This window comes from Streptomyces sp. ISL-12 (assembly GCF_018614415.1).
Taxonomy (GTDB): Bacteria; Actinomycetota; Actinomycetes; order Streptomycetales; family Streptomycetaceae; genus Streptomyces.
Genome location: NZ_JAGGOO010000108.1, coordinates 1 through 84,196, shown reverse-complemented (window position 1 = coordinate 84,196; position 84,196 = coordinate 1). Strand labels below are relative to the sequence as shown.

57 protein-coding genes and 3 pseudogenes are annotated in these 84,196 nt (G+C 74.2%); 39 read left to right on the top strand and 21 right to left on the bottom strand.

Annotation, left to right across the window (positions count from 1 at the left end):
* Positions 1-65: 65 nt before the first annotated feature.
* Positions 66-1,034: an alpha/beta hydrolase gene (locus tag J7I94_RS27210; RefSeq protein ID WP_215171047.1), complete on the bottom strand. Its 969-nt coding sequence runs from the start codon at positions 1,032-1,034 to the stop codon at positions 66-68.
* Between the two features lie 174 nt (positions 1,035-1,208).
* Here J7I94_RS27210 and J7I94_RS27205 point away from each other — a divergent pair, with 174 nt between their 5' ends.
* Positions 1,209-1,688, top strand: coding sequence for a MarR family transcriptional regulator (locus tag J7I94_RS27205; RefSeq protein WP_215171045.1), 480 nt, complete (start codon positions 1,209-1,211; stop codon positions 1,686-1,688).
* 428 nt (positions 1,689-2,116) lie between these two features.
* A complete protein-coding gene (locus J7I94_RS27200) occupies positions 2,117-3,790 on the top strand; it encodes a PHP domain-containing protein (RefSeq protein ID WP_215171043.1) in 1,674 nt (557 codons plus the stop codon).
* 282 nt (positions 3,791-4,072) lie between these two features.
* On the opposite strand, the pseudogene J7I94_RS39580 reads toward J7I94_RS27200, so the two are convergent.
* The 3 genes and pseudogenes from J7I94_RS39580 to J7I94_RS27190 form a co-directional block, all read right to left on the bottom strand.
* Positions 4,073-4,407 (bottom strand): annotated as a pseudogene (locus tag J7I94_RS39580) (hypothetical protein); the annotation flags it as partial.
* Positions 4,355-5,404 (bottom strand): SPFH domain-containing protein, encoded by a 1,050-nt coding sequence (locus tag J7I94_RS27195; RefSeq protein WP_215171041.1) that lies wholly within the window; start codon positions 5,402-5,404, stop codon positions 4,355-4,357. The pseudogene J7I94_RS39580 and the gene J7I94_RS27195, both read right to left, overlap by 53 nt.
* A gap of 4 nt (positions 5,405-5,408) precedes the next feature.
* The gene (locus J7I94_RS27190) at positions 5,409-5,840 is read right to left on the bottom strand and encodes an NfeD family protein (protein ID WP_215171039.1); all 432 of its coding nucleotides are present in this window, start codon (positions 5,838-5,840) and stop codon (positions 5,409-5,411) included.
* Between the two features lie 516 nt (positions 5,841-6,356).
* Here J7I94_RS27190 and J7I94_RS27185 point away from each other — a divergent pair.
* Positions 6,357-8,420 (top strand): SpoIIE family protein phosphatase, encoded by a 2,064-nt coding sequence (locus J7I94_RS27185; RefSeq protein WP_215171038.1) that lies wholly within the window; start codon positions 6,357-6,359, stop codon positions 8,418-8,420.
* 115 nt (positions 8,421-8,535) lie between these two features.
* Here J7I94_RS27185 and J7I94_RS27180 read toward each other — a convergent pair whose 3' ends face one another.
* Positions 8,536-10,005 (bottom strand): MFS transporter, encoded by a 1,470-nt coding sequence (locus J7I94_RS27180; protein ID WP_215171036.1) that lies wholly within the window; start codon positions 10,003-10,005, stop codon positions 8,536-8,538.
* Between the two features lie 247 nt (positions 10,006-10,252).
* On the opposite strand from J7I94_RS27180, the gene J7I94_RS27175 reads away from it, so the two are divergent.
* The 3 genes from J7I94_RS27175 to J7I94_RS27165 all read left to right on the top strand — a co-directional run bounded on the left by J7I94_RS27175 (position 10,253) and on the right by J7I94_RS27165 (position 14,738).
* Positions 10,253-10,876 (top strand): TetR/AcrR family transcriptional regulator, encoded by a 624-nt coding sequence (locus J7I94_RS27175; protein ID WP_215171034.1) that lies wholly within the window; start codon positions 10,253-10,255, stop codon positions 10,874-10,876.
* Between the two features lie 248 nt (positions 10,877-11,124).
* Complete coding sequence (locus tag J7I94_RS27170) at positions 11,125-13,422, top strand: glycoside hydrolase family 78 protein (RefSeq protein WP_215171032.1); 2,298 nt, start codon at positions 11,125-11,127, stop codon at positions 13,420-13,422.
* A gap of 59 nt (positions 13,423-13,481) precedes the next feature.
* Positions 13,482-14,738 (top strand): family 1 glycosylhydrolase, encoded by a 1,257-nt coding sequence (locus tag J7I94_RS27165; protein WP_215171030.1) that lies wholly within the window; start codon positions 13,482-13,484, stop codon positions 14,736-14,738.
* A 106-nt stretch (positions 14,739-14,844) separates the two neighbouring features.
* Here J7I94_RS27165 and J7I94_RS27160 read toward each other — a convergent pair whose 3' ends face one another.
* Positions 14,845-15,177 (bottom strand): putative quinol monooxygenase, encoded by a 333-nt coding sequence (locus J7I94_RS27160; RefSeq protein ID WP_215171028.1) that lies wholly within the window; start codon positions 15,175-15,177, stop codon positions 14,845-14,847.
* Positions 15,178-15,374: 197 nt separating this feature from the next.
* Between J7I94_RS27160 and J7I94_RS27155 the strand changes: the two genes are divergently transcribed.
* Positions 15,375-16,007: a glyoxalase gene (locus tag J7I94_RS27155; protein WP_215171027.1), complete on the top strand. Its 633-nt coding sequence runs from the start codon at positions 15,375-15,377 to the stop codon at positions 16,005-16,007.
* An 11-nt stretch (positions 16,008-16,018) separates the two neighbouring features.
* On the opposite strand, the gene J7I94_RS27150 is transcribed toward J7I94_RS27155, so the two are convergent.
* Positions 16,019-16,462 (bottom strand): glutaredoxin domain-containing protein, encoded by a 444-nt coding sequence (locus J7I94_RS27150; protein WP_215171025.1) that lies wholly within the window; start codon positions 16,460-16,462, stop codon positions 16,019-16,021.
* A gap of 68 nt (positions 16,463-16,530) precedes the next feature.
* On the opposite strand from J7I94_RS27150, the gene argG reads away from it, so the two are divergent.
* Entirely contained in the window at positions 16,531-17,976 is a 1,446-nt protein-coding gene (gene argG / locus J7I94_RS27145; protein WP_215171023.1) for an argininosuccinate synthase, read from the top strand.
* 58 nt (positions 17,977-18,034) lie between these two features.
* Here the strand turns inward: argG and J7I94_RS27140 are convergent, their stop codons facing one another.
* Complete coding sequence (locus tag J7I94_RS27140; RefSeq protein ID WP_374198421.1) at positions 18,035-18,946, bottom strand: alpha/beta fold hydrolase; 912 nt, start codon at positions 18,944-18,946, stop codon at positions 18,035-18,037.
* Between the two features lie 119 nt (positions 18,947-19,065).
* Here J7I94_RS27140 and J7I94_RS27135 point away from each other — a divergent pair, with 119 nt between their 5' ends.
* The 8 genes and pseudogenes from J7I94_RS27135 (at position 19,066) to J7I94_RS27100 (ending at position 25,855) form a co-directional block, all read left to right on the top strand.
* Entirely contained in the window at positions 19,066-19,671 is a 606-nt protein-coding gene (locus J7I94_RS27135) for a TetR/AcrR family transcriptional regulator (RefSeq protein WP_215171019.1), read from the top strand.
* A 169-nt stretch (positions 19,672-19,840) separates the two neighbouring features.
* Complete coding sequence (locus tag J7I94_RS27130) at positions 19,841-20,623, top strand: class I SAM-dependent methyltransferase (protein WP_215171017.1); 783 nt, start codon at positions 19,841-19,843, stop codon at positions 20,621-20,623.
* Positions 20,620-21,546 (top strand): UbiA prenyltransferase family protein, encoded by a 927-nt coding sequence (locus tag J7I94_RS27125; RefSeq protein ID WP_215171015.1) that lies wholly within the window; start codon positions 20,620-20,622, stop codon positions 21,544-21,546. Before J7I94_RS27130 ends, J7I94_RS27125 begins: the two co-directional genes overlap by 4 nt.
* 135 nt (positions 21,547-21,681) lie before the next feature.
* Positions 21,682-22,329 (top strand): HAD family hydrolase, encoded by a 648-nt coding sequence (locus tag J7I94_RS27120; protein WP_215171013.1) that lies wholly within the window; start codon positions 21,682-21,684, stop codon positions 22,327-22,329.
* 46 nt (positions 22,330-22,375) lie between these two features.
* Positions 22,376-23,209, top strand: a complete 834-nt coding sequence (locus J7I94_RS27115) for an NAD(P)-dependent oxidoreductase (protein ID WP_215171055.1) — start codon at positions 22,376-22,378, stop codon at positions 23,207-23,209.
* A gap of 188 nt (positions 23,210-23,397) precedes the next feature.
* Positions 23,398-23,769, top strand: a pseudogene (locus J7I94_RS27110) (esterase/lipase family protein); the annotation flags it as partial.
* A gap of 116 nt (positions 23,770-23,885) precedes the next feature.
* On the top strand, positions 23,886-24,494 hold the full coding sequence (locus tag J7I94_RS27105; RefSeq protein ID WP_215171009.1) for a flavin reductase family protein: 609 nt from the start codon (positions 23,886-23,888) through the stop codon (positions 24,492-24,494).
* A 233-nt stretch (positions 24,495-24,727) separates the two neighbouring features.
* Complete coding sequence (locus J7I94_RS27100) at positions 24,728-25,855, top strand: aminotransferase class V-fold PLP-dependent enzyme (protein WP_215171007.1); 1,128 nt, start codon at positions 24,728-24,730, stop codon at positions 25,853-25,855.
* A 46-nt stretch (positions 25,856-25,901) separates the two neighbouring features.
* Here J7I94_RS27100 and J7I94_RS27095 read toward each other — a convergent pair whose 3' ends face one another.
* A complete protein-coding gene (locus tag J7I94_RS27095) occupies positions 25,902-26,615 on the bottom strand; it encodes a S1 family peptidase (RefSeq protein ID WP_215171005.1) in 714 nt (237 codons plus the stop codon).
* A gap of 280 nt (positions 26,616-26,895) precedes the next feature.
* Between J7I94_RS27095 and uppS the strand changes: the two genes are divergently transcribed.
* The 9 genes and pseudogenes from uppS (at position 26,896) to J7I94_RS27050 (ending at position 51,715) form a co-directional block, all read left to right on the top strand.
* Positions 26,896-27,615, top strand: a complete 720-nt coding sequence (uppS, locus tag J7I94_RS27090; protein WP_215171003.1) for a polyprenyl diphosphate synthase — start codon at positions 26,896-26,898, stop codon at positions 27,613-27,615.
* Positions 27,612-29,060 (top strand): oxygenase MpaB family protein, encoded by a 1,449-nt coding sequence (locus J7I94_RS27085; protein ID WP_215171001.1) that lies wholly within the window; start codon positions 27,612-27,614, stop codon positions 29,058-29,060. Before uppS ends, J7I94_RS27085 begins: the two co-directional genes overlap by 4 nt.
* A gap of 170 nt (positions 29,061-29,230) precedes the next feature.
* The gene (locus J7I94_RS27080) at positions 29,231-30,358 is read left to right on the top strand and encodes an SDR family oxidoreductase (protein WP_308114712.1); all 1,128 of its coding nucleotides are present in this window, start codon (positions 29,231-29,233) and stop codon (positions 30,356-30,358) included.
* A gap of 47 nt (positions 30,359-30,405) precedes the next feature.
* The gene (locus J7I94_RS27075; protein ID WP_374198422.1) at positions 30,406-31,995 is read left to right on the top strand and encodes a PfaD family polyunsaturated fatty acid/polyketide biosynthesis protein; all 1,590 of its coding nucleotides are present in this window, start codon (positions 30,406-30,408) and stop codon (positions 31,993-31,995) included.
* A gap of 39 nt (positions 31,996-32,034) precedes the next feature.
* The gene (locus J7I94_RS27070) at positions 32,035-37,872 is read left to right on the top strand and encodes an SDR family NAD(P)-dependent oxidoreductase (protein WP_308114711.1); all 5,838 of its coding nucleotides are present in this window, start codon (positions 32,035-32,037) and stop codon (positions 37,870-37,872) included.
* Positions 37,873-37,879: 7 nt separating this feature from the next.
* The gene (locus tag J7I94_RS27065; RefSeq protein ID WP_251075808.1) at positions 37,880-45,841 is read left to right on the top strand and encodes a beta-ketoacyl synthase N-terminal-like domain-containing protein; all 7,962 of its coding nucleotides are present in this window, start codon (positions 37,880-37,882) and stop codon (positions 45,839-45,841) included.
* Between the two features lie 620 nt (positions 45,842-46,461).
* Positions 46,462-46,785: pseudogene (locus J7I94_RS27060) on the top strand (lipase); the annotation flags it as partial.
* Positions 46,786-47,072: 287 nt separating this feature from the next.
* Complete coding sequence (locus J7I94_RS27055) at positions 47,073-48,035, top strand: polysaccharide lyase family 1 protein (RefSeq protein WP_215170994.1); 963 nt, start codon at positions 47,073-47,075, stop codon at positions 48,033-48,035.
* A 182-nt stretch (positions 48,036-48,217) separates the two neighbouring features.
* Positions 48,218-51,715, top strand: a complete 3,498-nt coding sequence (locus J7I94_RS27050) for a substrate-binding domain-containing protein (protein ID WP_215170987.1) — start codon at positions 48,218-48,220, stop codon at positions 51,713-51,715.
* Positions 51,716-51,913: 198 nt separating this feature from the next.
* On the opposite strand, the gene J7I94_RS27045 is transcribed toward J7I94_RS27050, so the two are convergent.
* A complete protein-coding gene (locus J7I94_RS27045; RefSeq protein WP_215170985.1) occupies positions 51,914-55,378 on the bottom strand; it encodes a phosphodiester glycosidase family protein in 3,465 nt (1,154 codons plus the stop codon).
* Between the two features lie 197 nt (positions 55,379-55,575).
* Between J7I94_RS27045 and J7I94_RS27040 the strand changes: the two genes are divergently transcribed.
* The gene (locus J7I94_RS27040) at positions 55,576-56,460 is read left to right on the top strand and encodes an SGNH/GDSL hydrolase family protein (protein WP_215170983.1); all 885 of its coding nucleotides are present in this window, start codon (positions 55,576-55,578) and stop codon (positions 56,458-56,460) included.
* 36 nt (positions 56,461-56,496) lie between these two features.
* Here the strand turns inward: J7I94_RS27040 and J7I94_RS27035 are convergent, their stop codons facing one another.
* From J7I94_RS27035 to J7I94_RS27020, 4 genes are all read right to left on the bottom strand, one after another.
* Positions 56,497-57,249: a histidine phosphatase family protein gene (locus J7I94_RS27035; RefSeq protein WP_215170981.1), complete on the bottom strand. Its 753-nt coding sequence runs from the start codon at positions 57,247-57,249 to the stop codon at positions 56,497-56,499.
* Positions 57,250-57,514: 265 nt separating this feature from the next.
* On the bottom strand, positions 57,515-58,735 hold the full coding sequence (locus J7I94_RS27030) for an FAD-dependent monooxygenase (protein ID WP_308114710.1): 1,221 nt from the start codon (positions 58,733-58,735) through the stop codon (positions 57,515-57,517).
* The gene (locus J7I94_RS27025) at positions 58,732-59,295 is read right to left on the bottom strand and encodes a hypothetical protein (RefSeq protein ID WP_215170979.1); all 564 of its coding nucleotides are present in this window, start codon (positions 59,293-59,295) and stop codon (positions 58,732-58,734) included. Before J7I94_RS27025 ends, J7I94_RS27030 begins: the two co-directional genes overlap by 4 nt.
* A 205-nt stretch (positions 59,296-59,500) precedes the next feature.
* Positions 59,501-60,214, bottom strand: a complete 714-nt coding sequence (locus tag J7I94_RS27020) for a restriction endonuclease (RefSeq protein WP_215170977.1) — start codon at positions 60,212-60,214, stop codon at positions 59,501-59,503.
* A 142-nt stretch (positions 60,215-60,356) separates the two neighbouring features.
* Here J7I94_RS27020 and J7I94_RS27015 point away from each other — a divergent pair, with 142 nt between their 5' ends.
* From J7I94_RS27015 to J7I94_RS27005, 3 genes are all read left to right on the top strand, one after another.
* Entirely contained in the window at positions 60,357-62,453 is a 2,097-nt protein-coding gene (locus J7I94_RS27015) for an alpha-galactosidase (protein ID WP_215170976.1), read from the top strand.
* Positions 62,454-62,757: 304 nt separating this feature from the next.
* Positions 62,758-63,444, top strand: a complete 687-nt coding sequence (locus J7I94_RS27010) for a response regulator transcription factor (protein ID WP_215170974.1) — start codon at positions 62,758-62,760, stop codon at positions 63,442-63,444.
* Positions 63,441-64,697 (top strand): HAMP domain-containing sensor histidine kinase, encoded by a 1,257-nt coding sequence (locus tag J7I94_RS27005; protein WP_308114709.1) that lies wholly within the window; start codon positions 63,441-63,443, stop codon positions 64,695-64,697. The genes J7I94_RS27010 and J7I94_RS27005 overlap by 4 nt, the downstream gene beginning before the upstream one ends.
* Here J7I94_RS27005 and hutH read toward each other — a convergent pair.
* Positions 64,678-66,186 (bottom strand): histidine ammonia-lyase, encoded by a 1,509-nt coding sequence (hutH, locus tag J7I94_RS27000; protein ID WP_215170972.1) that lies wholly within the window; start codon positions 66,184-66,186, stop codon positions 64,678-64,680. The genes J7I94_RS27005 and hutH overlap by 20 nt on opposite strands.
* Before the next feature lie 62 nt (positions 66,187-66,248).
* On the opposite strand from hutH, the gene J7I94_RS26995 reads away from it, so the two are divergent.
* Genes J7I94_RS26995 through J7I94_RS26980 form a run of 4 tightly spaced genes read left to right on the top strand, consistent with a single transcriptional unit; the run spans position 66,249 to position 71,546 of the window.
* A complete protein-coding gene (locus J7I94_RS26995) occupies positions 66,249-67,823 on the top strand; it encodes an FAD-dependent oxidoreductase (RefSeq protein WP_215170970.1) in 1,575 nt (524 codons plus the stop codon).
* Positions 67,820-68,890 (top strand): alpha-hydroxy acid oxidase, encoded by a 1,071-nt coding sequence (locus J7I94_RS26990; RefSeq protein ID WP_215170968.1) that lies wholly within the window; start codon positions 67,820-67,822, stop codon positions 68,888-68,890. Before J7I94_RS26995 ends, J7I94_RS26990 begins: the two co-directional genes overlap by 4 nt.
* Positions 68,884-70,260: a cytochrome P450 gene (locus tag J7I94_RS26985; protein ID WP_215170966.1), complete on the top strand. Its 1,377-nt coding sequence runs from the start codon at positions 68,884-68,886 to the stop codon at positions 70,258-70,260. Before J7I94_RS26990 ends, J7I94_RS26985 begins: the two co-directional genes overlap by 7 nt.
* On the top strand, positions 70,257-71,546 hold the full coding sequence (locus J7I94_RS26980) for a cation:proton antiporter (RefSeq protein ID WP_215170964.1): 1,290 nt from the start codon (positions 70,257-70,259) through the stop codon (positions 71,544-71,546). The genes J7I94_RS26985 and J7I94_RS26980 overlap by 4 nt, the downstream gene beginning before the upstream one ends.
* Before the next feature lie 53 nt (positions 71,547-71,599).
* Here the strand turns inward: J7I94_RS26980 and J7I94_RS26975 are convergent, their stop codons facing one another.
* From J7I94_RS26975 to J7I94_RS26965, 3 genes are read right to left on the bottom strand one after another with little or no spacing between them, the layout of a single operon-like run.
* Positions 71,600-73,042 carry a class I adenylate-forming enzyme family protein gene (locus tag J7I94_RS26975; protein WP_215170962.1) on the bottom strand — a complete coding sequence of 481 codons (1,443 nt, stop codon included), beginning with the start codon at positions 73,040-73,042 and terminating at the stop codon, positions 71,600-71,602.
* A complete protein-coding gene (locus J7I94_RS26970) occupies positions 73,035-74,579 on the bottom strand; it encodes an FAD-dependent oxidoreductase (protein ID WP_215170961.1) in 1,545 nt (514 codons plus the stop codon). Before J7I94_RS26970 ends, J7I94_RS26975 begins: the two co-directional genes overlap by 8 nt.
* 10 nt (positions 74,580-74,589) lie before the next feature.
* Positions 74,590-75,552: a helix-turn-helix domain-containing protein gene (locus tag J7I94_RS26965; protein ID WP_215170960.1), complete on the bottom strand. Its 963-nt coding sequence runs from the start codon at positions 75,550-75,552 to the stop codon at positions 74,590-74,592.
* A gap of 492 nt (positions 75,553-76,044) precedes the next feature.
* Between J7I94_RS26965 and J7I94_RS26960 the strand changes: the two genes are divergently transcribed.
* Positions 76,045-77,352 carry an MFS transporter gene (locus J7I94_RS26960; RefSeq protein ID WP_215171049.1) on the top strand — a complete coding sequence of 436 codons (1,308 nt, stop codon included), beginning with the start codon at positions 76,045-76,047 and terminating at the stop codon, positions 77,350-77,352.
* A 10-nt stretch (positions 77,353-77,362) separates the two neighbouring features.
* Here the strand turns inward: J7I94_RS26960 and J7I94_RS26955 are convergent, their stop codons facing one another.
* Positions 77,363-78,250, bottom strand: a complete 888-nt coding sequence (locus J7I94_RS26955; protein WP_215170958.1) for a helix-turn-helix transcriptional regulator — start codon at positions 78,248-78,250, stop codon at positions 77,363-77,365.
* Between the two features lie 142 nt (positions 78,251-78,392).
* On the opposite strand from J7I94_RS26955, the gene J7I94_RS26950 reads away from it, so the two are divergent.
* From J7I94_RS26950 to J7I94_RS26935, 4 genes are all read left to right on the top strand, one after another.
* Positions 78,393-78,608 (top strand): tautomerase family protein, encoded by a 216-nt coding sequence (locus tag J7I94_RS26950; protein WP_215170956.1) that lies wholly within the window; start codon positions 78,393-78,395, stop codon positions 78,606-78,608.
* A 49-nt stretch (positions 78,609-78,657) separates the two neighbouring features.
* A complete protein-coding gene (locus J7I94_RS26945; protein WP_215170954.1) occupies positions 78,658-79,254 on the top strand; it encodes an SRPBCC family protein in 597 nt (198 codons plus the stop codon).
* A 201-nt stretch (positions 79,255-79,455) separates the two neighbouring features.
* Positions 79,456-80,724 (top strand): hypothetical protein, encoded by a 1,269-nt coding sequence (locus J7I94_RS26940; protein WP_215170953.1) that lies wholly within the window; start codon positions 79,456-79,458, stop codon positions 80,722-80,724.
* Between the two features lie 47 nt (positions 80,725-80,771).
* A complete protein-coding gene (locus tag J7I94_RS26935; RefSeq protein ID WP_215170950.1) occupies positions 80,772-81,989 on the top strand; it encodes a wax ester/triacylglycerol synthase domain-containing protein in 1,218 nt (405 codons plus the stop codon).
* On the opposite strand, the gene J7I94_RS26930 is transcribed toward J7I94_RS26935, so the two are convergent.
* Positions 81,925-82,821 (bottom strand): helix-turn-helix domain-containing protein, encoded by an 897-nt coding sequence (locus tag J7I94_RS26930; RefSeq protein WP_215170948.1) that lies wholly within the window; start codon positions 82,819-82,821, stop codon positions 81,925-81,927. The two genes, J7I94_RS26935 and J7I94_RS26930, sit on opposite strands and share 65 nt — an antisense overlap.
* A 148-nt stretch (positions 82,822-82,969) precedes the next feature.
* Here J7I94_RS26930 and J7I94_RS26925 point away from each other — a divergent pair, with 148 nt between their 5' ends.
* Complete coding sequence (locus tag J7I94_RS26925; RefSeq protein WP_215170946.1) at positions 82,970-83,710, top strand: alpha/beta hydrolase; 741 nt, start codon at positions 82,970-82,972, stop codon at positions 83,708-83,710.
* A 15-nt stretch (positions 83,711-83,725) separates the two neighbouring features.
* On the opposite strand, the gene J7I94_RS26920 is transcribed toward J7I94_RS26925, so the two are convergent.
* Positions 83,726-84,109 carry a VOC family protein gene (locus tag J7I94_RS26920; protein ID WP_215170945.1) on the bottom strand — a complete coding sequence of 128 codons (384 nt, stop codon included), beginning with the start codon at positions 84,107-84,109 and terminating at the stop codon, positions 83,726-83,728.
* Positions 84,110-84,196 lie beyond the last annotated feature (87 nt).

Here is an 84,196-nt window from a genome sequence, read left to right as displayed (position 1 = left end):
CCAAACGACAGGCCCTAGTCGAGGACAGGTCCGGAACGACAGCGAGCGAGGGGGCCGGGCTCGGCTCAGCCGGCCGCGAGTGCGGTGCGCAGGACGGTGACGGCCTGGGTGATGGCGGCCTCGGCGGCGTGGGTCTCGCGCAGGGCGTTGAGCATGACGAAGTCGTGGATGATGCCCTGGTAGCGGACGGCGGTGACGGGTACCCCGGCGGCGCGGAGCTTGGCCGCGTAGGCCTCGCCCTCGTCGCGCAGGACGTCGGCCTCGGCGGTGATGACCAGGGCCGGGGGCAGGCCGGTGAGCTGCTCGGTGGTGGCGCGCAGCGGGGAGGCGGTGATCCGGGCGCGTTCCGCCTCGTCGGTCGTGTACTGGTCCCAGAACCACTGCATGCCGTCGCGGCGCAGGAAGTAGCCGGTGGCGAACTGGTGGTAGGAGCCGGTGTCGAAGCTCGCGTCGGTCACCGGGTAGAACAGCACCTGCTGGACGAGCGGGACGTCGCCGCGTTCCTTGGCCATCAGGGTGAGGGCGGCGCTCATGTTGCCGCCGACCGAGTCGCCGGCCACCGCGAGGCGGGTGGCGTCCAGGTGGCGGGCGGCGCCCTCGGTGACGATCCAGCGGGCGACGGCGTAGTTCTGCTCGATGGCGACCGGGTAGCGGGCCTCGGGGGAGAGGTCGTACTCGGGGAAGACGACGGCGGCGTCGGCGCCGACGGCGAGTTCGCGGACGAGGCGGTCGTGGGTGTGGGCGTTGCCGAAGACCCAGCCGGCGCCGTGGATGTAGAGGATCACCGGGAGGGTGCCCTCGGCACCGGCGGGGCGGACGATCCGGGCCCGGACGGAACCGGTGGGGCCGCCCTCGACGGTGATCCACTCCTCGTCCACCGCCGGCTTGGCGATGTCACCGGACTGCACCTCGTCCACCGCCTTGCGGCCCTCGGCCGGCGGAAGATCGAACAGGTAGGGCGGGTTCGCGGTCGCCTCGACGAAGGCCTGGGCGGCGGGCTCCAGGACGGGGCGGGCGGGGGTGGCGTCGCTCATGGCGGACTCCTCGGTTCGGGTGCGCCGTCGGGAAGCCTCGCCGGTGGGTTCACCGGGAAGCGGCGGCAACCAGGAAAGTAGCGCGCTATTCAGTCGCGCGCAACTCATTGGTGGGCGACAGAAATCCGATAAGATGCTTGTGCCGTGAACCGTGCCCGACCCAGGAGCCGCACCGTGCGCACGACCCCGCCCGAACCGCCCTCGTCCCCGCAGGGGTCCCTCCTCCTGGACGACCAGCTCTGCTTCGCCCTGTACGCCGCCTCCCGAGCGGTCACCGCGCGCTACCGCCCGCTGCTCGACGCACTCGACCTGACCTACCCGCAGTACCTCGTCCTGCTGGTGCTGTGGGAGCGGGACTCGATCTCCGTGCGGGACCTGGGCGCGGCGCTCCAACTGGAGTCCAGCACCCTTTCCCCGCTGCTGAAGCGCCTGGAGGCGGGTGGTCTGCTGCGCCGCGAGCGCCGCACCGACGACGAACGCTCCGTCGCCATCCGCCTCACCGACGCCGGGGCCGCCCTCCGGGACCGGGCCGCCGAGGTCCCGCTCGCCATCGGTGACGCCATGGGGCTGACGCCCGAACAGGACGCCACGGCCAAGCAACTGCTGCGACTGCTCACGGCCAATGTCTCCGGCCGGGGCCGGGCCCAAGGGTAGAGGGGCGAGCGGGGAGGCGGCCATCCGTCCGGGGGGCAGTGCCTGACCGGGGTGGGCGCGGACGATGTGCGGTATCCAGCGTTCCGGGGCGGGCACGGGGTGCCCGGCTTTCGCGTCCCGCGAGTGGAGGACGGGGCAGGCACGCCCCGCGGTGCGGGTGGCCGCGGCCCTGGTCCGGGTACGGCCCCGCCGGAGGGCACTCGGAGGGAATGCTCGGCCATCTGGTGTACGCCGGTTCGTCATGACGGCTTCCCGTGGCCGTACCACGGTCCCGGCATCGTCCAGCGGGTGGGCGACGAGAGACCGGCCGGGTGTGCGGGTGCCCGACCGTACCGGGTGCGGAAAGTCGGCACCCGCGCGGGGTGCGGGGCCGCGCCCGGCCCGCCCCTTCGTCGCCGCACCGGCACATTCGAACAGCAGAGGACCTCATGACCGAGCAGCAGTTGCCCTCCTGGGCCGACCCGTCCGTCTCCCCCGCCGGACTCGACGCACAGGGCATCTCCCGGCGTCGGCTCCTGCGGCGGGCGGGCCTGTTCGGCACCGTGTTCGCCCTCGCGCCGGCCGCCCCCGCCCTGGCCGCCGACGGCGGACGGGGCCGGCTCGGCGGCGAGGATCCGCGCCTGGCCTACCTGGTCGGTGACCACCACGTCCACTCCGTCTACAGCCATGACGCCAAGTACACGTTCTCCCAACTGGCCGCCGCGGGCGCCCGGTACGGCCTGGACTGGATGGTGTTCACCGAACACTCCAACGTCGGCCACGCCGAGTACGGGGCGGCGCTGGAACACCGGGAGATCCTCACGGCACGGGCCGAGAACCCGCGTCAGCTGATCTTCCAGGGCCTGGAGTGGTACATCCCGGCCGCCGAGCACGCCACCGTCTTCGTCGCCCCGGGCCGCCACGAGGCCGGCCTGCTCACCCGGTTCGAGCGGCTCTACGACGGCAAGCTGCTCGGTTACGACAAGGGCGGCGCCGCCGACACCGACACCGCCCGCAACGAGGCGCACGCCGTCGCGGCGCTGAAGTGGCTGGCCCGGCAGCGCCGTTCCGGTTACGTCGACGACGTGCTGGCCTTCGCCAACCACCCGCTGCGCCTCGGCATCGACTCCCCGCACGAGTTGCGCGCCTGGCGGGACGCCGCCGAGGGGATCATGGTCGGTATGGAGGGGTCCCCCGGCGCCCAGGGCGCGGCGATCCCCGGTCTGCGCGGAGCCGCGTCGGTGCGCGGCGAGTACGAGAACAAGCCGTCCGCGCAGTCCTGGTCCGGCTATCCGGCGGACGCCTACGTCACCTACGGCGGTTTCGACTGGGCGACCGCGACCGTCGGCGGCCTGTGGGACTCGATGCTGGCCGAGGGCCGGCTGTTCTCGGTCACCGCCAACTCCGACGCCCACCGCGTCGTCCACGACACCCTGCGCAACGGCGACTGGGCGCCCGGCCGGAACTTCGACAACACCGGGAAGCTGCCCGACCCGGTCGAGACCGGCACGGTGCAGGCGGGCAGCGACTTCTGGCCGGGCCAGTTCAGCCGTACCCACGTCGGTGTCAGCCGTTACGGGTACCGGCCGGTGATGGCGGGGCTGCGCGCCGGACGGGTCTGGGTGGACCACGGGCACCTGCTGGACGGCCTGGAGGTACGGGTGCGGCGGGCCGGGGAGCACGGCCGCGGGGTGACCCTGGGCGGCCGGCTGCGGGTGCGCCGCGGTGAGCGGCTCGTCCTCGACATCACCGTGACCAGCGCCTCACGCCCCAACCCGCACGGCGTACTGCCGAAGCTCGCCCACGTGGACGTCATCCGGGGTGCGGTACGCGGACCGGTCGCCGACCGGGACGACTGGCGGGCACCTGACACCCGGGTGGTGCGCACCGAGGACGTCACCGGCCGCACGGGCACCTACACCCTGCGCGTCCCGCTGGCAGCCGGTGCGGAGTCCTTCTACGTCCGGCTGCGCGGCAGTGACGGCAACCGGCACGCGGCGGGCCTGCTCGGTGCCTCCGTCGACCCGCACGGGCCGGTGGCGCACACCCCCGGTGACGGCGACCCGTGGACCGACACCTGGTTCTACTCCAACCCGGTGTTCGTGGACGTGGTGGGCTCCTGACGGCTCGCACACCCCGGGCGCGAGCGCCGAGCCGGTGTCCGGGGGCGTCAGAGGTCGCAGTCGTCGATGTTCTCGGCGTCGAACACCGCCGGGTCCCCGAGGGTGACGACCCCGCCCTCGCCCGGTGCGAACCCTCCCACGTCGTCCGTCAGGAACATCTGGCCCGCCCGGCCCGTGCTTTTCGCGTTCTGGGACCCGGCCGAACTGGGTGAGCCGGCCGCCCGCGCAGCCTTCACCGCGCGTCGCTCGGCGGAGTGCCTCCGCCCCCGCCCTCAGGGCCGCGGCGGTGGAGCCGTCCTCGCTCTCGGCGGGGGCCGAGCCAGCGGGGTTCGCGGTGGTGTAGCCGGAGTAGTAGCCCCAGGCGTCCCAGTGCCAGATCTCCACGGCCGCGCCGGGCACGGCGGTACAGCCGTCGGTGGCGTCCACACCGTGAGCCGCGGGGTCAGCGGAACGACAACGCCGAGAAGTCCTGCGACGAGACGCGTGGCTTCCTCACGAAGCACCCGAACCTGAAGGGCAAGGACGGCACCCAGCGGTACGGCGGCTCCGTCCGCCTCGGCCTCCTCATGACGTCCGCGGGCGACCGGACGAGAAGCTCTCCGCCGGTGTGGCGCCATCGGCCTCGGCCGCGTCGGCGAGAGCCTCGGCGGCGGCTTCCGCCGCCCGCGCCGTGTCGTTCGCGGCCTGAGCGGACGTGTCACCGTCGGAGGGCTTGCCACGGGTGGCCGGAGACGGTGGCAACACCTCACTGAAGGCCCGGGACACCCCTTGCAGCGCGGAGGTGATCTCGCTGGGGATCACCCAGAAGTTGTTGCCCTGCCCCTGCGCGAGCTGCGGCAGGGCCTGGAGGTACTGGTAGGCGAGAAGTTTCGGGTCGGGATCGTTGCGGTGCACGGCCTGGAACACCTCGTCGACGGCCCGGGACTGGCCCTCGGCCTGGAGGATCGCGGCCGTCCGGTTGCCCTCCGCCCGCAGGACGGCGGCCTGTTTGTCCCCCTCCGCCGTGAGGATCTGTGACTGGCGCTGTCCCTCGGCGCCGAGAATCGCGGCCCGCTTGTCCCGCTCGGCGCGCATCTGCTTCTGCATCGCGTCCTTGATCGACTGCGGGGGATCGATGGCCTTGATCTCCACCCGGTTGACCCGCAGCCCCCACTTGCCCGTGGCCTCGTCCAGGACCCCACGGAGCTGACTGTTGATCGTGTCGCGGGACGTGAGGGTCTTTTCCAGATCCATGGATCCGACGACATTGCGCAGGGTGGTGACTGTGAGCTGCTCGACACCTTGCAGGAAATTGGCGATCTCGTAGAACGCCGCACGCGGGTCGGTGACCTGGAAGTACAGGACGGTGTCGATCTCGACGACCAGGTTGTCCTCGGTGATGACCGGCTGCGGTCTGAACGAGACGACCTGTTCCCGCAGATCGATCAACGGGTGCACCCGGTCGATGTAGGGAATGACGACGCTGAGGCCGGGATTCAGGGTCCGGTGATAACGGCCGAGCCGCTCGACATTGCGGGCCCGCGCCTGCGGCACGATACGGACCGCCCGGACCAGAGTGAAGATCACGACGATGGCGACGATCAGGCCGACGACAAGAGCAGCAGAGATATCCATCGCTTCAGTCCCGGGGGTAGACGAGCGCCGTGGCGCCCCTGATCTCGATGACATCGACGGTCGTTCCGGCCGAGATCACCAGCGTCTCGTCGTAGGAGCGGGCCGTCCACTCCTCACCGTCGATACGCACCCGGCCGTCGGCCCCCGTCACTTCCGAGAGGACATGGGCGGGCCTGCCGACCAGCGCGTCGGTGCCGAACCGTGCCGGTTGCGGCTGGAGAACGTGGCGTAGCGCGATGGGGCGGACGAACAGCAAGGTGGCTGCGGAGAGAACACCGAACGCCAGAAACTGGAGAGGCAGTGGCAGCCCGATCGCCGCGAGTCCCGCGGTGACCAGCGCGGCCACTCCCAGCATTCCGAGCGCGGCGGTGAGAGTGAAGATCTCCACGACGACCAGACCCGCCGCGATGATCAACCAGATCAGCCATGGATCCATGACGCGCCCCTCACCGGTCGGGGTGTGCGTGCTACTCGACAACTGCCGACGTCGGCCCATGAAGACCGGAAAGGCCGGAAAGGTCAGAGAACGCACCTTTTCCTTTACTTTATGCTTCCCCCTCGCGCGGTGAAAGGGAAGTGACGGTTGCGATCGACCGTGGAGGAGGGCCGGCGTCGGTCGCGAAGCACCGGGCTGCCCCCTGCCCCGCCCCGTTCGATCCCGTCCCAGGTGATGTGCCGTCGTGATGATTCGGGCGTAGTGTCCGCATATGGGCGATGTTCGGTACGGCTGGTGCGGTGCGGCCCTGCCAGAGTCGGCCGGGCTCGGCGGCCGCCGCCGCTGGTGCTGTTGTCCAGCGCACCGGCCGGCACGGTGCCGTCGGCATGTCGTACGCGCCGTGCGGGCAGGCGAGGACGCGCGGAGTTCCCGGCGGCTGACACCCGGCGCGGACGGGTGGGACGTACCTGTTCGGGCCTTCGCGCCACCACGCGTGCGGGGGCGGGTGGGGTACTGATGGACACCGCGATGACAGCCGTGCTCCAGGAGAGCGGCGCGTTCGGCGGGCTGCTGTACGTGCTGCCGCCGGACGGGGAAGCGCTGTGGCTCGTGATGGTGGCGGGAGCTCCGCACGAGATCACGACTCCGTGGAGGCGGATCGCCCTGACCGATCCCATGCCGGTGGCGGACGCGGTACGCGAACGGCGCCTGGTCTGGGTCGGCGGTCAAGAGGAGATGGCGCGCCGCTATCCCCGGCCCGCGCTCGTCCTGCCGTACAAGTTCGCGCTGGCTGCCACTCCGGTCGTCTCCGGCACCGCGATCGAGGGCGGGCTGGTGCTGCTCTTCTCCGGGAACCACCCGCCGCGGCTGAGCCGGGACGAGCGCGACGCCGTCCGTACCGGCAGCGACCGCCTGGGGGACCTCCTGCGACAGGCCGCGGACCGCGGTGACCCGATGCTGCCCGTCGACCGGCCGCGTCTGCTGCCGCCCCCGGCCGGGCGCGCCCCCTCCCCCGCCGAGGCGTCGGCGGTCGCGGCCTTCCTCGACCGGCTGCCGGGAGGTTCCTGCGCACTGGACATGCACGGCCGTTTCACCTTCGTCACCCCGACCGCCGCCGATCTCCTCGGCGGCGACGCCGACGATCTGGTGGGGTCCCTGCCCTGGGAAGCGCTGCCTTGGATGGACGTCCCCCAGGTGGAGGACCGCTACCGGGCCGCGCTGGTCAGCCGGCAGCCACAGGCGTTCACCGTCCTGCGCCCCCCGGATGTGTGGCTGGCCTTCGAGCTGTATCCGGATGCCTCCGGCGTCAGTGTCCGCATCACGCGCGGCGGACCGTCCGAGGACGCCGCCTCCGCACGGGCCGTGCCGACCGCGGGCCCCAGCCGTGCCGCGGTGCTGTACCACCTGATGCACCTGGCCTCCACCCTCACCGAGGCCGTCGGGGTGCGGGACGTGGCCGAGCAGGCCGCCGACCAGCTGCTGCCCGCCCTGGGAGCGCAGGCCATGGTGCTGATGACCGGCGAGGAGGGCCGCCTCAGGATCGTCGGACACCGCGGCTTCCGTCCCGAGCTGATGGACCGGTACGACGCCCTTCCCCTGGGCTCGGACATTCCCGGCGCCAAGGTCCTGGCCACCGGTGCACCGGAGTTCTTCACGAGCTTCGAGGAGATCCGGAGCGCCTACCCGTCCACCGTGCACGAGGACGGGATGGCGTCGTGGGCCTTCCTCCCGCTGATCGCGTCCAGCCGTCCCATCGGCTCGCTCCTCCTCGCCTACCGCCGGCGCCATGTCTTCCCGCCCGGCGAACGCGCCGTGCTGATGTCACTGGCCGGTCTGGTCGGCCAGGCCCTGGACCGCGCCCGGCTCTACGACGCCAAACACCGCCTCGCCCACCGCCTGCAGTCCGCCCTGCTGCCGCACACACTGCCCCGCGTCCCCGGTCTGCGAGTCGCCGCCCGCTATCTCCCGGCTGCCCGAGGGGTGAGCGTCGGCGGCGACTTCTACGACCTCATCCACCTCGACACCCACACCGCGGGCGCCGCCATCGGCGACGTACAGGGGCACAACGTCGACGCCGCCGCCCTCATGGGGCAGGTCCGCACCGCCGTCCACGCCCACGCCACCGTGGGCGCCTCCCCCGACAGCGTGCTGGCGCGCACCAACCGGCTGCTCACGGACCTCGACCCCGGCCTGTTCACCAGTTGTGTCTACGTCCACCTGGATCTCGCCGCCCAGCGGGCGTGCCTGGCCACCGCCGGACACCCGCCGCCCCTGCTGCGCCATGCCGACGGACGCACCGAACTCCTGCACGTGCCCCCCGGTCTCCTGCTCGGGGTCGAACCCGACTCCCTGTACCCGACCCGGGAGTTCCCCCTGCCGCCGGGCTGTGTGCTCGCCCTTTACACCGACGGCCTCGTCGAGGCCCCCGGTGTCGATCCCGACGACGCGACCGCGGCCCTGGCCGGGCTGCTGGAACAGGCCGACCCCACCGACCTCGACGTCATGGCCGACTCCCTCATCCGGCACGCCCCCACCCCGGGCGACGACATCGCTCTCCTCCTCATCAGCCCCGACGGCTGAGACGACGTCGCCCTGCCGGGCGGCCGGGAGCGGTTCACGCGAGGTGACCAGGCACCGCGGCGCCTGGTCACCTCTCCCCGAGCGGGCCGGTCCCGTCGGATCCGCTCCGCTCCGCTCAGGCGGGAACCGCGTCGTCGGCCTCCGGGTCGCTCAGCGGGGGGATGAACAAGGAGAGCGCCAGGGCCAGGAGGGTGACGAGGGCACCGAGCCAGAAGACCCACGCGTACCCGGCGTCCTGGTAGAAGGCGGTGCCGTCGACCACGGTGCTGTGCGCGTTGAGCAGGGCGTACGCGCCCGCGGTGACGATGGCGCCGAACAGGCTGATGAGCATGTTGAGCATGCCGCTGCCCAGCCCCTGTTCCTCGGGCGAGACGACACCGACCACGAGCACCGGCGCTCCCGCGACCACGATGCCCGAGCCGATGTTGGCGACGCAGGACGTCAGGGCCAGTTCGAGTTCGTTGCCGTGGAAGAAGCCCACGAGCGTGTAGCCGAACGCCATGACCACGAGCCCGGCGATCCACACCTTGCGCGGGTCCAGGTGCCGCAGGAAGCGGCTGGCCAGGAGACCGGTGCCGAACATCACCAGGTTCCAGCTGACGCTGACCACGGCGTTGTGCTGGGCCGTCCAGCCCAGGCCGGCGGAGACACCGGGGATGTGCGGGAAGAGGGCGAGCAGGATGGCCAGGCCCGGCAGGGTGAACGCGACCGTCTGGGCGAGGCCGCCCGCGGTGAGCGCCAGAGCCACGGGGCGGCGGCGCAGCACCCGCAGGTCCAGGATCGGGTGGGCGTGGGCCCGCTCGACGAACAGGAAGGCGACCAGGGCCGCGATTCCGGCGGCGAGCCAGCCGAGCGTCCTGGCGTCCGTCCAGCCCCAGCTCTGTCCCTGGCCGACGGCGTAGACCACGGCGGTCAGACCGCCGCCGAGCACCAGGCCGCCGAGCCAGTCGAAGCCCGCCGCGGAGGCGTACCGCGGTGTCCGCGGCACCAGCAGCGCGACCAGCAGGAAGGCGATGCCGGTGGCGATGGCGAGGAACCAGAGGGCGCCCCGGTAACCCCAGTTGTCGACGAGCCAGCCCGCCAGGAACGGCGTGCCGAGGGCCACCAGGCCGACGCTGCTGCCCATGATGCCGCTGGCCGGCTTGACCAGCCGGGGCGGGAAGATGTCCCGGACCGCGGCGAAGGAGAGGGCGCCGAAGGGACCGTAGAACCCGGCGACGGCCCGGCCGACCAGCACCAGCCAGAACTCCCCGGCCAAGGCCGCCAGGGCCTCACCCCCGGCGCCCAGCGCCATCATGACGAGCATGACGCGCTTCCTGCCGTACAGGTCGCCCAGTTTGATGGCGAACGGTGTGAGGAGGGTGGACGCCAGGGTGAGGGTCAGGCCGAACCACGCGACCTGGGTGGTGTGGAAGCTCTGGGCGACGCTCGCGGTGGCGTTGGCACCGAGGATCCCGCCCGCGGCCAGCAACTGGGTGGGCCAGGCGAGAGCGATCAGCACCGCGACCAGGCGGAGGTTCCATCGTCCACCCGGCTCGGCAGGGGGCGCGGTGTCGAGTGAGGGGCTTGGCGACGTCGATGTCATGCCAGCCCTCCTTTCACGGAGGTGCCGAAGAGGAAATGTGAGGCGTGGGGGGGGCGAGGGGACCGGCCGCCGTTCGGACGGCGTTCACGGGGGCGGTCACCGGGCGGCGATCCGTCGTCGCGTGACGTTGATGATGACCTGAACACTTAGTGCACGCTAGGTTTTGGAAGTGTGACCCACGTCACCCGACCAAGCCTGTGGATGACCTGTCGCCGGCGCCCCGCACCGCCCCCGGTACCGTTCTGTCATGGCGACACCCAGGGGGCCGCGCGGCGGCTACACGGCAGGCCGGGCCCGGCGCGTCCAGATCCTCGAGGCGGCACTGCTCCGCTTCGGACAGGACGGCTACCGCAAGACCTCCCTGGCCCGCGTCGCCCGGGACGCGGAGATCACCGACGCCGGGCTGCTGCACCACTTCCGCGACAAGCAGCAGCTCCTGCTGGCCGTCGTCGAGTACTGGCACGAACGCATGGACGTCCAGTGGGAGCGGGTCTCCGAGTCGGTGCGGGACGCCTTCCGCTGCCACCTGGAGGACACCGCCGAGACCCTCACCATGCCGGGCATGGTGGAACTCGCCGTGGTGATCGCCGCCGAGGCGACCGCCCCCGACCACCCGGCCCACGACTTCTTCGCCCGCTGGCAGGAGAAGGGCGTGAAGGAGCTGGCGGAGCGGCTGCGCGCCGGCAGCCGCAACGGCGAACTCATGCCGGACCTGGATCACGACTGCATCGCCCGCGAGTGCGCGGCCCTGGACGCCGGGCTGCGCCAGCAGTGGCTCGCCGGCGGCCGGTCCTTCGACCTCGTCGCGGTGATGCGGGCCCACCTCGACCGGCTCATGCGTTCCATCTCCGCCGACGGCCAGGGGCTGTAGCGGCAACCTCAGGTCAGCAGGGCACAAGCATGTCTCCGTTAGGGGTTGCTTGTCATGCACGCGACCATAAAAGCCCCGCTCCGACCGGGAAAACGCCACACCCTGCGAGCGGCGAGCAACCCGTGACCCACATCACACACGGAAAGACCTAGCGTTCACTAGGTTTTAGCGCGCATGATCGAGCCTGCTCATCTCCGTCCCGCGGAGCCGCCCACCCGACACCGGCGCCCACGCGCTGAGGACTCGACATGCCGCATCCCTGGACCGCCCGCGTCATCACCCCTCGCCGACAGCCGGAGCCGCCCGCCACGGCCGCCCGGCCGGCCGCTCTGCTGCGCACCGAGTTCACCGCGCGGAGCGCGGTCGCGGCCGCCCGCCTCCACGTCACCGCGCTCGGCGTGTACGAGCTGGAACTCAACGGCACCGTGGTCGGCGACCACGTGCTCGCCCCCGGCTGGACCAGTTACCGTCACCGCCACCGCTACCAGGTCTTCGACGTGACCGGCCTGGTCCGCGAGGGCCGCAACGGCTGGGGCGCCCACCTGGCGGACGGCTGGTACCGGGGCCTGCTCGGCTTCAACGGCGGCACCCGGGACATCTACGGCACGGACACGGGCCTGCTCGCCGAGTTGCGCGTCGAGTACGCCGACGGCACCGCCGAGACCGTCACGACCGGGGAACACTGGCGCTGCGGGCCCTCCCCCGTCGTCGCCGCCGGCCTGTACGAGGGCGAGGAGTACGACGCCCGCCGCGAGCAGGCCGGCTTCAGCGAAGCGGGCTTCGACGACTCGGCCTGGCAGCCGGTGCGCGTCCTGGAGTTCGACACGGCGGTGCTCTTCCCCGCCGACAGCCCGCCGGTGCGGCGGACCGAGTCCGTCGCCCCCGTCGCCGTCACCACCTCGCCGGCCGGCCGTACCGTCGTCGACTTCGGGCAGAACCTCGTCGGCCGGCTGCGCATCCGGGTCCGCGGCGAGGCCGGCCGCACCGTCACGCTGCGCCACGCCGAGGTCCTGGAGGACGGCGAACTGTGCACGCGCCCGCTGCGGCACGCCACCGCCACCGACCGCTACACCCTGCGCGGCGCCCCGGAGGGCGAGGAGTGGGAACCCCGCTTCACCTTCCACGGCTTCCGCTACGCCGAGATCGACGGCTGGCCGGGCCCGCTCGACCCGGCCGACGTCACCGCCGTGGTGCTGCACAGCGACCTGCGCCGCACGGGGTGGTTCTCCTGCTCCGACGCCTCCTTGGACCGGCTGCACGAGAACGTGGTGTGGGGGATGCGCGGCAACTTCGTCGACGTGCCCACCGACTGCCCGCAGCGCGACGAGCGGCTCGGCTGGACCGGCGACGTCCAGGTCTTCGCCCCCACCGCGGCCTTCCTCTACGACGTCCGCGACCTGCTGCGGTCCTGGCTGCGCGACCTGGCCGCCGACCAGGGCGACGACCCGCGGGGGGTGCCCCCGGTGTTCAGCCCCGACATCCCGGTGATCACTCCCGTGCCGCTGCCGCCCGGGAACCCCCCGATGACCGGCTGGTGCGACGCCGCCGTCATCGTGCCCTGGGTCCTGTACGAGCGCTACGGGGACACCGAGGTGCTGCGCGCCCAGTACCCCTCGATGCGCGCCTGGATCGACGCGGTCGACCGCCTGGCCGGCCCCGGCCGGATCTGGGGCGAGGGCTTCCAGTTCGGTGACTGGCTGGACCCCACCGCCCCGGCGGACGATCCCGGGCGGGCGATGACCCCCTCCGCCCTGGTCGCCACGGCCTACTTCGCGCACTCCTGCCGGCTGCTGGCGCGCACCGCGCACCTGCTGGCGAAGACGGACGACGCCGAGCACTACCACGCCCTGGCCGACTCCGTCCGCGACGCCTTCCGCGGCCGCTTCCACGCCGGCGGCGGACGGCTGACGGAGGAGACCCAGACCGCCTACGCCCTCGCCCTGTGCTTCCGGCTGCTGGAGGACCACGCCGAACGCGCCGAGGCCGGACGCCGGCTGGCCGGCCTCGTGGCCGAGCGCGACCACCGCATCGGCACCGGGTTCCTCGGCACCCCGCTGGTGTGCGAGGCGCTCACCGACACCGGACACGTGGACACCGCCTACCGGCTGCTGACCCAGCGGGCCTGCCCGTCCTGGCTGTACCAGGTCGACATGGGCGCCACCACCGTCTGGGAACGCTGGGACAGCATGCTCCCCGACGGCAGCGTCAACCCCGGTGAGATGACCTCCTTCAACCACTACGCGTTCGGCGCCGTCGCCGACTGGATCCACCGCACCGTGGCCGGCCTGGCACCCGCCGCACCGGGCTACCGCCGGCTCCTGGTCCGGCCCCGTCCCGGCGCCGGCCTCACCTGGGCACGGGCCGCGCACGAGACTCCGCACGGCCGGGCCGAGACCGGCTGGCGGCTCGACGCCGGGACGCTGCGGGTCGACCTCCTCGTGCCGCCGGGGGTCACCGCGCGGGTCGAACTCCCGGGCGCGGAGCCCGTGGAGGTGGGCCACGGCCGGCACGCCTTCGACACCCCGTTCCCGCCGGACCCACGGTGACGCCCGCCGGCCCGGCCGCCTTCCCCGATCCGCCCACCGCACCAGTACGAGGAACACCTATGGAACACATCAGCCTGCCCGACGGCTTCCTGTGGGGCGTCGCCACCGCGGGGCACCAGAACGAGGGCGACAACCTCGCCGCCGACACCTGGTTCCTGGAGCACACGGCTCCCTCGCTGTTCCGCGAACCCAGCGGACCGGCGTGCCGGGGCTACGAGCAGTGGGAGACGGACCTCGACCTGGTCGCGGGACTGGGACTCAACGCCTTCCGCTTCTCCGTCGAATGGGCCCGGATCGAGCCCGAGCGCGGTGTCGTGCGGGCCGAGGCCCTCGACCACTACGAGCGGATGGTCGACGGCTGCCTCGCCCGGGGCCTGGCGCCCCTCGTGACGTTCTGCCACTTCACCTCGCCGCACTGGTTCGCGGCGGCCGGTTCCTGGACCGCCGTGGACGCCCCGGACCGGTTCGCCGAGCAGTGCGACCGCGTCATGGCGCGTTTCGGCGACCGGATCGCGTACGGCGTCACTCTCAACGAGCCCAACCTGGAACAGCTGCTGCAGGCGGGCGCGAAACTGCCGGCCGAGGCGGAGGCGCTCAAGACGCGGATGCTCGCCGCCGCGGCGCGGGCCGCCGGGAGCGACTCCTACGCCAGCGCGAACGTCATCCCCGCCGACCGGCAGGAGGAGTTCCAGGAGGCCTTCACCCGCGCGCACCGCGCCGCCCGGGAGGCGATCAAGGCACGCCGCGGCGACCTTCCGGTCGGTGTCTCCATCGCCGTCGCCGACGAGGTGGCCCTGCCCGGCGGCGAGGAACGCCGGGACGCCAAGCGGGCCGCCGTGTACGACCACTGGCTGCGCGAGGCGCGCGACGACGACTTCATCGGCGTACAGAACTACGAGCGCATCGTGCACGGCCCCGACGGCGAGGTGACCCCCGAGGGGGAACGCAACGGCATGGGCACGGTCATCGCGCCCGAGTCCCTCGCCGGTGCGGTCCGGTACGCCCACGAGGTGTCGGGGGTGCCGGTCCTCGTCACCGAGCACGGCATCCAGACCCCGGACGACAGGCAGCGCGCCGCGTTCGTCCCGGCCGCGGTCCACGGGCTCGCCGCCGAGGCCGCCGCGGGCACCCCCGTGCTGGGCTACTGCCACTGGACGCTCATGGACAACTTCGAGTGGATCTTCGGGTACGGCGCTCAGCTCGGGCTGCACGAGGTCGACCGCGTCACCTTCCAGCGCCGGCCGAAGCCCAGCGCCACCGCCTACGCCGAGGTGGTGCGCGGCTACCGGGGCGTGCTCGCCGCCGGCCGCGACTGAGCGTCTCCTCGCCTGCCCGGGAGGGGTACCGACACAAACCGCCGTGTGCGCCTCCCGGGCGGGACGGCGCACACGGCGGTCGTGTCGGCACTGTGTCGGCGCGGGTTCAGTTCCCGCTCGGGACCGCCATCTCCCCGAGCTCGGACCAGTCGTCCTGCGGGAGGGTCGTGTTGACGATCCGCGGGGTCTCCACCAGGTGCGGCGGCAGGGTCTGGCGGGCCTGGGCGAAGTGGTCGGAGCCGACGTGCGCCGCGCCGGCCTCGTCGTCGCGGAAGGCCTCGACCAGGACGTACTCGGTGGGGTCGTCGACACTGCGGGACCAGTCGAACCACAGGCAGCCCGGCTCGCCACGGGTCGCCTCGGTGAACTCACGCGTGATCTCGGGCCAGGCGTCGGCGTACTCGGGCCGGACGCGGAACTTGGCGGTGATGAAGATCATGAATGGGTCCTTTCTGTCGTTCAGGGAACGAGGATCGCACGTCAGCGGACGCGCCCGGCGTCCAGGTCGCCCGCGTCGCCGCAGGAGCCGAGGGGGACGAGGGGGACGAGGGGGACGAGGGGGACGATTCCCGGAGGGCTCACCATCGGTCAGTTTTCGAGAAGCAGCCGTGCTGCCGCCGCGCCTGGCGTGAACGCATGACTTCTCTCGCATCCGTCACCCTCGAGGTGGCCGACCCCATGGCCGCCGAGCGCTTCCGCACCGCCGCCTTCGGGGTGGGACCGCGGGTTCTCTTCCGGCTCTCCCAGGCGCCGACGACCGGCTTCCGCGGGTTCTCGCTGTCGATCACCGTGGCCCAGCCCGCCGACGTCGACGGCTTCGTGCGCTCCGCCCTCGACGCCGGTGCCACGCCGCTCCAGCCCGCCGAGAAGTCCCTGTGGGGCTACGGCGCCGTCGTACAGGCCCCGGACGGGACGATCTGGAAGATCGCGACCTCGTCGAAGAAGAACACCGGGCCCGCCTCCCGGGAGATCGGCGCACTCGTCCTCCTGCTGGGAGTCGAGGACGTCAAGGCGAGCAAGCGGTTCTACGTCGAGCAGGGCCTGACCGTGGCGAAGAGTCTCGGCGGGAAGTACGTCGAGTTCGCCGCCGGCGAGTCGGGCCCCGTCCAGCTGGCGCTCTACAAGCGCCGGGGCCTCGCCAAGATCCTCGGCGTGCCGGAGGACGGCACCGGGTCGCACCGGATCGTGCTCGGCGGCACCGGCGAGCCCTTCACCGACCCGGACGGGTTCGTCTGGGAGGCGGCGCCGGTGACGTCCGCGGCGGCCTGACCGCGGTCGGGTCAGCCGGGTGAGGAAGGGGAGAGCTGGGCGCGCACCCATGCGGGGTCGGGGTTGGTGTGGGGCCGGCCCGCGACGACGACCGTCGGCACGGTCTCGTTGCCGCCGTTGGCCGCCCGGACCGCTGCCGCCGCTTCTGGGTCGCGCCAGATGTCGACCCAGTGCAGCCGGCGGGCGTCACGGCCCAGCCGGAGGCGCAGCCGCAGACAGTACCGGCAGCCCGACCGCCAGTAGACGACCGGCCGGCCGTCGGCCTCGCTGCGGCGCCGCGCCTCCAGCGCACCGACCGGCCTGGGGAAGACCAGCGGCGAGTGGACGCCCGCGAGCAGGAGGAAGAACAGGAGGAGTACGGCGGCCTCACCGGCGTCCCCGTTCAGGACCAGCCCCGTCGCGACCACCGAGCCGCACAGCACCAGCAGGGACGGCAGGATCCAGGCGCGCATCATGAGAACGCAGGTTAGCGTGCCGACCGGGCGACTTTGCATGTTCATACGTTGCCCTGCATAATCAATACATGTCCAAGGTCCTCACTTCCCTCCCGGCCGGCGAGCGCGTCGGCATCGCCTTCTCCGGCGGTCTCGACACCTCGGTCGCGGTCGCGTGGATGCGCGACAAGGGTGCCGTCCCCTGCACCTACACCGCCGACATCGGCCAGTACGACGAGCCCGACATCGCCTCGGTGCCGGGCCGCGCCAAGACCTACGGCGCCGAGGTCGCGCGTCTGGTCGACTGCCGCGCCGCGCTCGTCGAGGAGGGCCTGGCCGCGCTCGCGTGCGGGGCGTTCCACATCCGCTCGGGCGGGCGGGCCTACTTCAACACCACACCCCTCGGCCGTGCCGTCACGGGCACCCTGCTGGTCCGGGCGATGCTCGAGGACGACGTCCAGATCTGGGGCGACGGCTCGACGTTCAAGGGCAACGACATCGAGCGGTTCTACCGGTACGGCCTGCTGGCCAACCCGAACCTGCGGATCTACAAGCCGTGGCTGGACGCCGACTTCGTGACCGAGCTCGGCGGCCGCAAGGAGATGTCGGAGTGGCTGGTCGCCCACGACCTGCCCTACCGCGACAGCACGGAGAAGGCGTACTCCACCGACGCCAACATCTGGGGCGCCACCCACGAGGCCAAGACGCTGGAGCACCTGGACACCGGCGTGGAGACCGTCGAGCCGATCATGGGTGTGCGGTTCTGGGACCCGTCGGTCGAGATCGCCGCCGAGGACGTGACGATCGGCTTCGAGCAGGGCCGCCCCGTGACGATCAACGGCAAGGAGTTCGCCTCCGCCGTCGACCTGGTGATGGAGGCCAACGCCATTGGCGGCCGGCACGGCCTGGGCATGTCGGACCAGATCGAGAACCGGATCATCGAGGCCAAGAGCCGCGGCATCTACGAGGCCCCCGGCATGGCGCTGCTGCACGCGGCGTACGAGCGGCTGGTCAACGCGATCCACAACGAGGACACCCTCGCCCATTACCACAACGAGGGCCGGCGGCTGGGCCGACTGATGTACGAGGGCCGCTGGCTGGACCCGCAGGCCCTGATGGTGCGCGAGTCGCTGCAGCGCTGGGTCGGCGCGGCCGTCACCGGCGAGGTCACCCTGCGGCTGCGGCGCGGTGAGGACTACTCGATCCTCGACACCACGGGCCCGGCGTTCAGCTACCACCCCGACAAGCTGTCCATGGAGCGCACCGAGGACTCGGCGTTCGGGCCGGTGGACCGGATCGGCCAGCTCACCATGCGCAACCTCGACATCGCCGACTCCCGGTCCAAGCTGGAGCAGTACGCGGGCATCGGCCTGATCGGCACCGGCGGTCCCGCCATCGGAGCGGCGCAGGCGGCCGCGACCGGTCTGATCGGCACCATGCCGGAGGGCGGCGCCGAGGCGATCGCCTCCCGCGGCCAGGTCTCCGGGGAGGACGAGCTGCTGGACCGCGCGGCGATGGAGTCCGGCACCGACTGACCGGTTGCCGCAGGGGGCCTGCCCGACGGTGTCGGGCAGGCCCCCTGCGTCGTTTTCGTCAGTCGACGGAGTCCATGAAGTCCAGCATCCGGCGGTTGACCGCGTCCGCGTGGTCGATCTGCGGGCCGTGGCCCGTGCCGGCGACGATCTCGGCACGGGCGCCCGGCACCAGCCTGGGCACCCGCTCCGCCTGCCGCCGCGGATGCACGAGCAGGCTGCGCTCGCCGAGCACCAGGTAGAGCGGGACGCGGATGGTGGCCAGCTCGTCCTCGGCCAGAGGCGCGGGGGACGGACGGCGGATGCGGTAGGCACGGGTGGCCGTTCTGATCATCGTGCGCAGTTCCGGCACGGCGAGGACCGGCTGGTCGAGCCAGGCCGCGAGCCGTGGCCGCAGCGCCCGGGGCGCGAAGGTCGCGAAGAGACTCACGAAGATCCAGAAGAAGAAACGCAGTCCCACCTTCTCCAGGCCGCCGGGGTCGAGGAGCGTGACCGACGCGAGGCGGCCGGGGGCGCGGTGCGCCTGGTTGAGGACGAGCCAGCCGCCGTACGAACTGCCGACGAGGTGGACCCGGTCGAGCCCCAGCCCCGCGAGGGTCTCCTCCAGCCACCGCGCGGCGTCCTCGGGCCGGTGGATGGGTTCGCGCTGCACGCTGCGTCCGGGATCGCCCGGGGTGTCTATGGCGTAGACGGGGCGTTCGGCGCTGAGCGCGGGGGTGTTGGGGTACCACATGGCGGAGCAGGAGCCGGCCCCGTGCACCAGGACGACGGGGGTGCGGGACCGGGCCGCGGGGTCGTCGGGGCCGTACCGGTAGACGTGCGTGGTACCGGCGAAGGTCTCCACCGTCTGCTCGCCCCGCGCGGGCGCGCCGAGGGCGTAGACCGCGTCGCAGGCCGCGAAGTAGCGCTCACGCCAGGCATCGTCCGTATAGCGGCCGACGGTCGCCTGCGGACGGGAAGCGGTCTGTGACACGGGCACCTCCAGGTTCGTGTGCGTTGTGATACGACCGTACCATCATCGTGGTACGGCTGTATCATCACCGGGACCGGCACCGACATGGCGGCGCGGACGACGAGCGGGAGAGACGGCCGATGCCCAAGCAGGTGGATCACGCGGAGCGGCGTGCCCAGATCGCCCGGGCCCTCGTCCGGGTCGCCGGGCGGCAGGGGCTGCACGCGGTGGGGATGCGCGACGTGGCGGCGGAGGCGGGGGTGTCGCTGCGGCTGGTGCAGTACTACTTCGAGACCAAGGAGAAGCTGCTGCTGTTCGGCCTGGAGCAGCTGACGGAGCGGTTCCGGGAGCGGGTCGCCGCCCGGTTCAGGGACGCCGGGGAGAGCCCCGGGCCGCGCGCCGCCGTCGAGGCGCTGCTGATGGCTGCCCTGCCCACGGACGAGGAGAGCCGTACGTTCCACTTCGTCTACACCTCGTACGCCGTGCTGGCCGTGAAGGACCGGGCCCTCGCCGCCCAGCCCTTCATCAAGGACCCCGACGCGGCGGAGGAGGCGCTCGCCGGGCTGCTCCGGCGGGCGCGGGAGGACGGCCTGCTCCGGCCGGACGTGGATCCGGGGATGGAGGCGGCCGGCCTGCTCGCCCTGTCCGCGGGGCTCGGCACCGGTGTCCTGGTCGGCCAGCGCGGCCCGGAGTCGGCCGCCGCCGTCCTGCGCCACCACCTGGACCGGGTGTTCCTGGCGCCCTGACCCTCTGGGCGGTGCGGTCGCCGGGGCCTGAGGGGCCTCGGAGATGCGGCGGGCGGCGCTGCCCGGTGCCGGATGCGGCGGCTGCTCGTTGTTGTCGGCGAACGCCGTGTGCCGTGCCCGACGGCCCCGGCCCGGCCCGCGACCGACTCGGAGTCCGATGATCGCCGACATGCCCCGTGGTGGCCCTGACGCGGCACGCTGGGACCGCAGGTTCGAAACGAGCCGTGCGGAGTACATCGACCGGCCCGACACCCCGGAGAAGGGGCGGCAGGTGCTGCGCGCGCTGGACCGCTTCCAGCGGCTGACGGGCGGCTACCGGACCTTCTGCCGCCTGACCCTCGCGGAGGCCCGCGACGTCCCCGACCCGCGCCTGCTCGAACTCGGAGCGGGACTGGGCCGGCTCACCCGGTACCTCACGGACCGGCACCCCACGGCCCGAGTGACCGTGAGCGACGTCGACCCCGACGTGGTCGAGCGGATCCGGCGCGGCCCGGTGGGCTCGCACCCCCGGGTGACGCCCGCGGTGCTGGACGCCACGTCGATCGACGCCCCCGACGGCACCTTCGACGTGGCGGTGCTGACCATGGCGCTGCACCATCTGCCGGCACCGGGCGTCGTGGCCCTGCTGGAGGAGGGCACCCGCGTGGCGCGGCGGCTGCTGATCATCGACGGCTGGCGCCACCCCGCCTATCTCGCCGTCGCGCCGCTGCTCTGGCTGACCGGTGGCCTGCCGCATCTCCACGACGGCCTGATCAGCCTGCGCAGGCTCTACGGCGCGAAGGCGCTGCACGCCCTGGCCGGCGCGTGTACGCCGACCGTCGCGGTGCGCACGCGTTTCGTCCCGCCGGGGTATCTGGTGGCCGTGGCCACCCGGGACCGCCGGGACCGGTGGGCGGCACGGGGAGTGCCCGCGGGGCGGACCGGCACACGGGAAGGGGGACTTCTCCCATGACCTTCGTGGCCGCCCCGGCCAAGGCGCTCTTCGCGCTCTCGCGCGGCACCCAGGCCTCTCTGAGTGTCGCCCAGCCTCTGATCGCGGCTCTCCTCGCCGACGACCGCCCCTCACCGCCGCGTCTCGCGGCGGCCACCCTCGCCGCGTTCGCCGCCTTCTTCGCCGTCTTCGCCGCCAATGACGTACTCGACATCGACGTGGACCGGCGGCGCTTCGCCCATGTGCGGCCCTACGAGGGAGCCGACCTGGACGGTGTCGGCGGACGGCATCCGCTGGCCCGGGGCCGGCTGTCCCGCCGGGCGGCGTTCGCCTGGATCGGCGGGCTGGGCCTGATCGCCGTCGTCGTCGCCGCGCTGCTCAGCTGGGTGTGCCTGGCGTTGTTCGCCGTGGCCGCCCTCCTTCAGGTGCTCTACTGCCGACTGGCCACCGTGACGCCGCTCAAGTTCCTGGTCAGCGGGGTGATGGTCGCGGTCGGGGCCGCGGCCGGCTGGTTCGCGGTGTCCGCCTCCGTCGACCCGCTGCGGCTGGGCCTGTTCCTGGTGTGGATGGCGGCGTGGGAGATCGGTGGCCGCAACATCCCCAACGATCTCGCCGACATCGACGAGGACCGCCACCTCGGCGTCCGCACCCTGCCCGTGGCCTTCGGTCCGCGCACCGGTGCGGCGGTCGCCTTCGGCTTCCTCCTCGTGGCCGGCGCGGCGAGCTGTCTCCTGGCCTGTGTGACGCTGCGTTCCTTCGGCCCGCCGGGTCTGGTCGGCACGGTGCTGGTCACGGCCGTCACCGTGGTCCGTCCTGGCCTCGTCCTGCTGCGCCGCGCGGAGCCGCCGGTCGCCCTCGCGGTGTTCAACCAGGCGTCTTTCCAGCCCGTGGGCGTCCTGGCCGTGTTCGCCATCGGCCTCGCCACCGCGGGACTGTGGCACTGACAGCCCGCCGCTGTCCGTCCACCGCCCGCGCTCCCGGGAAACGGAGCACCTGGCCGGCGTCCTGGGGCCGCTCCCGAGCCGGGCGCGATGAGCACCCGGTGAGGGCGGCGGGGCACCGGCGTTAAGGTCGTCCCCATGCGCCTCGCCCTCTTCGACCTGGACGGCACCCTGGTCGACCGCGGTGCCGCCTTCGCGGACGCCGTCACCGACCTCGTCCACGATCACGCCTACGGTCCGGAGATCGAGCGGTGGCTGCGGACCGAACTCGCCGACACGGCCGGCCGCGAGGACTTCGTCCGCCTCCGCGACGTCTTCCGGCTCGACGAGGACCCCGGCCATCTGTGGCGCGTCTACGTCGACCGGATGGCGTCCGCCGTCACCTGCCGCCCCGCCGTCCTGGACAGCCTGGCCAGGCTCAAGGAGGCGGGCTGGAGCATCGGCGTCGCCACCAACGGAGCCAGTGACCTCCAGCGCGCCAAGGTCCGGGCCACCGGACTGGCCGGACTGATCGACGGCATCGCCGCCTCCGGCGACATAGACGTCCGCAAGCCCGACCCGCGGCTGTTCGAACTGGCCGCGGCCCGCTGCGGTACCCAGCTGACCGCCGGTGACTGGATGACCGGGGACAACCCGGAGACCGACATCGCCGGCGGCACGGCGGCCGGTCTGCGCGCCATCTGGGTACGCGGCCGGCCCTGGCCCGAGGGCCTGACCGCGCGCCACCACGCCGTCGACGACGTCACCGAGGCCGTCGACCACCTGCTCGCCCACTCTCTGGAGTAGCACCGTGTCCCAGCAGCCCGTCGTAGGCATCCTTCACCCCGGCAGCATGGGCGCCGCCGTCGCCGCCTGCGCGGCGGCCAACGCGGCCGCCGTCCTGTGGTGCGCGGACGGACGGAGCCCGGCCAGTGCGCGCCGCGCCGAACGGTTCGGCCTCGAACCCGTGCCCTCCCTGCGGGAGCTGACCGGCCGGGCCGACATCGTGATCAGCCTGTGCCCGCCGGCCGCGGCCGAGGAACTGGCCCGCGAGGTCGCCGGGCACGGCTTCACCGGCGTGTACGTGGAGGCGAACGCCGTCAACCCCGAGCGCACGGCACGGATCGCCGCGCTGTTCGCGCCGCCGGCCACCGTCGTGGACGGTGGTGTCATCGGCGCTCCGCCCGTCAACGGCAGCAGCCCGGCTCTGTACTTGTCGGGACCGGAAGCGCAGACCACGGCCGTGGCCCGGCTGTTCGACGGCACCGCCGTACGCGCCGAGGTCCTGGGCCCCCGTATCGGACAGGCGTCGGCGCTGAAGCTCGCCTACGCCGGTTTCCAGAAGGTCAGCCGGGTCCTGGTCGGCCTGTCCTACGCGCTGGCCCATGAGCACGGCGTCGAGGGGGAACTGCGCGAGGTCGCCCGGCGCCGCTCGGACACGTACCTGGCCGAGCCGGAGTACGTGGCCTCGGCCGCGGCGCGGGCCTGGCGGTGGGGGCCGGAGATGGACGAGATCGCCGACACGCTCGAAACGGCGGGGCTCCCGCCCGAGTTGCTGCGGGCGGCGGCGACCACGCTGGAGCGGTGGCACGACAGCAAGGACGACGCCGACCTCACCCTGGCGGAGGCGCTCGGCCGGCTCGCCTCGCCCGACCGGCCGCTCGACGCCCCGCCCGGACGGGCGTAGCGGCTGTCCTCCGGGCGGTGAACCTCCGGAGCCGGTGGCCGCGCGGCGCCGTCGCGGCCACAGGTGATTTCACCGACGGCGCCGGCACCTCACGCCACGGCGCTGGGCGGGTCAGGCACCCGCTTCCCCGCATCCTCGCTTCCCCGCATCCTCGCTTCCCCGCATCCTCGCGTCCTCGCAGAGGGTCCATGCGTCGTCGTCCCCCACGTCGGCTCCTCGGCGTGCTCGTGGCCGCCACCGCCGCGCTCACCCTGTCCTCCTCGGCCTCGACGGCCGGCGCGGCCGACACCGCGACCGCCGCCACCGCGCCGTCCGCCGGGACCGCCGCCCAGCCGCTGCCGACCAGCACACCGGTCGTCTTCGTGCACGGCTACACCGGCAGCGCCTCCAACTGGGTCACCGCCATGAGCGTCTTCCGGCTCAACGGCTGGTCCAGCTCCGACCTGTTCGCCTACGAGTACGACTCCTACGGCAACAACGTCACCGACGCCCAATGCCTCGCGTCGATGGGCGGCCTGGTCAGCCAGTACTGCTTGAAGGTGTCGAGGTCGTCGGCCTCAACGGTCACGGAGACCGAACGGATGGAAGTCAGGCGCTTACATTCTCTGACGTATGGATAGTTTTGATCGTTGGCAGCAATACGCCCTTCACCTGGTGCCTGCACCATACTGGCGGGATGCGCACCGAACTCGACCCGGACCAGCTCGACCGGACCGCGGTCTACCGTCTGCTCACCTCCACTGTCGTGCCGCGGCCGATCGCCTGGGTGTCGACCGTGTCCGCCGACGGCGTCGACAACCTCGCTCCACACTCGTTTTTCACCATCTCGTCGGTCACGCCGCCCATCGTGCAGTTCACCTCGGTCGGGCGGAAGGACTCGCTGCGCAACGTTGAGACAACCGGGCAGTTCGTGATCAATTTCGCCCCGGAGCCGCTGTTCGAAGAGATCAACAAGACGGCTACGGACATCCCGCAGCAGGTGAGCGAGTTCGACGCCGTAGGAGTCAGGCGTGAGGCGAGTGCCCGGGTGACAGCTCCCCGCGTGGCCAACTCCCCGGTGGCCCTGGAATGTGAGCTGCACAGCACCCTTCCGCTCGGCGACTGCACCGTCGTCTTCGGACGGGTGGTGCGTTTCGCCATCGATGACACCGTCCTGGACCGGGACCACCCCGAAGTGACCCGGCTGCGTCCGCTGACGCGTCTGGGCAAGGACGAGTGGGGCACCCTCGGGGACGTCCGCGAACTGCGTCGCATTCGGTACGCCGACTGGTCCGCATCGAGCTGAGCGCTTCGAGCTGGATGGTGGCCTGGTTCCGGGCCTGACCAGGGTTGATGACAGATCCTGGACGGCTCGTGCTACGGGGTCGAGTTGTCGGCCTGGTTCCGCCAGAGCCGCTGGGTCCCGCGCTCACCGATGTTCGAGTGACGGACCGTCCGAGCGACCGGTGGCCCACCCGGAGCGCGCGGCGGACCTGGCGATAGGCTCGCACCCGCATCGCACAGCCCGAAGGACACCTTGTGCTCACGCCGTACGCCGCGCATTTCGACGCCCCAGCTGGATACCTGGACTTCGCCCGTTTCGGACCGCCGTCGCGCGACGCCGTGGCCGCCACCGCGCGGGCCGTGGAAGCCTCCGCGCGGGCGACCCATACGACTGTGGACGAACTCATGCGGGCGGAGGAAACGGCTCGGGACGCGGCAGCGCGGCTGGCGGGCGCGGACGCGGCGCACACCGTCCTGCTGCCGAACGCCTCGACCGGTCTGTTCCACGCGGCGCTCGGGCTGCGGCACGGGACCGTGCTGGCACCACGCGGCGACTTCCCGTCGAACCAGTACCCGTGGCGGCGGGCGGCGGAACTGGGGCGGGCGGTGCCGCGCTGGCTGGAGCCGGCCCCCGGCGGCGGTGTCACGCCCGACCTGGTGCGGGCGGCGCTGACGGACGACGTCGTCGCGCTGTCGGTGAGCGCGGTGGACTTCCGCACCGGGTTCAAGGCCGATCTGGCCGCGCTGCGGGAGGTCATCGGCCCGGACCGGCTCCTGGTGGTGGACGCCATCCAGGCTTTCGGGGCGGCCGAGCTGCCCTGGCAGGCGGCCGATGTGGTGATCGCGGGCGGGCAGAAGTGGCTGCGGGCCGGCTGGTCGACCGGGTTCGCGACCCTGTCCGACCGGGCGCTGGAGTCGCTGCAGCCGGTGCTCACCGGGTGGACGGGGGTGGCGGACGCCGGTGTCTTCGACGGCGTCGAGCACCCGCCCGCTCCGGACGCGCGCCGCTGGTCCATCACCAACCTCAGTCCGGTCACGGCCGCCTCCTTCGCCGCCGCGCTGGAACTGGTGGAGCGGTACGGAGTCGAGGCGATCGAGGGCGCGATCGGCGTGCGGGTCGCCGAACTCGCCGACACCGTGGCGAAGTTGGGCGGCAGAGTGCTGTCTCCGGCCGATCCCGCGCGGCGTGCGGGCATCCTTTCGTTCACTGTGCCGGGGCACGACCCGGCGGCGGTGGCGCGGGCGCTGCGCGGAGAAGGTGTGACACCGACCGTGCGGGCGGATTCGTTGCGCCTGTCACCGCACGCCTCGACGCCGGCGGAGGCGGTGGAGCGGGTGGCGGCGGCACTGGCATCGGTTCAGGGCGCCCGCCGAGCGGGCTGACGCGGAAAGCAGCCGGCGAGGAGGTCGGTCACCGGGTGCGGGGCGCTCAGTAGATGCTCAGGCCGTACGCGGAGAGCCACTCGACCACCGGCTGGTAGTAAGTGAAGCCCCCCACGGCGCAGTCGCCGCTGCTGCCGACGACGATGCCGAGGGCCGTGCCACCGGAGAACGCCGGACCGCCGGCGTCCCCGGCCTCCGAGCATACGTTCGACCGGAACAGACCGGACACGGCACCACCGCCGTGGTCGACGGTCACATTCACCGCCTGGACGGTCCCGCAGCGGTATCCCGTGGTCCGTCCGACGTGGCAGACCGACTGCCCGACGGCAGGACCGGCCGCGTTGGTGATGTCACGGGTGCCGGCCCCGCCCAGCGAGACCTCGCCCGGGTAGGAACCACTCGTGTCGGTGTACCGGATGGTCGCGTAGTCGTTGCCGGGATAGCTCACCCCCGCGGTGACACCGACGGGCACGGTCAGGGCGGCGTCGGCGTACCAGGTGCCGTCGCCGTCCTGAGCGCACCGCCCGGACACCAGGGCGTACAGCGTGGCGCCGGAACGGGCGTTGAAGCCTACGGTGCAGCGGGCGGTCGTGCTGTGGAGCAAGTCACCGCCGCGCACCACGGCACCTGCCTGTGCCTCCCCCCGCTGCCCCGCTCGGGCGTCCGGTGCGAGTGCGGCGGACCAGCCCAGCAGCAGCGCGAGGACGAGTACGGCCCGCAGGACACCCTTGAGCGGACTGGCGGAACATGCGGGGTTCACGGCGACCTCCTACGGGCTGGGCCCGCCATTGTGCGGCTCGGGGCCCACGGACGGTGAGTCCGGATCCCGCCAGTCACAGGGTGGCGCCGGCCGGCTTCGCACATACGAGCCAAGGGTGACAGATGGTCATTTCGTCGGTCCGGTCCGCTTCCGCGCTGTCAGACTCCTGCCGGAGAACGCTCCGGTGGGGCGGTGAGGCGGGGTGGGTGTGACTGAGCAGTGGGCGGCCGACCATGCCGCTTCGGACAGGTCCGGCAGGCGGTGGCAGGACGGCGGGCCGGTGCGTGCGGTGCCGCGGCATGTGGCCTGTGTGATGGACGGCAACGGCCGTTGGGCCCAGCGGCGTTCCCTTCCCCGCACGGCCGGGCACCGCGCCGCCGAGACCACCGTCATCGATGTCATCGAGGCAGCCCGCGCCTCGGGAGTGAAGTGGCTCAGCCTGTATGCCTTCAGCACCGAGAACTGGAACCGTCCCGAGCCCGAGGTCGAGTTCCTGATGCGTCTGGTGCGCCGGGTCGTGCGCAAGCACGCGCCGTCGCTGCTGGCCCGTGGCATCCGCTGCCGCTTCCTCGGCGCCGCCGATCCGCGTATTCCCCGCGAACTGGCCCAGGACTTCGAGGACCTGACGACGCTGACCGCCGGCAACCGGGGGATGACGCTGACCGTCGCCTTCGACCACGGAGGGCGCCGGGACATCGTCGAGGCCGCGAGGTCGCTCATCCGCAGCCGGATCACCGTCGACGAGGTCACCGAACAGCTCTTCGCGCAGCACCTGCCGTTCCCCGACACCCCCGATGTGGATCTGGTCATCCGCACTTCCGGCGAGCAGCGCATCTCCAACTTCATGCTCTGGCACGTCGCCTACGCCGAGTGGATCTTCCCCGAGGTGCTCTGGCCGGACTTCCGCGGCCCCGACTTCCTCGCCTGCCTGCACACCTACCGGCGCCGCGACCGCCGCTTCGGCGGGGTGCCACCCACGACCGACGGAGACCCATCATGACGTCCGCCACCACTGAGACGGCCGACGAGGCGCCCCTGTTCGGGCCGGCCTCGCAGTTCAGTGCCTTCTTCGACGACCCGCGCTGGGCGCTGGCCCTGATCCGCGCCACGGTACTGGAAGCCGCTCACCCGCAGGTCGGCGCCGCCCTCCTCGACAACTCCACCTTCGTCGCCCACCCCTGGCGCCGGCTGCGCAACACGTTCTTCAGCCTGCGGCGCATGTTCGGCGCCGACCCTTCGGTACGGGAACGGGAAGCGGCGCGGCTCAACCGGCTGCACGCCCGGATCAGCGGTTCCGATGCCCGTGGCCGCGGCTACGACGCGAGGGACCGCGCGACCCGGGCCTGGGTGGTCGCCACGCTCTTCGAGAGCACCGTCACCATGTGCCGGCTGAGCGGCCAGCCGCTCGGCCAGGACACGATGGAACAGATGTACGCCGAGTACCGCGCGTACCTCGCCGCGCTCGACGGTGACGCGGCCGAGCTGCCGACGGAACTGAAGGACTTCTGGCGGTACTTCGACGGCGTCGTCGAGAACGAACTGGAGAACACCGAGGCGGCCCGCGTCATCCTCTACCGGCTCTTCGACCAGTTGCCCGCCCCGGCGCTGCTCACGGGTGTGCCGACCCTGTGGGCGGCCGGCCGGGCAGTGGCCGGCCCGGTCCTCGGCGCGATCACCGTCGCCTCGCTCCCGGAGGCGTACCGGCGCCGGGCCGGTCTGCCGGAGATGCCCGGCGCCCCGACCCTCATGCAGGGCGCCTACTTCGCCGCCGGACTGGCCCGCTTCCTGCCGCAGGGCTGGATCAACGCCGAGACCATCATCGAAACCCTCTCCCTCTCACCCGACAGCGACGACCCCCGCTCCCCGGCCGCGACCGCCGTGCGTTCGCGGATGAAGCGTGCGTCGGCCCTGCTGCGCCTCCTCACACCGCTGCCGGCCGCGGCATCCGCATCGGACCGGGGAGACGGCCGGCGTTCGGCTGCGGAGTTCTTCCGGGAGGTGCTGGACCAGACCGGTGACGGCCACCTCGACTGGCCCGACCTGGCCGCCATGGCACGCGAGCTGGCCACCCGCCTCGACCTGGACGAACCCGAGGAGACCCGGCTCTACGACGCCTTCGCCGCCTGGTGGCGCGAACTCCAGGCCGCACTGGACACGGACGGTGACGGCCGGGTCAGCGCCGACGAGTACGCCGCCGCCGTCCCCTCGCTCGCCGGCCCCGCGCTGATCCGCGTCGCCGAGGTCCTCTTCGACGCCACCGACAAGGACGGCAACGGAACCATCGACGCGGACGAGTACCGGACGCTGTTCCGCACCGCCTTCCACCGCGACCTCACCACTGCCGACGGCACCTGCGGCCGGGGCGCCTTCGTGGGCGGCTTCCTCTCCTTCATGGCAGGACGCCGTTCGGGCACGCCGTACGACCCCCTCCTCGCCGACGCCTGACGCCGAGCGGCCCTCCGCCGGGCATCGCACGCGGCTTCGTCGGCTCGATCGGCTGCTGTCAGCAGTTCCAGTGACATCTCCCCCGTCCGGCTTCCCGTTCCGGACAGCGCAGAGAAAGTGACCAACTTGTCGGAATCGGCCGGGTACGGCAACAAGGAGGCACGGTGCGGGTGGCGTTGACCGGGGCCACGGGTTTCCTCGGGCTCCGGCTCCTGGACGAACTGCTGCGCCGCCACCGGTCGGTCACGGTGCTCGCGCGCGGTGAGCCGGACCACGTGCTGGACCGGCTCACCAGGGGCCTCGGCCGGTTCGCCGCCGGCCACACCGCCGCCGGCCTCGCCGCCCGGATACGCGTGGTGCCCGTCCGGCTCACCGAGGACGACCTGGGGCTGCCCGGCGGCGCCCACCGGGAACTGGCGGACTCGCTGGACGTCGTCTGGCACTGCGCCGGCGACACCACGCTCGACGGCGACCCGGCCGTACTGCGCCGGGTGAACGTCGAGGGCACCCGGCAGGTGCTCGGCCTGGCCGCGGCGGGACGCCGGCTGCCCGCCGTGTTCCACATCTCCACCGCGTTCGTGGCCGGGGCGCGCCGCACCGGGACGGTGTTCGAGGACGAACTGACCGACGCCTACGGGTTCGAGGGCAGCTACGAGCGGTCCAAGTACGAGGCGGAGCGGCTGGTGCACGCCTGGGCCCGCGAGACCGGCCGGCCGGCGGTGGTCTTCCGGCCCAGCGTCCTGACCACCGGCCTGCCGCCCCACCCGGACCTTCCGGAACACCCGCTGCTGAACATCGAGCGGGCGCTGACCGAGATCGGGCGGGAGCACTTCGGGGCGGGCCGAAGGCCGGAACTGCTGCTGCCCGGCCAGCGCCGGTTCCGGCTCGTCGGCCGGCCGGACGGGCAGCTCAACCTGCTGCCGGTGGAGCGGGCCGCCGCCGTGATGGCCCGGCTCGCCGAACTGCCGCAGGGCGAGGGAGTGCAGACGTATCACGTCATGCACGGGCGGGACACCCCCGTCGACGTACTGCGGGGCCTGGCTGAGCGGCTCACGGGGGTGCCGGTGGCGATCGTGCCGGAGCTGACCGACCCCACACCGTACGAGTCGCTCACCGGCTGCGTCGGCGGCGTGTTCCGCTACCTGCGCCAGCGCCGCCGCTATGACGACTCCCGGGTACGGGCCGCGCTCGGACCACCGGGCATACCCCAGGACATCGGCGTCGACTACCTGATGGCGGGGCTCCTGCCACGGGCCCCCGACCTCCCCGACCCCCGACCGGAAGGAACCGACCGGTGACCACGGTTGAGTCCGGGGCGCCCGGCACCGCCGCGGACGCGCCCCTGGTGTGCTGGCGGCCCGGTGCGGAAACGGCCGTGTTCGACCCGCCCGGCCTCGCCGCGCTGACGGCCCGGGTCCGGGAGCCGGTGCACGTCGTACGCGGCGGGCCCGGCGACCGGGCAGCAGGTTACGGACTGGCCGTCGGCGGGTCCCTCGGCCCCGGCCCGGGTCATCCGCTGGTCGGACTGGTCCCGCCGCTCTACCCGGAGTGGCTCGGTGACCGCGGCTTCGCCGAGGCACACGGCACCCGGTTCCCGTACGTGGCCGGGGAGATGGCGAACGGGATCGCGACCACCCGGATGGTGGTGGCGCTGGCCAGGGCCCGGCTGCTGGGGTTCTTCGGCGCGGCCGGACTGGGCGCCGACCGGGTGGAGCGGGCGGTGGTGGAGCTGACCTCGGCCCTGGGCACCGCGCCCAACTGGGGCGTCAACCTGATCCACTCCCCCGGTGAGCCCAGGCTGGAGTGGCAGGTCGCCGACCTGCTGCTGCGCCACCGGGTGCGCCGGATCTCCGCCTCCGCGTTCATGGAGCTGACGCCCGCCGTGGTCCGCTGCGCGGCCGCCGGACTGCGGCTGGACGGCGCCGGACGGGTGGTCCGCGACATCCACGTGTTCGCCAAGGTGTCCCGGCGCGAGGTCGCGGAGCGGTTCATGTCGCCGGCTCCGGAGGCGCTGGTGGACGCCCTGGTGCGGGACGGCGGGCTCACCGCCGAGCAGGGCCGGCTGGCCCGCCGGGTCCCGGTCGCCGAGGACGTGACCGTCGAGGCGGACAGCGGCGGCCACACCGACAACCGGCCCCTGTCGGTGGTCCTGCCCGAACTGCTCGCGCTGCGCGACACGCTGGCGGCCAGGTACGGGTACACCCGGCCGGTCCGGGTCGGTGCCGCCGGCGGGCTCGGCACCCCCGGCGCGGTGGCCGGCGCGTTCGCCCTCGGCGCGGCCTACGTGGTGACCGGCTCGGTCAACCAACTGGCCGTGGAGTCCGGCGTGTCCGCGGACGCGCGACAACTGCTGGCCGCCGCCGGTGTCACCGACGTGGCGATGGCCCCGGCCGCCGACATGTTCGAACAGGGCGTACGCGTACAGGTGCTGACCAGGAACACCCTGTTCGCGGCGCGCGCCGGGCGGCTGTACGACACCTACCGGCGCTACCGCTCCCTGGACGAGGTCCCCGCCGATACCCGCCGGCGGCTGGAACGCGAGGTGTTCGGCGCCGGACTGGACGAGGTGTGGGCGGACACCGAACGGTTCTGGCGGCTGCGCGACCCCGGACAGCTGGACCGGGCCGCACGCGACCCCAGGCACCGGATGGCCCTGGTGTTCCGGTGGTACGTGGGCAACTCCAGCCGGTGGGCGATCGAGGGCCGCCCGGAGCGGCGCACCGACTACCAGCTGTGGGCGGGCCCCTCGCTCGGCGCGTTCAACGACTGGGCCCGGGGCAGTCTGCTGGCCGACCCGGCCCGGTGCACCGTCACCCAGATCGCGCTGAACCTGCTGGAGGGCGCGGCCGTGGTGACCCGCGCGCACCAGTTGCGCACCTTCGGCGTCCCCGTACCCGGCGCCGCCCTGTCCTTCCGTCCCCGCGAACTGGCCTGACCGCCTGTGGAGAGTGCCGCGAAGATGAGTGCAGAACGTGTGAGTGCGGAACGTGTCGGTGCGGAACGTGTCCAGGTCCCGGTCGCGGTGGTCGGCCTCGCCGCGTACACCCCCGGCGCACGCGACGTCGCCGGGTTCTGGCGCAACGTCCTGGCCGGCCGGGACCTGATGACGGACGTCCCGCCGGAGCGCTGGTCGGCGGCCGACCACTACGACCCGGACATGTCCGCCCCGGACAAGACGTACGTCCGCCGGGGCGCGTTCCTGCCCGACCTCGCGTTCGACCCGATGGCGTACGGCGTCCCGCCGAGCGACCTGCCGGCCACCGACACCGCGCAACTGCTGGCCATGATGGCCGCCGGTGAACTGCTGGCCGACTGCGGCCTGGCGGAGATGACCGCCGCCCAGCGCGAACGCGTCGGTGTGGTGCTGGGCAGCAGCGGCCTGGCGCTGGGCTTCGAGGTCTCCGCCCGGCTCACCCGGCCGGTGTGGCGCCGCGAACTGCTCGCCGCCGGCCTCGCTCCGGACCGGGCCGAGGAGATCTGCGACCGGATCAGCGCGCACTTCCCCACCTGGACCGAGGCCACCTTCCCCGGCCTGCTGGGCAACGTGGTGGCGGGACGGGTCTCCCACCGGTACGACCTGCACGGAATCAACCACGTCACCGACGCCGCCTGCGCGTCCTCGCTGGCCGCGCTCTCCACCGGGCTCGGCGAACTCGCCCTCGGCTCCTGCGACCTGGTGATCTGCGGCGGGGTGGACGTGCTGAACGACATCACCATGTACGTCTGCTTCTCCAGGACACCGGCGCTCTCGCCGACCGAGGACTGCCGGCCGTTCGCCGCCGACGCCGACGGCACCATGCTCGGCGAGGCCGTGGTCATGTTCGCCCTCAAGCGGCTGGCCGACGCCGAACGCGACGGGGACCGGATCTACGCGGTGGTCCGCGGCCTGGGCGCGTCCGCCGACGGCCGGAGCACCGCCGTGTACGCGCCGCTGGCGGCGGGCCAGGAGCGGGCGCTGCGCCGCGCCTACGCCGCCGCCGGGTACGGCCCGGACAGCGTGGAACTGGTCGAGGCGCACGGCACCGGCACCAGGGCCGGGGACGCCGCCGAGTTCGCGGCGCTGCGCGAGGTGTTCCAGGACGGCGACCGCACGCGGCGGCAGTGGTGCGCGCTGGGGTCGGCCAAGTCGCAGTTCGGGCACACCAAGTCCGCCGCGGGCGCCACCGGGATGCTGAAGGCGGTACTGGCGCTGCACCACCGGGTGCTGCCGCCGACCATCAAGGTGACCCGACCCAACCCCGAACTCGACGTGACCGGCTCGCCGTTCTACCTGAACACCGCCACCCGGCCCTGGACCAGCCCCGGTGACCGGCCGCGCCGCGCCGGCGTGTCCAGTTTCGGGTTCGGCGGCACCAACTTCCACGTCACGCTGGAGGAGTACGTCCCCGGCGGCGGTGGACGGCCGGCCCGGCGGCTCGCGGCGGCCGCCGGCGAACTGGTGCTGTTCAGCGCCGCCACCCCGGCTGAGCTGGCCGAGCTGATCCGCCGGCCCCGACCGGAGGTGCCGCTGGCGGCGACCGCGCGGGAGAGCCAGGCGGCGTTCCGGGCCGGGCACGGGGCGCGGCTGGCCGTGGTCGCCGACGACGCCACCGACCTGGCCGGGCGGCTGGACGCGCTGGCCGGCCGGATCGAGGCCGGTGAGCCGTTCTCCGCGCCACGGGCCCACTTCGCCACCGGCGACGCCGATCCCGGCCGCGTCGGCTTCCTCTTCCCCGGCCAGGGCGCGCAGTACGTGGGCATGGGCGCGGAACTCGCCGTCCACCACGCTGCGGCCCGGGACGCCTGGGACGCCGTCGCGGCGGTCCTGCCGGTGCATCGGGAGGTGTTCCCGCCCCCGGTGTTCGACGAGACGGACCGGGCCGCCCTGGAGGCCGCGCTGACCGCCACCGAGGTCGCGCAGCCGGCGCTCGCCGCGCACGGCCTGGCCCTGCTGGCCGTGCTGTCCCGGCTGAGGCTGACGCCGGACTGCGTCGCGGGCCACAGCTTCGGCGAACTCACCGCGCTGCACGCGGCCGGCTGCTTCGACGCGGCCACGCTGGTCCGGCTGGCCCGGCGGCGGGGGGAGCTGATGCGGGACGCGGCCACCGTCCCCGGCGGCATGGTCGCCGTCAACGCCCCGCTGGAACGGGTCGAGCCGGTGGTGGCCGAGGTGGACGGCGTGTGGGTCGCCAACCACAACGCGCCCCGGCAGGTCGTGCTGGCCGGCGCGGACGAAGCCCTGCGCGCCGTGACGGACCGGTTCGCCGGGGACGGGGTGGTCACGCGCCGGCTGAACGCCGCCGCCGCGTTCCACAGCCCGGCGGTCGCCGCCGCCACCGCGCCGCTCACCCGCTTCCTGTCCGACGTCACGGTGCGCCCGCCGAAGCTCACCGTGTACGCGGGCGCCGACGCGGCCCCCTACCCGGCCGGCCCGGCCGCCGTCCGCGGCCGGGTCGCCGCTCAGCTGACCGCGCCGGTGCGGTTCCGGGACGTGGTGGAGGCGATGTACGCGGCCGGGGTGCGCACCTTCGTCGAGGTCGGCCCCGGCACCACCCTGACCGGGCTGACCGGGGCGGTCCTCGGTGACCGCGCACACGACGCGATCAGCCTGGACCGGCCCGGGCAGCACGCGCTGGCCGCGTTCTACGACGGGCTGGGGCGGGCCGCGGTGCGCGGGGTGCCCATGGATCTGTCCGCGCTGTGGGAGGGACACGGTCCGGTCCCCGGGTCCGGTCCCGGTCACACCGATGCTCGCGCTCACGAGGAGAAGCCTCGGATGACGATCATGATCAATGGCGGCAACGTGCGTGGCGGGGGTGGGGCGCCGTCCGGTCCTGGGGTTGCTTCGGCTCCCCCGGCTCCCCCGGCTGCTGAAATCCTTCCGGCTTCCCCGGCTTCCCCGGCTTCCCCGCCTTCCCCGGCTGTTGAAATCCTTCCGGCTCCCGTGGTTCCCGCCGTCTCCGCCGCTTCCCCCTCCTCGGACTGGCTGTCGCTCCTGGCCGAGGCGCAGCGGCAGAGCGCGGAGGCACACGCCACCTATCAGCGGGTGACCGCGGAGAACCACCAGCTCTACCTGCGGACCGCGCACGCCTCGATGGAGGCCCTGCTCGGCGCGGCCGGTGTCCGTACCGACGCCGGGGCGGCCGGCCCGTCGGCACCCGTGATCACCGGCCCGCCACCGCCCCGGGTCCCGCTCGACGCCGAATCGGCGGGTACCGCCCCGCTCCCGGCCGTGATGGCAGCGCCTCCGGTCGTGGACGCCACGCCGGTGCCGGCCGTGCTGCCGACGGACGCCGAGTCGATCGGCGCGCTGCTGCTGGAGGTGGTCGCCGAACGCACCGGATACCCGGCGGACATCATCAACGTGGACATGGAGCTGGAGAGCGACCTGGGCATCGACTCGATCAAGAAGGTCGAGATCCTGTCGCGGATCCGCGAGCGCGTCGGCGAACTGCCCGCCGCCGACCTGTCCGAACTGGCCTCCCTCCGTACCCTGCGGGAGATCGCGGACAAGGTGGCCGAGATGGCGGACCGGGCGGGGAGCACCGCCGGCGCGCTGGACTCCGGTACGGGTTCCCCGGTGGCCGCCGCTCCTGAGACCCCCGCCGCCCCGGAGCCGTCCGGCCCGGTCCGGCGGGCCGTGCGGGCCGTGCCCTCGGCGCCGGCCGGGCTGGCCCTGGCGGGTCTGCGCGACCGGGAGCTGCTGGTCCTCGACGACTCCACCCAGGTGGCCCCGCTGCTGGTCCGGGAGCTGGCCGCGTACGACGTACCGGCGCGGGTCGTGACGGACGTGCCGTCCGACGCCCGTTCCGTGGTGCTGCTGGACCAGGGTGACGACCCGCTGGCCGCCTTCGCGGTGGCCCGGGAACTGGCCGGCCGGCTGCGCGCGGACGGCGGTGTCCTGGTCACCGTGCAGGACACCGGGGGCGACTTCGGGCTGAGCGGCGGCGGTGACCACCCGGTCCGTGGCGCGCTGGCCGCCCTGGCCAGGACCGCCGCCCGGGAGTGGCCCTCGGCCGCCGTGAAGGCGATCGACTGCGCGCGGACCGGACGTACCGACCAGGAGGTGGCGGCCGCGGTCGCCGCCGAACTCACCGGGGGCGGGCCTGCGGTGACGGTCGGACTGCCGGCTGACGGGAGCCGGACGGTCCCGCTGCCCCGTCCCGCCGAGCCCGGCCCGCCGCTGCCCCGGGTCACCGCCGACTCGGTGATCGTGGTCACCGGGGGCGCACGCGGTGTCACCGCCGAGGCGGTCCGCGCGCTCGCCGCCGCCCACCGGCCGAAACTGGTACTGCTCGGGCGTACCGCGCTGACCGAGGACCCCCCGGGACTGGCCGGGGCCGCCGACGAGGCGGAGCTGGTGCGGGCGCTCGCCGCGGTTCCGGGGGCCGGCGGACCCGCCGAACTCGCCGCCGAGGCGCGGCGGGTGCTGGCGGTACGGGAGATCAGGCAGACGCTGCACGCGCTGCGCCAGGCCGGTTCCCCGGCGCGTTACGTGAGCGTGGACACCCGGGACGAGCGCGCGCTGCGGGCCGCCCTGGCCCAGGTGCGCGAGGACTGGGGTCCGGTCACCGGGGTGGTGCACGGCGCCGGGGTGATCGCGGACCGGCTGATCGGCGCGAAGAGCGACGAGCAGTTCGGCCGGGTGTGGTCCACCAAGGTGGCGGGACTGCGCGCGCTGCTGGCCGCCACCGACGGTGATCCGCTGGACCTGCTGGTGGCCTTCAGCTCGGTGTCCGGGGTGTTCGGCAGTCCCGGGCAGGCCGACTACGCGATGGCCAACACCGCCGTCGACCACCTGCTGTCCGCGTACGCGGCCGCGCACCCCGGCTGTCTGACCCGCTCGCTGGCATGGGGGCCGTGGGCCGGTGGCATGGTCACCGAAACGCTCGCGGAACGGTTCCGTGCCGCCGGGGTCGGACTGATCGAACCGGCTGCCGGCGCGCGGGCTTTCGTGGCCGAACTCGCCGACCCCGAAGGTCCCGTACGGGTGCTGCTCGCCGCCGGGGGCGCGGCCTTCGAGGACGGTCCGGGCGGTCCGGGGCCGGCCGCCGAGGTGACGCCGGCGCGTCCCGCGTACGCGGTCCTCGACGACCACCGCGTCGACGGCACGGCGGTGGTGCCGGTCGCCGTCCTGGTGCACTGGTTCACCGCGCTGGTCCGGTCCTGGCGGCCGGACGCCGGCCCGGTGGTCCTGCACGACCTGCGGGTGCACCGGCGGATCGAACTGCCGCAGCAGGAGCCGAGGCTGCTGCTGCACGGCCGGACGAGCCCGGCGGGGCCCGCACTGCCGGACGGCCTCGCCGTCGAGCTGAGCGCCGCCGGAACGCCGTACGCCGGTGCCGTGGCCGTCACCGGCCGCTTCCCGGACCCGGACCCGGGCCGCTGGGCGGCCGCGGACCGGCTCGGACTCGAACCGGTGCCGGAACCGTACGACGGGCGGATCCTGTTCCACGGCCCGGCGTTGCGGGTCCTCGACCGGGTCGGGCTCTGCGCCGACGGCGGCCGGGCCGCGCTGCGCGTCCCGGACGCCGGGCCCTGGGGGGCCGTGCCCTGGACGGTGGACGTCACCGCGCTCGACGGCGCGCTCCAGCTCGCCGTCGGCTGGGCGGCGCGCGGTGCCACGGGGGCCGCGCTGCCGATGTCCGTAGGCGAGTGCCGGGTCCATCGGGCCGGCGGGGACTGGGGAGCCTCGCGGGTGGTCGTGACGGCGCGGCGGGCCGACGCGGTGTCCGCCGAGTGCGACGCGGCCGTACTGGCCGAGGACGGCACGCCGCTGGCCGAACTGCTCGGGGTGGAGCTGATCCGCCGGCCCGACCCGACCGAGGGGTGAGCGACTGATGTGCCCGCCGCCGTCCTCGCCCTCCCCGTCCGCGCGTCGGCCGCCCGCGACGGACGCCGAACCGGTCGCCATCGTCGGGCGGGGCTGCGTGCTGCCTGGTGCGCTCGACCCGGAGACGTTCTGGGCCGGTGTCGTGGCCGGCCGGTCCGCGCTGTCGGCGCTGCCCGACGGCCGCTGGGACCTGCCCCCGTCCAGGGTGCTGGGCGCGCCCGGCGCCCCGGACCGGATCTGGACCGACACCGGCGGCTATGTCCACGGCTTCGACGAGGCGTTCGACCCCACCGGGTTCGAGCTGGCCCCGGCCGACATCACCCCGCTGGACCGGGCGCTGCGCTGGGTGCTGCACGCCGGCCGGCAGGCGCTGCGCGAGGCCGGTGCGGACCGCCCCGCTCCGGCCCGCACCGGCCTCGTCCTGGGCAACCTGGCCTACCCGACCACGGCGATGGCCCGGTTCGCCGAGCACGTCTGGCTGTCCGGACAGGACCTGCCGGGGCTCCCGGACGGGCCACGGCCCGATCCCCGCAACCGGTTCGGCGGCGGGCTCCCCGCCCATCTGGCCGCCCGTGCGCTCGGTCTCGGCGCCGGCGGCTACGCCCTGGACGCCGCTTGCGCCTCCTCGCTGTACGCCCTGAAGACGGGCTGCGACCGGCTGCGGGACGGCAGCGCCGACCTGATGCTCGCCGGAGCGGTAGCCGCCGCCGACAACCTCTTCGTCCACCAGGGGTTCTGCGCGCTGACCGCGATGAGCCGGTCCGGCCGCAGCCGCCCCTTCCACCGGGACGCGGACGGGCTGGTGCCCGCGGAGGGCGCGGCCTTGTTCGCCCTGGCCCGGCTGCGGGACGCGGTCGCCCGGGGCATGCCGGTCCTGGGGGTGATCCGGGGCATCGGTCTGAGCAACGACGGGGCCGGCGGCGGCCTGCTGGCCCCGGACCGGGCCGGCCAGGAACGCGCCGTGCGCGCCGCCTACGCCATGGCCGGCGTCGCACCGGAGTCGGTGTCGCTGGTCGAGTGCCACGCGCCGGGCACACCTGGCGGGGACCTGGCCGAGGCGCTGGTGCTGCGCGAGGTGTTCACCGACGCGGCCGACGTGCCGATCGGGTCGGTCAAGTCCAACCTGGGACACCCGTTGACGGCGGCGGGCGGCGCCGGGCTGCTCAAGGTGCTCGGCGCGCTCGGCGCCGGGGTCCGGCCGCCCACCCTGCACGCCGACGCGCCCTTGGACGTGTTCGCCGGAACGCCGCTGCGGCTGCTACGGGAGGCCGAGGAGTGGCCGGGGCCGCGGCGGGCCGCGGTCAGCGCGTTCGGGTTCGGCGGGGCCAACGCGCATCTGGTGGTGGACGCCTGGGAGCCCGGCCGGGTCGCGTCCGTCCCGGCGCCCGGTCCGGTCCCGCCCCGGCCGGACGGGCGGGTGGCGATCGTGGCCGTCGGTGCCAGGGCCGGGAGCGGCACCGGCTACCGGGACCTGTGCCACGCCGTCCTGGCCGGTGTGCCCGACACCGGTCCCCGGTCCTCGGTCGAGGTCGCGGCGAGCGGGCTGCGCTTCCCCCCGGCCGACCTCGCCGAGACGCTGCCGCAGCAGGTCCTCGCGCTGGAGGCGGCCCGGGAGGCCGCCGCCGCGACCCGGCTGCCGTCCGACCGGACCATGGTCCTGCTGGGCATGGGCCCGGACCCGGAGGCCGCGCGGTGCCTTTCCCGCTGGCGCGCGCCCGGCTGGACCACCCGCTCCGGCGGACCGGCTCCGACGCCCGAGTGGCCCGACGCGGTCCGCGCACCGGTGGTTCCCGCGACCGTGTCCGGCACGATGCCCAACCTCGTCGCCCACCGGATCAATGTGCAGCTGGGCCTGCGCGGCCCCGGTCACGTCGTCTGCGCCGAGGAGGCGTCCGGCCTGGTCGCCCTCGAACTGGGCGCCCGGGCGCTGCGTACCGGGGAGGCCGACGCGGTGCTGGCCGGCGCGGTCGACCTCTCCCACGAGCCGGTGCACCGGGCGGCGCTGCGTGCCCTGGGCGATCAGCGGCCCGGCGGGGACGTGGCCGTGGTCCTGGTGCTCAAACGCCTCGCCGACGCCGAACGCGACGGCGACCGGGTGCTCGCGCTGCTGGCGGAGGACGGCGACCTGGAGACACCGGTGGACCTGCTGGTCGGGGACGGCCCCGACACTCCCGCCCCGGGCTCCCCCGCCCCCGTCCCCCGGTACGACCACGGTGACCTGTTCGGCGTGGCGCACGCCGCGCACGGGGCGCTCGCGGTGGCGGTGGCCGCGATCGCGGTCCGGCATCAGGCGGTGCCCCGGCCGGGCGCGGCGGCCCTCCCGGCCGACGCGCCGCTCACCGCCCGCGCCCGGGTGACGGTGCTGGGCGCCCCGCCCGTGTCGGTGCTGCTGCGTCCGGCGGGCCCGCCCGCGCCCTGGTCCCCGGTGGCGCCCCGCTCGTACGTCTTCTCCGGTGCCGACCGTGCCGAAGTGCTGGCCGCGCTGGCCGCCGGCCGCCAGTCCGGGGCCGGTCCGGCGCGGCTCGTGGTCGTGGTGGACCGGGTCGCCGAGTCGCTGCCCGAACGGCTGGCGCAGGCCCGCCGCTGGCTGGCCGACGGCGGGCCGCGCCCGGACCGGATCGCCTACCGGGACGCTCCCGTGGGCGGGGAGACGGCCTTCGTCTTCCCCAGCGGCCAGGCCGGTTACCCGGGGTGCGGGGCAGAGCTGCGGCTCGCCCTGCGCGGCCCCGGTACCGGGGCGGACGCCTCACCCGCCGGGCCGCCCGCGCGGCCCCCGCGTCCGGCCGGTGCCGACGGCCTCGTACCGGTCATGGCCCGCATCCGGGCCACCACGGAACTGGCCGCCCTGCACGGCGAGGTCACCCGGGGACTGCTCGGCCTGCGGCCGGACGCGGCGATCGGCTTCTCCTCCGGCGAGTCCACCGCGCTGCTCGTGCTGGGCGTGTGGTCCGACGCGGCCGGGATGTACGAGGAGGTCTCCGCGAGCGAGGTGTTCCGCGCCGAGCTGGCCGGGGAGTTCCGCGCCGCGCACCGCTTCTGGCGCCGGCACGGGGTCGAGGAGGGGACCTGGGCCGAGTACCTGGTGCACGCGGTCCCCGCCGAGGTGCGGGCCGCCCTGGCCGGCGAGCCACTGGCTCACCTGCTCGCGGTGGACACCCCGGACACCTGCGTGATCGGCGGACTGGAGGCGGCCTGCCGGCGGGTGCTGGCCCGGATCGGCCCCGGGCTCGCGCTGTCCGACGGGTACCGGATGGTGGCGCACGCCCCCGAAGCGGCCGAGGCCGCGGCCGGGTTCCGCGCGCTGCACCGCCGGCCGGTCGGGCCGCCCCCGGGACTCCGTTTCTACAGCGCGGCCACGGGCAGGCCATATCCGGTCGACGACCCGGACGGCGTCGCCGACGCCCTGCTCACCCAGCTGACCGGCACCGTGGACTATCCGAAGGTGATCGAGCGGGCGTGGGCGGACGGCGTCCGGGTGTTCGTCGAGCACGGCCCGGGGGCGCTGCGCACCCGCTCGGTCCGGCAGATCCTGGCCGGCCGTGACCACGTGGCGGTGGCCCTCGACGCGCCGGGCGGGAGCCTGGCGCGGCTCTGCGACGCGGTGGCCGAACTGACCGCCGCCGGGGTCTGTCCGGATCCCGCGCCGCTGTTCGACCGGCTCACGGCGGCCGCGTACCTGCCGCCGGCCCCCGGCACGTCGGTCGCGGTGCCCGCGCACCCTCCCGCGATCCGGCTGCCCGAACCCGGGGCACCGGAGCGGCAGGTGATGCGGCCCGCGCCGTCGCTACCCGCCGGGCCGGCGGACGGCGACGGTCCGGCACCCGCACACCCGGGTACGGCGGCCCCTTCAGCGCCCCCGCCGGCGCTGCCCGCCGGGCCGCTGGACGGCGGTCCGCCACCCGCACACCCGGGTACGGCGGGCAACCTCGCCGGGCCCCGGGGCACAGCCCTGCCGGGGACACCACTGCCCACCGGGCCGGCGGACGGCGACAGCCCGGCACCCGCACACCCGGGCACGGCGGCCCCTTCAGCGCCCCCGCCGGCGCTGCCCGCCGGGCCGCTGGACGGCGGTCCGCCACCCGCACACCCGGGTACGGCGGGCAACCTCGACGGGACCCGGAGCACGGCCCTGCCGGGGACGGCGGTCACGTCCGTCGCCCCGTGGGCGGCGCTGGCCGCCGCCCAGCACGCCCGGCTCGCCGCCGCCCAGCAGGACTACCTGGAGCGGCAGTCCCGGTCCCACGCGGAGTTCCTGCGCACCCGGCGGCTGGTGACCGGCGCGGTCCCCGCCCGGGGAACCGCTCCCGCCCCATCGCGGCCGCCCCTCGCCCCAGCGTCGGCTCCCGGACAACAACCTCACCAGCTCGCGCTGCCGTTCGACCGCGCCACGCTGGAGTATCTGGCGCACGGGCGGATCTCCGACGTGTTCGGTCCCGCGTTCCGCGCGCAGGACGGCAGGCACCGGCAGACCCGGCTGCCGCGTCCCCCGATGCTCCTGGTGGACCGGGTGACCCGGCTCGACGCGGAGCCCGGGTCGATGTCCACCGGCACGGTCCACACCGAGACCGACGTGACCCCGCGCGCCTGGTACCTGGACCCGGCCGGCCGGATGCCCGCCGGTCTGTTCATCGAGGCCGGTCAGGCCGACCTGCTGCTGATCAGCCGGCTCGGCGTGGACCTGCTCGACCACGGCGACCACGGCGACCACGGCGACCGGGTCTACCGGCTGCTGGGCTGCGAGGTCACCTACCACGGGCCGCCGCCGGCCGCCGGGGAGACCTTGCGGTACGAGATCCATGTCGAGGGCCACGCCGAACAGGAGGGCGTACGGCTGTTCTTCTTCCGCAACGACTGCTACGTCGGCGACGAACTGCGGCTGTCGGTGCGCGAGGGGCAGGCCGGCTTCTTCACCGACGGGGAACTCGCCCGCTCCGACGGCGTGCGCTGGTCCCCGGGAGCGCCGCCGGAGGGAACGGTCGACCCGCCGGCTCTCGCCCCGGCCGCCGCCTCCTTCGGCCCCGAGGCCGTACGTGCCTTCGCGGCGGGCCGGCCCGCGGCGTGCTTCGGCCCCGGCTGGGACGCCACCCGTGCCCACGTCCGGACCCCGGCGACCGGCGAGGGGCGGCTGCGGCTGCTGGACGAGGTGACGGAACTCGACCCCGCCGGGGGCCCGTGGGGCCGTGGCTACCTGCGCGCGGAGCGTGCGGTCCGGCCCGACGACTGGTTCTTCGACGGCCACTTCCACCACGATCCCTGCATGCCGGGCACCTTGATGTTCGAGGGCTGCCTGCAGGCGATGGCGTTCTATCTGACCGCGCTGGGCTTCACCGTCGACCGGGACGGCTGGCGGTTCGAACCGGTGCCCGGCGAGCCCTACCGGATGCGCTGCCGGGGACAGGTCACCCCGCGCAGCCGGCGGATCCGCTACGAGGTGTTCGTCGGCGCCCTCGACGCGGGTCCGCGGCCCACCCTCCGCGCCGACGTGCTGTGCACGGTGGACGGGCTGCCGGCGTTCCACGTCGCCGGGATGGGGCTGCGGCTGGTCCCGGACTGGCCCCTGGAGCACTGGCGTCAGCTGGGCCCGCCGGCCGTCCAGAGCACCGGTGATCCCGCCCCGCTGCCCGCGCTGGGCGGTCTGCGTGGCGCGGGCCCCGACCCGCGGGCGGTCACCGTCGCCGGGGCGGCACTGGACCACTCGCGGATGCTGGCCGCCGCCTGGGGCCGGCCCAGTACCGCGTTCGGCGTCCGCGGGGTCCCGTACGACGACGGCAGGCGCTGTGCCCGGCTGCCCGGGCCGCCGTACCTGTTCGTCACCCGCGTCGTCGAGGCCGGCCTCGAACCGGACCGGCCCGAGCCGGGATCCTGGCTGCTCGCCGAGTACGACGTACCGGAGCAGGTCTGGTACTTCGAGCAGAACGGCGCCCCGGTGATGCCGTTCGCGGTGCTGAACGAGGTGGTCCTGCAGCCGTGCGGGATGGCCGCGAGCCTGCTGGTGCCCAAGCCGGCGGACGCCCCCGAGCTGCTCTTCCGCAACCTCCAGGGGACCGGCACCGTGCTGCGGGAGGTGCCGGCCGGGACCCGGGCGCTGCGGACCAGGGTCGAACTGCGGTCCCTGTCGGAGTTCGACGGCGTCACCCTCGTCTCCTTCGACGTCGGCTGCGAGGCGGTCGACGGGGACGGCGGCCGGGCACCGGTCATGGAACTGTCCACGGTGTTCGGCTACTTCCCGGCGGCGGCGTTCGACCGCCAGCCGGGGCTGCCGCCCTCCGACGCCGAACGCGCCCGGCTGGCCGCCCCCTGCGACCGGGTGGTGGAGCTGCGGGACCGGTCCGGGCGGTACGGCCGCGGCTCGCTGCGACTGCCCGGGCCGATGCTGCTCATGCTGGACCGGATCACCGGGTACTGGCCCGGGGCGGGCGCGGCCGGCCTCGGCAGGCTGCGGGCCGAACGGGCGGTCGACGCCGGGGACTGGTACTTCCGCGCGCACTTCTTCACCGACCCGGTGCAGCCCGGCTCGCTCGGCCTCGAAGGCGTGGTCCAACTGCTCCAGTGGTACCTGGTCGAACGCGACGCCGGGGCCGGGATGACCGACCCCCGGTTCGAGTCGGTGGCCGTCGGCCAGGAGGTGCGCTGGCTGTACCGGGGGCAGGTGGTGCCCGCCGACGGGCTGGTGGCCTTCGAGGCCGAGATCACCGCGTACGGGACGGACGCGCGCGGCCGGTACGTACGGGCCGAGGCCTGGCTCTGGGTCGACGGCCGGCGGGTCTACCACCTGCCGGGGATCGGGGTCCGGGTGGTCGACGGCGACCCGGCGGTCCGCGAACTCACCCTGGACCCGGCCGTCGACACCTGGCTGGACGACCACCGTCCCAACCACGCGGTGCCCGCGGTGCCGATGATGACCACGGTGGACCAGCTCGCCACCGCCGCGTCCCGGCTCACCGGACGGCCCGTCACCGCACTGCGCGAGGTCCGGCTGCACCGCTGGCTGGCGCTGCCCGGACCGGTCCGGATCCGTACCGACGCCCGTCCCGCGCCCGACGGAGGTACGGAGGTCCGGCTGTCCGTCCGGCAGGAGGACGGCCGGCGCTCCCGGTACGACACGATCGCCGAGGCGACCGCGTCGACCGGGGACCCGGGACCGCCCCCGCAGCCGCTGCCGCCGGTGGCCGACGGGGCGCCGCAACCGGACCCCTACCAGTCCGGCGAGCTGTTCCACGGACCGGCGCTGCGCTGCCTCACCTCGCTGTCGATCGGGCCCACCGGTGCCAGCGCTGTCCTCGACGCCGGGCTGGTCGCCGCGCCGTTCGGCGCGCTCGGGCAGGGGCTGCTCGACGGTTTCCTGCATGCCGTCCCGTCCCAGTCGCTGTGGCGCTGGATTCCCGGCCTGACCCGGGACATGGTCGGCTATCCGCACCGGCTGCCCTGGCTGGACCTGTACGCACCGCTGCCGGCCCAGGGCGAGGTGCGCGTCGAGGCCCGGTTCGCCGGGTTCGACCAGGGGCAGCGGCTGATGCCCGTGATCGACGCGCAGGTCCAGGTGGCGGGCCGGGTCGTGGCGCGACTGCGGCTGGTGGAGATCCTGGTGCGGCTGCCGGGGATCGACCGGGTGTCCCTGCCGGACCGGCGGGCCTTCGCGACCGGGCTCCACTACGTCGCGACGGCCGGCCTGTCCACCACGCACGACGGAGTCACCACGCTCGCGCTGGACACGGTCCGCCGGTTCGATTTCCTCCCCGGCTCCACCACCCGGATCTACCGGCTGCCGCCCGGACTGCCGCTGCCCGAGCGGACCGCCCGGATCGCGGTCAAGGAACATGTGTCCCGGCTGGCCGAGATCCACCCCCAGCAGATCGAGGTGGCGGCCGGACCCGACCCGGACCGTACGGCCACCGCTCCCGGCGGCATCTGGCACGTACAGGTCGAGCGGCGGGCGGACACGGTGGTGGTCCGTCACGTCGACGACTGACGCCATGTCGGCGACTGTGGGCCTCGGCAGCCCCGTCCTGCACAGCCGTACCGCGGGCTGTTCGTGTCGGAGCAAAAACGTGCTCTGGGGCCTGGCAGGCAGCCGGTCGGCGGGTACGCGCACACGCGGTGTCGGACGATCCGCCACTCCTTCCGCGGCAGGAGTGCGTCATGAGAGCAGCGCGATTCAGCCGGTTCGGTGGCCCGGAGGTCCTTGAGGTCGTCGATCTCCCCGATCCCCGGCCCGGCGCCAACCTCCTCGACGACGCCCTGCTCTCCCGCCGCCTGTACCCGTCACACGCTGGGCAGCCCGCAGGTTCCCATCGGCCGGGCCCAGCCTCTCGCCCGTCGACGTGGTGTAACCCGCCGGTGCTCGGAGCGAGCCGGCTCACCGGGCAGGCAGTCCCCGAGTGATCAGTGCCGACCAGGCCGCTGCATGGATCGCGGCTATATCTGGTCCACCCGGGGTGTCGGCTGTCTCCGGACGGTCGGCGGACACGGCTCAGTGACGGGAGCACCCCTCGTATCCGGCGCGGCGGCGGGCCGCCCGGTGTTCGAGTTCTGCCGCGTCATATCGGTGGGGCCCGCACCCTGACCGGACGACTTCTACCTGAAGGTGCTGGCGGCGACAGCGACGTCAGCCACCTCGCCTCGATCGCCGGCGCGAACCACGGCGCCACGTACGCCGGCGCCTGTCCGATCTGCACGACCTGTCAGCAGATGTATCCGGGGCCCTCGTTCATCTCCCAGATCACCTCGGGCGACGAGACGCCGGGCACCACCGAGTACGCCACCTGGTACTCGGCGTGCGACGGGATCATCCTCCCGTACACGAGCACCCGGCCGAGCGGCGCGACCGACAACAACGTGCTCCGCCAGACCCACATCGGCTACCTGGCCGACACGGTCGTACTGGGCCAGATCGCCCGCTTCGTCGCCTCCTGACCACCGCGAGGCAGCCCTGTCCCCGGCACCGCGCGTGCCGGGGACAGGCGCGTGCCCGGAGGGCCGCTGTGACGGAACGCAATAGTCCACACAGGGCACGTCATAGTCCACAGCGGCCTCCCTACGCTCACAGTGAGCCTCGGCAAGAGCCGGCCTCGAGGCCCTGGTGGTGCACCCCACAGCACATCCGCACAGCACGCCCGCACAGCACGCCCGCACAGCACGCCCGCACAGCACTTCCCCTCAGTACCCCTCTCCCCGAATCCCCCCCACGGACGGAGATCCACATGCGCAGGACGAGCGCACGGTTCACCCTGGCCGGAGCCACGGCGATCGCGGTTGTCATGGCCGTGACAGGAGTAGGTGCGGCGAGCGGATCCGCCCCGGCCGAGCCGCTGGCCGCAGCCGCCACCACTCCCGTCGGTTTCGGCGCCGCCACCACCGGCGGCGCCGGCGGCGGCACGGTCACCGTCTCCACCGCCTCGGCCTTCATCAGCGCCGTACAGAGCAGCAGCGCCCAGACCGTACGGGTCAACGGCACGATCTCGCTGTCGTCGATGACGAAGGTCGCCTCGAACAAGACCATCGTCGGCGTCGGCACCTCGGGGAAGATCACCGGGAGCGGGCTCAACGTCTCCGAGGTGAACAACGTCATCATCCAGAACCTGACGTTCTCGGGGTCCAACGACGACGCGATCAACGTCCAGTACTCCACCAACGTCTGGATCGACCACAACGACATCTCCGACGCCAACGACGGCGCGGTGGACATCAAGCGGGCCTCGACCAACATCACCGTGTCCTGGAACCGCACCCACGACCAGGACAAGAACATGCTGCTGGGCCACTCCGACAGCAACTCCTCGGAGGACACCGGCAAGTTGAAGGTGACCTACGTCAACAACTGGTTCGACGGCACCAACCAGCGCAACCCGCGGGTCCGCTTCGGCAACCCGGTGCACGTGCTGAACAACTACTTCAGCGACATCGGCTCCTACGGCGTCGCGTCCACCGAGAACGCGGGCGTCCTGGTGGAGGCCAACTACTTCGAGAACACCGAGGACCCGTACCACCTCGGTGAGGGCGACTCCGACGAGGGCTCGCTGGTGGCGAGGAACAACCACTTCGTCAACTCCGGCTCGGGGCAGACCGGCGGCAGCGTGGCCTCGATCCCGTACAGCTACACCGCGCAGTCGGCGTCCTCCGTGAAGGCGACGGTGACCGCCGGGGCGGGCGTCGGCAAGATCTGACCCGCCCTCACCTACCGCACACCGCGCACAGGCAGGACCGGTGGCCCCCACGCCACCGGTCCTGCTCGGTTTCCCGCAGGCCCCGCGGGCCCGTTCCGTCACGGCTCTTGCCGGGTGCGACCGCCTCGTCTAGGTTCTCCACCCCCCGGAGATGCCGGCCGGAACCGACCGAGGGAGCGCCGATGGCCGCGGACCCGCACGGTACGGCGGACGGCGGCCCGCGCCGGCCGCTCATCATCGGGCTGCTCACCGCCAATATCCACCTCGGCGTCGGTGCCACCCTGTGGTCCGGTGTCCGCGCCGCCGCCGAGCGCGACGACGTCGGCCTGGTCTGCTTCCCCGGCGGTGACCTGCGCGGCGGCGACGCGCCCCGCAGCGCCCTGTACGAACTCGTGGGCCCCGCCCGGCTGGACGGCGTCGTCTGCTGGAGCTCGACCATCGGCCTGCCCTCCTCGGGGGACCGGGCCCGGTGGCTGCTGCGGCGGCTGGCGCACCTGCCGGTGATCAGTCTCAACCAGCCGCTGGGCGACCAGGCGGACGTCCTGTCCGTGGACAGCCACGCGGGCATGCGCAAACTGGTCGGGCACCTCGTCGCCCGGCACGGCTGCCGGCGGCCGGTGTGCATCCGCGGCCCGGTCGCCAACCCGGTCTCCGAGGACCGCTACCGCGCCTGCGTCGACGCCCTGCGCCACCACGGCATCGGGCTGGAGTCCACGCATGTGTGCGCGGCGGTGGACTTCGACGCGGCGGGCGGCGCCTCGGCGATGCGGGTGCTGCTCGACGCGCGGGGGCTGCGGCCGGGGGTGGACTTCGACGCGGTGCTGGCGTGCAGCGACGTACTGGCCGCGGACGCGCTGCGGCTGCTGACCGGGCGGGGCGTGCGGGTGCCGGAGGACGTGGCCGTCGTCGGGTTCAACGACTCGCCGGAGGCGCGGCTGGGTGATCCTCCGCTGACCTCGGTGGCCCTGCCCTTCGCGGAACTCGGCGCGCTGGCCGTGGACACGCTGGTGGCCAGGCTGCGGGGCACCAGACCGCCGGACCGCACAACCATCCCGGCCACCCTCGTCGCGCGCCGCTCCTGCGGATGCCCCTACCCGACGGCGCGGTACGCCGTACGGCCGCGGGCGGTGTCCCGGGCGGCCGAGGAACCGCGGGGCTGGGCCGCGCTGGACGCGGTGGCGCCGTCCGCCGGCGCCCGGCTCGCGGAGGCCTTCCACGCCGACCTCGTGCCCGGCGCCGCGGAGTCCGCGGAGGCGGCGGACTCCGCGGACGACGGCGCGGGCGGCTTCCTGCCGCTGGTCGAGCGGCTGCTGCGCGGCCGGGCCCGCACCCAGGCCGAGACCGAACGCTGGCACCAGGCGCTGGAGCGGGCCCGCCTCGGTGTCGTCGACCCGCTTCCGGCCGAGTTGCGCGGGCCGGCGGAGGCGCTGTTCGGACAGGCCCGGCTGATCGTCGCGGAGCGGTCGCGCGCGCTGCTGGAGTACGGGCGCTGGACCCAGGCCGTACGGGCCCGGCGGCTGCGGGAGTTCGGTACCGCGCTGACCACGGTGGTCGACCTCGACGGGCTCTGCGACGTCCTGGAGCGCCACCTCGCCCAGCCCGGCGTGCCGGCCTACCGGATCGTGCTGTACGAGCAGGCCGCGCCCGGGGCGGCGGCGCCGGTGCGCGGTATCGCCCGGCCGCTGCTCACCCGGGCGGAGGCGCGGCGGCTCGGGCACGCGGGGGTGCTGGACAGCCCGCCCTTCTCGGCCGCGCTGCTGCTCCCCGACAGTCTGATGCCCGGCGCCGGGCGGCGTTCCCGGCTGGTCCTGGAGCCCCTGCACATCGGTGAACAGCAGCTGGGGCTGGCCGTGTTCGACGCCACCGCCGGGGAGACGGCGGCCGACCAGGACGGGGCGCTCTACCGGGAGCTGGGCGACCAGATCAGCGCGGCGCTGAAGGGCATCGGGCTGTTCGACGAGGTGCGCAGGGCGCGGGACGCGGCCGAGCAGGCCAACCGGTTCCAGACCCGGCTGCTCACCCATGTCGTCGCCGAACTGCGTGAGCCGCTGGAGGCCATGCTCGCGCGGGGCGGCGACGACCCTCAGGCGGTGCTGGCGGAGGTGCACCGGGACGCCGCCCGGCTGCTGCACCTCAGCGCCAACCTGCTCGACCTCGCCCACTCGGAGGCCGGCGACCTGGTACTGACCCGCCGGCTGCTCGATCCGCTGCCGTTGCTGCGGCGGGCCTGTGCCGAGGCGGCCGCGGGGCGCCGGCCGCCGGCGCGTCCGCGCTGGTCGGTCGAGCTGCCGGACCGGCTGCCGTCGGTCCCGGCCGACGCCGCCCGGCTGCGGCAGGTCCTCGGCAACGTCCTGACCGCCGCCGCGGACCTGGCCCGGGGCGGCACGGTGGAGGTGTCGGCCGGCTGGTCGCCCGCCGGGGTGCGGGTCGTCGTCGCCGTGCCCTCGGTACCGGCCCCGGCCGGCGAGGCGCACCGGTTCGACGTGGCGCTGACCACGGCCCGCCGGCTGGCCATGATGCACGGCGGCTCGCTGCGGCCCACCGGAGGGCCGGACCGCGCCGAGTACGTCCTGGAGCTCCCCCTCCCCTCCCCCGACGGACACGCGCACCGGCCTCCGGCCGGCACCGGGCCGCTGCTCGTCGTCACGCCCGGGGAGGTGGCCGAGGACGTACGGCACTCGGCCGAGCGGCACGGGGTGCGGGCCCATCGCGCCGACGGCGGCCACGACACGGTGCCGTTCCCGGCGGACCGCGGGCCCGGGGCGGTGGTGTGGGAGGCGCTGCCCGACCGGCCGCAGGAGTGGCGCGTGGTGCAGCGGCTGCACGACCATCCCGCCCTGCGGCACACGCCGTTCGTGCTCTTCGGCGCCCGCGGCACCGATCTCGCGGACGCCCTGCGGGCGCTGCGGCCGAGCGGCCTGGCCGAACCGGTCGTGGTGGCGGGCCGCTCGCAGGAGTCACGGGAGGAGCTGCGGCGGATCGCGGAGGCCGCGCTGCCCGACCACCCGACCCGGGTGGTGGCCGACGCGGCGACCGTGCTGGCGCTGATCGCGGAGGAGACCCCCCGGCTCGTCGTCCTGGAGTCCTCCCTCGCCGACCTGCACGGCCTGGACGTCGTGGAACGGCTGCACGACGGGAGCGGCCGGGCGCTGTGCCCCGCGGTCGTCGCCGGGCACGAGGGGATCACGGCGGCCGACGCCCGGCGGGCCCGTCCGCATCCGGCGCTGCTCCTGCTGGACCTGGACGTGTTCGCGCCGCACGAGGCGGCGGCACTGGTACGGGAGCTGACGGGCCGCGACGGCCGGCTGCCGCCGCGGGTGCGGGCCGTCCTGGACGAGGCCCTGGTCTACCTCTACGAGCACTACCGGCGGCCCGTCTCCCGCTGGCAGCTCGCGCAGGCCGCCGGGGTCAGCGAGGACCACCTCGGCAAGCTCTTCCACCGGCGCTACGGCCTGACGATGTGGGAGTACCTCACCCGGCTGCGGGTGCGCAGGGCGGCCGAACGGCTGCGGACGAGCGAGGACAGCGTCCAGAGCGTGGCCCGCGCGGTGGGGTTCCGCGACCGTTCCCACTTCAGCCGGGCCTTCCGCAGGGTGACCGGCGTGGCCCCGCGCGCCTACCGCGAGGAGAGCCTCGCCGGCCCGGGGGCCGACCCGTGTGTCTCCCGGCGGGTTCCGTGATCGCCGTCGATGGTCCGGCGCAGGCCGCCGGGCGCCGGAGCGGCTGTCCTCGCCGGTGACTGGACCACCCGCGACCCGGGCCTCGGCGCCCTCTGGGGCCCGGTGGCCCCGGCGCGGAGCGGGCCGAGTCCAGGAGCGTCGGCACGCCCGCGCGCGGGGCCTGCCGCCCCTGACGGACGTCCGGGGCGCGGCCGGGCGTCAGCCGGTCAGTCCGACGGTCGCCGAGCCGGACCGGCCGCCGGCGGTGGCCGTCAGGGTGACTCGCCCCGGGCGGAGCGCCGTGAGGGTGTGCGTGGTCAGGTCGAGGACGGCCAGGGTCCGGCGGTTCGCGGCGGCCTTCTTCGCGTCGGCGGCCGAGACGGCGACGGCCAGGCCCGGGGAGCCGGACCAGACGACGCTGGCGGGGTGGCGCAGCGGGAAGCGCAGACCGTACTCGCTGGTGACGCCGGTGGCCGCGACGGCGGCCGAGGCGCCGGCGGCCAGTTCGGCGGGGGCCGACAGTTCGACGGCGTCGATCAGCGGGCGGCTCTCGGCCCGGAGCCAGTCCCGGGTGGCGGGGCTGGGCAGGCCGCGCCGGATCCGGGCCGGGCGCGGGTCGACGGCGACGTGCATCCAGCCGAAGAAGCCGCCCTGGTCGGGAGAGCTGTACGGCGCCTTGCCGACGGCCGGGGTGGTCACTTCCAGGACGCCGTCGGCGCGGGTGACGGAGGCGGTGTGGGCGTGGCCGGTGAACAGGGCGACGGGTTTGCCCGAGGTCTCCCGGAAGCCGGCCAGCCAGCGCTGGAGGAGGGCGGCGGAGAGCCGGTCGGAGAGCTGGGAGGAACCGGCGCCGGAGGGGTCGGTCAGGGGGTGGTGGAAGGCGACGACGACACCGGTGACCCGCGGGTCCTCGGCGGCCTTGTCCAGTTCGTCCCGCAGCGCCGGGACCTGGTCCCAGTCGGAGGTCCGGATGTCGCCGGTGTGCGAGTCCAGCAGCACGAACCGGGTGCCCTTGTGGTCGAAGACCTGCCGGTTGGGGCGTCCGGTGGCGGCCTTGAAGGCGTCCAGGCCGCCGGTGGCCGACAGGCCGGCCTCGTGGTTGCCGGGGGTCCAGTACACGGGCAGTGCGGCCGGTACGTGATCGCGCAGCAGATTGTCGGCGAGGGCGAAGTCGGCCGGGCCGTTGTCGTCGACGAAGTCCCCGTTGACCAGGATGAAGTCGGGGTCCGCGGCGACCGCCTGGGCCAGGGCGGTGGCCGCCTGCCGTCCGGCGAAGGAGTCGGGTCCGGTCGCCGCGCTGATGTGCAGGTCGGACAGGACCGCGAAGGTCCAGCGGCCGCGCGGCAGCCCGGACTGTCCGACCACGTAAGGGTCGGGCAACGGTGCCTCGGCGGTCTCCGGCTGCTGTCCGACCTGTGCGGCGAGGGCGTCGAACTCCAGCGCGCCGGCGTTCTTGTCGGTCTGCGAGGTCTCCGCGATGTAGAGGCGCAGCAGGGTGATCGGCCCGGAGAAGCCGTCGGGCAGGTCCCCGACGACCTGGCGCCAGCCCGTCCAGTCGACCGTGGTGGTGAAGGTGAAGGGCACGTTGGTGGTGCCCTGGGAGCGGAGCATGGCGCGCAGCCAGTGGCCGCGGCCGTCGCCCTTGACCCACAGCGCGAGCCGTCTGGTGCCGGCGGGCAGGGTGATCGGGGCGCTCGCCACCGCGTAGGCCGCGGAGGTACTGGGCTGTCCGGTGAAGTCGTAGGTCAGGCGCAGGGCGTGGTTGCCGGCGTCGGCGCCGGGGCGGTCGGGGGCGGCCACGGTCCGGGCCGACGCGGTGCCGCGGGATGCCACGGCCGTCCACGTCTCGTCCGGCTCGAACTCCGCGAGGGGTACGTCGGCCAGACCGACCGTCACCGTGAGCCGGGCCGTGACCCCGTCCACGGTCGCGGTGAGGACGGTCGCCTTGCCGTCGGCCGCCGCGGCGCCGGTGACGGTGAGGCGGCCGTCGGCCTGCGCGGTCACGTCGACGACGGCCTCGTCGTGGTCGAGGGTGACGTCGCTGGCGGCCACCGGGGCGTCGAAGCCGTCGGCGTCGTAGCCGGTCAGGCCGGTCCGGGCGGTGGCGCCGGGTTCGATGGTGAGGGCCCGGTCGGTGAAGGCGAGCCGGTGCAGCGGACCGACGACCCGCATCGGGTGCTCGCCGCGGGCGGCGCCGGCGCGGGCGGTCAGTGTGCCGGCGCCGGGCCGTCCGGCGCGGAAGACGCCGTCGTGCGCCCGGCCGAGGGAGCCGGGCCGGGCGGTCCAGCCGATCCGGTGGCCGTCGACGGCGGCCGGGGACCAGGTCTCGTCGTAGCCGGCGGCGGTGACGTTCATGGTGAGACCGGGGACCACGCGGTCGGCCGCGGCGCGGACGTCGAGTCCCCGCAGCTTTCCCGAGCCCTTGGTGCCGAACAGGCCGACCCCGTTGGGTACGGGCCGTTCGGCGCCGTCGGAGGGCGTGTTGACCACGCTGACCTCGGTGTCGCCGGGACGGCGGGCGACCATGCCGGTGGAGCCGCCGCCGTCCAGCATGAACGCCTCGCTCGCGCCGAGGCGGACCAGCAGTTCGGCGGTGGCGTCGTAGGAGAGGCCGGCCGAGAAGTCGGCCGAGCCGTCGACGGCGACCAGCAGCAGCCGGTGTCCGCCGGCCGGCCAGCCGATGACCGTGCGCGGCTTGTCCGCGTCGTTGCCCTCGCCGGGCGGGAAGTCGACGGCCTTGCCGCCGCGGACCAGTACGGCGTTGCTGCCCAGCGCCATGTGCGGCGCGGCGGGCGAGTCGGAGCGCGGCGCGAAGGTGACGGTGACGGGGTCGCCCGGGCGGGCGGCGGCGAGCCGGGCGGCGGCCGTGCCCCGGCCGACGACGATCAGCCCGCCGTCCGGCACCGCGGTGTCGGTGAGTTCGCCGTTGACCTGGGTCACCCTGCCGTCGGTGACGACGAGTTCGGTGTACGGGCCGGTGCCGCCGATCGTGGTGCGGGGGCCCGGACCCCACAGCGGGGTGTAGGCGGTGAGCCCGTCCAGGGGCGGGGAGGGCGAGTTGAGCGCGGCCAGCGGGCGCGCGGTGCCGGCCACCGTGACCGTGCCCTCGATCATCAGGTCGGCCAGCCGCGCGACCTGGTCCGCGCCCACCGTCGCCACGGTGGTGGCCGTGGCGCTGCCCTTGCGCAGCCGGCCGTCCTGTATCTCGGGGCCGATGGCGGCGTCGGTCTCCGTGATGTCGAAGAAGTCGCCGTTGACGGCGGCGACCGCGCCCCGCGCCCCGGCCAGCGCGGACGGCGTGCGCTTCTCGCTCACCTTCCCGGCGACCAGGTCGGCGGCGGCGTGGCGCAGATCGGCGTTGAGGACGTGGACCCGGGTCCAGCCGGTGCGGCCGTAGGTGGCGAAGCTGGTCAGGACGATGCCGGGGGCCACGGGGCGGTCCACCCGGTCCACCTCGACCGACTCGCCGGGAACCGTCGTGCGGTAGTCGGGGACCCACGGGCGCGGGGCGCCGCCGTCGGTGCCGTGGCGCGTACCGGTGCCGGTCGCCGGGCCGCCGGCGGGCCGGGCGGGGGCGGCGCCGGCGGCACCGCCGGCCGTGGTCGCGGTGAGGGCCGCGGCCACCGCGCCGGCGAGCAGGCCGCGTCGGCTCAGGGCCAGGGAGCTCTCGGGGAGTTCATTCATGGACATGACGCTATGGAGCCACAGCGGCGGACGTGTGAACGGCGCGTTGAGGGAACGGCGGTGACGACAAGTCGAGTCACGCCTGTTGACTCCCCGTCTCACAGGCCGCACATTACCTATCAGTGTTACTTGCAGGTAACGCCCGGTTCGGCGCCGCCGCGACCATCCGCCCGTACGCCCGAGAAGAGGGACAGCCCATGCCGAAGCGCACCTTCAGACGCCCCGCGCGGCGTGTCATGGCCGCGACAATTGCTACGGCGGGTGCCCTGGCCCTGAGTGCCACGGGTGCCACCGCGCACGCCGCCGAGCCCCTGGACTACGTCGCCCTCGGCGACAGCTACAGCGCCGGCTCCGGCGTCCTGCCCGTGGACGTCACCAATCTGCTGTGCCTGCGCTCCACCGCCAACTACCCGCGGGTCATCGCCTCCACCACGGGCGCCCGGCTCACCGACGTGACCTGCGGCGCCGCCCAGACCAGCCACTTCACCCAGTCCCAGTACCCGGGCGTCCCCCCGCAACTGAACGCCCTGGACACCGGCACCGACCTCGTGACGCTGACGATCGGCGGCAACGACAACAGCACGTTCATCAACGCGGTGACCTCCTGCGGCACCGCGGGGGTGCTCAGCGGCGGCAAGGGCAGTCCCTGCAAGGACCGGTACGGCACCTCGTTCGTGGACCAGATCGAGACCAACACCTATCCCGCGCTGAAGGCGGCACTGAGCGGCGTCCGCGCCAAGGCGCCCGGCGCGCGCGTGGCGGCGCTGGGCTACCCCTGGATCGTGCCCGCCTCCGCCGACCCGTCCTGTTTCGCCAAGCTGCCCATCGCCGAGGGCGACGTGCCGTACCTGCGCGGCATCCAGGCGCGGCTCAACGCGGCCGTCCAGCGCGCCGCGGCGGAGACCGGCGCCGTCTTCGTGGACTTCGCGCGGGTCTCCGAGGGGCACGACGCCTGCGCGGCCCTCGGTACCCGGTGGATCGAACCGCTGCTCTTCTCCACGAACCTCGTTCCCGTCCACCCCAACGCGCTCGGGGAGCGGCGCATGGCCGAGCACGCCATGAGCGTCCTGGGACTCGGCTGATCCCCGGTCCCGGCCGGCCTCGTACGGGAAGGTTCCTCAGCCGTCCGGCGCCGTCAGGTGGGCCGTGTCGCCCCAGAGGACGGGCCGCAGGCGACGGCCGTCGCCGCGCCAGTACGAGACGGAGGCGTTCGGAACGGGCGGCACCGGATCGGGCGCCTCCGCACCGATCCCGGCCAGTACGTGGCGCAGGGCGACGACCACGGCGTCGTGCGCCACCAGGAGCACCCTGCGGCCGGGGGCGGCCGCGCTCAGGTCGGTGACGAACTGCCGCACCCGCAGGGCGACATCGGTCAGGGCCTCACCGCCGGGCGGCCGGAACCACCACTCCCCCGCCGTGGCGCGGCGCTCGGCCTCCCGCGGGGCCCGCTCCCGCAGCACCGCCGGGGGCCAGAGTTCGTGGACGCCCGTCTCCCTGTCCCGCAGCCGTTCGTCGGCCACCACCGGCAGTGCCGCGCCGTACGTCCCCGCGGCGCCCTCGGCCATGCCCTGCCAGGTCTGCCGTGCGCGGACGTAGGGGGAACACACCACCAGCTCCGGTCCCGTGCCGGGCCGCTGACCGGCCAGCCAGCGGCCCAGTGCGCCGGCCTGGGCGGCGCCCGCGCCGGACAGCGGCACGTCACGGTCGCGGCCGGGTACCGGCCGGGCGGAACGGCCGGACCGTTCGGCCGCGGCGAAGGCCACGTTCGCGGTGCTCTCCCCGTGGCGCACCGCCCACAGCGCGCCGAGGGCGCACGGGGGTGTGAGGTCGACGGCGTGCGAGCCGGCCGGCGCGGAGTGTCGCTGGACCATACGGCCTCCTGTCGGTTCCCGGAGGGCGCATCCTGCCAGACCGGGTAGTGCCGGGCAGGGCCCGACGACGTCCGAGGACGGGGCCCCACCCAGCCGACGGTCTCGGAGCAGCGGCTCGACGGCTGGGCCGATGACCGCCCGGCCGCCGTACGGATACGGCCCGCCGCGACGGGGGATGCGCGGCGGGCCTTCGATCAGTGTGACACGAACGGAGGTGGGAGTGTTCCGTTCCCCCTGCCGTGGCCGGAAAGCTCCGCCCGGCCCGTCATCCGTTCCCCGCGAGCACGGGGACGCCGACCGGGCCGCGGAGGTCGGGGCCGCGGCCCGAACCGGCGTACCAGTGGGCGAACTCCGCCCCCTGCGGACCCGGCCGGCCGAGGTGGCGCATCCGCTCGCGTCGCAGCCGGAGCAGGAACCGCGGATCGGATCCGGCCCCCTCGGGCAGGTGGAGGAGGGTGAGCAGCCGGTCGGCGAACTCCTGCACCTGCCAGGCCTCGGCGGCCCGCCGCCGCGCGTAGCCCGCCAGGTCGGCGCCGGTGCCGTCGCGGAACCAGGAGATCAGGCCGCGGGCGGCGTCGGCCGCGTCGGCGACGGCCAGGTTGAGCCCCTTGGCCCCGCTGGGGGTGAGTACGTGGGCGGCGTCGCCGGCGAGGAGGACCCGGCCCAGCCGTGCCCGGTCGCGGACCATCCCGCGCATCCGGAGCATGCCGACGTCCAGGATCTCTCCCACGATCGGGAGGCCGTCGGCCGCGGCGCCCGCCCGGGAGCGGAACGCCGCCCGGATGCCGTCCGGCGTCCAGCGTTCGGCCCGGTCCTCGCACGGCACTTGGAGGTAGAGGCGGGCACGGTGACCGGTGCGCGGCATCAGCCCGGCGAACCCGTCCGCGTGGACGGCGTACGTCACTCCCTCGACGGGCCGGTCGACGGCCACCAGGGCGGTGAGCCAGTCGTAGGGGTAGCGGAAGGACCGTGCCGTACCGGGCGACAGGCTGTCGGCGAGGCTGTGCGGACCGTCGCAGCACAGCACGTAGTCGCAGACGACCTCCAGGCCGTCGCCGAGCAGCCGCGGGCGGTCGTCGACGTCCGTGACCGCGCGCACCCTGCGGCCGAACCGGGGCGGGCAGCCCGCGGCAGCCGCCCGTGCGACGAGGTCGCGCACCAGCGACTGCTGGGGGTAGACCCAGTGGGCGGCGCCGCCGGACAGCGCGCCGTAGTCGATCCGCACCCGGTGGCCCTCGCAGACCATGTCGCACCAGGCGTGGCGCACGCCGTCCGCCAGCATGCCGTCGGCCAGCCCCCGGCCCTCCAGGTACTCGGCGACGCGGTGCTCGACCAGGCCGGCCCTGGCCCGCTCCTCGACGTCCCGCCGGGAGTCCTTCTCCAGCAGGCAGACGTCCACTCCCGCCGCGCCGAGCACACAGGCGGCCACCAGTCCCGCCGGGCCCGCGCCCACGATGCCGACCTGCGCCGACAGCCGGAGGGTCACCGTCCGCGCTCCGACAGCAGGCGGGGGTCGACCAGCGCGGGATTGAAGATCTCCCGGACCACGCCCAGGGGTTCGGCCCCGTGCCGCAGCAGACAGATCCGGTAGGCCGCGGGCGCGGTGCCCCGCACCAGCGGCCACGGCATCCGGCCGATGTCGAGCAGCGAGCGGTGCCCGCTCACGCCCGCCCGGTGCAGCTCGGGCCCCAGCGGGCCGGCGCCCTGCAGACACGCGGTGGTGCGCGCGTCCACGTCCAGCCGTCCGACGACCACGTTGGCCGACCACACCGTCCCGGCCGGGTCCACCAGCGTGCTGCTGCGGACCACCACGCGGTCCGGTCCGCCGAGTACGGCCGGCGCCATGGCGATGGGCGTGTCCCGGTCGCCGCGCACCTGCCACTCCAGCGTTCCCACGGTCAGCGGGGCCCGCGCCCAGGCTTGCAGGGAGGTGGTGGTGAGGCCGTCGCCGGCGAGCAGCAGGCGCGTGGCCGGGGAGGCGAACCGGGCGATCGCGTCCGTGCGCTCCCGGCTCGCGAAGTCGGCCGTCCGCTCTGTCGTGGTCACTGTCACCCGTACCGTTCCGTCCGCCGCAGAGACTGCGGAGCTTCGTTGCGACCGTCGTCACTCGTGCGTGGCGCGCACTTCACTCAACCGGACGAGTCGTGCCACCGGGCGGGCATGGACGGGCTGTTCACCCCATCGGGCGATTGCGCGGGGAAAGCGGGGACATCGGCGGGCGGACTCCGAGACGGTGGACGGCGGTCTCCGCTCAGCCGGCGGCGCGGGTCCACGGGGCGGGTCCGGTCCCGTCGCTCCAGGCGTCCAGTTCCTCGCCGTTCACGCAGACTATGCCGCACTGCTGCGCGTAGGAGAGGGCGGGAGCGGTGAAGTCGCTGGTCGTGACGAGTACCGCGACCTCGGCCTCGTGGACGGTGAAGCACGTGCCGCCGAAGCGCTGCATGTCCTGCGAGCCGACCTTGTGGCCGTCGCCGTACCGCTTGCACTGGACGACCATCCGCCGTCCGTCGGGGGTGCGTGCCAGGACGTCGGCGCCCAGGTCCTGGGGGCCGCCGACCACTTCCGTCTCGGGGCAGCCGTCCCGGGCGCAGAGAGCGGCCACGGCGTGCTCGAAACCGTCGGGTTCCAGTTCGACGTACTCGGTTCCCGGAGCCGCGACCTCCGGTACGGGGGCGGACGCCACCTGCTCGGCCGCCTCCTCCAGGGCCAGTGTGGCGCGCCGGGCGTACCTCACGGCCGACCGGCGGCGCCGCCCGGAGCGGCACAGCCACGCCACCGCGACGCCCGTCAGGACGAGGGCGACGGCCCACGCGGGACGTTGCCCGGCGGTCCGGGCCGCGGTGCGGACCACGAAGCCCGCGAGGCAGAGGAGGATCGCGAGGAGGAGGAAGAACAGGGCGGTGGCGCGCAGGTCGAAGCGCCGCTCGCGGTCCGCGCGGCGAACGGGGCGGGTGGGTACGGTCATTGCGCTCCCTCCACAGGGCCTGGACAAAGATCACGACGAAGATCACTTCACTCCGCCTGCCCAAGATCGACGGTCTTAAGATGACGCGCGATCCGGCGGCATCCGAGACCGGAGACCCCACCGCTCACCGAAGGGACGCCCGATGATCGAGACCGGAGAGGACGGCCGCAGCTGGCTGCTGTCCGGCCCGACGAGTTCCTACGCCCTGCGCCTGGACGACGAGGACCACCTGCTGCACCTGCACTGGGGGCCGCGGATCGGTCTCGCGGACGTCGCCGCGCTCGCCGGACTCCCTTTGCCGGAGTGGTCGTTCGAGTCGCCGCTCGACGGCCATGAGGAGTATCCCGTCGAGGGCGGCCGGCGGTTCGCCGAACCCGCCCTGATCGTACGGTCCCCCGGCGCCCGCGGCACCGCGTGGACCTTCGTCTCCGCCGGGACGGCGGGGGACGAACTGCGCCTCGCCTTCCGCGATCCCGTGACCTCCCTGTCCCTCACCCTCCACTACCGCCTCCGGGACGGACACGACGTCGTCGAACGCTGGGTCACCGTCGCCAACACCTCGGCGGACACGCCCCTGGAGGTGCCGCGGGCCGACTCGGCGACCTGGACGCTGCCCGTGCGCGCCGCCTGGCGGCTGTCCCATCTGCACGGCCGCTGGGGCGCGGAGAGCCGGCTGGTGCGCGTCCCGGTCGGCTACGGCGCCCACACGATCGGCAGCCGGCGCGGGCACACCGGGCACCAGCACCTGCCCTGGGTGGCGCTGGACGCCGACGGCACCGCCACCGAGGAGCACGGCGAGGTCTACAGCTGTGCCCTCGCCTGGTCGGGCAGCTGGCGGCTGGCCACCCGCCGGCTGCCCGACGGCACCGTGCAGGTGACCGGCGGCTGGGGGCACGACGACGCGGGGCTGCTGGTCCTGGCGCCCGGTGAGTCGCGCAGTACGCCCGTGCTGGCCGGCCTGCGGTCCGCCGAGGGCTTCGGCGGGGCGAGTGCCGCCTGGCACGCCTGGCAGCTGGCGCACGTGATCCCGTCGGCCGCCGAGGACCGGCCGGTGCTCTACAACTCGTGGGAGGCGACCTGGTTCGAGGTGTCCGAGGAGCAGCAGCTGGCACTGGCCCGCCGGGCCGCCGCCATCGGTACGGAGCTGTTCGTCGTCGACGACGGCTGGTTCGGGCGGCGGACCAGCGACCGGGCCGGGCTCGGCGACTGGAGTCCCAACCCGGACCGGTTCCCGCGCGGGCTCGCCCCGCTCGCCGGGGAAGTGCGCGCCCTGGGCATGCGGTTCGGCATCTGGGTGGAGCCGGAGATGGTCAACCCCGACAGCGACCTGTACCGGGCGCACCCCGAGTGGACCCAGCACGTCCCCGGCCGCGCGCCCACCCAGTTCCGCAACCAGCTCGTCCTCAACCTCGCCCGCGCCGACGTGGCCGCCTTCGTCGAGGAGCGGATACACCAGTTGTTGGAGTCGGCGCCGATCGACTACGTCAAGTGGGACTTCAACCGCTCCTTCACCGACCCCGGCTGGCCCGGCGAGGCGTTCCCGGAACGGCTGTGGACCGAGCACGTGGAGGCGCTGTACGGCATCCTGGACCGGCTGCGGGCCGCCCACCCGGGCGTCGCCTTCGAGTCCTGCTCGGGCGGCGGCGGCCGGATCGACCTGGGCATCCTCTCCCGTACCGACCAGGTGTGGACGTCGGACAACACCGACCCGGCGGACCGGCTGGCCATCCAGCACGGCTTCGGGCAGGTGCACCCGGCGCGGGTGATGGCGGCCTGGGTGACGGACAGCCCCAACGAGCAGATGAACGGGCGGGTCAGTTCCCTGCGGTTCCGGTTCGTCAGCGCGATGGCCGGGGTGCTCGGCGTCGGCGGCGACCTCACCCGCTGGAGCGAGGCCGAACTCGACGAGGCGAGCAAGTGGATCGGGCTCTACAAGGAGATCCGGCCGGTCGTCCAGCGCGGGCGCCTGCACCGGCTGCTGCCGCCGGACGGTGACGGCCTGAGCGCCGTCCAGTACAGCCTGGGCGACGAGGTCGTGGTCCTCGCCTGGCTGCGGGCCCAGTCCTTCGGCCAGGAACCGGCGCCGGTGCGGCTGCGCGGCCTGGACCCGGGCGCCGTGTACGTCTGTCAGGACACCGGCCGCCCCCACCGCGCCCCGGTCCTGCTCCACCACGGCCTGCGCACGGGGTTGCGCGGCGATCTCGACGCCGCGGTGTTCCGCTTCCGGCGCGAGGGCTGACCCCGGGTGTTCCTCCGGCGCAAGCGCTCCCCCCGGCTGCCCCGGCTGCCCCGGCTGTTTTCGGCCACCCGCCGGCCTTCGGCCGGTCACGTCCGCAGGGCGTGACCGGCTGCCGGCCGGGGTGCGGCGTGGGCCGAGGCGCGGAATACGGACAGGACTTCCCTGCCCCTCCCTCCCCCGGCGGGTAAGCGCTAGCTTGATCTTGCCGATCGAATTCCCGTTCGGCCACCGGGTCGCGTGAGCGGAACTCCCGTGTCACGCGTGGGTGTTGACGGGCCAGACGGGGGGCGAGAGGAGCCGGACGGTGACACAGGGGCGGGTACGGCCACGGGATCCCTGGCGGCTGCTGCTGGTCGAGGACGACCGGGAACTGGTCGGCATGCTCTCCGGAGTACTGCGCGACGACGGCTACGAGGTCGACGCCGCGACCGACGGGCAGCGGGGCCTGCACCTGGGCCTGACCCGGCAGTACGACGTACTGGTCGTCGACCGGCGGCTGCCGGTGCTGGACGGCGTCGACCTGCTGGGCCGGCTGCGCTCGCGCGCGGTGCGCACCCCGGTGCTCATGCTGACCGCGATGGGCACCGTGCACGACCGGGTCGACGGGCTGGACGCCGGCGCCGACGACTACCTGGTCAAACCGTTCGACCTGGACGAACTCGGCGCCCGGCTCAGAGCCCTGTGCAGACGGGCGCTCGACGTCACCGACACCCTGCGGATCGGTTCCGGCCGGCTGCACGTCGGCCCGCGCGAGGTCGAACTGCCCGACGGGCGGCGGATCGCCCTGGCGGCCCGGGAGTTCGCGCTGCTGTGGGCGCTCGCCTCCCGCCCCGACGCCGTGTACTCGCGGGCGGAGCTGCGCCGGATGGTGTTCCAGGAGGCGCCCGCGTCGTCCATCGTCGACACCTACGTCTACTACCTGCGCCGCAAACTCGGCCGGCAGGCCGTGCGCACGGTCCGCGGCCTCGGCTACCGGCTGGGGGCGCTGTGAGGTCCTCACAGGTCGCGGAGCGCACGGAGGTGCGCCTGGCCCGGCTGCGGATCGCCGTGATCACCGCGGCGATCATCACGCTGCTCATGGTGGTGGTCGGCCTCGTCGCGGACACGGTGATGACCCGGGCGCAGAACGACCAGGTGCGGCGGGAGCTGCGCTACGGCGCCTCGCGCGGCGACCTGTCGAGCCCACCGGTGTGCACCTGGCTGTACGCGGCCGGCGCCACCCCGCTCGCCAACGCGCCGGACGGGTTCCCGGTCCGGGCCGATCTGGACCGGGTGCGCCGGACCGACGAGGCGGTGGAGCGGGTGGTGCACCGCAACGGCACGGTCTACCTGGTGCGCACCGAGGTCCGGGCGGACGGGAACGTGGTGCAGGCGGTGTTCGACCTGCGGTTCCAGCTCGCCGACCGCCGGCACCTCTGGTACGCGCTGGGCGTCGCGGAGCTGGTCGGGCTGATCGCGGCGGCCGTCACGGGCGCGGTCCTCGGCCGGCTGTCCGTGGCGCCGCTGGCCGAGGCGCTGGCCCGGCAGCGCCGGTTCGTCACGGACGCCAGTCACGAGCTGCGCACCCCCGTCACCCAGGTGTACACCCGGGCCCAGGTGCTGTCCCGGCAGGCGCGGGCCGCGCGGCTGCCGGCCGAGCACCGCGACGGCCTGGCCCGGCTGGTCGGTTCGGTGGGCCGGCTCGGCGCGGTCCTGGACGATCTGCTGCTCTCCGCGAGCCTCGCGGCGGACCCCGCGCGGCCCGCCGAGCGGGTGCCGGTCGATCTGACGGCGCTGGCCCGGTCGGTGGTCGCCGAGGAGGCGGAGCGGATCCGGGACGGCGGGCTCACCGTGACCGTGGGCGGTGCCCGCCGGTCCCTGTTCGTCGGCGGTGTCGAGTCGGCGCTGCGCCGGGCCGTCGGGGAGCTGCTGTCCAACGCGATCAGCCACACCCCGGCGGGCGGACGGGTCGAGGTGACGCTCACCCGCTCGGGCTCGGCCGTGGAGCTGACGGTCTCGGACACCGGGCCGGGTTTCGACCCGGCCGAGGCGGAGCGGCTGTTCGAGCGGTTCCACCGGGCCGGTGACGGCGGGCGGTACGGGCTGGGGCTGGCACTGCTGCGGGAGGTGGTCACGGGACACGGCGGTACGGTGACCGCGGCGGGCCGGCCCGGGCGGGGCGCCCGGTTCACCATCCGGCTGCCGGAGTGCGCTGCCCCGCCCGAGCGGATCCCGGCGGCCCCGGTCACGGCAGGTCACGTGTGAGCAGCAGCCGGGCCGCGGCGCGCACGTCGGCGTCCAGCGGGCGGTCCGGTTCGACCGGCGGGACGGTCTCGGCGAGGGCGTCCAGGAGTGCGGCGCACCGGGGCGCGGTGGGCCGGCGGGCGCCGACGTGGACGGCCTGGCGCAGGCCGACCGCGAGCGACCCGCACAGCAGGCCCAGCAGCCCGGCCATGTCGTAGGAGCGCAGGGCGGCCTGGGTGCCGAACGGGACGACGTCCTGGTTGTGCAGGTTGGTCGGCAGGCTCTGCATGGCGGCCGGGGCGGCGCATCGCCGGATCTCGGCGACGAACGCGGTGGTGGCCAGCTGCACGCCCTGCAGGCCGTGCTGGACGCCGGGTGCGGTGGCGAGCATCGGCGGCAGGCCCCCGTTGCGCGCCGGGTCCACCAGCAGGTCGAGCTGGCGTTCGGCGAGGTTGCCGAGCTGGGCGGTGACGGAGGCGAGCAGGTCGGCGGCGAACGCGGCGGGCTGCCCGAAGAAGTTCCCGCCGTGCACGACCCGGCCCGCGCCGTCGCCGTCACCGTCACCGTCGGCGAAGAACAGGGGGTTGTCGCTGACCCCGCCGAGGTCGGCGGCGACCACGCCGTCGACGTAGCCGAGGGCGTCCTCGGCCGCGCCGAGCAGTTGCGGGGCGCAGCGGATGCTGTACGGCTCCTGGAGCGGCCGGGCGCCGGAGGGGCTGGTGCCGGTCAGGGTGTGCCGCATGCGGGTGCCGACGACGGCCGCGCCGGGGTGCCCGTAGGCGCGCAGCAGGCCGGCGTCGAGGAAGCCTGGGTCGCAGCCGAGGAGGTCGGTGAGCAGGCAGGTGAGGTCGGTGAGCGCGCGGTGCGCGGCGCGGACGGTGTCGCGGGCCAGGGCGAGGGCGGCGGTGGTGACGGAGGTGCCGTTGACGAGGGCGAGGGCGTCGCGGCCGTCGAGGGCGAGCGGGGTCAGCCCGGCGGCGGTGAGCGCGTCGGCGGCGGGCAGGCGGCGGCCGTCCAGGTAGGCGTGGCCCCGGCCGCGCAGGGCCTGGGTGGCGTAGGCGAGCGGGATGAGGTCGCCGCTGGCGCCGACGGAGCCGTAGCGGGGGACGGCGGGCGAGAAGGTGGTGGCGAACATCGCGGCGAGCCGGTCGACGGTCTCGGCGGACACCCCGGAGTGCCCCTGGGCCAGCGACCAGGTGCGCAGCAGCAGGGCGGCGCGGGTGACGTCGTGCGGCAGGTCCGGGCCCTGCCCCGCGCCGAGGTGGGCCAGGGTGTTGTCGCACTGGTCGGCCTCGTCGGCGCGGCCCGCGTAGCCGACGAGGGCGCCGAAGCCGGTGGTGGCGCCGTAGACCGGGCCGTCCTTCCGCAGCGCGCGGAAGAGGTGCCGGCCGCGCTCGACCCGGGCGCGGGCCGCGTCGTCCACGGTGACGGTGAGCGGCGTCGCCGCGCGCCGCAGGGCGGTGGCGTCCAGAGGGCCGGTGAGCGTGACGGGATCCGTGGTGGTGAGCACAGGCCAGAACCTAGGCGGGGAATCTCAGAGCCCTCTGAAATCCGGTGGATAGCTTCCGGGCCATGGCGCACGACTACCTGATCATCGGAGCGGGGCCCGCGGGACTGCAACTCGCCGCCTCCCTGGAACGTGACGGTGCGGACTACGTGGTCCTGGAGCGCGGCAGCGTTCCCGGCGCGTTCTTCGAGCGGTTTCCCCGGCACCGCACCCTCATCTCGACCAACAAGGTGCACACCGGATACGACGATCCCGAGCTGCGGCTGCGGATGGACTGGAACTCGCTGCTGAGCGACGATCCGGAGCTGCTGTTCACCAAGTACAGCCCGCGCTACTTCCCGCCGGCCGACGAGATGGTCCGCTATCTGTCGGACTTCGCCGAGCGCACCGGGGTGCGCGTGCGGTACGGCACCGAGGTGGCGCGGATCTCCCGCGACGCCGACGGCTTCACCGTCACCGACCAGGGCGGACAGTCCTGGCGGGCGCGGCGGGTGGTGGTCGCCACCGGGGTGTCGCTGCCGAACGTGCCGGACATCCCCGGCATCGGACTGGCCGAGCGGTACGACTCGTTCGACCCCGACCCGGAGACCTTCACCGACCAGCGGGTGCTGATCATCGGGCGGGGCAACTCCGCCTTCGAGACGGCCGACAGCCTGATGGAGAACGCGGCGGTGATCCACGTCGTCGGCTCGGGTTCGCTGCCGCTGGCGTGGCGGACGCACTACGTCGGGCATCTGCGGGCGGTCAACAACAACTTCCTCGACAGCTACCAGCTGAAGTCGCAGAACGCGCTCCTGGACGGCCGGGTGCTCTCGATCCGGCGGGCGGCGGACGGCTTCCACGTGCCGGTCGCGTTCGAGCGGGCCGACGACGTGGTCAAGGAGATCCGCTACGACCGGGTGATCGTCGCCACCGGTTTCCGGCTCGACACCTCGATCTTCGACGAGTCCTGCGTCCCGGACCTGACGGTGAACGACCGGTTCCCGGACCTGACGGCGGTGGGCGAGTCGGTCAACGTGCCGGACCTGTACTTCGCCGGGACGCTGATGCAGGGCCGGGACTTCAAGAAGGCCACCACCGGCTTCATCCACGGCTTCCGCTACACGGTCCGCGCCCTGCACCGGGCACTGCGGCAGCGGTACGAAGGGGAGGCGTGGCCGGTGACCGAGCTGGGCGCGGACACCGAACGGGCCGTCGAGGAGGTCGTCACCCGCGTCAACCGGTCCTCCGCGCTGTGGCAGCAGTTCGGCGTCCTCGGCGACCTCCTGCTGCTCGCCCCGGACGGCACGCTGCGCTACGCCGAGGAGGTCCCGGTCGGCCAGGTGCCGCACGCCGTGCGCGCGGGCGACTTCGGGGAGGTGGCCGCGCACGCGGTGATCACCCTGGAGTACGGGGAGGACCACGACCGGGTCGACCCCTTCGACGTCACGGCGGGCCGCAAGTCGCAGCAGGACGTGGCGGGTCTGGACGGCCGCTATCTCCATCCCGTCGTCCGCTGGTACCGGGGCGGTGAGTTCGTCGACGCGTACCACCTCGCGGAGAACCTGGAGAACGAGTGGGACAGCGAGAAGTTCCACCGCGCCCCGCTGCGCGCCTTCCTGGAGGCCCGGCGCGGCCCGGCCGCCCCGGTGGCACCGTGATCCTCCGCGACCTGCACGACAAGGCGCGGCAGTCCCTGGACCCCGTCCGCTACGACTACGTGGCGGGCGGGGCGGGCGAGGAACGGGTCCTCGCCGACAACGAGCGGGCCTTCGACCGGTACGCGCTGCTGCCCCGGGTGCTGTCGGGCCGCGAGACGCGCGACACCGCCGTCGATCTGCCGGGCGCCCCGCGGACGGCGCCGGTGGTCGTGGCGCCGACCGCGTTCCACCGGCTGGCGCATCCCGACGGCGAGCGGGCCACGGCGCGGGCCGCCGCGGCCGAGGGCACCGTCCTGGTGACCGGGACCGCCTCGACCACCGCGGTCGCCGACGTGGTCGCGGCGGCCCGCGAGGCGGCCGGGGACCCGGCGGTGTGGTTCCAGCTGTATCCCCATCCCCGGCGCGAGGTCACCGGGGCGCTGGTGCGGCGGGCCGAGGAGGCGGGCTGCACGGCGCTGGTGGTGACCGTCGACTCCCCGGTGTTCGGCCGGCACACCCGGGACCTGCGCAACGGCTTCACCGATCTGCCGCCCGGCTACGCGGCGGAGAACATGCGCGGTCTGCCCGGCGCCCCGCCCGGCGCGCTCACCGACATCCCGATGTCCCCCGCGGTGTCCTGGCGGGACATCGACGACATCGTCGGGTCGACCTCACTGCCCGTGCTGCTCAAGGGAGTTCTGCACCCGGCGGATGCCCGGCTGGCCGTGGAGCACGGCGCGGCCGGGGTGGTCGTCTCCAACCACGGGGGCCGCCAGTCGGACGCCGTACCGGCGTCCGTGGACTGTCTGCCGGCGGTCGTGGCGGCCGTGGCGGGCCGGGTGCCGGTCCTGCTGGACGGCGGGATCCGCCGGGGCAGCGACATCGCCGTCGCCCTGGCGCTGGGCGCGAGCGCCGTCGGCGTGGGACGCCCGGTGGTGTGGGGTCTGGCCGCCGAGGGCGAGGCCGGGGTGCGGCGGGTCCTGGCGGCGCTGCGCGACGAGTACGACCACACCCTCGCGCTGTGCGGGGGGTGCCGGAACACCGATCTGACGAAGGACTTGGTCGTCCGGAAGGGCGGGACGTGGTGAACAGCGGGCCGAAGCGGGCTCCCGCGACGACATGGTGGCTGCCGCGGAGCGTGGTGGCGCTGCGGGTACGGATCTTCGAGAAGGTCAACGGCGACCACGCGGTGACCCTGCCCGACGCCACGCACGGACCGGAGGTGTTCGAGCGGGTCTACGCCCATCCCGCGGCGAACGGGCGCAGCGCCGGGGCAGGTCTGTCCGACCTGTTCTGGTACTGGCTGGCGCCGGGCCCGGAGGTGCACCAGGAGCACCTGGAGCCCGGCGAGCGCTACGAGGAGGTGGCCGCGACGACGCGGCGCATCCTGGCCGGCGGCTCGGAGGCCCTCGGGGCGGCGGCCGGCCGGGCCGTCGCCGGCGTACTGGGCTCCCTGCCGGACGACCGGATCAGCCTGGTACGGCTGCGGGACCTGGTGATGCCCGCGTGGGCCGGGTTCTGCTACGAACTGGTGTTCAAGGAGCCGTGTCCGCCGCGTGCCCGGGACCTGATCACCGCGCACGCCGACGACGTGATCAGCGCCCTGAAGTGCACCGGGCTGCGTCATCCGCGGCGCCGGGCGCGGCTGACGGCGTATCTGCGCGAACGGATCGCGGCCGGTGACGTGCCGCACCGGCTGCCGGCCTCGCTGTCCCTGCCCGAACAGGCGCACTACCTCCAGGGGACGTTCTTCAACACGGCCGTGGTGCAGCTCTCCGAGGCGACCGCGCACGTGCTGCTGGCCCTGGCCCGGCATCCGGAGGTGCAGCGCCGCCTGTGGGCGGAGCCCGGCGACGACCAGTACCTCACCCGCGTACTCGACGAGACGATGCGGCTGTACCCGCTGTTCGGCATCGCGCACCGCGTCACCACCGGGGAGATCCCGCTCGACGAGGAGACGGTGCTGCCGGCCGGCTCGGTGGTGTGCTTCAGCTATCCCGACTACCACGCCACGGGCTACGACCGTCCCGGGGAGTTCGACCCGGACCGCTGGGAGTCCCTGTCCGCCAAGGACGCCCACCACATCCCGTTCGGGGTGGCGGCGAACCGGCCCTGTCCGGCGTGGCGGCTGTCGCCGCTGGTGCTGCGCGCCGCGGTCCGCGAGGTGCTGCGCCGCTACCGGCTGGACTCGACGGCCTCGCACACCCGGTCCAACCCGCACCGCGCGCCCTGTCTGCTGATCCCGCGCGGTCTGTCCCCCGGGCCCCGCCTCGCGGTGCTGCGGAGGTTCGTGCGGGCGCGGGACGGCGTCGAGGACGTCACCCGGGCCGTGCGGCAGCTCGTGCTCGGCACGGTCATGGTGCTGCACGCCCGCAGGCTGCGGCTGGCGAGCCGCTATTTCGAGGAGCATCCGGCCGGGCGCTGCCCGGTCGTCCACCCGGAAGGAAACAGCACATGAGCGCCACGGATCTCGCACCCGCGTTCTTCCTCGCCGTCGTGGTCATCCTGGTCGTCTGCCGGATCGTGAGCCGGCTGCTGCAACTGGTCGGCCAGCCCCCGGTCGTCGGCGAGATGCTGGCGGGGGTGGTGCTGGGCCCGTCGGTGCTCGGCGCCCTGCTGCCCGGCGTGGAGTCGGGTCTCTTCCCGCAGGAACTGCGCCCGGTCCTCTACGTGGTGGGGCAGATCGGCCTCGTCGCGTTCATGTTCCACGTCGGCTGGGACTTCCGGGTGGACCGGCTGCGGGGCGTGGCCCGGTCCGCCGGTCTGGTCTCGGCGGCCGGGGTGGTGGTGCCGGTGCTGCTCGGTGTGCTGCTGATCGTCGTCGCCGGTGAGCGGACCGGCGCCATGGCCCCGGACGTGTCGCTGACGGTGTCGGCCCTGTTCGTCGGGGTCGCGCTGGCCGTGACGGCCTTCCCGATGCTGGCCCGGATCATCGCCGAGCAGAAGCTGGCGGGCACCCGGCACGGATCGCTGTCGCTGGGCGCGGGCGCGGTCGACGACGCGGTGGCCTGGATCCTGCTCGCGGGGGTCTTCAGCATCGCCGGCGGCAGCGCCGGGCTGGTGTCGCTGGCCGTCGCCGGCGGGTTCGGTCTCATCGTGGTCCTGGCGGTGGTGGTACGGCTGCGGGGACGCACCGTGCTGCTCGCCGAGCGGGCGGCGCCGGAGAACCTGCTCCTCATGCTGGTCGGCGTGCTGTTCCTGGTGGCCTGGTACACGGACGAGATCGGCCTGTACGCGGTGTTCGGGGCGTTCAGCCTCGGGCTGGTCTTCCCGCGCTCGCCGCAGCTGGACCGCTCGGTGGAGACGATCGAACCGGTGGGCCGGGTGTTCCTGCCGCTGTTCTTCACCTACTCGGGGCTGAACACGGACTTCACCCTGCTGGGCTCCGGGCCGGTGCTGCTGTTCACCGCGGGGTGCGTGCTGGTCGCGGTCGTCGGGAAGTTCGGCGCCTGCTGGCTCGCCGCCCGTCTCTCCGGGGAGCCGAACCGGGTGGCGCTGCGGGTCGGGGCACTGATGAACGCGCGGGGCCTGATGCAGCTGATCGCGCTCAACCTGGGACTGGCGGCGGGCATCGTGACGCAGGCGATGTTCAGCGCGCTGGTGGTGGTCGCCATCGTCACCACCGTCATGGCGACGCCGCTGCTGGCGCTGATCGACCGGCGGGAGCGGACCCGGGACGGGCGGGACGAGGGGCACGGACGGGACGAGCGGCCGCGGCCGGCGGTCGTGGCCGAGAACCACTGAGCACAAGGAAGGGCCCGGCCCCGACGGGCCGGGCCCTTCCTTGTGCCGGACGGTCAATCCCCGCTCGCCAGCCGCCGTTTGTCGGGCTTGCCGGCGGGCGTGAGCGGCACCTCCCCGATGAGGGTGAGCCGGGTCGGCGCGCACGCCTCGCCCAGCCGCGCGGCCACCAGGTCCCGCAGTTCACCGAGGCCGGGGACGCGTCCCTCGGCGGGTACGACGAAGGCGTGCACGGCCTCCCCGGTGCTGTCGTCGGGGACGGCGGTGACGTACGCCTCGGCCACCGCCGGGTGGGTGGCCAGCAGGCGTTCCACGGGACCGGCGTAGTACAGGTTGGCGTTGACGATGATCACGTCGCGGGCCCGTCCGGTGAGCCACAGCCGGCCCTGACCGTCGAGCCGGCCGAGGTCACGGGTGCGGACCCAGCCGTCCGGGGTGAACACTTCCGCGGTCAGCGCGGGTTCGCGCCAGTAGCCGCGGGCCTGCGACGGGGTGCGGACGAACAGTTCACCGTCGGTGCCGGGCGGGACGGGGCGGCCGTCGGTGTCCCGGACCTCCAGGTCGACGGGCGGGACGCCCAGCGAACCGGGTTCGTCGTCCGGGGTGGCCATGGAGATCATGCCGGTCTCGGTCTGGCCGTAGCCGTGGAAGACGACCGGCCCGAGCACCTCGGCGGCCTCGCGCAGCCGCCCCGGTGACAGCGGGGACCCGGAGACCATCAGCGCGCGCAGCGAGCCGAGGTCCACGGGCGAGGCCCGCTGGCTCGCGACGAGCTTGGTCAGCCGGGCCACGGTGATGACGCTCGCGGTGGCCCGGTGACGGACGAAGGCGTCGGGGAAGGCGGGCGGGTCGGCGGTGACGAGGGTGCCGCCGGCGGCGAGGGTGAGCAGGCCGTACTCCATCATCACCTGGCTCGCCAGGGTGCCGAAGACCAGGAACCGGTCGAGGCGGGCGGCGAGTTCGCGGACGGCGGGCGGCCAGGCGTCCGGCCGCAGCGCCCAGGCCGCGGTCATCGCCGCGTAGGTCTGGGCGCAGGCCTTGGGAAGGCCGGTGCTGCCGCTGGTGTGGATGAGCCGGGCGACGTCCTCCGGCCGGGCCGTGACCCGCGGCCGGAGGCCGTCGTCCGGCGTGGACAGCAGGTCGTCGAGGGCGAGGACGGCACCGGACGGCACCGTGTCCGGGTCGTCGGAGACCCGGTACGCGACGTCCGTGAGGAGGTGCTCGCGCTGGCGGTCGGTCAGTCCCGGCCGTACGCCGACGACACGGGCGCCGACGACGTGAGCGGCGACGACCGCGGCGAACGCCTCGGGGCTGACGCCCAGCAGCAGCGCGACGCCGTCACCGGGGCCGACGCCGTGCTCGCGCAGGCCGTTGGTCACGCGCCGTACGTCCGCGAGGAGTTCGGCTCCGGTGACGGCCCGGTCCAGGTGCTCGAAGACCACGCGGTCGCCCGCCGCGCCGAGGAGGTCGAGCACGCCGCCGGGGAACTGCTCAGTCAAGGCAGGCCTTCACGAACGCGACGAGCGGCTGCTGGTGGACGGCCGGGATGTCCCAGTCGTTCTCCAGGTTCTCCGCGAGGTGGTGGGTGCCGGCCAGGACGCCGTCGCGGTAGTGGCGGACGACGGGGTGCAGGTAGACGGAGTCCGCGGCGTGCTCGACGTCGTTCTCGACGACGCGCGGGACGCTGATGTCGAACGGGTCGACGCCGTCGTGTCCGGACCCGTACTCCAGGTCGACGACGAACCGGTGCGCGGCGGGGCCGAGACCGCCGTCGGTGACGTGGTCGAGCGGCACCTCCTCCTGGTAGCGGGCCCGGTCCCCGTCGACGGTGACCACGTCGCCGAGGAACCCGAACTGCTGCCAGAGCCCGGAGGAGCGGTTGACGCGGGCGATGAGGGCGTCGGCGATCGCCTCCGGGGTCGCGGGCAGTCCGGCGGCGGGCCAGGGGGTGTCGTGGTAGCGGGCGTCGAGGATGCGGGTCAGGGCCCGGACGCCGTAGCGGAAGCCGTGGATGAAGCCGTTGGTGAACTTCTTGAAGTCCCGCTGCTGGGTGAGGGTACCGGCGAAGTAGAGGTCCGGTACGTTCACCGACTCGTAGGCGGAGGTCTGTTCGGGGAACCGGTCGTCGATGACGAGGGCGGGGCGGCAGGTCTCGTCGAAGACGCTCGCGTCGAAGCGGAAGCCGGCGGCCACGATGATCCGGTCGTAGCGCAGTTCGCGCAGCCGTTCCGTGGTGCGGGCGTAGCGGAACACCACCCGGAACCCGCCTTCGGGGCTCTTCTCGACGCTCTCCACGGTGCCGTCCAGGACGGCGTTCTGCGACTTGAGCTGGTAGCTGTCCAGGAAGTTGTTGTTCACCGCGCGCAGATGGCCGACGAAGTGGGTCTGCCAGGCCATCTTCAGCGAGTGCGGGCCGGCCACGTGGATGACGGCCGCCTTCGCCATCAGGGACTCGGCGGTCTCGAACGCCGAGTTGCCCTTGCCGACGACCAGCACCCGCTGGTTGGTGAAGGAGGCCGGGTCGGTGTCGAAGTCGTCGTAGCGTTCGGCGAGTTCGATGCCGGGGATGGGCGGTACGTTGAGGCGGGAGACGCCGGTCGCCACGATGATCCGGCGGGCCCGCCAGGTCCGTCCGGCGCCGTCGAGGACGGTGAAGACCCCGTCGGCGCGGGAGACGCGGACGACTTCGGTGCCGTACTCGACGCGGACGCCGGTCTTCTCGGCGTAGTCGGCGAGATAGCGCACGAAGTCGTCGGCGCGGGGGAAGTAGTCGTCGCTGTACCGGGTGAACAGCAGCCGCGGGTCGTCGCTGAGCAGCGAGTTCCAGTCCATGCGGAGGCTGAGCTCCGGGTCGCTGTATCCGGTGTTGACCTTGTTGATGGATATCAACTGCCGATGCCGGGGGAAGCGGGTGAAGAACGTCCCCGGGCCGTTTCCCCGCTCCAGGACGACGTAGTCGCGTCCGTCGCGTTCCAGGGAAGCGGCGAGCTGCAGTCCGGCCGGTCCGGCCCCGATGATCAGGTAATCGCGCACCATGGACGGGACGCTAGTGGCGGGAAATCAGAACGTTCTGAGATTGCCGGCCGGGGCGGGCACGGGTGGCGGGCCGGGGCTCGCCGGCCGGCTCGGGGTGGCCGACGGGGGTGCGCTCCGGGCGGGCGTCCGCGGCCTCCAGGCGGAGCACGGCTTCTTCGTCGGGGGTGCCGGGCGCCGCCTGGTAGACCACCATGCGCTGGCCGCCGGTCCGGGCCAGGCTCATGATCTCGTAGGTCAGGGTCATCGTTCCGGCCTTCGGGTGCCGGAAGGTCTTCTGTCCGCCGCCGCGTTCACACACGTCGTAGCGTTCCCAGAGCCGGGCGAACTCCGGTGACTTCACGGCCAGTTCGCCGACGAGGGCGGTCAGTTCCGCGGAGTCCGGGTCGGCGCCGGCGACCGCGCGCAGGTGCGCCACCGAGGAGGCGACGGTCGCCTCCCACGGGTCGTAGAGGGTCCGGCCGACCGGGTGGAGGAAGAGGTAGCGGGTCAGGTTGCGCCGCTCCTCGGGCCAGTCCCACAGGCCGGGCATCAGCCGTCGGCCTGGCGGGTTGGCGGCGAGGACGCGGTTGAAGCGGTTGACCACGTAGGCGGGCATCGGACGGACCGACTCCAGCATCCGCAGGACCGAGTCGCGGACGGTGTGGTCGGAGCAGGCGGGCAGGTCGGAGATGCGTCCGGAGGCCAGTTCCGCGAGTTCGTGGAGGCGTTCGTAGGCGTCGCCGCGCAGCCGCAGGGCGCGGCCGAGGGCGTCCACGACCGCGGGGGACGGGTTGGTCTCCCGGCCGCGCTCCAGGCGGATGTAGTAGTCGACGCTCACCCCGGCCAGCGCGGCCAGTTCCTCCCGGCGCAGGCCGGGGGTGCGGCGCAGGCCCGCGCCGGCCGGGAGGCCGACGTCCTGCGGGCGCACCTGGGCCCTGCGGGCCTTGAGGTAGCGGCCGAGTTCGGTGCCCCGTGCGTCCCCTGCTGTCGCCATCCGCCCATTGTGGCAGCCGGTCGGGGAGCGTGAGGGGCCGTGTCACTGCCTGGAACGCGGCACCCCGGTACGACGCGGTCTGCCGGGCGGCGTCCGGAAGGCGGATGGTGGTGGGGAGCGGGCGGCCCGGCCGCCGGGGCCCAGGGGGTGCGTGGCACCGGACCGCGGCCCGGTGGCCGGTGCCGTCCGCCGTCGGTCCGTGTCCCTCGCCCGCCCGGGAGCCCTGCCGTGCCTGCCCTTCCCTCCTCGTCCTCGTCCCCCTCTCCGGTCCCGGTCTCGCCCTCGTCCCCGGCCCCGGTCTCTTCCCCGGTCCCGGTCTCGTCCCCAGTCTCGTCCCCGGTCTCGTCCCCGCCCCCGGTCTCGCCCTCGTCCTCGTCCCCGTCCTCGGACCCGGTCCGCAGTGGTGCCCCCGGGCCGTCGTCGCAACCCGACGGACGCGGCGGCCCGCCGGGGCGGACCGCGCCGGGCGGCGGGCTCGCCCTGGTCGCCGCGCTGCTCGGTTTCAGCGTCATCACCATCGACGTCTCCGCCGTGAACATCGCGCTGCCCGCCGTCCAGGACTCCCTCAGCGGCGGAATGGCGGGGCTGCAGTGGGTGGTCGACGCGTACACCCTCACCTTCGCCGCCCTGATGCTGTCCGCCGGCGCCCTGGCCGACCGCGTCGGTGCCCGCCGCGCCTACGCCTTGGGCGTGGCCCTGTTCACCGTGGCCTCCCTGGCCTGCGCGCTCGCTCCGGACATCGCCGTACTGATCGGGGCGCGCGTGGCGCAGGGCGGCGCGGCGGCGATCGTGATGCCGGCCTCGCTGGCGCTGATCCGGCACGCCTACGACGACGCGCGGTCCCGGGCCCGCGCCATCGCCCTGTGGGCGGTCGGCGGTTCGGTGGCGATGGCCGCGGGTCCGGTGCTGGGCGGGCTGCTCACCGACTCGGCCGGCTGGCGGGCGGTGTTCCTGCTGAACCTGCCGGTCGGCGCGGTGATCCTGGGCCTGCTGGTGCGGGTGCCGGTCTCCCCGCGCCGGCCCGCCGCGCTCGACGGGGCCGGGCAGCTGACGGCCGTACTGGCCCTGGCGGGGCTGGCGTTCGCGGTGATCGAGGGCGGGCACCGGGGCTGGACCAGCGGTCCCGTACTGGCGTCCGCCGCGCTCGCCGTCGTCTGCGGGTACGTGTTCTACGCGGTGGAGCGCCGGCAGCGGCGGCCCATGGTGCCGCTGGACATGCTGACCGACCGCCGGGTCGCCGTGCCGCTGGCGGTCGGCTTCTCCATCAACGCCGCCTTCTACGGCGGGATATTCCTCCTCGGGCTGTACTACCAGCAGGTGCGCGGCATGTCGGGGATCGTGGCCGGGCTGATGTTCGTCCCGATGTCGGTGCTGGTGACGGCGGTCAACCTGGTCTCGCCGCGCCTGGCGGAGCGGATCGGGCGGCGGCCGGTGATCGTGGCCGGGCAACTGGTGTTCGTCGGCGCGATGCTGGCCCTCATGCCGCTGGCCGCGCACACACCGGTGTGGCTGGTGCTGGTGCTGCTGGTGCCGCTGAGCGTCGGAGGGGCGGTGGTGGTGCCCGCGCTGACGGCACTGATGATCGACGCCGTGCCGGGGGAACGCGCGGGAACGGCGTCGGGGCTGCTCAACTCCCTGCGGCAGACCGGCGGCGCGCTCGCCGTCGCCCTGTTCGGCAGCCTGCTCGCCGCCCCGGACGGCGGCTTCTCCCTGCCGGGGATGCGCGTGGGCCTGCTCGTCGTCGCCGCCCTCCTGCTGGCCACCGCCGTGCTGTCCCGGGTCGCGCTGCCCCGGGAGTGACCCGCCCGGTTCAGGAATCCACGGTCCGGTCGGCGGCCCGCCGGGCTCGGGGCCCGTCCGTCCCGACGTCCTGGACGCCGATCACGGAGAGCAGCTCCAGCTGTCCCGCGCCCTCGCTGCCGGGCGGTGCGGTGAACCACAGCAGGCGTTGGCAGCCGTCCTCGCTGAACAGGCTGTGGCAGTCCAGTTCGATGACGCCCAGGGCGGGGTGGACGATGCGTTTGTGGTCGGTCCGCCGCAGGGCGACGTCGTGGGTGTCCCACAGGGCGGCGAACTCCGGGCTGCGCCGCCGCAGTCCGGCCACCATCCGCCGGACCGCGGGGTCGTCGCCGCGCCGGGCGGCGACCGCCTGGAGATCGGCGGCGAAGACCCGGGAGTGGTGGGGGTGGTCCGCCACGGGGTAGAGGGTGCGGGCCTCCGGGTCGGTGAACCAACGGTGGACGAAGCTCGCCTCCGGGCCGCGCACCGCCGGGGGCGGGCCGACGAGCGCGGCGGCCAGCGTGTTCTGGACCAGGGTCTCGTGCAGGTCGGTGATGACCTGGGCCGGCGTGCCGGCCAGCCGGTCCAGCAGAGCGAGCATGGCCGGCTGGACGTGCGCGTCCGGTCCGTGGGCCGCCGGGGGCACCGGCCGGTCGGCGAGGTGGAAGAGGTGGTCGCGCGCGTCGCCGTCCAGCCGCAGGGCCCGGCCCAGAGCGGCCAGTACCTGGGCCGAGGGCTGGGCACCGCGCCCGCGTTCCAGCTCGGTGTAGTAGTCGGCCGACAGGCCGGCCAGCTGGGCGACCTCCTCGCGCCGCAGCCCAGGCACCCGGCGCCGGGGCCCGGCGGTCAGGCCGACGTCGCGGGGGCGGACGCGGCCGCGCCGGGACTTCAGGAAGGCGCCCAGTTCCGAGTGGTTCATGTCGCCCATCGTCGCGCGGACGGGCTCTGCCGGCCAGGGGACGGTGACCCCAGGGTGGAAAGGGCCCTGGCCGGGCCGGGCACCGTGGCTCAGGCTGAGGCCCGTACCAACCGCTCGCGCCCTCACAAGGAGTGCCACCACCATGCCGTTCGCGAACTTCAAGGTCCCCGCCGGTTCCCTCGACGAGAAGGAGAAGAAGGAGATCGTCACCCGCGCCACCCAACTGTTCGTCGACATCTACGGGGAGCGGGCCCGCGCCACCACCCTGGTCCTGGTCGAGGAGGTCACCGACGGAGGCTGGGGCATCGGCGGTGACGTCCTGACTCTCGCCATGCTCCAGGGGTCGACCGAGGACTGACCTCCCCGCTACGGTCCTCGGGAGCCGAGCCGATGCCGGAAGGGACGACATGCGCTTCACCGACGGGCCTCGTACGCACTGTGACGTTCTGGTGCGCGCCGGGGCGGAACGGGTCTGGGAGCTGGTCACCGACATCCGGCTGCCGGCCCGGCTCAGCCCGGAACTGCGGCGCGTGGCCTGGCTCGACGGCGCGGACCGGCCCGCGGTCGGCGCGCGCTTCGAGGGTCACAACCGGCACCGTCTGCTCGGCGAGTGGCGCACGGTCTCCCAGGTGACCGAGCTGGTGCCGCGGCAGACGTTCACCTGGGCGGTCACGGACGCGGACGGCCGCTACGGGCCGCCCTCCGTGGACCCGGCCCGGCCGATGGCCGTCTGGAGCTACACGCTGCGGACCGGGGCCGACGGCGTCCGGCTGCGCCAGTCGGTACGCGTGGGGCCGGGGCCGAGCGGCGTCACGCGGGCGATCGAGCAACGGCCGGACCGCGAGCCGGACATCATCGCCTTCCGGCTGGCGGAGCTGCGCGCGGGCATGCGGGAAACCCTCACCGGGGTCAAGGCACTCGCCGAGGCGGAGACCGACCGGGACGGACAGGATGAACTGTGCGACTCGGACAGTTCTGACGAACAGGACGCCGGGCACCGGTAGCCCGGCGAGCACGCGGCGCACGGCGCGTGGCGTGCGGGAGCACGCACCCCCGCTCGTGGCGTGCGGGGGCACGTGCTCCACGGGGCGGTGCTTCCGTACGCCGTCGGGGCCGGGCGTGCGGGTCACATGCCGTGGCAAGACCCATGGCAGCCGGCGCGACGCGTGCGCCCGCTGTCCCGCCCGCGCAGGAGGTCGCCTTCCGTGTCGATCACGCCCCGAGCGGTGTACGAACGCCCACTGGCGGGCCACGAGGCGATGTTCGTCCAGTCGGGCACGCCCGTGGTCCTGTGCCATTCCCTGGGCGGTCCCGTGGACCGGGAGGTGCTCGACGAGTCCCTCCGTGTCCTGGCCGGTGTCCATCCCGTCCTCACCGCCCGGTGCCGTCCCGGGCCGGACGGTCCCCTCCTGCGCTGCCACCCCGCCGCGCCTCCTCGGCTGCGTACCGGCACCGACTTCGCCGCCGCCACCGCCCCTTTCGCTCCCGGGGCGCCGATGGTGCGCGCGACCCTGCTGGAACAGCCCGGCGGGGACCGGCTGTTCGTGCTGTGCGTCCACCACGCCATCGCCGACGGCGTCAGCGCCCTGACCGCGCTGGCGCAACTGTGGGAGATCTGCACCGCCCGGATCACCGGCCGGGCTCCCCGGCTGCCACCCGCGACGGACGGGCTGCCGCACCCCGTGGAGCCGTACTTCCGCCACAGGGTCACCCGTCGGCAGATCGACGGGTTCCTGGCCCGCCGGGCCGCCCGTGCCCGAGCCCTCTCCCCCCTCTGTCTCCCGGCCGAGGCGGCCGGCACCGGCGGCCCGGCGCGCGGAGTGCACGTACGACGTGTCGCCCTGGACCGCGAGCAGACCGCCCGCCTGGTACGGACCGCCCGGGACAGCGGCATCAGCACGCACAGCGTCGCCTGCGGCCTCGTCCTGACCGCGGTGCGGGACGTCGCCGACGACGCACCCGGCGTACGTACTCTGACCTGCGCCTCCGCGCTCGACGTACGGCGCCGGCTGGTGCCGCCGCTGCCCGCGCACCGCGTGGTGATGGCGGTGGCGGCCCTGGAGACGCACGTCCCGGTCGCCTCGGCGGACGACCCGGTGCGCGTCGGGCGGCTGGTCCGGGAGCGGATGCGCGCCACGGTCCGCAGCGGCGAACTGGACCTGTCCATCGCCGCCCTGCCGGAGTTGGCCGCCCAGGCCCTGGCCCGCGGTCCGGCGCTGCCCCTGAGCGTGGCGGTCTCCGACCTCACCGCCCGCGCCCCCGCGCTCCCCATGCCGCCGGAACTGTCCGCCTCCGCGCCCTGGGGGTACGTCGAGGTCCACGGACCGGTCCCCGTAGCCGCCCTGACGGGGCATCACAGCGACGCCCTGGGTCTCACCCTCGCGCTGCCGCGCGCCTTCTTCACCGCCGGCCAGGCCCAGCGGCTCGCCGGTGCCCTGCACCGCACCACCCGGCGGGCGCTGGGCGCTCCCTGACGACGGTCCCGTCGTGACCGGCAGGCCCGCGGCCTCGTTGCGGTGACGTGTACTCCATCAGTGCGACCGACCGCACCTTCCTCACGATGCGGCGGCCACCCGTCGCCGGATTCTTCCTGGACTTCGACGGCCGGGCGCCGTCCGTGGACGAGCTGGCGCGGCGCGTCGCGGCCCGGTCGGGCTCGCTGCCCGCGCTGACCCGTCTCCTGCCCGCGGGCCGGGCCCGGTACGGGTCGCCGCACGCCGCCGCCGTCGATCCGAACGCGCACGTCCGCCACTGGCGCGTCCCGGACGGGGAACGGGCCCTCCACGACGCCTGCGAGGCCCTGCTGACGCGGGAACTGCCCGGCCGGGCGCGTCCGCCGTGGGACTGCCGGCTGCTCACCCAGTCCTCCGTCGCCGGGCGGTTCCGGGTCTGCTTCCGCGTGCACCACGCCCTGACCGACGGGGTCGGAGCCGCCCACAGCGCCCTCGCCCTCCTCGCGGACACCCCGGTGGCCGGGCCGCCGCTGTATCCCGACGCCGGCGGCGGTATCCGCGCGGGCCTGTGCGCCGTACGGGAGACGGCCGCGCCCGCGCTCCGCCCCGGGCCGCCCTGGCACGCGCTGCGCCGCGTCACCGGGCCGGGCGGTGGAGCGCGGTGGACGTACGGCGATGTGCCGCTCGCCCGGCTGCGCGCCCTGGCGGACACCCACCGGACCAGTGTGAACGACATCGCGCTGGCCGCGCTGGCCCTCGCCCTGCGGTCGTGGAGCACGGAACTGGCGCTGCCCGACCCTCCGTCCCCCGCCCGGACGCTGGTGGCGATGTCCACCCGCACGCCTCGGCAACGGCTCGCGCCGGGCAACCACATCGCCTTCCACCGGCTGCACCTCCCCGTCACCGCCGCCACGCTGGGAACCTCGGCGGCCGAGGTGCGCCGGCAGACGGACGCCGTGCGGCGCTCGCACCGCCGCGACGCCCTGCGCGCGCTGCTGGACCTGCCCTGCCCGCCGGCCTCCGGGAGCCGCGCGCTGCGCGCCGTGGTCAACACCCGCCTCTATCCCTTCGCCGTGAGCAGCGTCTCCTTCCCGCAGAGCTTCACCTGCTTCGGCGCACGGCTGAGCGCGGCCTCGCTGTTCCTGCACATCGGGGACGACGAGCAGCGGCCCGTGTACCTGTCCTTCACCCGCACTCCGGACACCGTGCGGTGCGCCGTGGTCACCGACGTTCCCCGGGCGCACGCCACCGCGCTCCCCCGCCACTGGGTCCGGGCCCTGGGCTGACGGCGTCCGCCGGTGTCCGGGCCCCGGAGGCGAGCAGGGCCAGCTTGTCGGCGCTGTCGGTGCCGGGGTCCGGGTGGAGCACGACCAGCATCTGGCCCGCCGTACCGCCGATGTCCAGTTTCTCCCTGTTCAGCCGGAGGTCTCCGGCCCGGGGGTGGGTGAGACGCACCGGAGCGCCCTCGCACACCTTGATGTCGTGGCGGGCCCAGAGCCGGCTGAAGCGGGGGCTGGCCAGGGAGAGTCCGCCGACCAGCTCGACGAACCGGGGGTCGTCGGTGTCGGTGCCGACCGACTCGCGGAAGACGGCGACGGCGCCCTCGGTGGTCTCCTCCCAGTCCGGGTGGAGTGCCTGTTGGGCGGGGTCGAGGAACAGGTCCCACAGGCGGTTGGCCCCCACCGCCAGCCGCGGCGACAGGGCCGTCGCCAGGGCGTTGGCGGCGAGGATGTCGAAGTAGCGGTCCTCGACCACCGCGGGCAGCGGGAGCGTGGCGACGAGCTGGGCGATGCCCGCGGGGACGGTTTCCTCGCGGGGGCGGCGGGGCCGCCGGCGCGGCCGGGCGGCGGCGAGGCGCAGCAGGTAGGCCGTCGCGTCGTCGTCGAGCCGCAGCACGCGGGCGAGCGACTCCAGGACCTGCACGGACGGGTTGCGGTCCCGGCCCTGCTCCAGGCGCAGGTAGTAGTCGGCGCTGATACCCGCGAGCATCGCGACCTCTTCCCGGCGCAGTCCCTGCACGCGTCGTGTCCCCACCGCGGGGATACCGACCTGTTCGGGGGTGACGAGCCGGCGGCGAGCGCGCATGTAGTCACCCAGCGGGTTCGGTCCGTCGGTCATCCGCCCACTGTAGTGCGGGTGCCGGGGCCGTTCCTGGTCCTGTCACCCCCAGGACCGCGGGGGCTCTGGCCCCTCCGGCGGCCGGTCCGCATCGTGGTCGGTGGCGTCCACGCCGCTCGTACGGACCAGCACAGCAAGGAGCACTCCCATGTCGACGTATCTGCTCGTACACGGCGCCTGGCACAGCGGCCGGGCCTGGGACCGGGTGGTCCCGTTGCTGGTCTCGGCCGGTCACCGGGGGCTCGCGCCGTCCCTGACCGGGTACGGCGACAAGGCGCACCTGCTCGGCCCCGAGGTGGGACTCGACACCCATGTCGACGACGTCGTCGGGCTGCTCGTCGAGGAGGACCTCACCGACGTGGTGCTCGTGGGGCACAGCTACGCCGGGCTGGTCGTCTCGGCGGTCGCCCACCGGGTCCCGGAGCGGGTGGGGCACCTGGTGTACCTCGACGCGATGGTCCCGCTGGACGGCGAGAGCGCGGCCGATGTCATGCCCGTGACCCGGCACCTGATCGACCGGGCGCTGGAGTCCGAGAGCGGCTGGCGGGTTCCGCCGCTGCCCGAACTGCCGCCTCCGGCGGGCTTGTTCGGGGTCACCGACCCCGCGGACATCGCCTGGCTGCGCACGATGGTGTCGGACCATCCGGTGCGCTGCCTCCAGCAGCGGGTCCGGCTGGACAACCCGGCCGCGGACGCGATCCCGCGGACCCACATCCACTGCGTGGCCGGTGTGCCGGAGGGTTTCGCCCGGCGGCCCGTCCCCCCGGTGCAGCCCAACGGCGAGCCCGCGCGGGTGTGGGAGCTGCCGACCGGTCACGACTGCATGGTCACCATGCCGGGCGAGCTGACCGAACTGTTGCTGCGGCTGGCACGGGCGGAGGCCGCGTAGCCGCCGTTCCCTTCCTCAGGCCCCGCTCGGCGCGTGGCTGAGGTCCACGACGCAGAAGACGTTGCCGTCGGGGTCGGCGAGGACGACGAAGTCGGGCTCGGGCGGGTACAGGTCCCAGTCGACGGCCCGGGCACCGAGCCCGATCAGCCGCTGGACCTCCGCCCGCTGCTCCTCGGCGCTGTCCGTGAAGAGGTCGAGGTGCAGTCGGGGGCGCGGTTCGGCCGGCGACGCGCTGAGCAGCAGGCCGAGCGCCCGGCCGGACCCGTCGGCGTGGTGGAGCGTGCGCCAGGTCTCGCTGCTCCACTCGTCGGCGGTGACCAGGTCCAGCGCCTGTGTCCAGAAGACCACCGCTCGGGGCAGGTCCGTGACACCGATGACGGGCATTCCGAGTCGCAGCATGGGACAAGGCTAGGGCCTGTCGTTTGGATCAGGTCGCAGGGAAGCCGCGGTGACTGCTCGATGCCAGTGAGCGGGGTCTGGTGCGTG

Coding starts and splice junctions, on each gene's coding strand:
- J7I94_RS26965 (WP_215170960.1), bottom strand. CDS start 75,552: ATGGCGACAGCAGGGGACGCACGGGGCACCGAACTCGGCCGCTACCTC.
- argG (WP_215171023.1), top strand. CDS start 16,531: ATGTCCAAGGTCCTCACTTCCCTCCCGGCCGGCGAGCGCGTCGGCATC.
- J7I94_RS27160 (WP_215171028.1), bottom strand. CDS start 15,177: ATGATCTTCATCACCGCCAAGTTCCGCGTCCGGCCCGAGTACGCCGAC.
- J7I94_RS27125 (WP_215171015.1), top strand. CDS start 20,620: ATGACCTTCGTGGCCGCCCCGGCCAAGGCGCTCTTCGCGCTCTCGCGC.
- J7I94_RS27170 (WP_215171032.1), top strand. CDS start 11,125: ATGCCGCATCCCTGGACCGCCCGCGTCATCACCCCTCGCCGACAGCCG.
- J7I94_RS27195 (WP_215171041.1), bottom strand. CDS start 5,404: ATGGATATCTCTGCTGCTCTTGTCGTCGGCCTGATCGTCGCCATCGTC.
- J7I94_RS27035 (WP_215170981.1), bottom strand. CDS start 57,249: ATGGTCCAGCGACACTCCGCGCCGGCCGGCTCGCACGCCGTCGACCTC.
- J7I94_RS27055 (WP_215170994.1), top strand. CDS start 47,073: ATGCGCAGGACGAGCGCACGGTTCACCCTGGCCGGAGCCACGGCGATC.
- J7I94_RS27185 (WP_215171038.1), top strand. CDS start 6,357: ATGGACACCGCGATGACAGCCGTGCTCCAGGAGAGCGGCGCGTTCGGC.
- J7I94_RS27085 (WP_215171001.1), top strand. CDS start 27,612: ATGACGTCCGCCACCACTGAGACGGCCGACGAGGCGCCCCTGTTCGGG.
- J7I94_RS26955 (WP_215170958.1), bottom strand. CDS start 78,250: ATGAACCACTCGGAACTGGGCGCCTTCCTGAAGTCCCGGCGCGGCCGC.
- J7I94_RS27135 (WP_215171019.1), top strand. CDS start 19,066: ATGCCCAAGCAGGTGGATCACGCGGAGCGGCGTGCCCAGATCGCCCGG.
- J7I94_RS27130 (WP_215171017.1), top strand. CDS start 19,841: ATGCCCCGTGGTGGCCCTGACGCGGCACGCTGGGACCGCAGGTTCGAA.
- J7I94_RS27155 (WP_215171027.1), top strand. CDS start 15,375: ATGACTTCTCTCGCATCCGTCACCCTCGAGGTGGCCGACCCCATGGCC.
- J7I94_RS27175 (WP_215171034.1), top strand. CDS start 10,253: ATGGCGACACCCAGGGGGCCGCGCGGCGGCTACACGGCAGGCCGGGCC.
- J7I94_RS27050 (WP_215170987.1), top strand. CDS start 48,218: ATGGCCGCGGACCCGCACGGTACGGCGGACGGCGGCCCGCGCCGGCCG.
- J7I94_RS27210 (WP_215171047.1), bottom strand. CDS start 1,034: ATGAGCGACGCCACCCCCGCCCGCCCCGTCCTGGAGCCCGCCGCCCAG.
- J7I94_RS26925 (WP_215170946.1), top strand. CDS start 82,970: ATGTCGACGTATCTGCTCGTACACGGCGCCTGGCACAGCGGCCGGGCC.
- J7I94_RS26950 (WP_215170956.1), top strand. CDS start 78,393: ATGCCGTTCGCGAACTTCAAGGTCCCCGCCGGTTCCCTCGACGAGAAG.
- J7I94_RS26995 (WP_215170970.1), top strand. CDS start 66,249: ATGGCGCACGACTACCTGATCATCGGAGCGGGGCCCGCGGGACTGCAA.
- J7I94_RS26920 (WP_215170945.1), bottom strand. CDS start 84,109: ATGCTGCGACTCGGAATGCCCGTCATCGGTGTCACGGACCTGCCCCGA.
- J7I94_RS27115 (WP_215171055.1), top strand. CDS start 22,376: ATGGGCGCCGCCGTCGCCGCCTGCGCGGCGGCCAACGCGGCCGCCGTC.
- J7I94_RS27180 (WP_215171036.1), bottom strand. CDS start 10,005: ATGACATCGACGTCGCCAAGCCCCTCACTCGACACCGCGCCCCCTGCC.
- J7I94_RS26970 (WP_215170961.1), bottom strand. CDS start 74,579: ATGGTGCGCGATTACCTGATCATCGGGGCCGGACCGGCCGGACTGCAG.
- J7I94_RS26945 (WP_215170954.1), top strand. CDS start 78,658: ATGCGCTTCACCGACGGGCCTCGTACGCACTGTGACGTTCTGGTGCGC.
- J7I94_RS27190 (WP_215171039.1), bottom strand. CDS start 5,840: ATGGATCCATGGCTGATCTGGTTGATCATCGCGGCGGGTCTGGTCGTC.
- J7I94_RS27065 (WP_251075808.1), top strand. CDS start 37,880: ATGTGCCCGCCGCCGTCCTCGCCCTCCCCGTCCGCGCGTCGGCCGCCC.
- J7I94_RS27120 (WP_215171013.1), top strand. CDS start 21,682: ATGCGCCTCGCCCTCTTCGACCTGGACGGCACCCTGGTCGACCGCGGT.
- J7I94_RS27015 (WP_215170976.1), top strand. CDS start 60,357: ATGATCGAGACCGGAGAGGACGGCCGCAGCTGGCTGCTGTCCGGCCCG.
- J7I94_RS27200 (WP_215171043.1), top strand. CDS start 2,117: ATGACCGAGCAGCAGTTGCCCTCCTGGGCCGACCCGTCCGTCTCCCCC.
- J7I94_RS27165 (WP_215171030.1), top strand. CDS start 13,482: ATGGAACACATCAGCCTGCCCGACGGCTTCCTGTGGGGCGTCGCCACC.
- J7I94_RS26980 (WP_215170964.1), top strand. CDS start 70,257: ATGAGCGCCACGGATCTCGCACCCGCGTTCTTCCTCGCCGTCGTGGTC.
- J7I94_RS27020 (WP_215170977.1), bottom strand. CDS start 60,214: ATGACCGTACCCACCCGCCCCGTTCGCCGCGCGGACCGCGAGCGGCGC.
- J7I94_RS27150 (WP_215171025.1), bottom strand. CDS start 16,462: ATGATGCGCGCCTGGATCCTGCCGTCCCTGCTGGTGCTGTGCGGCTCG.
- J7I94_RS27045 (WP_215170985.1), bottom strand. CDS start 55,378: ATGAATGAACTCCCCGAGAGCTCCCTGGCCCTGAGCCGACGCGGCCTG.
- J7I94_RS27105 (WP_215171009.1), top strand. CDS start 23,886: ATGCGCACCGAACTCGACCCGGACCAGCTCGACCGGACCGCGGTCTAC.
- J7I94_RS26930 (WP_215170948.1), bottom strand. CDS start 82,821: ATGACCGACGGACCGAACCCGCTGGGTGACTACATGCGCGCTCGCCGC.
- J7I94_RS27040 (WP_215170983.1), top strand. CDS start 55,576: ATGCCGAAGCGCACCTTCAGACGCCCCGCGCGGCGTGTCATGGCCGCG.